Below are 115,106 nucleotides of genomic sequence, written 5' to 3'. Positions count from 1 at the left end.
ACGACAAGAAGACCTACGGCGCCGGACTGGCCGGCACCTTCACCGACGAGTTCAAGAAGCTCGGCGGAAAGATAGCGGGCACCGAGCACATCGACCCCGAGACCAAGGACTTCTCCGCGGTCGCCACCAAGGTCAAGAACTCCGGTGCGGACGTCGTCTACTACGGCGGCGAGTACCCGCAGGCCGGCCCCCTGAGCAAGCAGATCAAGGCCGCCGGCGCCAAGATCCCGCTCGTAGGCGGCGACGGCATCTACAGCGCCGAGTTCATCAAGCTGGCCGGCGCCAGCAGCACCGGCGACCTCGCCACCTCCGTCGGCGCACCCGTCGAGGAACTCCCCTCCGCCAAGGAGTTCGTCGCCAACTACAAGGCCGCCGGATACAAGGAGGCCTACGAGGCATACGGCGGCTACTCCTATGACGCCACCTGGGCGGTCATCGAAGCCGTGAAGAAGGTCGTCGAGGACAACGACGGCAAGCTTCCCGACGACGCCCGAGCCAAGGTCACGGAGGCCATGCAGAACGTCTCCTTCGACGGTGTGACCGGCAAGGTCTCCTTCGACGAATTCGGTGACGCCACCAACAAGCAGCTCACCGTCTACTCCGTCGAGGGCGCCGACTGGAGCCCGGTGAAGTCGGGCACGTACGAAGGCTGATCCACACCCGCACCACTGAACGAGCCGCGCGGGGCGCTGCACCACTGGCGCCCCGCGCGGACTCGCATCCGGTCACATTCCTCGACATATCCGAAGTCTCGGAGGACATGCGGTGAACGAACTGCCGCAGCAGCTGGTCAACGGCCTGCTACTGGGATCCATGTACGGGCTGGTTGCCATCGGCTACACGATGGTCTACGGCATCGTCCAGCTCATCAACTTCGCCCACGGCGAGATCTTCATGATCGGAGGGTTCGGCGCCCTCACGGTCTACCTGTACGTCCTGCCCGACGGCACCACCATGTGGATCGCACTGCCACTCATGCTCCTCGGAGCCGTCATCGCCGCGATCATCGTCGCCGTGGGAGCAGAACGGTTCGCATACCGCCCCCTGCGAGGCGCACCACGCCTAGCCCCCCTCATCACCGCCATCGGCCTCTCCCTCGCCCTCCAGCAGGCCGTATGGGCCTGGTACCCCGGTGCCAAGGAATCCATCAACTTCCCCGAGATCGCCGGCGGCCCCTTCGAAATCGGCAGCGTCACCGTCCAGACCGGCGACATCTTCCTGCTCGTCGTCGCCCCCATCAGCATGGGAATCCTCGCCTACTTCGTCATGAAGACCCGCACCGGACGCGGTATGCAGGCCACCGCCCAGGACCCCGACACCGCCAAACTCATGGGCATCAACACCGACCGCATCATCGTGGTCGCCTTCGCCCTCGGCGCCGTGTTCGCCGCCGTCGGAGCCGTCGCCTACGGCCTCAAGTACGGCCAGGTCCAGTTCCGCATGGGCTTCATCCTCGGCCTCAAGGCCTTCACCGCCGCCGTCCTCGGCGGCATCGGCAACATCTACGGAGCCATGATCGGCGGCCTCGTCCTCGGCATCGCCGAAACCATGGCCACCGCCTACATCGCCGACGTCCCCGGCATGGAGCAACTCGGCGGCCAGTCCTGGGCCAACGTCTGGGCCTTCGTACTTCTCATCCTCGTCCTCCTCTTCAGGCCACAAGGCCTGATGGGTGAGCGCGTGGCGGACAGGGCGTGACACCGATGACCACACAGACCACTGCACCCCAGACGCCGAGCACCCCGGCCAAGGGCAAGCCCAGCGGCCTCATCGGCATGCCCGAGAACCTGGGCCGCGCCCTCGCCACCGGCGGCGGCGTCCTCACCGTCGTGTCCACCTTCCTCGCCTGGACCTGGACCGACGCCTTCCCCGGCGACCTGACCGTCTACGGCTACCCCGGCGGCCTCCAGGTCCTCGTCCTCATCGCCGGCGCCCTCACCGCGCTCTTCGGCCTCGCCTCCTACGGCACCAAGGGCCTGCGCTGGCTCACCCCCGGCTCGGCCGACAGCGCCATCAAGCTGGCCGCACTCGCCGCCTTCGCCACCGCCTGGTTCACGATCATCGCGATCAGCGTCAACCTCGGCGGCCTCGCCAACCTCGAACCCGGCGGCTGGGTCGTCGCCATCGTCACCCTCGCGACCCTCCTCGGCGCACTCTCCCTGCCCTTCGAACGGCCCGTGACCGAACCGGCCGACCCCGATGACACCGACTGGGAGCAGTTCCGCCACAACACCCGCAACAAGCTGACGGTCTTCAAAGCGGCCTTCGCCTCCAGCGAGGTGACCCCGGCCCGCAAGCTGCCCGCGTACGCCGAAATCCTCATCATCGTCGCGGCGCTCGCCCTCGGCCTGACCGTCTTCACCTACGGCATCGGCACCGAATACGACGAACTCTTCGTCGGCTTCATGATCACCGTGGCCTTCGGCTTCGCCGCGGTCGCCAAGGCAGGACTGGTCGCCAGGGTCTCCGCGATCACCGCCAAGCACCGCAACGTCACGATGATCGGCGCCTTCGTCGCCGCCGCGGCCTTCCCCTTCACCCAGTCCGACGACCAGTACGCGACCATCGGTGTCTACATCCTGATCTTCGCGACCGTCGCCCTCGGCCTGAACATCGTCGTCGGCATGGCGGGGCTCCTCGACCTCGGATACGTCGCCTTCCTCGGCGTCGGCGCCTACACGGGGGCCATGGTCTCCGGCTCGCCCTCCTCGCCCTTCGACATCCACCTGCCGTTCTGGGCCTCCGCCCTCTGCGGCGCAGCCGTCGCCATGATCTTCGGCGTCCTCATCGGCGCCCCCACCCTGCGCCTGCGCGGCGACTACCTCGCCATCGTCACCCTCGGCTTCGGTGAGATCTTCCGCATCGCCGTCCTCAACGCCGACGGCACCTCGGGCCCGGACATCACCAACGGCTCCAACGGCATCTCGTCGATCCCGAACCTCAACATCTTCGGCTTCGACTTCGGCCAGGAACACAGCATCGCCGGGTTCACCATCGCCCGCTTCGCCAACTACTTCCTGCTGATGCTCCTCATCACCCTCATCGTCGTCATCGTCTTCCGACGCAGCGGCGACTCCCGCATCGGCCGCGCCTGGATCGCCATCCGCGAAGACGAAACCGCCGCCCTCGCCATGGGCATCAACGGCTTCCGCGTCAAACTCATCGCCTTCGCCCTCGGCGCCGCACTCGCCGGCCTCGCCGGCACCGTCCAGGCCCACGTCACCTACACCGTGACACCCGAGCAATACCAGTTCGCCCACGTCGTACCACCGAACTCGGCATTCCTCCTCGCCGCAGTCGTCCTCGGCGGCATGGGCACCATCAGCGGCCCCCTCGTCGGCGCCGCACTCCTCTACCTGATCCCCGCCAAGCTCCAATTCCTCGGCGACTACCAGCTCTTCGCCTTCGGCCTCGCGCTCGTCCTGCTGATGCGCTTCCGTCCGGAAGGCCTCATCCCTAACCGGCGCCGCCAGCTCGAATTCCACGAAGAAGCGGAAGCGCCCACAGTCCTCAGCAAGGCAGGGGCCTGACCACCATGACAACCGACACCACCACCAAAGACACCGCACCGGCCGCACCCACGCCCGGCCAGACCGTCCTCGACGCACGCGGCGTCACCATGCGCTTCGGCGGCCTCACCGCCGTACGCAACGTCGACCTCACCGTCAACAGCGGCGAAATCGTCGGCCTCATCGGCCCCAACGGCGCCGGCAAAACCACCTTCTTCAACTGCCTCACCGGCCTCTACATCCCCACCGAGGGAGAGGTCCGCTACAAAGGCACCGTCCTGCCGGCCAAATCCTTCAAGGTCACCGCCGCCGGAATCGCCCGTACATTCCAGAACATCCGGCTCTTCGCCAACATGACGGTTCTGGAAAACGTACTCGTCGGCCGCCACACCCGTACAAAGGAAGGGCTCTGGTCCGCGCTGCTCCGCGGCCCCGGCTTCCACAAAGCCGAAGCCGCCTCCCGCGAACGGGCCATGGAACTGCTCAAGTTCATCGGCCTCGACAAGAAGGCCGAGCACCTCGCCCGCAACCTCCCGTACGGCGAACAGCGCAAGCTGGAAATCGCGCGGGCGCTCGCCAGCGAGCCGGGCCTGCTCCTGCTCGACGAGCCCACCGCCGGCATGAACCCGCAGGAAACCCGCGCAACCGAAGAACTCGTCTTCGCCATCCGGGACATGGGCATCGCCGTACTCGTCATCGAGCACGACATGCGCTTCATCTTCAACCTCTGCGACCGCGTCGCAGTCCTCGTACAGGGCGAAAAACTCGTCGAAGGCAGCAGCGAAACCGTCCAAGGCGACGAACGCGTCGTAGCCGCCTACCTCGGAGAACCCTTCGAAGACGCCCCCGGCGCCAAAGAAGTAGCGGAAGTCGAAGCCGCCGAGGCCAACGCCGCCACCCAGACGGACGCCGCGCCCCGCAAGGAGAACGACCGATGACCGCCCTCCTCGAAGTCGACGAACTCCGCGTCGCCTACGGCAAAATCGAAGCCGTCAAAGGTATCTCCTTCAAGGTCGAAGCCGGCGAAGTCGTCACTCTCATCGGCACCAACGGAGCCGGCAAGACCACGACTCTCCGCACCCTTTCAGGGCTGCTGAAGCCGCTGAGCGGCCAGATCAAATTCGGCGGCAAATCGCTGAAGAAGACCCCGGCCCACCAGATCGTCTCGCTGGGGCTCGCCCACTCCCCCGAGGGGCGGCACATCTTCCCCCGCATGACCATCGAGGACAATCTGCGGCTCGGCGCATTCCTCCGCGACGACAAAGCGGGCATCGAAAAGGACATCCAGCGGGCCTACGACCTCTTCCCCATCCTCGGAGAACGCCGTAAGCAGGCCGCCGGAACCCTCTCCGGCGGCGAACAGCAAATGCTCGCCATGGGCCGCGCCCTCATGTCACAGCCCAAACTCCTCATGCTCGACGAACCCTCCATGGGCCTCTCGCCGATCATGATGCAGAAGATCATGGCCACCATCGCCGAACTCAAATCCCAGGGCACGACCATCCTCCTGGTCGAACAGAACGCCCAGGCGGCACTGTCACTGGCCGACCACGGGCACGTCATGGAAGTCGGCAACATCGTCCTCTCCGGCAGCGGACAGGACCTCCTGCACGACGAATCCGTACGCAAGGCGTACCTGGGCGAGGACTAAGCTCCACCCTTCATACGGCGAGGCCCGCACCCCTTGCAAAAGGGGCGCGGGCCTCGCCGTATGTACGCGCGTGCAGGAACCGACCTCAGTCCTTCGCGGCCTTCTTCTCCTCCGCGTCCTGAATAACCGCCTCCGCCACCTGCTGCATCGACATCCGACGATCCATCGACGTCTTCTGAATCCACCGGAACGCGGCGGGCTCCGAAAGCCCGTACTCCGTCTGCAGAACCGACTTCGCACGATCCACGAGCTTGCGCGTCTCAAGACGCTGCGTCAGATCGACGATCTCCTTCTCCAACTGCTTCAACTCCGTGAAGCGGGAGACAGCCATCTCGATCGCCGGGACGACATCGCTCTTACTGAACGGCTTCACCAAGTACGCCATCGCACCGGCGTCACGGGCCCGCTCGACGAGATCACGCTGCGAGAAGGCCGTCAGCATGAGGACCGGAGCAATGGACTCCTCGGCGATCTTCTCGGCCGCGGAGATTCCGTCGAGCTTCGGCATCTTCACGTCAAGGATCACCAGGTCCGGACGGTGCTCCCGAGCGAGCTCCACGGCCTCCTCGCCATCGCCGGCCTCGCCAACGACGGAGTAGCCCTCTTCTTCGAGCATCTCCTTGAGGTCGAGACGGATCAACGCCTCGTCCTCGGCGATGACGACACGGGTCGTCAGCGGAGGCACGTGCGACTTGTCCTCGTCGGGCGCGTCTACGGGCTGGGGCGACTCGGGGGCGGTCACGGGGGCTCCTCGTTCAGGGCACAGGGGTACTGCTCCCAAGAGCGTACCTAGCTGCGGTATGGTGGGAACACAGCGGGCGACCGCTGACCTTCGTTTTACAGGAAGCCCCGGTAGCCCAGCGGTAGAGGCACGGTGCTCAAACCACCGACAGCGTCGGTTCGAATCCGACTCGGGGCACTTTTCCTTAGATTCCAAGGTCACCAAAATAAGCGGATGTTCTCGTTCTCGTGAACATCCGCTTTTTGCTGCGCACTGTAGCGATCAGTGGCAGAGAGTGTCCGCATGGAACAGCACAGCCCTTCGATTCGCGCCCAAGCCGTCGCACTCATGCGCCAGGGCGTCCCCAACCGCACAGTCGCTGAGCGCCTCAACATCCCGCGCGGAACCATCGGTTGGTGGCGCAGCGAAGATCGGAAAGCGCGCGGCGAAACGTACGAGCAGCCCACGGACTGCCCCCGCTGCACGGGCCGCGAGTTCGACAGAGCCGCGTACGCTTATCTCCTCGGCCTCTATCTCGGCGATGGCCACATCATCTCGAAGCGCAAGCAGCATCACTTGTCCATCTTCTGCAACGCCTTGCAGACCGGGCTGATTGCAGCCGCCGAAGATGCCATGCGTAACGTGATGCCGATCCCGAGCGTGCGACAGCGCTACAAGCCGGGCTGTGTCGAGGTGAAGTCCTACACCAAGCACTGGACGTGCATGTTTCCCCAGCACGGCCCCGGCAAGAAGCACGAGCGCACCATCGCCCTCGAGCCCTGGCAGCAGGACATAGTCGACGCCCACCCGTGGGAGTTCATCCGCGGCCTCATACACTCCGACGGCTGCCGCATCACGAACTGGACAACGCGCCTCGTAGCGGGTGAGCGCAAGCGCTACGAATACCCCCGGTACTTCTTCACCAACGTCTCCGACGACATCCGTCAGCTCTACACCGACACCCTCGACAAGCTCGGTATCGAGTGGAAGCCCTGTACCCGGCACGGAAACCCGTACAACATCTCGGTCGCCCGCAAAGCCTCCGTAGCCCTGATGGACACCCACGTAGGCCCCAAGCACTAACCGCACACCACTACTTGGGCGCGTCGTCCTCCCCAATATGGTGCACCCGGACCAGGTTCGTGGAGCCCGAGACGCCCGGCGGGGAGCCGGCCGTGATCACCACGATGTCTCCCTTCTGGCAGCGGCCGATCTTCAGGAGCTGTTCGTCGACCTGGTCGACCATCGCGTCAGTGGAGTTGACGTGGGGGCCGAGGAAGGTTTCGACGCCCCAGGTGAGGTTCAGCTGGGAGCGGGTGGCCGGGTCCGGGGTGAAGGCCAGGAGAGGGATGGGCGACCTGTAGCGGGAGAGGCGGCGGACGGTATCGCCGCTCTGCGTGAAGGCCACCAGGAACTTTGCGCCCAGGAAGTCGCCCATTTCTGCTGCTGCGCGGGCTACGGCGCCGCCCTGGGTGCGGGGTTTGTTGCGTTCGGTCAGGGGTGGCAGGCCCTTTGCGAGGATGTCTTCCTCGGCTGCTTCGACGATGCGGGACATCGTGCTGACCGTTTCGATCGGGTATTTGCCGACGCTTGTCTCGCCGGACAGCATCACCGCGTCCGTGCCGTCGATGACGGCGTTGGCGACGTCGCTCGCTTCTGCCCTCGTCGGGCGGGAGTTGTCGATCATCGAGTCGAGCATCTGGGTGGCGACGATGACCGGCTTGGCGTTGCGCTTGGCGAGTTTGATGGCGCGTTTCTGGACGATCGGGACCTGTTCCAGGGGCATTTCCACGCCGAGGTCGCCGCGCGCGACCATGATGCCGTCGAATGCCGCCACGATGTCTTCGATGTTGTCCACTGCCTGCGGTTTTTCGACCTTGGCGATGACGGGGAGGCGGCGGCCCTCTTCGTCCATGATCCGGTGGACGTCCTCGATGTCGCGTCCGCTGCGGACGAAGGAGAGGGCGATGACGTCGAAGCCGGTGCGCAGGGCCCAGCGGAGGTCGGCCTCGTCCTTGTCGGAGAGGGCGGGGACGGAGACGGCGACGCCGGGGAGGTTGAGGCCCTTGTGGTCGGAGACCATGCCGCCTTCGACGACGGTGGTGTGGACGCGGGGGCCGTCGACGGCGGTGACTTCGAGGCAGACTTTGCCGTCGTCGACGAGGATGCGTTCGCCGGTGGTGACGTCGGCGGCGAGTCCGTCGTAGGTGGTGCCGCAGGTCTGGCGGTCGCCTTGGACGCCGTCTTCGACGGTGATGGTGAAGGTGTCTCCGCGTTCAAGCAGTACGGGGCCTTCGCTGAATCGGCCGAGTCGGATCTTCGGGCCTTGAAGGTCGGCGAGGATTCCGACGCTGCGGCCGCTTTCGTCGGAGGCCTTTCGTACGTGCTGGTAGCGCTCCTCGTGGTCGGCGTAGGTGCCGTGGCTGAGGTTGAAGCGGGCTACGTCCATTCCGGCTTCGACCAGTGCTTTGATCTGGTCGTACGAGTCGGTGGCGGGGCCCATAGTACAGACGATCTTTGCTCGGCGCATGGTTCGAGCCTAGGGCTTACCGGCGGGTAAGGAATTGGTCGTGCATGACTACTCAACGACCTTTGCGTGAAGGGCTATTGACAAGTGTTGAATTGTGCGCCGAGGTGCTCCGATGAGCATTTAAGGCGGTGATTACAGCTCCGGGGGCGCCATCGTAAAGCGGGCATTTACGTGGGCGTAGACGTGCTGGCGTTGGGGTTCGAGGTCGAGGGGTGCGGCGCGGGATTCCTCGATGGCGTCGGCGTAACCGGCGCTGCGCATGCGACTTGAGGCGGCCACTGCGTAACGCTCGCTGTTTTCCGCGCCGATGTCGGCGAGTTCGACCAGCGCCGCAAGGGTCGTACCGAGTGCTTCGGCGTATTCGCGGGCGCGTTGGACGGCTTCACGTACCGCCTGTTGCCGGGCTTCACGGTGGGCCGGTGAGGTGGGGCGCAGCGCCCAGAAGGGGCCGTCGACGCGGGTGAGGTCCAGGTCGGCCAGGCGTGTTGTCAGTTCGCCGAGTGCGGTGAAGTCGGTGAGTTCGGCGGTGGTGTGGACGCGGCCGTGGTAGGCGCGGATGCGTTCGCCGCGGCCGTGTTTGGTGAGTTCGGGGCTGATGGAGAAGGCGCCGGTTTCCAGATGCTCGACGGCCTGGCCGTACGTCTTGATCAGGTCGAGGGTGGTGGCGTTGCGGCGGGTGAGGTCGTCGAGGGCGGAGCGGCGGTCGGTGCCGCGGGCCATGACGGTGACGCCGATGCGGGCGATCTCGGGGTCGACTTCGAGGTGGGCTTCACCGCGGACAGCGAGGCGGGGAGCGTCCGGCGTGCCGTAGGGGGTTGCGGGTCGGGGTTCCTCTGCGGATGAGGTCATACGTCCCACTCTGTCATCGGTGGCCTGGTTGTGGGACTGAGCTGTTGTCGGGTTCTGCTGCGACCGCTGCCTACTGGCAGGTTGCCGGGCAATACGATCCCGGTGATCGCCGGCGAGGTGATCATCCAACAGAGAACGTGAAAGGAACGCGGCAATGAGCGAGCACAGCCACTTGGAGACGTCCACGCAGGGCTCTTTATGGGCGCTGGTGACCGGTTCGACGAGTGGGATCGGTCGCGCGACGGCGGCCGGCCTGGCTCAGGACGGGTACTCGGTCATCGTCACGGGTCGCGATCGAGAGCGGGCCGCCGAGACTCGTCGATCCATCGAGGCCGAAGGTGGCCGGGCGGTCGATCTGGTCGCCGACCTGGGCGATCCCGCGGCGGTACGCGGTCTGGTCGAGCGGATACGGGATGCCATCGACGGCCCGCTCGACGTCTTGGTGCACAACGCCGGAGGCGGAGGCTTCGCGCCGACCGAGTCCACTCCGGAGGAGATGTACGACGCTGCCTTCAACGTCCACGCCAAGGCGCCGTTCATCCTGACGGGCGCCTTCGCCCCGGCCATGGCCGAGCGTGGCCGCGGGGCCATCGTCAACGTAGGGAGCCTGAGCACCTCGATGGCCGCTGCCGGCACGTGCGCCTTCCAGGCGTCGAAGGCGGCGTTGTCCATGATGACCAGGTCGTGGACGGCGGAATACGGACCTCGAGGGGTACGGGTCAACTCCGTCGATCCCGGCTTCATCGTCACCCCGGTGAACGAGGGCATCCGCGACATGTACGGCACCTACCTCGCCTCGCTGCCTGCCGGACGTGGCGGAGACCCCGAAGAGGTCGCGAACGCTGTCCGGTTCCTTGTGTCACCCAAGGCGTCCTACATCAACGGCACCACGCTGACTGTGGATGGCGGAAAGACCGCTGTCGTGGCCATGTGACGCGCTGCCGTCGGCTCCACACCTGCGGCTCGCGCACTCACGGGACACGGACGCGGGAGAGCGCCCCTGTTTTCCCCTGATCCCCTCCCTCCGTGATCCCGTCTTCAAGGCCGAAGGTGGTGAAGGCGGTGCGCCGCGGCAGTGGGTAAGGGTCTTTGCCGGTGAGGGAGTTGAGGATGGTGGCGCTGCGCCAGGCGGCTAGGCCGAGGTCGGGGGTGCCGACGCCGTGGGTGTGGAGTTCGGCGTTCTGGACGTAGAGGGAGCCGGTGACGGCGGGGGCGAGGCTGAGGCGGTACTGGTCGTCGATGTGGGGGCGGCCGGCGCTGTCGCGGCTCACGTAGGGGTCGAGGCCGGCGAGGAGGGGTTCGAGGGGGCGTTCGCGGTAGCCGGTGGCGAGGACGACGGCGTCGGTGGTGAGGCGGGTACCGGTGCCCTGCTGGACGTGTTCGAGGTGGAGCTCGATGGCCGTCCGGTCGATGCGGCCCGCGGTGCGGACGTGGACGCCGGGGGTGAGGACGGTGTCGGGCCAGCCGCCGTGGAGGGTGCGCTGGTAGAGCTCGTCGTGGATGGCGGCGATGGTGTCGGCGTCGATGCCTTTGTGGAGCTGCCACTGGGCGGGGACGAGGCGGTCGCGTACGGGTTCGGGCAGGGCGTGGAAGTAGCGCGTGTAGTCGGGGGTGAAGTGTTCGAGGCCGAGTTTCGAGTACTCCATGGGGGCGAACGCTTCTGTCCGGGCGAGCCAGTGGATCTTTTCGCGGCCTGCGGGGCGGTGGCGTAGGAGGTCGAGGTAGACCTCGGCGCCGGACTGTCCTGACCCGATGACGGTGATGTGGCCGGCGGTGAGGAGCCGTTCGCGGTGTTCGAGGTAGTCGGCGGCGTGGATGACGGGTACGCCGGGGGCTTCGACGAGGGGGCGGAGCGGTTCGGGGATGTGGGGGGCGGTGCCGATGCCGAGGACGAGGTTCTTGGCGTACGTACAGCCGTGGGCCTCCCCGCTTTCCGCGCCTGCGCCGCCTTCGGGTCGTCGGGTGAAGTCGACTTCGAAGAGGTCTCGGTGCGGGTTCCAGCGGACGGCGTCGATGCGGTGGCCGAAGTGGAGTCCGGGGAGGTGGTCGCTGACCCAGCGGCAGTACGCGGCGTATTCGGCGCGGTGGATGTGGAAGCGCTCGGCGAAGTAGAAGGGGAAGAGGCGGTCGCGGCTGCGGAGGTAGTTGAGGAAGGTCCAGGGGCTTACGGGGTCGGCGAGGGTGACCAGGTCGGCGAGGAAGGGGACTTGGAGGGTGGCGCCGTCGATGAGGAGGCCGGGGTGCCAGTCGAAGGCGGGGCGCTGGTCGTAGAAGGCGGTGTCGAGTTCGGTGAGGGGCTGGGCGAGGGCGGCGAGGGAGAGGTTGAAGGGGCCGATGCCGATGCCCACCAGGTCGCGGGGTGCCTCGGGTTCGTGCTGTGCGGAGCGAGGACTTGGGATCATCGGGGTGCGTGTCCTTCCACCAGTTTCAGGAGGGCGGCGAGGTCGCCGGGTGTGGTGTGCGGGTTGAGCAGGGTGGCTTTGAGCCAGAGGCGGCCGTCGGGGCGGGCGCGGCCGAGGACGGCGCTGCCTTCGGTGAGGAGGGTGCGGCGTACGTCGGCTACGGCGTCGTCGGTCCAGTGGACGGGACGGAAGAGGACGGTGCTGATGGTGGGCGGTGCGTAGAGCTCGAACCCGTGGTGTGACGCGATGAGGTGGGCGAACTCGCGGGCGTGGGCGCAGACTTGGTCGACGAGTGCGCCGAGTCCCTGCCGTCCGAGTGTTTTGAGGGTGACGGCGATCTTGAGGATGTCGGGGCGTCTGGTGGTACGCAGGGAGCGGCCGAGGAGGTCGGGGAGGCCGGCCTCGGTGTCGTCGTCGGCGTTGAGGTAGTCGGCGTGGTGTTCCAGTACGCGGAGGTCGTGCGGGTCCTGGACGGCCAGCAGGCCTGCGGCGACGGGCTGCCAGCCGAGTTTGTGCAGGTCGAGGGTGACGGTGTGGGCGCGGGCGAGGCCGTCGAGGCTGCCGCGGTGGCGGTCGCTGAAGAGGAGGCCTCCGCCGTACGCCGCGTCGATGTGCAGGCGGGCGCCGTGGGCCCGGCAGACGTCGGCGATGGCGGGGAGCGGGTCGATGAGTCCGGCGTCGGTGGTGCCGGCGGTGGCGGCGACGATCAGTGGACCGGGCAGCTTGGTGAGGGTTGCGTCGAGGGTGGCGGGGTCGAGCGTGCCTGAGAGGGCGGGGACGGTGATGGGTGCGGGGAGGCCCAGAAGCCAGGTGGCGCGGTGCAGGGAGTGGTGGGCGTTCTGGGCGCATACGAGTTGGACGGCGCCGTTCAGTTCACGGGCGAGGAGGAGGGCGAGCTGGTTGGACTCGGTGCCGCCGGTGGTGACGAGGGCGTCGGCTGGTGTGCCGTACACCTCCTTGGCGAGCGCTGCCGTGACCAGGGCCTCCAGCTCGGAGGCGGCGGGGGCCTGGTCCCAGGAGTCGAGGGAGGGGTTGAGCGCGGAGGCGGCGAGGTCGGCGGCGGTGGCGACGGCGAGGGGCGGGCAGTGGAGGTGGGCGGTGCACAGGGGGTCGGCCGGGTCGGCGGCGCCTGCGGCGAAGGCGTGGACGAGGGTGCGTAGCCCGTCCGGGTCGCAGTGTGTGGGCAGAGGCTCGCCCAGGGCGGTGCGTATGCGTGCGGCGACTGTTTCGGGGCCGCCGGTGGGGAGGGGGCCTCTTCTTGCGGCGGCGCCGGTGCGTAGGGCTTCGAGGACCGTGGTGATCAACGGCCTTAGGGCGGCCGGACCTTGAGGGCCTGAAGCGAGGTCTGAAGCGAAGCTTGAAGCCAGGCCCGGTGTGGGGCCTGTTGCGAGCGGGCTCATGGTCGTCCTCCGGGGCGCGGGGTTGGGGCTGCGCGCCCGGAGGACTCAACGATCGTTACCCGAATGGGGGTACGGGTACGCTCCGCTGGTTGAGCAGGTAAAGAGCTCGGCGGGTAGGGGCAGTTTTGCAGCTGCGGGCTGAGTGTGGTTGCTCGCGCCCACGCGGCGGAGCCGCAAATGTCACAGCCCCGCGCCCCTACGGGGCGCGTCTACTCCTCCCTTACTTTCAAAGCTCGCTCCATGTCGTCCAGTTGGTCCACCAGCTTGCGGTGCAGGGCCGGAGTCGCGTTGCCCTTGGTCAGGCATTTCTTGCCCAGGCGGAGTGTCTCCGGTGAAACCGCGTACACCGGGAATGCCCAGCGGCCCGCTGCCTCTGCGATCGCGGAGCCCCGGCGGGCTGCCACTGCCGGGGCCTGCTTGAAGTAGCGCGGCACGTAGTCCCGTACCAGATCTGCCTGTTCGGGTTGCCAGAAGCCCTTGGCTGTGGCGGTGAACAGGTAGGTGGAGAGGTCGTCGGTGGTGAACATGGCCTCCCAGGCCTGGCGTTTGGCTTCGGGGTCGGGGAGGGCGGCGTGGCAGCGGGCGGCGCCTTCCTGGCCGGTGGCGCTGGGGTCCTGGACGAGTTCGGCCTCGATGACGGCGTCGTCGATGGCGCCGAGTACGGCGAGGCGGCCGAGGATGCGCCAGCGCAGTTCGGGGTCGAGTTCGGGGCCGCCGGGGACGGTGCCTTCGGAGAGCCAGGCGGTGATCGTGTCGGGCTGGGCGGCGGCGTCGATGAAATGGCGTACGGCGGTCAGGCGCAGTCCGGGGTGGGAGCCGTCCTCGGTGCGGCGGATCATGTCGCGGCACAGGGAGGTGATGGTGGCGAGGGCGGCGGGCCGGTCGGGGGCCGGCAGGTAGCGGTCGGCGACCTGGGCGGTGGCGAAGGCGAGGACGCCCTGGACGAGGGCGAGGTCCCGCTCGAGCGGCAGGTGGGTGCGGGCGGCCTCGAGGTAGGCGGTGGGGGCCAGTTCACCGTCGCGTACGCAGTCGCGGAGGGCGTTCCAGACGACTGCGCGGGTCAGCGGATCGGGCAGGGCGGACAGTTCGGCGCGTACGGTCGCGAAGGAGTCGGGGTCGAAGCGGATCTTCGCGTAGGAGAGGTCGGCGTCGTTGAGGAGGAGCAGGGCGGGCCGTTTGCCGATGGGGTGCGCTGGTTCGGCCTGGGGGACGTCGACTTCGAGGCGTTCGCGGAGGCTGAGGCGGCCTTCGTCGGGGTCGCGGTCGTAGAGGCCGACGGCGATGCGGTGAGGCCGGCTGCCGTCGTGCGCGATCGTCAGCGCGCAGGTGCCGTTGTCCGTCGGGACGATCTTCGGGGTGAGGGTGTCGACTCCGGTGGTGCGCAGCCAGGAGTCGGCCCAGGCGTGGACGTCGCGTTCGGTGCTGTCGGCGAGGGACTGGATGAAGTCGGCGAGGGTGGCGTTGGCGAACTTGTGCCGGGCGAAGTGGGTGTTGATGCCGGCGAGGAAGTCCTTCTCACCGAGCCAGGCGACGAGTTGACGCAGTGCGGAGGCGCCCTTGGCGTAGGAGATGCCGTCGAAGTTGAGGAGCGCGGAGGCGGTGTCGGGGACAGAGTCGGGGTCGGGGGCGACGGGGTGGGTGGAGGTCCGCTGGTCGGCTTCGTAGCCCCAGGGTTTGCGGGTGACGCCGAAGTCGGTCCAGGTGCCGGTGAAGCGGGTGGCTTCGATGAGGGTCTGGTAGCCCATGTACTCGGCGAAGGACTCGTTCAGCCAGATGTCGTCCCACCAGCGCAGGGTGACGAGGTCGCCGAACCACATGTGGGCCATCTCGTGGGCGATGACCATGGCGCGGGTCTGGCGTTCGGTGTCGGTGACGGCGGAGCGGTAGACGAACTCGTCGCGGAAGGTGACGAGGCCGGGGTTCTCCATGGCGCCGAAGTTGAATTCGGGGACGAAGGCCTGGTCGTAGGAGTCGAAGGGGTAGGGCTCCTCGAACTTCTCGTGGTAGCGGTCGAAGCAGGCGCGGGTGATGGCGAGGAGTTCGTCGGCGTCGGCGTCCAGGTACGGGGCCAGTGAGCGGCGGCAGTGGAGGCCGAAGGGCAGTCCGCGGTGTTCGGTGCGTACGGAGTGCCAGGGGCCGGCGGCGATGGCGACGAGGTAGGTGGAGATCAGCGGGGTGGGGGCCGCCTTCCACAGGCCGTCGCCCTGGTGCTCGGTGATGCCGTTGGCGAGGACGGTCCAGCCTTCGGGTGCCTTTATCGACAGTTCGAAGACGGCTTTGAGGTCGGGCTGGTCGAATGCGGGGAAGACGGACTGGACGTCTTCCAGGGACATTTGGGTGTAGAGGTACGTTTCGCCGTCGGTGGGGTCGGTGAAACGGTGCATGCCCTCGCCGGTGCGTGAGTACCGCATGCCGGCCTCGATGTCCAGTTCGTGCTCGCCCGGGGTGAGGTCCTTGAGGGGCAGCCGGTTCTCGTCCAGGGTGTCCAGGTCGAGGTGGTATCCGTCGAGGCGGGCGTTGCGCAGCTCGGCGGGCTTGAGCTCGACGAAGGTGTCCACGGCCTCGAGGTCGCTCCGTACCGTGAAGTGGATGACGGTGTGGGAGGTGAAGATCTCGTCGCCGCGTGTCAGGTCAAGTTCGATCTGGTAGCGGTGGACGTCGAGGAGCCGGGCACGGGTCTGCGCTTCGGCGCGCGTCAGTACGGACATGGGGACATGCTGCCTGATGGGCGGGGCGCGGCGCAGGCGAGGTCCGGTTCCGGTCGGCTGCCTGGTACGGACACGGTCATCGTGGTCAGACGTGGTCGCGGGTGGTCCTACGCGGTCTGGTCGTGCTGGCGGAGGATCGGCCGCTGCGGCGGTACGCGGGTGTCGAGGCGCGGGTCGGGTTCGGGGGTCTGGTTCGGCGGCGGTAACTCCTTTACCAGCGCGCGGAGTTCGCGTACCTCCTGTCTCATCCGCAGATATCTCTGGTGGGCGTCATACAGGTAACGCACCTTGGTGCGCAGGGCCCAGGGGTCTATGGGTTTCATCACCAGGTCGGCGACGCCGAGCCGGAAGGCGGTGGTGGTGAGTTCGGCGTCCGGGCCGAAACCGGTGACCAGGATGACCGGGATGTGCTGGGTCTGTTCCAGGCGACGCAGATAGCGGACGACGTCGAAGCCGTTGACGTCGGGCATGTGCACATCGAGGACGAGGAGTCCGACCTGGCCGCGGAGGACTTCCTTGAGGGCGGCGTCGCCGCTGGTGGCGCGCGCCAGCCGGTAGCCGAGCGGGGCCAGGGCGCTTTCCAGCGCGTAGAGCGTTTCCTCATGGTCGTCGACGATGAGGATCTTGGCATCCGACAGCATCGCGCGAAGTCCCCTCGTTCTGGACAACCAGTGTGCCCGGACTGGCTGACAGGGAGTACTCACAGACTGACAAGGAGTGCTGCGCGCAGGATGCCTCATTTCGGCCGCGAGGCCGAGGGGGTGCGCGGACAAAAGCGCGATGTATGGGGTCAGCCGGTCGAAACACTGCCGGTGTTCGCGTTGCCGGCGATGTTTTCGTGGTGCCTGATGACCTCGGCGATGATGAAGTTGAGGAGCTTCTCGGCGAACGCGGGGTCGAGTTTGGCGTTCTCCGCGAGCCGGCGCAGCCGGGCGATCTGGTGGGCCTCACGGGCCGGGTCGGCGGGCGGCAGCTGGTGGGCGGCCTTGAGGTGGCCGACCTGCTGGGTGCACTTGAAGCGTTCGGCGAGCATATGGACGACGGCGGCATCGATGTTGTCGATGCTGTCGCGCAGCCGGTCGAGCTCGGCGCGGACGGCGGGGGCGGCAGGCTCGACGTTTGAGGTTCCGTTGTCGCTGGTGGTCATGAGCGTTCACCCTACGACCCGCCCCACGGGTCTTCGACGCCACCCGCGAGCGCCGGGGATTATCGTGGATGTGGGTTCAGGGCCTCTTGGGGGTGCGGGCGTGGCGAACGGCGGTCCCGTCGAGCATGGCTACCCGCACCTGGACACGGTGCGGGCGGCGATCACCGCGCTGTACAAGCGGCTCTCGTACGACACCATCCACACCTTCGACACCAGCGTGGCCCCCGCCGACGTGGCGTTCGCGGATCAGGACGATCTGTACCTGGGTGCCCAGCGCGTGGCCCGCGAGCTGGTCCAGCACTTCCGGCTGCCGGACGCCCGCATGATCGTCAGCTTCCGCGAGATGCACCATGCGGCGAATGTCGAACTCGCCGCGGGCCCCGAGTACTTCATCGAGCTGAACGACCGCTTCCGCACCCACCGCAGGGACATCGGCGCCGCCCTCGCGCACGAGATCATGCATGTGTACCTGCACCGTCTGGACCTGTCGTTCCCGGGCACGCGCGACAACGAGATCCTCACGGACACCGCGACGACGTATCTGGGCGCCGGCTGGCTGCTGCTCGACGCGTTCCGCGAGGACGGCGCCTCCTCGCAGAAGCTCGGCTATCTGACTCCGGAGGAGTTCGGGTACGTCCTGGCCAAGCGGTCGCTGGTCTTCGGCGAGGATCCGGCGACGTGGTTCACCAGCCCGCAGGCGTACACGGCGTACACGAAGGGCATGACGCGGGCCCGCCACGACGAGCAGCAGCCCCCGCTGACCGCGGCCGGCTGGGCGGGCCGCCGCCGCTACGCGAAGGACCGCCGGCACGCCCAGGACCACCACGGCCGTCCCGTCGGCGTCCCGTACGACTTCACGCCCGACGGCCATGGCCCGCTGCGCGTGTCGTTTCCCTGCCCGACCTGCCATCAACGGATCCGGGTACCGGTACGGGGCCGGGTACGGGCCCGCTGCGGTCTGTGCCGCACGGTGCTGGAGTGCGACACGTAACCCAGTGCGACGTATGGGCAAGGTCACGTGATTCATGGCGAAATGCTTTGCCCTATACGTGTCTGACGGGCGAAGGTCGAAAGATGAACACGCACGATCTGGCGGCCGGTCTGTTCACCGCCGTGTACGAGGACGACGAGGACGCGGTCGTACGGATGCTGCGCGCGGGCGCGAGTCCGGAGTCGGTGGACGAGGACGGGCAGACGGTCCTGTATCTGGCGACCATGATCACGGACGGCCCCGGTGTCGTACGCCTCCTCCTGGCCGCCGGAGCCGAACCGGACCGGCTCAGCTCGGGCACGGACTCGCCGCTGTGCGGGGCTGCGTGCGGCGGGCACACAGAGGTCGTACGAGCGCTGCTGGCGGCCGGGGCGCGGCCGGATCTGGTGGAGGAGTTCGGGTTCACGGCCATGGCCTGGGCTGTCCAGCGCGGCCACGCGCCCGTGGTCGCCGAGCTCCTGGCGCGCGGTGCGGATCCGAACCGTCTGGGCCCCAACGGCGAGCCCTCGCTGGTGACGGCCGCGCGCCGCGGCTCCCTCGGCTGCGTCCGCGCCCTGCTCGAGCACGGGGCGCGGGCCCGGGCGGAGGCGCTGACCGAGGCCCGGCGCTGGCTGAGTCTCGATGTGGCGGCGGAGCTGCGGGCGGGCCTGGAGCGCACGCACGGCACCGGCCATGAGTGCGTCACCCGCCGCTACCGGGAGGACGGCGGTGTGACCGTCGAGGTCAGGTTGCTGAAGGCCGGGGAAAGCCACACCTCGGGCAACGACCAGCAGACGGGCCACGCGGCCATCGTCACCGTCCTGGAGACCTCGCTGGGCATCGCAGCCCCCGCCCCGGAACTCGCCGACCGCGCCCTGCGCTGCGCCGACCCCGACAACGACGACTGGACCGAGGCGGTGACCGTGCTCGCGCGGCGCGGCGACGAGGAGACGTTTCGATCGGCGGTGCTGTGGTGCGGGGACGGTGCGCAGCCGTTGCTGCAGGTGTTCGGGGCGGATGTGCTGGGGCGGTTGGGGGCGGAGGGTGGGCCGGGTCAGGGCGAGGAGGCTGTACGCCCGTACGCGGCCCAAAGCGTGCCGCTGCTGCGGGAGTTGGCGCGCGGGGCCCAGGACCCATTGACGCTGCGATGCGTGGTCGCGGCGCTCGGGCAGCACCAGGATCCCGCCGCCCTGCCCGAGATCCTGCGGCACGCCCGCCACGCGGACACCGGCGTACGACGTGCCGTCGCCGTTGCCCTGTGCGGGCTGGTCCCCGCCTCGCACGCGGAGGGCGTCGCTCGGCTCGTCGCCCTGTCGCGTGACGTCGACAGGGACGTGCGCAACTGGGCGACGACGGCGCTGGCCGTGCTCGACGCGGACACGCCAGCGCTGCGGGATGCGCTTGCCGCGCTGTTGGGGGACCCGGATGCGGAGGTTGCCGCGGAGGCGGCGCGGGGACTGGCTGTGCGTCAGGATTCCCGCGCGATCCCTGTGCTGGAGCGGTTGCTTGCCGAGGAGCGGCCCGACAGTACGCCGCGCGCGACGGCGGAGGAGGCGGTCGAGCACATACGCGACGACCGGGTCCGGACGCTGCTGGCGTCTACGCTGCCGCGGCGGATCTGAGCCGGGGGGGTCCTTTTCCCAGCCCCGCCCCTTCCCGGCTGTAACAATTTGCGGCTCCGCCGCGTGGGGGGCTGCGCCCCAGGCCCCTGCCTCCGGCGGGAGGGACGCCTCCGGCGGGTGGGGTGCCTACCGGGGTGGGGTGTGACAGTCGTGTCGCAGCTGCGGGTGCGTTGTGGCTGATCGCGCAGTCCCCCGCGCCCCTAAACAGCCTGCGACTGCCCGCACCCCGAAGAGCAAGCGAACCGACAAGCCCACACCCCGACGAAACCGGCACCCTCCCTCCGGCGGGAGGGGACGTGGGCCGGTGCGTCCTATGCCCGTCGCTTAGCTTCGGTCTGGGCACAGCTACGCCCTGTGTCAGCAAGGGGCCGTATGCCCTGTTGGCGACGGGCTGACGCACCGGACCGCGGCCCCGCACCCACCAACCACCCAAGGGGCGCGGGGAACTGCGCGACCAGCCACACTCAACCCGCAGCCAAAAACCGCCCCCAGCGGAGCGCTCACGCCCCGTACACAGCCCCCGGCACCTCCGCCCCCGCAAGCAACTTGCGAGCCGCATCCCCCGCCTCGGCCGGCGTCCACCGCGCCCCATTGTCCGCGGTCGGCCCAGCCCGCCATCCCTCCATGACAGTGATCCGCCCACCCTCCGCCTCAAAGACCCGCCCAGTCACCCCGACGCACGCGGCCGAGCCGAGCCAGACGACGAGCGGCGAGACGTTCTCGGGCGCCATGGCGTCGAAGCCAGTGCCAGGCTCCGGCGCCGCCATCGTGTCGGCGAAGGCCCGCTCCGTCATCCGCGTACGCGCGGCCGGCGCGATGGCGTTGACCTGCACTCCATAGCGGCCCATCTCGGCGGCAGCCACCAGCGTGAGCCCGACGATGCCCGCCTTCGCCGCGCTGTAGTTGCCCTGCCCGACCGACCCCAACAGCCCCGCTCCGGAGCTGGTGTTGACGACGCGCGCCTCAGGCGTACGCCCGGCCTTCGCCTCCGCCCGCCAGTGCGCGGCGGCCTGCTGAAGCGGCAGAAAGTGCCCCTTCAGGTGGACGCGCACAACAGCGTCCCAGTCGTCCTCGTCGAGATTCACAAGCATCCGGTCGCGCAGAAACCCGGCGTTGTTGACGAGCGTGTCGAGCCGCCCGAACGCATCGAGCGCCGCCGCGATCAGCGACTCGGCGCCCGCGCGCGTGGCGACGTCCCCGCCATGCGCGACGGCCTCCCCTCCGCCCGCCCGGATCTCCTCGACGACAAGCGCGGCCGGGCTGTCCGGCCCGGGCGCTCCGTCGAGCCCGACACCGAGGTCGTTGACGACGACCCGCGCCCCCTCGGCCGCGAAGGCGAGGGCATGCGCCCGCCCGAGGCCCCGTCCCGCCCCGGTGACGATCACTACCCGGCCGCAACAGATTCCGGTCATCTCAACTCCCCTTATTGACCCTCTTGTTGGCAGTCGCGGCCTTGTTGACCGTCGCCGCGTCCAGGAAGGCGGGCCGCTCTCCCCCGCCGTGCACGAGCAGGCTGGCGCCGGTGATGTACGCGGCGGCGTCCGAGGCGAGGAACACGGCCGCTTCGCCGATGTCCGAGGGAGCGGCGAGGCGGCCCAGAGGGACCGTGCGGGCCACGGACGCGATGCCCTCATCGTCCCCGTAGTGGAGGTGGGACAGTTCGGTGCGGACCATCCCGACGACCAGCGTGTTGACGCGGACGTCCGGCGCCCACTCCACGGCCATCGACCGGGCCAGATTCTCCAGGCCGGCCTTGGCCGCTCCGTAGGCCGCCGTACCGGGAGAGGGCCGGGTCCCGCCGACGCTGCCGATCATCACGATCGAGCCCCGGGCACGTTTGAGATGTTCGTACGCCGCCAGGGACACGGTCAGCGGTGCGGTGAGGTTGAGCTCGATCACGCGCGCGTGCCGCTCGGCGGCGTCCGCCCGGTCGAGCAGCCGGTACGGGGCGCCGCCCGCGTTGTTGACCAGGACATCGAGGCGAGGTAGCGCGTCGAAGAAGGCGCGCACGGCCGCCGGGTCGCGCACGTCGAGGGGCATGAACTCGACTCCCTCGACCGGTATTTCGGGGGGTCTGCGGGCGCAGGCCACGACCTCGGCACCGGCCTCTGCGAACGCCCGGGCGATCCCGGCGCCGACGCCGCGGGTTCCGCCGGTGACCACCACGAGTCGCTTGTCCTGCCGGCTGTCCTCCCGGTTATCCACAGGGCCTCCCGCTGGTCGGCAATCGCTGTTACCTTCACATCAGATCGAACCTAACAAATGTTTGGTGGAAAGGTAGCTGATGCGCGCATGGGTGTCTCCACCTCGTCCCCGGAGAAGGGGATTTCCGTCGTCACGGTCGACTTCCCGCCCGTGAACGCGCTTCCGGTGCACGGCTGGTTCGACCTGGCCGACGCCGTGCGCACGGCGGGCCGCGACCCCGAGATCCGCTGTGTAGTGCTGACCGCCGAGGGGCGGGGGTTCAACGCCGGTGTCGACATCAAGGAGATACAGCGGGAGCAGGACGGGCAGGAGCACGACGGGCAGGAGAGAGACGGACGGCAGCGGGACGGTCGGCGGGGCGCGACGGGCCATGGTGCGCTGATAGGCGCCAACCGCGGCTGCGCCGAGGCGTTCGCCGCGGTGTACGAGTGCGAGGTGCCCGTGGTGGCGGCCGTACGGGGCTTCTGCCTGGGCGGCGGCATCGGTCTCGTGGGGAACGCGGACGCGATCGTGGCGAGCGACGACGCCACGTTCGGGCTGCCCGAGCTGGACCGGGGCGCACTGGGCGCGGCCACGCATCTGGCGCGCCTCGTGCCACAGCACCTGATGCGGGCGCTGTACTACACCTCGCGTACGGCCACGGCGGCCGAGCTGCACGCGCACGGTTCGGTGTGGCGGGTCGTGCCGCGTGCCGAAGTCCTCGACGCCGCCCTGGAGTTGGCGCGGGAGATCGCGGCCAAAGACGGACAGCTGATCCGGCTCGCCAAGTCCGCCATCAACGGCATCGACCCCGTCGACGTACGCCGCAGCTACCGCTTCGAGCAGGGCTTCACCTTCGAGGCGGGCCTCAGCGGAGTGGCGGACCGGGTCCGGAGCACATTCGGCCAGGAGACATCTGGAGAGGAGGACCGGTGAGCGACAAGACCATGTCGGCGGAGGAGGTCGTCGGCCGTCTGGAGAGCGGGATGACCATCGGCATCGGCGGCTGGGGGTCACGCCGCAAGCCGATGGCACTGGTGAGAGCACTGCTCCGTTCCGGGATCACCGATCTCACAGTCGTCTCGTACGGCGGTCCGGACGTCGGCATGCTCGCGGCCGCCGGGCGGATACGGAAACTGGTCGCCGCCTTCGCGACCCTCGACTCGATCCCCCTCGAACCGCACTACCGCTCGGCGCGCGAGAGCGGTGCTCTCGAACTGATGGAGATCGACGAGGCGATGTTCATGTGGGGCCTGCACGCCGCCGCGAACCGGCTGCCCTTCATACCGGTGCGGGCCGGCCTCGGCTCGGACGTGATGCGGGTCAACCCCGGGCTGCGGACGGTCACTTCACCGTACGAGGACGCATCGACGGGACTCCAGGAGACGTTCGTCGCCATGCCCGCCCTGCGCATGGACGCCGCGCTGGTCCATGTGAACCGAGCGGACCGGGTCGGCAACGGGCAGTACCTGGGCCCGGATCCGTACTTCGACGACCTGTTCTGCGAGGCGGCCGACACCGCGTATGTCTCCTGCGAGCGCATCGTCGACACGGCCGAGCTGACGAAGGAGGCCGCCCCGCAGACGCTGCTGATCAAACGGCACAGCGTGACCGGCGTCGTAGAGGCCCCGAACGGGGCGCACTTCACGTCCTGCGCACCCGACTACGACCGGGACGAGGACTTCCAGCGGCTGTACGCGACCACGCCCTGGCCGGAGTTCGCCGAGCGGTTCCTGCACGGGGGCGAGAAGGACTACCAGACGGCCGTACAAGCCTGGCATGCGTCGAACGAGGAGCGCTGATGAGCGAGGTACGGAGCAGCGAGGTACTGAGCGACGTCACGCGGGCCGAGTACTGCGTGATCGCCTGCGCCGAGGCCTGGCGGGACAACGGCGAGGTGCTGGCCAGCCCCATGGGTGCCGTCCCGTCGGTCGGCGCCCGGCTCGCCAGGCTGACCTTCGCCCCGGACCTGCTCCTCACCGACGGCGAGGCGATGCTGGTCGGCCCGGACGGTACCGTGGAGGGCTGGCTGCCGTACCGGCAGCACCTCACGATGGTCACCGGCGGCCGACGCCACGTGATGATGGGCGCCAGCCAGATAGACCGGTTCGGCAACCAGAACATCTCCTGCATAGGCGACTGGGAGCGGCCCGCGCGGCAGCTTCTCGGGGTGCGGGGCGCGCCGGTCAACACCCTCAACAATCCGGTCAGTTACTGGGTCCCCAGGCACTCCACCCGGGTCTTCGTCGAGAAGGTCGACATGATCTGCGGGGTGGGGTACGACAGCGCCGCGGCGGCCGGTCCCACGGCGAGCCGCTACCACCGCATACCGCGGGTCGTCTCCAACCTCGGTGTGTTCGACTTCGCGACCCCGGACCGCTCGATGCGGCTCGCCTCGCTGCATCCCGGGGTGACGGTCGAGGAGGTCAGGGAGGCGACGGGCTTCGAGCTGACGGTTCCCGAGGAGGTGCCGTACACCCGCGGACCCACTGGGGAGGAGCTGGAGTTGATACGCGAGGTGCTCGACCCGCAGGGGCTGCGCAACCGTGAGGTCAGGAGCTGATGGAGACCACGCTGACGAAACTCGTCGGGGTACGCCACCCGATCGTGCAGACCGGTATGGGCTGGGTCGCGGGCCCCCGGCTGGTCTCCGCCTCCGCGAACGCGGGCGCTCTGGGGATCCTGGCCTCCGCGACCATGGGCCTGGAGGAGCTGAGGAGGGCCGTCCGGGAGGTCAAGTCCCGTACGGACGCGCCGTTCGGTGTGAACCTGCGGGCGGACGCGGGCGATGCCCACGACCGGGTGCGGATCATCATCGACGAGGGCGTGAAGGTCGCCTCGTTCGCGCTCGCGCCTTCCCGTGAGCTGATCACCGAGCTGAAGGACGCGGGTGTCGTCGTCATCCCGTCCGTAGGGGCCCGCCGCCATGCCGAGAAGGTCGCGGCCTGGGGCGCCGACGCGGTGATCGTGCAGGGCGGCGAGGGCGGCGGGCACACGGGCGAGGTGGCGACGACGGTGCTGTTGCCGCAGGTCGTGGACGCGGTGGAGATACCGGTCGTGGCAGCGGGCGGCTTCTTCGACGGCCGGGGCCTGGTCGCGGCGCTCGCGTACGGCGCGGCGGGCATCGCGATGGGCACCCGCTTCCTGCTCACCTCGGACTCCACGGTCCCGGACGCCGTGAAGGCCGAGTACCTGACGGCGACGGTCAAGGACGTCACGGTGACGAGGGAAGTGGACGGACTGCCCCACCGCATGCTCCGCACGGACCTGGTCAACTCCCTTGAGGGAGCGGGCCGTACAAGATCCCTGGCGCGGGCAGTGCGCCGAGCCGCCACGTTCCGCAAGCTCTCCGGCCTCACCTGGCCCGCGCTGATCCGCGACGGTCTCGCCATGAAGCACGGCAAGAACCTGTCCTGGGGCCAGGTCCTGCTCGCCGCGAACACGCCGATGCTGCTGCGCGCGTCGATGGTCGAGGGGCGTACGGATCTGGGGGTGATGGCATCGGGCCAGGTGGCCGGCGTGATCGAGGACCTGCCGTCGTGCGCGGAGCTGGTGGAACGCGTGATGACGGAGGCGGAGGGGGTGCTTCAGGAGCTGGCTATGGCCGATCGGTGACCGTTGTACACGCCACCGCGTACACTCGAGGTATGTCCGAGACCAAGAGCATTCGCGAAGCCCGTGCAGGGTTCGCCTCGATCCTCGACAAGGCCGAGGCAGGCGAGGCGACCGTGATCACTCGCAATGGCACCCCGGTCGCCGCGCTCGTGCCCATGCCGGATTACGACGCGCTTGAGGACGCGGCAGACGAACTGCTGGCCCGCGAAGCGCTCCAGCACCTCGACGAGTCCACGGTGAGCATGGCCGAGGTCCTTGCGGATCTGTTCAGCGAGACCGACGACCGGGGCGCCGCGTGAAGTACGCGTTCCGATTCACGGCCACCGCCCAGCGCCAACTCCGGACCATCGACCGAACCAGCGCCATGCGCATCCTCACTGCGCTCACGCGGCTCGGCGACGATCCGTACCGCGACGACGCCGACGTGAAGAAGCTCTCCGGCCACGATGACCTGTACCGGTTGCGCGTCGGTGACTTCCGCGTGGCTTACTGCATCGACGACGGCCAGCTCATCATTCTCGTCGTCAAGGTCGGCAACCGGCGCGACGTGTACCGCTCCCTCTGAATCAAGAGAGCCGTTCGATGATCGTCACGTTCGCCTGACCGCCCCCCTCGCACATCGTCTGCAGGCCGAACCGGCCTCCCGTGCGCTCCAGTTCGTGCAGCAGCGTCGTCATCAGCTTGACGCCGGTCGCGCCCAGCGGGTGGCCGAGGGCGATCGCGCCTCCGTTGACGTTGACCTTTGCCGGATCCGCGCCCGTCTCCTTCAGCCAGGCCAGGACGACGGGGGCGAAGGCTTCGTTGATCTCCACGAGGTCGATGTCGTCGATGGTCAGGCCGGTCTTCTTGAGGGCGTGTGCGGTGGCCGGGATCGGGGCCGTGAGCATGCGGATCGGGTCCTCGCCTCGTACGGAGAGGTGGTGCACGCGCGCGCGGGGCGTCAGGCCGTGTTCGCGTACCGCCCGCTCGGAGGCCAGCAGCATCGCGGCGGCACCGTCGGAGACCTGGGAGGAACAGGCCGCGGTGATGGTGCCGCCGTCGATGACCGGCTTCAGGCCCGCCATCTTCTCCAGTGAGGTGTCCCGGCGCGGCCCTTCGTCGACCGTGACGTCGCCGTACGGCACGGTCTCGCGCGCGAAGCGGCCTTCGTCGATCGCCCCGAGAGCCCGCTGATGGGACCGCAGCGCGAACTCCTCCTGGTCGAGGCGGCTGATGCCCCACTTGGCGGCGATCATCTCGGCGCCGACGAACTGGTTGACCGGCTGGTCCCCGTACCGGGCCCGCCACCCCTCGCTTCCCGCGAACGGCCCCTCCGTGAGCCCCAGCGGAGCGGTGGCCCGCCCGGAGGCGAAGCCGATGGGGACCTGCGTCATGTTCTGGACCCCGCCCGCGACCACCAGGTCCTGCGTGCCGGACAGCACACCCTGCGCGGCGAAGTGCACGGCCTGCTGCGACGAACCGCACTGCCGGTCGACCGTCACGCCCGGCACCTCCTCGGGCAGTCCGGCCGCCAGCCAGCACGTCCTCGCGATATCACCGGCCTGCGGCCCCACGGTGTCCAGACAGCCGAAGACGACGTCCTCGACAGCGGCCGGGTCGACTCCGCAGCGCGCGACGAGAGCCTTCAGCACATGCGCGCCAAGGTCGGCGGGATGCACCCCGCTCAGGCCCCCTTTGCGCCGCCCGACGGGCGTACGGACCGCTTCGACGATGTAGGTCTCGGCCATGACAACTCCCAGTCAGATCAAGTCGATCCAGTTCGGCTACGGTCGGTCCGGTTCGAGGTCGATCCGGTGCGACCCAGTTCGGTTACGTACGTACTGCGATCCCGTCCAGCACCATCGACAGGTACTGCCGGGCGATCTCCTCGGGGCCGTGCTGTCCGCCGGGCCGGTACCAGGACGCGGCGACCCACACCGTGTCGCGGACGAACCGGTAGGTGAGCCGTATGTCGAGGTCCGCCCGGAACACCTCGGCGGCCACCCCCCGCTCCAGCGTGCTCAGCCAGGCCTTCTCGAACTTGCGCTGCGAGTCGGCGAGGAACGCGAAGCGCTCCTGCGACACCAGGTGCTTGGACTCCTTCTGGTAGATGGCGACGGCCGCGCGGTGCCGGTCGATCTCCCGGAAGGACTCGATGACCAGGGCCTCCAGCGTCTCCCGGGGCCCGAGCTCGGCATCCAGGACGGTGTCGTACCCGTCCCACAGCTCGTCCAGGAAGGTCCGCAGGATCTCTTCCAGCATCGATTCCTTGGAGTCGAAGTGGTAGTAGAGGCTGCCCGCGAGCATGCCCGCGTGGTCGGCGATCTTGCGGACGGTGGTGGCGTTGTAGCCCTGCTCGGCGAAGACCTCGGCGGCGGTGCCGAGGAGTTCACTGCGCCTGGCGGGCGAGGCGGTCACCTGGGGCTTCTTCTTCGTAGGCACGGTTCCATTGTCGTCTGTCGTCCTAGGCGTGTTGGCTGCTGACGGAGACGACCTCGCCCGTCATGTACGAGGAATAGCCGGACGCGAGGAACACGATCACGTTGGCCACCTCCCAGGGCTCGGCATACCGCCCGAAGGCCTCGCGCTCGGTGAGCTCCTCCAGCAGTTCGGGGCTGGTGACCTTCACGAGGTGGGGGTGCATGGCGAGGCTGGGCGACACGGCGTTCACCCGCACCCCGTACTCGGCCGCCTCCACGGCCGCGCACCGGGTCAGCGCCATCACGCCCGCCTTCGCGGCGGCGTAGTGCGCCTGGCCGACCTGGGCGCGCCAGCCGACGACGGAGGCGTTGTTGACGATCACGCCACCGTGTCCACCGTCGCGGAAGGCCCGCAGGGCCGCGCGTACGCACCGGAACGTCCCGTTCAGCGTCACGTCGAGCACCCTCGACCACTGCTCGTCCGTCATGTCGACGAGGTCCGAAGTCCCGCCCAGACCGGCGTTGTTGACCACGATGTCCAGCCGCCCGTGCAGCTGCAGGGCGGTGTCGAAGAGCGCCTGCACCTGCGCCTCGTCGGTGACGTCGCAGGCGAGCGCCGCGACCCCCTCGAACTCGGCCGCCAGCTCCCCCTCGTACTCCTTCAGTCGCCGTGCGTGCGCGTCGCTGATCAGTACGCGCGCACCCTCCTCCAGGAAGCGGCGTGCCGTGGCGCCGCCTATCCCCGCGCCCGCGGCGGCGGTGATGACGGCCGTACGCCCCTTCAGCAGCCCGTGTCCTGGCACGTACGCCGGACCCTCGACGTCTGTCATGGAGCCACGCTAACCTACCAAACACTTGTTAGGGAAGGCCGTTTTTCGCTTCGCGGAGCCTCGATGGATTCCGAGGAACGCTGAGGAACTCCAAGGAACTCCAAGGAACTCCAAGGAAGGTGACCGTGGACCTGGACCACTCCCCCGCCGACGAGGCGTTCCGCGCCGAGGCCAGGGCCTGGCTCGCCGCGCATGTACCGCCCGCGCCCCTCCCCTCCCTGGAGACCGAGGAGGGCTTCGCGGCGCACCGCGCGTGGGAGGCCGAACTGGCCGCGGACCGCTGGTCGGTGGTGTCCTGGCCGGCCGAGTACGGTGGGCGGAGCGTCGGCCTCCTCAAGTGGCTGATCTTCGAGGAGGAGTACTACGCGGCGGGCGCCCCCGGCCGCGTCAGCCAGAACGGCATCAGCCTCCTCGCCCCCACCCTCTTCGACCACGGCACCGAGGAGCAGCGCGCCCGGATCCTGCCGCCCATGGCGTCCGGCGAGGTGATCTGGGCGCAGGCGTGGTCCGAGCCCGAGGCCGGTTCGGACCTGGCCTCGCTCAGGTCGAGGGCGGTGCGCACGGACGGTGGCTGGCTGTTGAGCGGGCAGAAGACGTGGTCGTCGCGGGCCGCGTTCGCCGACCGCGCGTTCGGCCTGTTCCGCAGTGAGCCCGACACCCCGAAGCCCCACCAGGGGCTCACCTATGTGATGTTCGACCTGCGCGCGCCGGGCGTCACCGTCCGCCCCATAGGCCGCCTCGACGGAAAGCCGGCCTTCGCGGAGCTCTTCCTGGACGAGGTCTTCGTGCCGGACGAGGACGTGATCGGCGAGCCCGGCCAGGGCTGGCGGGTCGCCATGTCGACAGCGGGCAACGAACGCGGACTGACCCTCCGCTCCCCCGGCCGTTTCCTGGCCGCCGCCGACCGGCTCATCGACCTGTGGCACACCCACGGCGACTCCACCGACACGGCCCTGCGCGACCGCGTGGCCGACGCGATGATCGGCGCCCGTGCGTACCAGCTCTTCACCTACGCCCATGCCTCCCGCTTCCTCCAGGGCGAGCCCCTGGGTCCCGAGTCCAGCCTGAACAAGGTCTTCTGGTCCGAGTACGACATCGCCCTGCACGAGACGGCGCTCGATCTGCTGGGCCCGGAGGGCGAGCTGGCGGATACCGACTGGAGCGAGGGCTACGTCTTCTCGCTCGCCGGTCCCGTCTACGCCGGTACCAACGAGATCCAGCGCGACATCATCGCCGAGCGCCTGCTCGGCCTGCCGAAGGGACGCCGCTGATGCGCTTCCTCCTCGACGACGAGCAGCAGGCCTTCGCCCGCTCGCTGGACGCGATGCTGACGGCCGCGGACACGCCGTCGGTCATACGGTCCTGGAGCGCCGGGGACCCCACGGCCGGGCGCGCGCTGTGGCGTCGTATCGCCGACGCGGGGGTCTTCGCGCTGGCGGTTCCCGAGGCGTACGAGGGAGTGGGGCCGCTACCCGTCGAACTGGCCGTGGCCTTCGTGGAGTTGGGGCGGCATGCGGTGCCGGGGCCCCTGGTGGAGACGGTCGCGGCGGCCGTGCTGCTCAACGAACTGGAGGCCGCCAAGCGGCTGCTCCCAGCCCTGGCGTCCGGCGAGGTGATCGCGACGGTGGCGCCGGAGGGTTCGTACGCCCTGGACGGTGACATGGCCACGGTCCTCCTCGCGGTCGGCGCCAAGGAACTGCGACTGGCCCCCGGACACGGCCCGGTGCGTATGTCCCTGGACCCGGCCCGCCGCCTCACGCGCCTCGACCCCGGCGGTGAACTCCTCGCCAGGAACCCGCCCCTCCCCCGGGCCCTCACCTGGGCCCGGCTCGCCACCGCCGCCCAGGCGTTGGGGGTGGGACTCGCGCTCCTCGACACGACGGTCGCGTACGTCAAGCAGCGCCACCAGTTCGGCGTGCCCATCGGCTCGTTTCAGGCGGTCAAGCATCAACTGGCCGATGCGAAGATCGCGTTGGAGTTCGCGTGCCCGCTCGTCTTCGGCGCCGCGCTGTCCATGGACCCGGCGGACGTCGCCGCGGCCAAGGTCACGGCGTGTGAGGCGGCGTACGCGACGGCGCGCACGGCGCTGCAACTGCATGGCGCGATCGGCTACACCGCGGAGTACGACCTGTCCCTGTGGCTGACCAAGGCCCGCGCCCTGCGGACCGCCTGGGGCAGTCCTGGCGAGTGCCGGGCCATGGTGCTCGGCGGCGGGATCAGTGGTGGTGGTCGCCGCTCGTGAGTTCCCGGTACTCCTCGGGGGTCGGTTTGGGGACGTGCGTGTTCGGCCCGTACATGACGCGGGCGAGCCGGGCGCGCAGCCGCTCGGTGGGTCTGACCTTCCGGACGACACCGTTGGCGTCGACAGTCGGGCCCACCTCGTACGGCGGGGCGTGCTCGTGCTGGGTGAGGGTGTAGCGCTGGGCCTGCGAGAGCGGTTCGTGCACTTCGACGAACTCGCCGTTCGGCAGTCGTTTGATGGTGCCGGACTCCCTGCCGTGCAGCACTTTGTCCCGGTCGCGGCGTTGCAGCCCGAGGCAGATCCGTCTGGTGATGAGGAAGGCGAGGACGGGCACCACGAAGAAGCCGATCCGCACGGACCATGTGATCACGTTGATCGACAAATGGAAGCGCGTGGCCACGATGTCGTTGCCGCCGCCGATCAGCAGCACCCCGTACAGACTCAGCCAGGCGACGCCGAGGCCGGTGCGCGTGGGGACGTTGCGCGGGCGGTCCAGGATGTGGTGCTCGCGTTTGTCGCCGGTGATCCAGGCTTCGATGAACGGATAGACGCCGATCGCGAGCATGATCAGCGGGAAGAGGGAGAAGGGGATGAAGACGCCGAGCGCCAGGGTGTGGCCGAAGGCGTTGATCTCCCATGCCGGCATCACCCGGATCAGCCCCTCGGAGAAGCCGAGGTACCAGTCGGGCTGGGCGCCCGTGCCGACCAGGTCGGGGCGGTAGGGGCCGATGGCCCAGACGGGGTTGATGGTCGCGATCGCGCCCATCACCGACAGCACACCGAAGACCAGGAAGAAGAAGCCGCCCGCCTTGGCCATATAGACCGGCAGGAACGGCATCCCGACCACGGACTTCTGGTCGCGTCCGGGCCCGGGGAACTGCGTGTGCTTGTGGTAGAAGACCAGGATCAGATGGGCGACCACCAGGCCGAGCATGATCCCCGGCAGCAGCAGAATGTGGATCGGGTACAGCCGGGCGATGATGTCGTCCCCCGGGAACTCTCCGCCGAAGAGGAAGAAGGAGAGATACGTTCCCACGACCGGCACCGACAGGATCGCACCCTGGGCGAAGCGCAGGCCCGTGCCGGAGAGCAGATCGTCGGGGAGCGAGTAGCCGGTCAGCCCGGTGATGATGCCGAGGAACAGCAGCGTCCAGCCGAACAGCCAGTTCAGCTCGCGCGGCTTGCGGAACGCCCCGGTGAAGAACACCCGCATCATGTGGATGAGCATCCCGGCGACGAACACGACCGCCGCCCAGTGGTGGATCTGCCGGATGAGGAGTCCGCCGCGTACGTCGAAGCTGATGTCGAGCGTGGACTCGTACGCCCTGGTCATGATGATGCCGTTCAGGGGCTCGTACGAACCGTGGTAGACGGTCTCGGCGCTGCTCGGCTCGAAGAACAGGGTGAGGTAGACGCCCGTGAGGATCAGGATGAGGAAGGTGTAGAGGCAGATCTCACCCAGCATGAAGGACGGGTGGTCCGGGAACACCTTGCGCATCTGGGCCTTGGCAAGGCCGTAGACCCCGAGCCGTCCGTCGGCCCAGTCCGCCAGCCGCTCGCCCTTGCCCGTCTGCACCGGCCGCCCGCCGCTGCCGTGCCGGTCCGCCGATCGCGCGCCCATAAGCCGCCTCTCGCCGCAGATCCTCCCAGAGTGACACGACGATCACACAAATCCAACGGGGCGGCGAGCGCTCGGTCAGTGGACGATGCCCTGCGCCCGGGCCGCCGACAGCCACTGCGGGAACTCGGCCACCAGACGGTCGTACAACTCGCGGTCGGAGACTCGTCGCGGGTCCGAACCGGCGTGGAAGAAACCGGCGTTGTCGACGATCCGCTTGCCCGGCACCGCGAGTTCGTCGAGCTTGCGGAGGAAGTCGAACTGCTTGCTCGTCGCGTCGCCGAAGCCGATGAACTGCCAGAAGAGGGGGAGTTTCGCGGCCTTGCACAGGTACCGCTCGGCGGCGAGTTTGTTGATCGGGCCGCCGTCGGTCTGGAAGACGACCAGGGCCGGGTCCTTGGAGCCGCTGTCCAGGTAGTGGTCGATGACCGCGTCCATGGCCAGGTGGTAGCTGGTCTTGCCCATGTGGCCGAGGCCCGCGACGATCTGTTCGATACGACCCTGATGATTGTCGAGCGCGATGTCCGTCACCGCGTCGATGTCCGTGGAGAAGAACACCACGGGTACGGTCCCGTCGTCGTCGAAGTGCGCCGAGAGGCCCAGCACCCGGTCGGCGAGCGCCTGTACGCTGCCGTCCTTGTAGTACGGCTTCATCGAGCCCGAGTAGTCGACGACGAGATAGACGGCGGCCCGCTGTCCGCTCAGCCCCCGCTCGGCGAGGCTCGCTCCCGCGCTCTTGTAGAGGGAGACCAGCGCGGGCGCCGTCTCCTCCACCTTTCTGAGGCTGATCCCGGCCACACCGGCTCCTTTCGGTCAGGGGCTGACCGATGGAGCCTAGCTCGGGGAACCACTCGCCAAGCCGGCGTACGGCGGAACGTACCCTGAGCGCCATGAAGCGTGCTGGTTGTCTGTTGTTCGCTGCCGTGCCCGTCCTTGTGACGGCTACGGTCTACTTCTTCACGCCCGACACGGAGTCGGACGGCTCCGAGGGACGGCCGTCGGCTTCGCAGTCGAGCGGGCGGGCGGCCGAGGACGCGGTGATCGCGGATCTGCCGCCCGGGCTTGCCGCGCCGGAGAAGAAGGAGCTCGCCAACAAGCTTGTGACCAGCGCGGAGAACTCCACGCTGAAGTGGCGTGAGCAGTACGGCTATATCGAGGACATCGGCGACGGTCAGGGCTACACCGCGGGCATCGTCGGCTTCTGTACGGGTACGCACGATCTCCTCGTCCTCGTGGAGCGCTATACGAAGGCCCACCCGGACAACGGGCTCGCGCGTTATCTGCCCGCTCTGCGCAAGGTGGACGGTACGGACTCCCACGAGGGCCTGGACCCCGGCTTCACCGCGGCCTGGAAGAAGGAGGCGGAGGTGAGGGCCTTCCAGGAGGCCCAGAACGCCGAGCGCGACCGTGTCTACTTCGAGCCCGCGGTGCGCCTCGCCAAGCTCGACGGTCTCGGTACGCTCGGTCAGTTCATCTACTACGACGCCATGGTCATGCACGGTCCCGGCACCGGTGCGACCGGCTTCTACGGGCTGCGGGAGCGGGCCGTCTCCGAGGCGGACACGCCTGCGCAGGGCGGCAAGGAGAAGCCGTACCTCGACATCTTCCTGGACATCCGTCGCGACGCGATGAAGTCGCGGAAGCACCACCGCGACACGAGCCGAATCGATACGGCACAGCGGCGTTTCCTGTACGACGGGAATCTTGACCTCGACACTCCGCTGGAGTGGTCGATGTACGGAGAAACGTTCCGGGTGCCGAAGTAGCCGGTCGGCGGCCGCGGGTTTTCTCGCCCCCGCCGCCCCTACCCGTCCCATACCAAGGGGCTCCGCCCCTGGACCCCGCTGGGGGCGTAGCCCCCAGACCCCCGCTATCGGCCTGGCGGCCTCGTCCTCAAACTCCCCCAGCTACCGCTGGGGGTGCCCCCAGAGGTGCCCCCAGACGGGCTGAAATTCAGCCCGTCCGGCGGAAATCAGCGCCGTCCGGGGAAAGCCGTCCGGCGAAATGTCAGCCCGAGCCGCGAACAATCAGCCCGTCCGGCGTTTGAGGACCGGGGGTCCGGGGGCTGGCCCCCGAAACGGGGTCCGGGGCAGCGCCCCGAGCGGGGCCAGGGGCGCAGCCCCGATGGGGGTCTGGGGGCGCGCAGCCCCCAGCGGGGCCCGGGGCTGGCCCCGGGATGGGACGGGCAGGGGCGGCGGGGGCGAAGAACACCACAACGCCCGCCCAGCGTCCGGTCGGGGACAAGGGGCGGGCGTTGTGTGTTCCGTACGCCTTTGTACGGGACGCTTTGAGGGCCGTCAGACCGCGAGGGCGCGGTCCGTCGGGCGGATGGGGGCCGGGAGGTCGCTCGCGCCCGTGAGGAAGCGGTCGACTCCGCGGGCGGCCGAGCGGCCCTCCGCGATGGCCCAGACGATCAGCGACTGGCCGCGGCCGGCGTCACCCGCCACGAACACACCAGGAACGTTCGTCTGGAAGTCGCCGTCACGGGCGACATTGCCGCGCGCGTCGAGCTCCAGGCCGAACTGCGAGACCAGCCCGTTCTCCTGGTCGATCCCGGTGAAGCCCATCGCCAGCGTGACCAGCTGAGCCGGAATCTTCCGCTCCGTACCCGGCTTCTGGTTGAGCTTGCCGTCCACGAACTCGACCTCGACAAGGTGCAGCCACTGCACGTTGCCGTCCTCGTCGCCCTCGAAGTGGGTGGTCGAGACGGAGTAGACCCGCTCACCGCCCTCCTCGTGCGCGGAGGTGACCTTGTAGAGCATGGGGAAGGTCGGCCAGGGCTGGCCCGGGTTCCGCTCCTCGCCCGGCCGCGGCATGATCTCCAGCTGCGTGACGGAGGCCGCGCCCTGACGGTGGGCGGTGCCCACGCAGTCCGCGCCCGTGTCGCCGCCGCCGATGACCACGACGTGCTTGCCCTCGGCGGTGATCGGAGGCGACACGTAGTCACCCTCCTGCACCTTGTTGGCCAGCGGCAGGTACTCCATCGCGAAGTGGATGCCGTTCAGCTCACGCCCGGGGACGGGGAGGTCACGCGAGACGGTCGACCCGGCCGCGATGACCACGGCGTCGTACCGCTTGCGCAGGTCCGTCGCCTTCATGTCGCGGCCGATCTCGATGCCCGTACGGAAGCGGGTGCCCTCCGCGCGCATCTGCTCGATACGGCGGTTGATGTGCCGCTTCTCCATCTTGAACTCGGGGATGCCGTAGCGGAGGAGACCACCGATACGGTCCGCGCGCTCGTACACCGCGACCGTGTGACCGGCGCGCGTCAGCTGCTGCGCCGCCGCCAGGCCCGCCGGGCCCGAGCCGACGACCGCGACCGTCTTGCCGGACAGCCTCTCCGGTGCCTGGGGTGCGACATCGCCGCTGTCCCAGGCCTTGTCGATGATCGAGACCTCGACGTTCTTGATGGTCACGGCGGGCTGGTTGATGCCGAGGACGCACGCCGACTCGCACGGGGCGGGGCACAACCGCCCGGTGAACTCCGGGAAGTTGTTCGTCGCGTGCAGACGGTCGCTCGCGGCGTGCCAGTCCTCGCGGTACGCGTAGTCGTTCCACTCGGGGATCAGGTTCCCCAGCGGGCAGCCGTTGTGGCAGAACGGGATACCGCAGTCCATGCAGCGCGAGGCCTGCTTGGAGATGATCGGCAGCAGCGAGCCGGGGACGTAGACCTCGTTCCAGTCCTTGACGCGCTCCTCGACGGGACGGCTCTTGGCGACCTCGCGGCCGTGGTTGAGAAAGCCCTTGGGATCAGCCATTGGTCGCCGCCTCCATCATCTTCTCGGTGATCTCGGACTCGGAGAGCCCGGCTCGCTCGGCGGCGTCCTTGGCGGCGAGCACTGCCTTGTACGTACTGGGGATGATCTTGCTGAAGCGGTCCACCGACTCGGACCACTCGGCGAGGAGCTTCCCGGCGACCGTGGAGCCGGTCTCCTCCGCGTGGCGGCGCACCACGTCGTGCAGCCACTGCTTGTCGGTGTCGTCCAGCTTCTCGATGGCGCCGACGTTGCCGACGTTCACGTTGTCGCGGTTCAGGTCGATCACGTAGGCGATGCCGCCCGACATACCGGCCGCGAAGTTGCGGCCCGTCTCGCCGAGGATCACCGCGTGACCGCCGGTCATGTACTCGCAGCCGTGGTCGCCCACGCCCTCGGACACGACGGTCGCGCCGGAGTTGCGGACGCAGAACCGCTCGCCCGTACGGCCCCGGAGGAACAGCTCACCGCCGGTCGCGCCGTACGCGATGGTGTTGCCCGCGATCGTCGAGAACTCGGCGAGGTGGTCGGCGCCCCGGTCCGGGCGGACGATCAGGCGCCCGCCGGACAGGCCCTTGCCGACGTAGTCGTTGGCGTCGCCCTCCAGGCGCAGCGTGACACCGCGCGGCAGGAAGGCGCCGAAGGACTGGCCCGCCGAACCCGTGAAGGTGATGTCGATGGTGTCGTCGGGCAGGCCCGCGCCACCGAACTTCTTCGTCACCTCGTGGCCGAGCATGGTGCCGACCGTGCGGTTGATGTTGCGGATCGGGACCTGGGCGCGGACCGGCTGGGCGTCGGTCGCGCCGGCCGCGGCCAGGGCGTCGGCGGAGAGCTTGATCAGCTCGTTGTCGAGCGCCTTCTCCAGGCCGTGGTCCTGCCCGACGACCTGGCGGCGCACCGCGCCCTCGGGCAGCTCGGGCACGTGGAACAGCGGCTCCAGGTCCAGGCCCTGCGCCTTCCAGTGGTCGATGGCCCGCGTGACGTCGAGCGTCTCGGCGTGGCCGACGGCCTCCTCGATGGAGCGGAAGCCCAGCTCGGAGAGGAGCTCGCGGACCTCCTCGGCGATGAACTGGAAGAAGTTCACGACGTACTCGGCCTTGCCCGTGAACCGGTCCCGCAGGGTCGGGTTCTGCGTGGCGATGCCGACCGGGCAGGTGTCCAGGTGACAGACGCGCATCATGACGCAGCCGGAGACGACGAGCGGCGCGGTCGCGAAACCGAACTCCTCGGCGCCGAGCAGCGCGGCGATGACGACGTCACGGCCGGTCTTCAGCTGGCCGTCGGTCTGCACGACGATGCGGTCACGCAGGCCGTTGAGCAGCAGCGTCTGCTGGGTCTCGGCGAGGCCGAGCTCCCAGGGACCACCGGCGTGCTTGAGCGACGTCAGCGGGGACGCGCCCGTACCACCGTCGTGACCCGAGATCAGTACGACATCGGCGTGAGCCTTGGAAACACCCGCGGCGACCGTGCCGACACCGACCTCGGAGACCAGCTTCACGTGAATCCGCGCCTGCGGGTTCGCGTTCTTCAGGTCGTGGATCAGCTGGGCCAGGTCCTCGATGGAGTAGATGTCGTGGTGCGGCGGCGGGGAGATGAGCCCCACGCCCGGCGTCGAGTGCCGGGTCTTGGCGACCCACGGGTAGACCTTGTGGCCGGGCAGCTGGCCGCCCTCGCCCGGCTTGGCGCCCTGGGCCATCTTGATCTGGATGTCGTCGGAGTTGACGAGGTATTCGCTCGTCACGCCGAAGCGACCGGACGCCACCTGCTTGATCGACGAACGGCGCGCCGGGTCGTACAGCCGGTCCGCGTCCTCGCCGCCCTCACCGGTGTTGGACTTGCCACCCAACTGGTTCATGGCGATGGCGAGCGTCTCGTGGGCTTCCTTGGAGATGGAGCCGTACGACATGGCGCCGGTGGAGAAGCGCTTGACGATCTCGCTGACCGGCTCGACCTCGTCGATGGAGATCGGCTCGCGGTCCGACTTGAAGCCGAACATGCCGCGCAGCGTCATCAGCCGCTCGGACTGCTCGTTCACGCGGTCCGTGTACTGCTTGAAGATGTCGTAGCGGCGCGTACGCGTCGAGTGCTGGAGGCGGAACACCGTGTCCGGGTCGAACAGGTGCGGCTCGCCCTCGCGGCGCCACTGGTACTCGCCGCCTATGTCGAGGGCGCGGTGCGCGGGCGCGATACCGCTCGCCGGGTACGCCTTGGCGTGGCGGGCGGCGACCTCCTTGGCGATGACGTCGATGCCGACGCCGCCGATCTTGGTGGCGGTGCCGTTGAAGTACTTCTCGACGAAGGCCTGGTCGAGGCCGACGGCCTCGAAGACCTGGGCGCCGCGGTAGGAGGCGACGGTCGAGATGCCCATCTTGGACATGACCTTGAGGACGCCCTTGCCGAGGGCGTATATCAGGTTGCGGATGGCCTTCTCGGGCTCGATGCCGGGCAGGAACGTGCCTGCGCGGACGAGGTCCTCGACGGATTCCATCGCGAGGTACGGGTTCACGGCCGCGGCGCCGTAGCCGATGAGCAGGGCCACGTGGTGGACCTCGCGGACGTCGCCGGCCTCGACGAGCAGGCCCACCTGGGTGCGCTGCTTCGTACGGATGAGGTGGTGGTGGACGGCCGCGGTGAGCAGCAGCGACGGGATCGGCGCGTGCTCGGCGTCGGAGTGCCGGTCCGAGAGGACGATCAGTCGGGCGCCGTTCTCTATGGCGGCGTCGGCCTCGGTGCAGATCTCCTCGATACGGGCCGCGAGGGCGTCGCCGCCTCCGCCGACCCGGTAGAGACCCGACAGGGTCGCGGCCTTCATGCCGGGCATGTCGCCGTCGGCGTTTATGTGGATGAGCTTGGCCAGCTCGTCGTTGTCGATCACCGGGAAGGGCAGCGTGACGCTGCGGCACGACGCGGCGGTCGGCTCCAGAAGGTTGCCCGCGGGGCCGAGGGACGAGCGCAGCGAGGTGACGAGCTCCTCGCGGATGGCGTCCAGCGGCGGGTTGGTGACCTGCGCGAACAGCTGGGTGAAGTAGTCGAAGAGGAGACGCGGGCGGTCCGACAGGGCCGCGATCGGCGAGTCCGTACCCATCGAACCGATGGGCTCCGCACCGGCCTTGGCCATCGGCGCGAGGATGACGCGCAGCTCCTCCTCGGTGTAGCCGAAGGTCTGCTGGCGGCGGGTGACCGAGGCGTGGGTGTGCACGATGTGCTCACGCTCGGGCAGGTCGGACAGCTCGATCTCGCCGGCTTCCAGCCACTCCGCGTACGGGTTTTCCGCCGCGAGCGTCCGCTTGATCTCGTCGTCCTCGATGATGCGGTGCTCGGCGGTGTCCACGAGGAACATCCGGCCGGGCTGCAGCCGGCCCTTGCGGACGACCTTCGCCGGGTCGATGTCGAGGACGCCGACCTCGGAGCCGAGGACGACGAGGCCGTCGTCGGTGACCCAGTAGCGGCCGGGGCGCAGTCCGTTGCGGTCGAGGACCGCGCCGACCTGGGTGCCGTCGGTGAAGGTGACACAGGCCGGGCCGTCCCAGGGCTCCATCATCGTGGAGTGGAACTGGTAGAAGGCGCGCCGGGCCGGATCCATGGAGTCGTGGTTCTCCCACGCCTCCGGGATCATCATCAGCACGGAGTGCGGCAGCGAACGGCCGCCCAGGTGCAGCAGCTCCAGCACCTCGTCGAAGGACGCCGAGTCGGAGGCCTCCGGCGTACAGATCGGGAAGACCCGGTCCAGCTTCTCCTGCGGGCCGAACAGGTCCGAGACCAGCTGCGACTCACGGGCGCGCATCCAGTTGCGGTTGCCCATGACCGTGTTGATCTCGCCGTTGTGCGCGACGAAGCGGTACGGGTGCGCGAGCGGCCAGCTCGGGAAGGTGTTCGTGGAGAACCGGGAGTGCACGAGCGCGATCGCGGAGGCGAAGCGGCGGTCGGACAGGTCCGGGAAGAAGGGCTCCAGCTGGCCGGTGGTCAGCATCCCCTTGTAGACGATGGTGCGCGCGGAGAGCGACGGGAAGTACACGTCGGCCTCACGCTCGGCACGCTTGCGCAGCACAAAGGCCTTGCGGTCGAGGTCGATGCCGTTGCTGACGCCGTCACTCACGAAGATCTGCCGGAAGGCGGGCATCGTGGAGCGGGCGGTGGCACCGAGGAGTTCGGGGGCGATCGGGACGTCACGCCAGCCGAGGACGGTCAGACCCTCGTCGGCGGCGATCGCGTCGATCCGCGCCACGGCGTCGGCCCCGCCGTGCTCGGGCAGGAAGGCGGTTCCGACCGCGTACGCGCCGGCCTCGGGCAGCTCGAATCCGGCCACCTCACGGAAGAAGGCGTCGGGGACCTGGGACAGGATGCCGGCACCGTCGCCCGAGTCGGGTTCGGCGCCGGTGGCACCGCGGTGCTCCAGGTTGCGCAGAACGGTCAGCGCCTGCTCGACCAGCGCATGGCTCGCCTCGCCGGTGAGGGTCGCCACAAAGCCGACGCCACAGGCGTCGTGCTCGTTGCGGGGGTCGTACATACCCTGCGCAGCAGGGCGAGCATCCATGAACGACCACTTCTGGCCATTCTCGGAATGCTGGGACGGCTGGCGCGGCGTACGCATCGGCTCTCCCGTCGTCGTCATGTGGCATATGCAGATTGCCGAGGGACGACGTTGGCCCTCTGCTGAGATCAAAATTTCGTGCAGGTTACATGATGGAGCGGTTCTCGGGAACCGGATACCGCGTTCCAACATGCGGACACCGCGGGTCGCGGTGGGGGTACCGCTCGTGGCGGTGGAATAAGGGGCCCAACGGGGACAGATCCATGCCCGCCGGTCCGGGTAACGCGGCAGGCAACGTCGCCCACCGCGCTGGTGCACAGCAGGCCTCATTGCCCGCAGCGCTTACGGCTCATGCCCAGTGGTTAAGGATTCGAAACCGCCGAGTAACAGTTACTTATGCAGTCCCATGCATAGAACCCTCAGCCGATCCATCATACGGCCGCACCGAACAGACTGCCCAGGGCGTACGTCACACCCGCCGCGGCACCGCCCAGGGCGAGCTGCCGCAGCCCGCTGTACCACCAGGATCGCGCGGTCACCCTGGCCACAACCGCCCCGCACGCGAAGAGCCCGACCAGCGCCAGCAGCACCGCCGGCCACAGCGCGGTCGCACCGAGCAGATACGGGAGTACGGGCAGCAGAGCGCCCAGCGCGAACGAGCCGAAGGAGGAGGCGGCGGCCACGGTCGGCGAGGGCAGGTCGCCAGGGTCGATGCCGAGCTCCTCGCGCGCGTGGATCTCGAGGGCCTGCTCGGGGTCCTTCGACAGCTGCCGGGCCACCTCGCGGGCGAGTGCGGGGGCGACGCCCCGGGCCTCGTACAGCTCGGCCAGCTCCCACTCCTCACACCGGGGATGCTTGCGCAACTCCCTGCGCTCCACCTCGAGTTCGGCCTGGACGAGCTCGCGCTGCGAGGCGACGGAGGTGTACTCGCCGGCCGCCATGGAGAAGGCGCCGGCGGCGAGTCCCGCGAGGCCGGTGAGGACGACCGTCTGGTGGGCGACGGCACCGCCCGCCACCCCGGTCATCAGCGCCAGGTTGGAGACGAGACCGTCCATCGCGCCGAAGACCGCGGGACGCAGCCAGCCACCGTTGACGTCCCGGTGGGTGTGGTTGTCACGGTGCGCCTCGTGCAGGCTCGCTTCGGTCTCGATGATGGCCACGCCGGTTCCCCCAGAGAGCTTGACTGGACTGATTCCACGTCTTGACAACATCAAAAGTACGCCGGGAATTTCGCCTCTGCCAGCAAGGAAGGCCGTACTTACCTGCGCTTTTGCGCGACGCGGGGTGTGGGACGCATGACGAAGGGGGCACCCCGAGCAACTGGGGCGCCCCCTTCGACGTACAAGCCGGGGTCAGGTCTTCTTGGCCGACTCGGCCTCGTCCTTCTTCAGGTCGGGCTTCGCATCGGAGTGGTCAGCATCGGAGGAATCGGAAGAGTCGGACTCCTCAGCGGAGGTCTTCGCGTCGTCGGACGGAGCGTCGGCGACAGCTGCCGGCTCGACGACCTCTTCCCGTCCCGGGCGCTTCTTGGCCGACAGCACCATGTAGAGGACGGCGAGGAGGAAGACCACGATCGCGGTCCAGTTGTTCAGACGCAGCCCGAGGAATTCATGGGCCTCGTCGACGCGCATGTACTCGATCCAGAACCGGCCCGCGCAGTACGCGGCGACGTACAGCGCGAAGGCCCGCCCGTGTCCGAGCTTGAAGCGCCGGTCCGCCCAGATGACGAGCAGTGCGACGCCGATGCACCACAGCGACTCGTAGAGGAAGGTCGGGTGGTAGGTACCAGGAATGCGCCCGTCGTCCGAGGACGTGATCTCCACCGCCCAGGGCAGATCCGTGGCGCGCCCGTACAGCTCCTGGTTGAACCAGTTGCCCCAGCGTCCGACGGCCTGCGCGAGTGCGATGCCCGGGGCGACGGCGTCGGCCCAGGCGGGCAGCGGGATCCCGCGGCGGCGGCAGCCGATCCACGCGCCCAGGCCGCCCATCGCGATGGCGCCCCAGATTCCGAGGCCGCCCTCCCAGATCTTGAAGGCGTCGACCCAGTCCTCGCCCTCGCTGAAGTACAGCTGGTAGTCCGTGACGACGTGGTACAGCCGGCCGCCGACGAGACCGAACGGCACCGCCCACACGGCGATGTCGGCCACGGTGCCGGAGCGGCCCCCGCGGGCGATCCACCGTTTGTTTCCGAGCCAGACGGCCAGAAAGACGCCGGCGATGATGCAGAACGCGTAGCCGCGCAGCGGAATGGGGCCGAGTTCGACCACACCGCGCGACGGGCTGGGGATATAGGCAAGTTCCATGGCAGGGTCGACGCTACCCTGCCGGGCGGGACGTGCGGCAACCCGCCCGGGCTACGGCTCCATAACGGGTAACGGGCCCCGCGCCCCGAAACCCGTACCGGTGCTACGACTTGTCCGACTCCTGGATCATCCGCTTCAGCTTCGCCGGGGTCATCGCCCGGTCCTGGTAGATGTTCTTGCCGTTCAGCAGCACGGTCGGGGTGCCCTGGAAGCCGCCGCTCTGGAAGGCCTTGTTGGACTTGGTCACCCAGCTGTTGTGCGTGCCGTCCTCGACGCACTTCCGGAACGTGGGGGTGTCGAGTCCGTCGACCTTGCCCGCCAGCTCGATCAGCTTGCCGTTGTCGGCGAACTCGTCGCTCGTCTCCTGAGGCTGGTTCTGGAACAGCACGTCGTGGTACGCGGGGAACTTCCCGGCGTTCTGAGCGCATGCCGAGGCGTTGGCGGCGCGCAGGGAGCCGCTGCCGCCCATGTTCCCGTCGATCAGCGTGGCGAGGTGGTACTCGACCTTCAGCTGTCCGGAGTCCGTCAGCTCATGGATCGTCGAGCGGTACGCGTCCTCGAAGCTCTTGCAGGCCGGGCAGCGGAAGTCCTCCCACACGGTGAGCGTCGATCTCGCGCTCTTCTGGCCGACGGGGATGGCGGGACTGTCGCCGCCGCTCGCCCCGGAGGGTGCTCTGACCGGCCCCTCCGTATCCGACTTGCCCTGGCCCGCGTTCGCGGCCAGAGTGCCGATCATCCCGGCCAGGGCCAGCACGCAGACCACGGTGGAACTCACGATCAGCGCTCGGCGGCGCTTCTCCCCGGCCTGCTGCTTCGCTCGCTCGACCGCCAGCCGCTCGCGGGCGGTGCGCTTTCCTTCACGATTCTTCTCGCTCACATGTGGCAGAACGAACCGGGGAGGCACAGAGCGCCTCCCCGGTCCCAGGTCCACCCGTACGAGTGAGCGGATTTCCGGCGGCCGGGCCGCCTGTCACACCGTCCCGCGCACGCCCTTCGCGAGGTCCGCGGCCAGCGTGCGTACGGCCTCCAGGGCCGCCGTCTCGTCCGGCGCGTCCAGCATGCGCTTGACGAAGGCCGAGCCGACGATGACGCCGTCGGCGAAGCCGGCGACCTCGGCGGCCTGTTCGGCGTTGGAGACGCCGAGGCCGACACAGACCGGCAGTTCGGTGGTGGCCTTGGTGCGTCTTACGAGGTCCTGTGCCTGCGCGCCCACCGATTCACGGGTCCCCGTGACGCCCATCAGGGAGGCCGCGTACACGAACCCGGAGCCCGCCGCGGTGATCTCTGCAAGCCGGGCGTTCTTGCTGCTGGGCGCGACGACGAAGACGGTCGCGAGGCCGTGCTTCTCGGCGTGCTCCCTCCACAGGGCGGACTCCTGGACCGGGAGGTCGGGCAGGATGCAGCCCGCCCCGCCGGCTGCCGCCAACTCGGCGGTGAAGCGCTCGACGCCATAGCGGTCGATGGGGTTCCAGTACGTCATCACGAGCACCGGCTTCCCGGTCGCCTCGTACGCCTCGCGGACCGTGCGCATCACGTCCGCGATCCTGACTCCGCCGCGCAGGGCGATGTCGTCGGCGGTCTGGATGACCGGGCCGTCGAGGACCGGGTCGCTGTGCGGCAGCCCGACCTCGACGACGTCCGCGCCGCCCTCGAAGACGGCCTTGATGGCGGCGATCCCGCCGTCGACGGTCGGGAAGCCGGCCGGGAGGTACGCGATGAGGGCGGACCGGCCCTCGGCCTTCGCTGCCGCGAGAGTGTCGCTCAACAGCTGGATGTTGCCGCTCACTTGGCGTCCCCCTCGATCTCGGCGGTGTCACTGTCGGCGTCGGCGGCGACCGCCGCGTCGGTGTCGTAGAGGCCGAAGTAACGGGCGGCCGTGTCCATGTCCTTGTCGCCGCGTCCGGACAGGTTGACGATGATCAGCCCGTCCTTGCCCAGCTCCTGGCCCACCTCCAGGGCACCGGCGAGCGCGTGTGCGCTCTCGATCGCCGGGATGATGCCCTCCGTGCGGGACAGCAGGCGAAGGGCCTGCATCGCCGCGTCGTCGGTGACGGCCCGGTACTCGCCGCGGCCACTGTCCTTGAGGTACGAGTGCTCGGGGCCGATGCCCGGGTAGTCGAGCCCGGCCGAGATCGAGTACGGCTCGGTGATCTGGCCTTCCTCGTCCTGGAGTACGTAACTCCTCGAACCGTGCAGGATGCCCGGCTCACCGGCGGTGAGGGTGGCCGCGTGCTCGCCGGTCTCGACGCCGTGGCCGGCCGGTTCGCAGCCGATGAGGCGTACGTCCGGGTCGGGGATGAACGCGTGGAAGAGGCCGATGGCGTTGGAGCCGCCGCCGACACAGGCGATGGCGACGTCAGGGAGGCGACCGGCACGCTCCAGGAGCTGCCGCCTGGCCTCGACGCCGATGACGCGGTGGAAGTCGCGGACCATGGCCGGGAAGGGGTGCGGGCCTGCCACGGTCCCGAACAGGTAGTGGGTGTGGTCGACGTTGGCGACCCAGTCGCGGAACGCCTCGTTGATGGCGTCCTTGAGGGTGCGGCTGCCGGACTTCACGGCGATGACCTCGGCGCCGAGCATGCGCATACGGGCGACGTTGAGGGCCTGCCGCTGGGTGTCGATCTCGCCCATGTAGATGGTGCACTCCAGGCCGAAGAGGGCGCAGGCGGTGGCGGTGGCGACGCCGTGCTGGCCGGCTCCGGTCTCGGCGATGACGCGGGTCTTGCCCATGCGCTTGGTGAGCAGGGCCTGGCCGAGCACGTTGTTGATCTTGTGTGAGCCGGTGTGGTTCAGGTCTTCCCGCTTGAGGAAGATCCGGGCGCCACCGGCGTGTTCGGCGAATCGGGGCACCTCGGTCAGTGCGCTCGGCCGCCCGGTGTAGTTGACGAGCAGATCGTCCAGCTCGCGTGCGAACTCCGGGTCGGACTTCGCCTTGTCGTACTCCACGGCGACCTCGTCCACGGCGGCGACCAGCGCCTCCGGGATGAACTTGCCGCCGAACGCGCCGAAGTACCCCTCGGCGCTGGGGACTTGACCCTCGGGGTCAGGGATGAAGAACTCGCTGGGCATGCGGTTACCTCGCAGGGGCGTGGGCCCCGGTTGCAGATCGGATGACGGTCACGGTGTGCGCGCATGTGCCGCCAGAGGTATCCGCCCAGTCGTGCACCGTGCGGAGACCTACCGGCCGGGAAGGCGCGCGAGGCGCCGACGCCATCGCATTCCGTTGACCTGGCCGGGCTCATCGCCGATCACGTACCGCACCCGGCGTCCGTGGACCCGGCGGGCGGGTGCCCGGCAGCCGCGCGGGCGGCAGCCTCGGGCGAGGCGGGCGTAGGGGTCCCGCGGCGCCGTGGGGGCCGCGGCAGCCGACCGTACGCACGCCCGGCCACCGTCGGGGCGGGAGCCCGGACGGAGGGTGGCGGCGAGGTCGGCGTACATGCGATAGGTCAGCCCCGTCCGTGCCGCAGCGCGGGGTGGGCGCCCGCTGCCACCAGGTCGGAGACCGCGGCCTTCGGGTCGCGGCCGGTGACCAGGGACTCGCCGACCAGGACCGCGTCGGCGCCGGCGTTGGCGTAGGCGATGAGGTCGTGCGGGCCGCGGACGCCGGACTCGGCGATCTTGACGATGGTGTCGGGGATCTCGGGGGCGATGCGGTCGAAGGTCGTGCGGTCGACCTTCAGGGTCTTCAGGTCGCGGGCGTTGACGCCGATGACCTTCGCGCCGGCCTCCACCGCGCGTTCGACCTCGTCCTCGTCGTGCACCTCGACGATCGGTGTGAGCCCGATGGACACGGCGCGCTCGACGAGGGACTCCAGGGCGGCCTGGTCCAGGGCCGCGACGATCAGCAGGGCCAGGTCAGCGCCGTATGCGCGCGCCTCCCACAGCTGGTACGACGTGACGATGAAGTCCTTGCGCAGGACCGGGATGTCCACCCGGGCCCGTACGGCATCCAGGTCGGCCAGCGAACCTCCGAAGCGTCGCTGCTCGGTCAGTACCGAGATCACCGCCGCGCCGCCCGCCTCGTAGTCCGCCGCGAGCCCCGCCGGGTCGGCGATCGCGGCGAGCGCGCCCTTGGACGGGCTCGAACGCTTCACCTCGCAGATGACCTTGACGCCGTCGCCGCGCAGGGCGGCCACGCCGTCCTTGGCCGCAGGAGCCTTCGCCGCACGCTCCTTGAGCTCGTCGAGGCTGACGCCTGCCTGCCGCTCCGCGAGGTCGGCACGGACTCCGTCGATGATCTCGTCGAGCACACTCACGCGAGCGGCCCCCTTCCTGACGGTGGACGGTTCAAGCTGTCGAGCTGCTGAGCGGTTGATTCGAAGGTCGCCCGCATCAGACGAAACCGATGGTCACTGCGATGGTATCCGCAGGAGGGCGTTGCCCCCGCATCCGGTTGACGCCATTCCCACTACCTGGACATTCGCCAGTTGATCAAGGATGAAGCCAGCCACCGAACGGCAGGTTCCGGACAACCGTGAAGACGAGCAGCACCGCCCCGATGCCCCACTGATGAACGGGCCGCAGTTCGAAGCTCATCGGCCGGCCCCGCACCGAGCGGACCACCCAGAGCGTCCACAGCACCGCGAACACGAAGTACGCCACGACCGCGAGCGCGTTGGCCTGCAGCGCCGCCGCGAAGTCCCCGTGCACGAAGGCGTGCGCGCTGCGCAGTCCGCCGCAGCCGGGGCAGTAGACGCCCGTGTACTGGAACAGCGGACAGGCGGGGTAGTGCCCCGGCTCGTTCGGGTCCACGGCGGCGACGTACGCGAAGGCCCCGGCGACGGCCGCGAACACACCGCCGGGCACGGCGAGCCGCCGCACCACGGATCCGGGACGGGAGGTCACCCGTCGGCTTTCGGTGTCCACTCGACGCATTCTCCTCGGGAGCAGCCCTCCATGCACGCGAAAAGGCGGCCCCGGCGCTGGAAGGCCGGGCCGCCTTCCTCGATACCGCGAGGACGGGTCAACTGTCGGAGGCCACCTTGTGCGGCGGGTGCGTGCCCTTCGGCTGCCCGAGGCCCGCCGCGCTCATGGCCATGCCGACCACGCCGCCCAGGACGACGATCACCATGCCGGCCCAGAAGCCCAGCGGGTTGGCCAGCACCATGAAGGCACCCGCGACGCAGAAACCGATGAAGGCGATGATGACACCGGTCCAGGCGGCCGGGGTGTGACCGTGGTGGTTGCCCGCCATGACTTGCTCCTCGTTGCTGATTACGTGTGTGGCTGTATGAGTCGGACGCTCGAAGGTCATTGTCCCGCACGCGCGCGTGCACGGTGATCGGGGGTCCTGCCCCAAGCGGGCACCCTAGGCCCCCGTCGGATCCTCGCCGCGGTCCAGTGCCTTCCACATCTCCTCGGGCCGGTCCGGGTCCGCGGCGGGCCTGGCCTTACGGGGCCTGGGCGCGCCGTCCCGCTCGTAACGGCCCGACATGGCCGGCCACAGCCGTCCGTAGCGCAGCGCCAGCAGTCCCGCGAGCAGGAGCAGCACTCCGCCCGCGGCCGCCACGTACGGCCAGGCGGTATGGCTCATGGAGTCGACGGTCGCAGCCGTGTCGCCGGAGGCCTGCGCGGCCTTGTCGTCGAGTGCGGAGCTGTCGGAGGCGCCGAGGAGGGCCGCGGCCACGGTGCCCGCGCCGGAGAGCGCGAGGAGCCCGGCGACCAGGAAGCGCCCGGCACGGCGTACGGCGAAGACGGCGACGAGGGCGGCCAGGCCCACTATGGCGAGGGCCGCGGGCACACCCGTGACGTCGCTGCCCGTGGCCTTCAGCGGGAAGTCGCCGCCGGCCACCGTCGCGGTGCCCTCCGACCAGCCCTGCCGCGAGGCGAGCAGCGCCACGGCCGCGCCGAGCGCGCCGCAGAGCAGGGCGATGGCGAGGCTTCGGCGGCCGGACCGGGCGGGTCCGGCCGCTTCGAAGCGAGGCTGAGGTACGGCAGTCATGTACCCACTATCGCGTCAACTGCCAGGCACCGTGACACCGGGGCTTGCACAACGTGCGCCACTGGCTGTGACGTGACGTTTGCGTCCAGCTCCACATGCGTGAAGCAGGGGTGATTGACTGCACCCCGCACCTACGCGATCGACACCCTTATGAAACCGGGTCCACCAGACGTGCCGGAGTTGTGCCTTCAGGGATTCTCGCGTGGGAGAAGTAACGTAGCGCAACAATGTCGTCACAGGCCAACCCCACAGGTCACCCGCCCAACCGGTTCGCGGTGTGTACCGCCCGCAGCACCGCCGCCGCCTTGTTGCGGCACTCGTCGTCCTCGGCCACGGGATTCGAGTCGGCGACGATTCCGGCGCCGGCCTGCACGTATGCCGTGCCGTCGCGCAGCAGGGCCGTACGGATGGCGATGGCGGTGTCGGAGTCGCCCGCGAAGTCGAGGTAGCCGACGCAGCCGCCGTACACGCCGCGGCGGCTCGGCTCCAGCTCGTCGATGATCTGCATCGCGCGCGGCTTGGGGGCTCCGGAGAGGGTGCCCGCGGGGAAGCAGGCGGTCAGGACGTCGAAGGCCGTACGGCTTCCCGCGACCTTGCCGGTCACCGTCGACACGATGTGCATGACGTGCGAGTACCGCTCGATGGACATGAAGTCGACGACCTCGACGGAACCCGGCTCGCAGACGCGGCCCAGGTCGTTGCGTCCCAGGTCGACGAGCATCAGGTGCTCGGCGCGTTCCTTGGGGTCGGCGAGGAGTTCGTCGGCGAGGGCCTGGTCCTCCTGCGGGGTCACGCCGCGCGGCCGGGTTCCGGCGATGGGATGCACCATCGCGTGCCCGTCCTCGACCTTGACGAGGGCCTCCGGGGAGGAGCCCACGACATCGAAGCCGTCGAAGCGGAACAGGTACATGTACGGGGACGGGTTGGTGGCCCGCAGCACGCGGTAGACGTCCAACGCGCTTGCCGTGCAAGGGGTTTCGAAGCGCTGGGAGGGTACGACCTGGAAGGCCTCGCCTGCCCGGATGCGCTCCTTGATGTCCTCGACGGCGACCTGGAAGTCGGGGCCGCCCCACAGCGCGGTGTACTCGGGGAGTTCGGAGGGCGGGAGTGCGGCCGGGGGCTGGGAGACGGGACGCGAGAGGTCGGCCTCCATGGCGTCGAGGCGGGCGACGGCGTCCGCGTAGGCCTCGTCGACGCCCGTGTCGAGGTCGTTGTGGTTGATCGCGTTGGCGATCAGCAGGACCGTGCCGTTCCAGTGGTCGAGGACCGCGAGGTCGCTGGTGAGCAGCATGGTCAGCTCGGGCAGCTTCAGGTCGTCGCGTTCGCCGGGGCCGATCTTCTCCAGGCGGCGCACGATGTCGTAGCCAAGGTAGCCGACCATGCCGCCGGTGAACGGGGGCATGCCCTCCTGGTGGGGGGTGTGCAGGGCCTCGATCGTGGCGCGCAGGGCGGCGAGCGGGTCGCCCTCTACGGGGACGCCGACGGGCGGGGTGCCGAGCCAGTGCGCCTGCCCGTCGCGCTCGGTGAGCGTGGCGGCCGAGCGGACGCCCACGAAGGAGTAGCGGGACCAGGAGCGGCCGTTCTCCGCCGACTCCAGCAGGAAGGTCCCGGGGCGCTCGGCGGCGAGCTTGCGGTACAGCGCGACGGGGGTGTCACCGTCCGCGAGGAGGGTGCGGCTGACGGGGATGACTCGCCGGTCGGTGGCCAGCTTGCGGAACGTCTCGAGGTCCATGGCGGCTGACCTTACTGACCGAGGGACGGTACGTCGGACCCGGCGTCCTCCGCGGACGCTGCATCCTCGCCAGATACGGCGGACTTGATGACGTCGGCGTCGAAGCAGGTGCGGGCGCCCGTGTGGCAGGCGGCGCCCACCTGGTCGACCTTGACCAGTACGGTGTCGGCGTCGCAGTCGAGGGCGACGGACTTGACGTACTGGACATGCCCGGAGGTGTCGCCCTTGACCCAGTACTCCTGGCGGCTGCGCGACCAGTAGGTGCAGCGGCCCGTGGTCAGCGTGCGGTGCAGCGCCTCGTCGTTCATCCAGCCCAGCATCAGCACCTCCCCGGTGTCGTACTGCTGGGCGATCGCGGGGACGAGCCCGTCGGCGCTGCGCTTAAGGCGCGCGGCGATACTGGGATCGAGAGGGCTGGGCGGGGGCGTGCGGGTCATGACGCCCATTGTGCCGCGCCCGTACGGGCCGTCCGGCGGGCGTCCACTGTCCGGACCGCGGGCCCGGTCGTAGGCTGGCTGACATGTCGACCCATGCGAAGCGTGAACGACTTCTCCTCGCCGACCTGTTGGAAGCCTCGGGCCCGGATGCCCCGACCCTGTGCGAGGGCTGGAACACCCGGGACCTGGCCGCCCATGTGGTGGTGCGCGAACGCCGCCCCGACGCCGCCGGCGGCACCCTGATCAAGCAGCTCGCGCCACGCCTGGACCGGGTGATGACGGAGTTCACCGAGAAGCCGTACGAGGAACTGATCCAGCTGATCCGTACCGGCCCGCCCCGCTTCTCGCCCTTCTCCCTCAAGCAGATCGACGAGGCGGCGAACACGGTGGAGTTCTACGTCCACACCGAGGACGTACGCCGCGCACAGCCGGACTGGACCCCACGCGAACTGGACCCCGTCTTCCAGGACGCCCTCTGGTCCCGCCTGGAACGAACAGCCCGCCTCGTGGGCCGCGGCGTCCCCACCGGCCTGGTCCTCCGCCGCCCCGACGGCCAGACGGCGGTCGCCCACCGCGGCACCCCGGTGGTGACGGTGACCGGCGAACCCTCCGAGCTGCTGATGTTCACGTACGGCCGCCAGAACCAGGCCGATGTGGAGCTGGACGGTGACAAGGACGCGATCGCGAAGCTGCACGAGACGAAGCAGCTCGGGATCTGAGCGCCCCCCGTCGCCCGTCGGGGGCGCGGGCTGTCCGTGGAGCGCTTGGCTTCGCGCTACCGCACGGGATGCCCCGCCCCCCGCAGCGTCTCCTTGACCTGGCCGATTCGCAGGTCACCGAAGTGGAAGACGGAGGCCGCGAGCACCGCGTCCGCACCCGCTGTGATCGCCGGCGGGAAGTCGGCGAGCTGTCCGGCGCCGCCGCTGGCGATCAGCGGGACGGTGACGTGCTTGCGTACCGCCTCGATCATCTCGATGTCGTAGCCGTCCTTCGTGCCGTCCGCGTCCATCGAGTTGAGCAGGATCTCGCCCGCGCCCAACTCGGCGGCCTGGTGCGCCCATTCGACGGCGTCGATGCCTGTGCCGCGCCGCCCGCCGTGGGTCGTCACCTCGAAGCTTCCGGACGGAGTCCTGCGGGCGTCGACCGACAGGACGAGCACCTGCCGACCGAAGCGTTCGGCGATCTCCCGGATCAGCTCGGGGCGGGCGATCGCGGCCGTGTTCACGCCCACCTTGTCCGCGCCCGCCCGCAGCAGTTTGTCGACGTCCTCGGTGGTACGGACCCCGCCGCCGACCGTCAGCGGAATGAACACCTGCTCCGCCGTGCGCCGCACCACGTCGTACGTCGTCTCGCGGTTGCCCGACGAGGCCGTGATGTCCAGGAATGTCAGCTCGTCGGCGCCCTCGGCGTCGTACACCTTCGCCATCTCGACGGGGTCGCCAGCGTCGCGCAGGTTCTGGAAGTTGACGCCCTTGACGACCCGGCCGTTGTCGACGTCCAGGCAGGGGATGACTCGTACGGCGAGGGTCATGCTGTGGGCTCTCCGTGTTCTCCGCCGGGGCGGAACGCCTCCACCTCGACCTCGACGACCAGGCTGGGGTCCACGAAGCCGGAGACGATGATCATGGATGCGGCGGGCCTGACGGAGTCGAACAGCTCCTTGTGAGCACGTCCGATGTCGTCCACGTCCCGGGCGTGGGTGATGTACATGCGCGTACGCACGACGTCGTCGCGGCCGAGACCCAGTTGCTCCAGCGCGGCGAACGCGACCTTGAAGGAGTTGATCGTCTGCTCGTGAGGGTCGCCTCCGGCGATCTGGCCGTCCACGATGGACGTGCAGCCGGAGACGAGCACCAGGCCGTTCGGCAGCTCCACCGCTCGTGAGTAACCGAAGTTCTCCTCCCAGGGCGCGCCGGTCACGACGCGTCGTACGTCGCTCACTTGGCTACCGCCTCCAAGGCCTCTTCCAGGGTGAACGCCTTCGCGTACAGGGCCTTCCCGACGATGGAGCCCTCGACACCGAGGGGTACGAGTTCGGCGATGGCCCGCAGGTCGTCCAGGGAGGACACCCCGCCGGAGGCCACCACCGGGCGGTCCGTCGCCGCGCACACGTTGCGCAGCAGCTCCAGGTTCGGGCCCTGCAGGGTGCCGTCCTTGGCGATGTCCGTCACCACGTACCGCGCGCAGCCCTCCTTGTTGAGGCGCTCCAGCGTTTCGTACAGGTCGCCGCCGTCACGGGTCCAGCCGCGACCGCGCAGCGTCGTACCGCGTACGTCGAGACCGACCGCGATCTTGTCGCCGTGCTCGGCGATGACCTTGGCGACCCACTCGGGGGTCTCCAGGGCGGCCGTGCCCAGGTTCACGCGGGTGCAGCCGGTGGCCAGGGCGGCGGCCAGCGAGGCGTCGTCGCGGATGCCTCCGGACAGCTCGACCTTGATGTGCAGTTCCTTCATGCGTTCCGCGACCCCGGCGATCAGCTCACGGTTGTCGCCGGTCCCGAACGCCGCGTCCAGGTCCACCAGGTGCAGCCACTCGGCGCCCGCCCGCTGCCAGGCGAGAGCGGCCTCCAGAGGGGAGCCGTACGAGGTCTCCGTACCGGACTCGCCGTGCACCAGGCGGACCGCCTGGCCGTCACGGACGTCGACGGCGGGGAGGAGTTCGAGCTTCCCAGAGGGGTTCGACGTCATCAGAGGGTTCCGATCCAGTTCTTCAGCAGCTGCGCTCCGGCGTCGCCGGACTTCTCGGGGTGGAACTGCGTCGCCCACAGGGCGCCGTTCTCCACGGCCGCCACGAACGGCTTGCCGTGCGTCGACCAGGTCACCAGGGGCGCGCGCATCGCCGGGTTCGCGGTCTCCAGGGACCAGTCGTGGACGGCGTACGAGTGCACGAAGTAGAAGCGGGCGTCGGCGTCCAGGCCCGCGAACAGCTCCGAACCGGCCGGTGCCGCCACAGTGTTCCAGCCCATGTGCGGCACGATGTCGGCCTGGAGCGGCTCGACCGAGCCGGGCCACTCGTCCAGGCCCTCGGTCTCCACGCCGTGCTCGATGCCGCGCGCGAAGAGGATCTGCATACCGACGCAGATGCCCATCACGGGCCGCCCGCCCGACAGCCGGCGGTCGATGATCCAGTTGCCGCGGGCTTCCGTCAGTCCCTGCATACAGGAAGCGAAGGCACCGACTCCGGGCACCAGCAGCCCGTCCGCGTTCATGGCCTTGTCGAAGTCGCGGGTTATCTCGACGTCGGCACCCGCGCGCGCGAGAGCGCGTTCGGCGGACCGTACGTTCCCGAAGCCGTAGTCGAAGACGACCACTCGTTTTGAAGGGGTGCTCAATTCCATACCTCCAGCCGGAGGATCCCCGCCACGAGACACATCGCGGCACCGATGGAGAGCAGCACGATGAGGCTCTTCGGCATCTGCTGCTTGGCGAAGGAGATGATGCCGCCGACCAGGAAGAGCCCGACGACGATCAGTACGGTGGACAGGCCGTTCATGGCTTTACAGTGCGCCCTTCGTGGACGGAAGGATGCCGGCGGCCCGCGGGTCACGCTCGGAGGCGTAACGCAGCGCCCGCGCCAGCGCCTTGAACTGGCACTCCACGATGTGGTGCGCGTTGCGCCCGTAGGGCACGTGCACGTGCAGCGCGATCTGCGCCTGGGCGACGAAGGACTCCAGGATGTGCCGGGTCATCGTGGTGTCGTACTCGCCGATCATCGGAGCCATCTTCTCGGGCTCCGTGTGCACGAGGTAGGGGCGGCCGGAGAGGTCGACGGTCACCTGGGCGAGCGACTCGTCCAGCGGGACCGTGCAGTTGCCGAATCGATAAATCCCCACCTTGTCGCCGAGGGCCTGCTTGAAGGCCGCGCCCAGCGCCAGCGCCGTGTCCTCGATGGTGTGGTGCGAGTCGATGTGCAGATCGCCCTCGGTCTTCACGGTCAGGTCGAACAGACCGTGCCGGCCGAGCTGGTCGAGCATGTGGTCGTAGAAGCCGACTCCGGTCGACACATCGACCTTTCCGCTGCCGTCGAGGTCGATCTCGACGACGACGGACGTTTCCTTGGTATTCCGTTCGACACGGCCTACGCGGCTCATGCGTTCTGCTCCTTCTTGAGTTCACGTACCGCGTCGAGGAACGCGTCGTTCTCTTCGGGTGTACCGGCGCTGACCCGCAGCCACCCCGGTACGCCGTTGTCCCGGACCAGGACGCCCCGGTCGAGGATCTTCTGCCAGACCTCATGGGCGTCGGCGAACCGCCCGAACTGCACGAAGTTGGCGTCGGACTCGGTCACTTCGTAGCCGATCGCCCGCAGCTCGGCGACCAGCCGGTCCCGCTCGGCCTTCAGCTGCTCGACGTACTTCAGCAGCGTCTCGGTGTGCTCCAGGGCGGCGAGCGCGGTCGCCTGTGTGACCGCCGACAGGTGATACGGCAGCCGTACGAGCTGGACGGCGTCCACCACCGCCGGGTGCGCGGCGAGATAACCGAGCCGCAGCCCGGCCGCGCCGAACGCCTTCGACATGGTCCGCGAGACGACCAGATGCGGCCGGCCTTCGAGCAGCGGCAGCAGCGAGTCGCCGTGGCTGAACTCGATGTACGCCTCGTCCACGACCACCATGGACGGCTTCGCCGCGTGCGCGGCCTCGTACAGCGCGATGACCGTCTCGGGCGGAACGGCGTTGCCCGTGGGGTTGTTGGGGGTCGTGATGAAGACGACGTCCGGCCGGTGCTCGGCGATCGCCCGCTCGGCGGCGGCGAGGTCGACCGTGAAGTCGTCGTTGCGGGGGCCGGAGATCCAGCCGGTCCCCGTGCCGCGCGCGATCAGGCCGTGCATCGAGTACGAGGGCTCGAAGCCGATCGCCGTACGGCCCGGCCCGCCGAAGGTCTGCAGCAGTTGCTGGATGACTTCGTTCGAGCCGTTGGCCGCCCATACGTTCTCGAGGCCGACCGCGTACTTACCGGTGTCCGTCAGGTACTTGGCCAGTTCGGTGCGCAGCTCCACCGCGTCCCGGTCGGGGTAGCGGTTGAGGTTCCGGGCGGCCTCGCGCACCCGCTCGGCGATGCGCTCGACGAGGGGTTCGGGCAGCGGGTACGGGTTCTCGTTGGTGTTCAGGCGTACGGGGACGTCGAGTTGAGGCGCGCCGTAGGGGGACTTGCCGCGCAGCTCGTCCCGTACGGGGAGATCGTCGATACGCGTCACTTGCCCGGCACCTTCCACTCGAAGCGTGCCTTGATCGCGGCGCCATGCGCGGGCAGGTCCTCGGCCTCGGCAAGCGTCACCACGTGGTGCGCCACCTCGGCCAGCGCGTCGCGCGTGTAGTCGACGATGTGGATGCCGCGCAGGAAGGACTGGACGCTGAGCCCCGAGGAGTGGCAGGCGCAGCCGCCGGTCGGCAGGACGTGGTTGGAGCCGGCCGCGTAGTCGCCCAGTGAGACGGGCGCCCAGGGGCCGATGAAGATCGCGCCCGCGTTCGTCACACGGTCGGCCACCGCGGTGGCGTCGGCCGTCTGGATCTCCAGGTGCTCCGCGCCGTACGCGTTCACCACCCGCAGGCCCTCGTCCACGCCGGAGACCAGCACGATCGCGGACTGCCGGCCCGCAAGCGCCGGGGTGATCCGGTCCTCGATGTGCTTGGTGGCCGCGACCTGCGGCTCGAGCTCCTTCTCGACCGCGTCGGCCAGCGCCACGGAGTCCGTGACGAGGACGGCGGCCGCGAGCGGGTCGTGCTCGGCCTGGCTGATCAGGTCGGCGGCGACGTGCACCGGGTCGGCGGTCTCGTCCGCGAGGATCGCGATCTCGGTCGGGCCGGCCTCGGAGTCGATGCCGATGAGTCCCGTGAAGTACCGCTTGGCGGCGGCGACCCAGATGTTGCCGGGCCCGGTGACCATGTTGGCGGGCGGGCAGGACTCGGTGCCGTACGCGAACATCGCGACCGCGGTGGCGCCGCCGGCCGCGTACACCTCGTCGATGCCGAGCAGCGCGCAGGCCGCGAGGATCGTCGGGTGCGGGAGGCCGTTGAACTCGGCCTGGGCGGGCGAGGCGAGGGCTACGGAGCCGACGCCGGCCTCCTGCGCGGGCACGACATTCATGATCACGGAGGACGGGTACACCGACCGGCCGCCGGGCGCGTACAGGCCGACCCGCTCGACCGGCACCCACTTCTCGGTGACCGTGCCGCCGGGCACGACCTGGGTGGTGTGGCTGGTGCGGCGCTGCTCGCGGTGGACGATGCGGGCGCGGCGGATGGACTCCTCCAGGGCCGCGCGGACGGCGGGGTCGAGCTCTTCGAGGGCGCGGTCGAGCGCCGCGGCGGGCACCCGCACCTGGTCGAGCTTGACCCCGTCGAACTTCTCCGCGTAGTCGATCAGCGCCGCGTCGCCCCGATGATGCACGGCCTCGCAGATCGGACGCACCTTCTCCAGGGCGGCCGAGACGTCGAAGTCGGCTCGGGGCAGCAGGTCGCGCAGGGCGGGGCCCTCGGGGAGGGCGTCGCCGCGCAGATCGATTCGAGAGATCACGTGGCAATTCTCTCAGACGGGGATCGGCCGCCGGACGGCTGTATCAATCGCTGGGACGACACCCGAACCGACAGACCACCTTCACTCTGCGCGTTCAAATCGTCACTCAGAGGGCATCACATGAACAGCTGTACGAACGCTGAGTGGCACGAGTACCAGGGGAAGCAGGGGAACGTGACAGAGGGTGTCGGCATCCGGGACGGGGTCCGGGACGTGGATCCGCCAGAGGATCTCACCGCCGCCGAGACGGGAATGTGGCAGGCGTTCCGCAACGGCAGCATGTACGACCTGCGCACCGGGGACACCACCGCGGACGATCCGCACCGCGGCCGTCCATGGGGCCCGGAGCGGAGTGTGCGGGCCCGCGTCGTGGCCATGCTGCTGCTGAACGGGCCGCCCGCGCTGGACGGCCGCGTCTCGTCCCTGAAGCTGACCGGCATCCGGATCACCGGCGTACTCGATCTCGCGGGCGGCACGATCGTCCCGTATGTCGAGATGAATGGCTGCCGTTTCGAGAAGGAACTCCTGCTGCCGGAGACCCGGTTCACGACCGTGCGCCTGGTCGGCTGCTCGGTGCCGCGGCTCGAGGCGGCCCGGCTGCACACCGAGGGCGATCTGCATCTGCCGCGCTGCCGCTTCCACCACGGCGTACGCCTCACCGACGCGCACATCGGCACGGACCTGCTGCTCAACCAGGCCGTGGTCCACCGGGACCGGCACGGCCGCTCGATCACCGGCGACGGGATCACCGTCGGCCAGGACCTGCAGGCCGAAATGCTGGAATCCGACGGCGAGTTGAGCCTGCGCGGCGCCACGGTCGGCGTCTCGCTCAGTCTGCGCGGCAGCCGGCTGAAGAACCCGCACGACCGGCTGGCACTGAACGCCCCGCAGCTGACCGTGGAGCGCACGCTCTATATGACGCCCGCGGGCGTAGGCAATCCGCGGCAGACCAGCGGCAGGACTCCGGCGCGCGGGACGCGCGTGCAGCGGTTCGCGTGCGAGGGCGGGATCCGGCTGGACGACGGGCGGTTCGGGGACGCGGTGGACTTCGAGCAGGCCCGCTTCATCCTGAGGGACGACCAGGAGATATCGCTGCGCCGAGTGCAGGTTCCCGAGCTGCGCTTCCTCGGGGAGCGGCCGCGGCGCGGGCGGGTCGTGCTGTCCGGGGCCCGGGTCGTCAACCTCATGGACGCGGCGGCCAGTTGGCCGGGCGCGGGCCAGTTGCAGATGGGCGGCTTCCAGTACGAGAACCTCGTGCCGCGCGGCCCCTTCCCACTCGCCCGGCGCCTGGAGTGGGTGGCCGCCGCGACCCCCGAGTACAACCCGGAGCCGTACGAGCGGCTGGCGGCCGTACTGCGCGACGGCGGCGAGGAGGAGGACGCACGCGAGGTACTGCTCGCCAAGCAGCGCCACCGCCGCGAGTTCCTGCCGCCCGCGGCCAGGCTCTGGGGGTACGTACAGGACTGGACGGTGGCCTACGGGTACCGCCCCGGACGGGCCGCCCTATGGATGGCGGTGCTGTGGGCGGCGACTTCACTCGCCTTCCGCCACGCGGACCACCCACCGATCAAAACGGGCGAGCATCCCCCGTGGAACCCCTCCCTCTTCGCCCTGGACCTGCTCCTGCCCGTCATTGACCTCGGCCAAGTGGGCTACTGGCAGTTACACGGCGGCTGGCAGTGGCTGGCCGCCGCGGTGATCCTCCTCGGCTGGATCCTGGCAACAGCGGTAGCGGCAGGCGCGACACGGCTGCTCCGCCGGGGCTGAACCGTAATCTGAACGCGCACAACCATGGCCGCATTTCGACCGTCTTCGTACTGCAAGCATGACCGGTGCAGCAGGGCGCCCCGTAGGGGCGCGGGGCTGTGACATCTGCGGCTCCGCCGCGGGGCGCGACCAGCCACGAGGGACCCGCAGGCTTCGAAACCACATTGCCGGCGGAACGGCGCAAAGGGAGGTGCCACAAAGAATGGCACTGCTACGCGCGTTCATCCGTACCGCCCGGATGGCACGGAACACCTCCCCACTCGCCGCTGGTCTCCCCCGCGACGACGAGGTGCTGCTCGACGCCCCGGACGAGCGGCTCGCGCCGGCGCTGGTCGCCGCGGGCCGGGGCGAGTACGAGCCCGCGGCCAAGCTGCTCGCCACCACGCGGGAGGCCGCCGAGTGGGAGGACCGCGACCGGTACGCCACGCGTCTCGCCGCCTTCGCGCGCTCCCGCCCCGAATGGTTCGCACTGTGGCGCTACGCGGCCCCGCACGACCCCGATGCGCTGCTCGTCAAGGCCGAACTGGCGGTGTGCCAGGGCTGGGAGTCGCCGGCCCGTGCCGAACTGCTGCGCCAGGTCGCCCCGTTGGTCACAGCGGCCGCCGAGGCCGACCCGCGCGATCCGGTGCCGTGGCGGATCGCGCTGGACCACGCCCGGGGCACGAACGCGCCGCACACGGAGTTCGAGGAGCTGTGGGCCCAGGCCGTGCGCCGCTCCCCGCACCACTACGGCTGCCATGTGTCCGCCCTCCAGTACCTGTCCGCCGCCTGGTACGGCTCGCACCGCGAGTGCTTCGACTTCGCCGAGCGGGCCGCACAGGACGCGCTGCCGGGCTCCCTCGTCCAAGCACTCCCCGTGCGCGCGGCCTTCGCGTATCTGACCGAGGAGAGCGGCAGGTGCGCGGTGCCGCGCGAGCGCCTGGACGCGGCGGCCGATCTCGCGATCGCCCTGTCGCAGGAGTACGCGCCCGCCGACCCGTGGCCCGCCCAGGTCCGCAACCTGCTGATGTACGTGCTGATCCGGCTCGAACGCTGGGAGGACGCGCTGACGCAACTGCGCAGGATCGGGCCGTACGCCACCTCGTTTCCCTGGGACCGGATCTCGGACGATCCGCTCGGGCAGTTCCTCGAACTCCGGGACGGCGTACGGCTGGAGGTGGCCGCGCGCACGCCGTTACGGCTACGCAGAGCGGCGCCTCCGCGTCCACTGAGTGACCACGGCGAACCCGCCCATCCCGGCGACCATTAGGCTTTTGCGTCGTGACCACCGTCCGGCTGCCGCTCTTCCCCCTGAACTCGGTGCTGTTCCCGGGGCTCGTCCTGCCCCTGAACGTCTTCGAGGAGCGCTATCGCGCGATGATGCGCGAGTTGCTGAAGACTCCCGAGGACGAACCGCGCCGGTTCGCCGTCGTCGCCATCCGCGACGGCCACGAGGTCGCGCCGAGCGCTCCTGGGCTGCCGGACCAGACGGCCGTACCGGAGCGCGGGCCCGCGGCCGGTTTCGGCGACGATCCCGCGCAGGCCCTCCACAAGGTGGGCTGTATCGCGGATGCGGCGACCATCCGGGAACGGGCCGACGGCAGCTTCGAGGTACTGGCCACCGGGACGAGGCGCGTACGCCTGCTCTCGGTGGACGCCTCGGGCGCCTTCCTCACGGCTGAGCTGGAAGAGCTGGAGGAGGACCCGGGCGACGAGGCAGGGGCACTGGCCCAGGGAGTACTGAGGGCCTTCCGCCAGTACCAGAAGCGGCTGGCCGGGGCGCGCGAACGGTCCCTGTCGACGGGCGGCGAGTTGCCGGACGAGCCGTCCGTCGTCTCCTACCTGGTAGCGGCGGCGGCCATGCTGGACGTACCGGCGAAACAGCGCCTGCTCCAGGCCCCGGACACAGCGTCCCGCCTGCGCGAGGAGCTGAAATTGCTGCGCGCGGAGACGGCGATCATCCGTAACCTGCCCTCACTGCCCGCGACGGATCTGACCCGCGGGCCGACGAGTCTCAACTAAGGCTGGGTTCCGTTGGCGAAGAAGTCGAAGAAACAGCAGCAGTCCGGGGGCACGCCCGCGACGGTGGCGCTGACGGCGGCGGGAGTCGAGTACACCGTCCACGCGTACGAGCACGACCCCTCCCACCCGTCGTACGGCGAGGAGGCGGCCCAGGCGATGAACGTCTCCCCCGAGCGGGTCTTCAAGACCCTGGTGGCAGACGTCGACGGAGCCCTGACGGTCGCCGTTGTCCCGGTGGCAGGCTCCCTCGACCTCAAGGCCCTGGCCGCGGCGGTAGGCGGCAAACGCGCCACGATGGCCGACCCGGCGGCAGCGGAACGCACGACGGGCTACGTCCGCGGCGGCATCTCTCCCCTGGGCCAGCGCAAAAGGCTCCGCACGGTCCTGGACTCCTCGGCGTCGGCCCACTCCACAATCTGCGTCTCGGCGGGCCGCCGCGGCCTGGAAGTCGAACTCTCCCCCAACGACCTGACCAAGCTCACGGAAGCAACGTCGGCCCCGATCGCCCGAGCGTGACCACTCGACGAATGCCGCATTCTCGGCTAAACCGAAAACATGTCGAAGAAAACACGCAAGCGTAAATGGCGCACAAAGAAGGGCCGCTCAAACCATGGCCACAGGCCCGCGTAGGGACAAGGGCGGGCGGTAGCTACCGCTTGGGCGGCAGCTACCGCCCGCCCGCACTCACCTGAACTCGCCGCCTGCACTCTTCAGCCAAGCCAGCCGCAACCGGCCCGTCCGGCACTCGAGGACGAGGCCGCCAGGCCAGCGCGCCCGCCCACCTCAGCCACAATCAGCCCGTCTGGGGGCACCTCTGGGGGCTCCCCCAGAGGTATCTGGGGGAGGTAGCTGGGGGAGCTTGAGAACGAGGCCATTCAGCTCGGCTTGCCCGCCCACCCGCGCCCGTCAGCCCGCCCCAGCCACAATCAGCCCGTCCGGCGCTTGAGGACGAGGCCATTCAGGCCGACTCGCCCGCCCAACGCTCTTTCCCGCCCACCCCAGGCAAAACCAGCCCGTCCGGCGTTTGAGGACGAGGCCGCCAGACCGATTGCGGGGTCTGGGGCGGCAGCCCCAGCGGGGTCCAGGGGCCGAGCCCCTTGGTATGGGACGGGTAGGGGCGGCGGGGGCGAAAACCCGCGGCGCCCAGTCCCCCGCAACAAGCCTGCCCCTACGCCGGAGGCGCCCCGTACGGCCCCTCCTGATAAGGCTCCGGCTCAGGATCCCGCGGCCCAAACAACGCCGTCAGCCCCAGATGAACGACGAGCGCCCCCAACGACCACGCCAACAACGCCCCCTTAGCCCCAAGCTCCAGCGGCGCCGAGAAAGTAACCCCCCGCCCCACCTCCCGCGCATGCGCCGCCACATCCTGCGTAGGCCCAAGCCATATCCCCAGCCGCCAGGCAAGCAACGACCCGAGCACACCCCCGACCGTGAGCGCGACCACGATCGGAATCCCCCCACGCCGCCGCAGCACAAAAACCACCAGCGCACTGACCAGCCCAAACCCAAGCGCAAGCAGAGTGAACGTCCCGTCCACCCCGATGGCCTGCTCTCCCTCCGTGTCCTTGAGATAGACCGCGGACGAGTCCGAGACCAAGGGCACCTCAGGCGCAAGCCACCACCACAGCACCCCGAGCAACACCCCACCGACCGCCATCGCGAACACGATGACAGCGGCCTCCCGCACTTCGGTCTTCATCCCGGGACCGTCCTCCTGATAACCGACGGATCCGCCCGCACCAGCAGCGGCGGCGTACGGCGACGCCTGCCAGGCAGGGTGCGGCGACTGGTACTCCGGAGACTGCTGATCCGGGGCCGGCTGATCCGAAGAGGGACGATGCGGCGGCTGGGGCGGAGTAAACGGTGCGGTCACCCTGACATCGTGCCAGGCTCGGCTGTGGGCCGCGTCATCGGACGGCAGCCCGACGATAGGCCCAGGTCGCGACCGCCAGCGAGACCACCCCGACCCCCGCGCACACGGCAAGGTTCAGCACGACGACCCCCCAGTCGGGCTGTGCCCCGAAGGTCAGCCCGAGGGCCTCGACACCGTACGTGGACGGCACCAGATCACGCGCGTACTGGACGACGCCCGGCAACCGCTCCGCCGGCAGCACCCCGAGCAGCAGAGCCGCCGACATCCCCAACTGCCCGAGCAATGTGGCGAGTTCGGGCCGCGGCGCCAGCAGCCCGAGCGCGGCCCCGAGCCCCGCGAGGGCCGCGCCCGCGAGCGGGATCACGGCGGCGAGGATCCATAGATTCGCCATCGGCAGGCCGAACAGCATGCACCCGAAGACAGCGGTGACGACGGTCCCCGGCACGGTGAAGGAGGCGTACGCACCCGCCGCACCCAGCACCACGGCCGCCGGCGGCACCGGCAACGTCGCGTAATGATCGAGCCCACCGCTCGCCCGCAGCTGCCCGAAATACTGGGCGAGCAGGTTCAGCGCGACGAACGCGACGACGAGTACCGACGAGCCCGCCACCACGGCCCGCGCCTCACCTCCGCCGTCCACCACCCCGCGCATCAGGACCATGATCCCGATCGACTGGAAGGTGGCCACGAACAGCAGCGGAATCCGCGCGACCCGTGCCCGGGACAGCTGTGCCCGGTACACAGCGCACAGCGCGGGCCACAGCCGGGCACGCGGCCCGAGCTCGGCGGCTTCCTCCGCGACCGCGTCCCCGACGGGGAGGGCACGGCCCGGCAGGACCTCGGCGGGTACGACACTCACGTCGAGCGGCTCCTGTTCGCTTCAGCAGTCGTCCTGTTCCGTACGGCCCTGGAGGCCCGAACACTCACGCCTTGACCAACCCCCGTACATTTCCGGCGCTCCCGCCCAGCGCCAGATACACGTCCTCGAGGCTCGGTGTGGCGAGGGTGAAGTCGTCCAGGGCGGCGAACGCGGCCCCGCCGGTGACGGCGGCCACGGCCGCGCGGGCCTCCTCCGGGGCCAGGCGCAGCGCCCAGCGGCGCCCGGACTCTACGGCACGGTCGCGCAGCGCGGCGACCTCGGGAACGTCGAGGGGCGCGCGCTCGCGCCAGACAAGTTCGAGGCGCACCTCGCCCGCGACCTTTTCCTTCAACCCGGAGGGGGTGTCGCAGGCGATGACCCGGCCCTGGTCCATCACGGCGACACGGTCGAGAACCGTCTCGGCCTCGATGACGTTGTGGGTGACCAGCAGAACCGTCGTGCCGTTCTCGGCCCGGCGCCGGTCGACGGCGCCCCAGACGGCACGACGCGCGATCGGGTCCATACCGGCGGTCGGCTCGTCGAGCACCAGCAGCGGACGCTCACCCACGAGCGTGGCGGCGAAGCAGGCGAGCCGCCGTTGCCCGCCGGACAGCCGGCGCAGCGGCCGCGAGGCCAGTTCCGTGAGACCGAGCTCCTCGAGGACGGTGTCCCGCTCGGCCCGCGCGCTGCGCACATCGAGCCCGCGCAGCCGCCCGGTGGTCTCCGCGGCGAGCGACACCGTCAGCTCGTCGAGCGCGGTCGACTCCTGTCCGAGGTACGCGAGGATCCGCGCCGCCCGCTCGGGATGCCGCACGATGTCATGCCCGAGGATCTCGACGCTGCCGCGATCCGGACGCATCAGCCCGGTCAGCTGCCGTACGAGGGTGGACTTCCCGGCCCCGTTCGGCCCGAGCAGCCCGAAGATCTCACCACGCCGGATATCGATCCGTACGCCGTCGGTGGCCCGCACCTCTGGCGTCCCGGGTGCCCCGCGCCGTCCGCGCACCGCCGGATAGGTCTTGGTCAGATCCCGCACCGCGCACACGACATCCCCACCGTGCCCGTTCGGGGCTGTCTGTGCGGTGCGCGTACTCACGAGGGACGAGCCTACGGGGTCGCGAGCACCGATTTACGCCCGGGTCACTGCCCGAACCCCGTCAGGGGCGCGGGGCCGTGACATCTGCGGCTCCGCCGCGGGCCGCGACCAGCCACAACGAACCCGCAGTCGCGCACGACAGAACCCCCCGAGTTACTAGGCGCTTACTCCCCCGCGGGAGCGTGCTCCGCAGCGGTCCGCACATCGATCTCCCGCCAGAACCCGGCCCGGATCGCATACCGATCATGCTCATCGATCTGGTCGTCCTTGTGCGCGAGCAGCCCGAACCGCGCCGCGTACCGCAACAACTCCCCGTCGATCCGATGTGGCACCCGCGGATACATCGTGGACAGCTTCTGCAGATGCGCCGGGTCGGACAGCCGCCCCATCCAGCGCCGCGCGAACACCTGCCCCACCTCGTACGGATCCCCGCCCACCGTCGTGATGTCCTCCTCGCGGTCGGCCCACCGTTGCTCGGCCGTGGTGAGCTGCGCGAGCGTCGGCAGCGAGGCGGCGTCCGCGGACTCGGCGGCGCCGGGCCGGTCGACCCACCCCTTGTCGGACGACCACCGCAGCGTGGCGTTCGCGGGATGCTGGGCGGCCTGCGCACCGGGCGCCCCGGGCGCGCGCAACGCCGCCAGATCCTTCGGCGTCGGCACCCCCTTCGCGGGCCCCCGCTCCTGCGTGCCGTTCTCACTGGGCGCCGGCTGCGGATGCTGCGGCTCCCGCGCACTCCGCTCGCTCCCGGAGGACAGCCCGGACTCGGGCAGCGGCGCGGAGAGGATCGCGGCGATCTCGGGCCGCGGCGCGGGCGGCGGCGCGCAGATCCCGCCGAACTCCTTGGCCCGTACGGCCTTGGTGATCCACGTCCGGTCCAGTACGCGGCGCTCGTCGGCCTCCGCGACCAGGTCCTCGGACTGGTTGTAGTCGCCGTCGGCTGCCTGCACCGCCCACAGGTGTACGGCGACGCCGTGCTCCTTGGCGGCCATCATGCCCGGCAGCAGATCCCCGTCACCGGTCACCAGGACCACGTCGGAGCAGGCCCTGTTGCGCGCCAGCTCGGTGAGTTCGGCGTGCATGGCAGCGTCGACGCCCTTCTGCGCCCACCGCCCGTCACTGCGGGTCAACGCCCCCAGACGTACGGTAACCCGTGGCATCACACGCAGCCTGCGGTGCTCGGGCTGCGGCACGCGGTCGGGGGCGCCGTCGAACCAGTAGATGCGCAACAGGGGCCGTTCCGTGTCGGACTCGGCGCGCTCGCGCAGCCCCTGGATCAGGGCGGCGTGGTCGACGGTGATCCGGGACCTCGAAGGCTCCCCGGCGAGAAGACTGGCGGCGGCCCCGAGCAGATACCCGGCGTCCACCAGGACGATGCAGCGGTCCACGCGATCCACCCTCTTTCCGGGAGGTTTGCTTCGGGCTTCCTTCGAGTCTGCCCGACTGCGCGGAGGTTAACGGCCGGAACTCGATCTTCGGCGTGGCGCATCTGAGGTTCACCCTCCGACAGGCCTTACTACGCACAGTAATTCTCTGACATGCGCGGCTTCTACGCCTATGTGAATCTGATCCCGATCCTGACCCCTAGGCAATCCCAACAGGAGGCAGATCACCATGGCCAAGAACAAGAACCGCAAGCAGACCCGCCCGAAGCAGCGCGGTACGCAGGATCAAGCCCGGCGCGGGACCGAGGAGTTGGCGTCCACGGCCGAGCAGACCGAACCAGCGGCAAGCACCACCCAGTTCGCCTCCGGCGGCGGCAAGCGGCGGAAGAAGTTCGGCCACAACTGAGCGGCCTAGGGGCGGCACAGGGCGAGAGGGGCGCACCCAGATCGGGGGCGCCCCTCGTCGTTTCCGTACGCGGCGGTGCGTACGCGCTGTCGCGTACGCCGTGTTCCGTACGTCGTTTCCCTACGCGTCTGCTCAGCCGGCCAGGCAGGACGGGCCGAGCAGGACCTTCAAGTCCCCGAAGAGCGCCGGGTCCGGCTTCACGCGGTGGCGGTCGAGCCGTAGCACCGTCGTCTTGCGCGGGCCCTGGAGTTTGATGCGTACCTCGCTGTCGCCCTTGTGATGGCTGAGGATCTCGCCGAGCCGGCTGACCATGGGCGGGGTGACCTTCAGGGCTGGAATCGTCAGGATGACGGGGGCGTTGGTGCCCGCGTTCGACAGATCCGGGACCTGGAGTTCCATGGCGACGAGGCGGGGTACGTCCTCGCGTTTGTCGAGGCGTCCCTTGACGAACACCACGGCGTCCTCGACGAGTTGAGTGGACACCAACTGGTAGGTGGCCGGGAAGAACATGCACTCCAGGGAGCCGGCCAGGTCCTCGACGGTGGCGATGGCCCAGGCGTTGCCTTGCTTGGTCATCTTGCGCTGGAGGCCGGAGATGATGCCGCCGATGGTGACGACCGCGCCGTCGCCGAAGTCGCCGCCGGTGAGCTGGGCGATGCCGGCGTCGGCCTTGTCGGACAGCACGTGCTCCAGGCCGAACAGCGGGTGGTCGGAGACGTACAGGCCGAGCATCTCCCGTTCCTGGGCGAGCAGGTAGGCCTTGTCCCACTCCTCGTCGGTGAAGGTGACGTCCATGCCGAAGCCTGGTTCTTCGGCGCTGTCGTCGCCCATGCCGCCGAAGAGGTCGAACTGGCCCTCGGCTTCCTTGCGTTTGACCTGCACCACGTTGTCGATCATCGGCTCGAACTGGGCGGTCAGCCCCTTGCGGGTGTGGCCCATGGTGTCGAAGGCGCCGGCCTTGATCAGTGATTCGGTGGTGCGCTTATTGCAGACGACGGCCTCGACCTTGTCGAGGTAGTCGGGGAAGGAGGCGTACTTCCCCTTCTCCTTGCGCGAGCGGATGATCGACTCCACCACGTTCGTGCCGACGTTACGGACGGCCGAGAGGCCGAAGAGGATCACGTCGTCACCCTGGGCGGCGAAGTTGGACATCGACTCGTTGACGTTCGGCGGCAGCACCTTGATGCCCATGCGGCGGCATTCGTTCAGGTAGACGGCCGACTTGTCCTTGTCGTCCTTGACCGAGGTGAGCAGCGCGGCCATGTACTCGGCGGGGTAGTTCGCCTTCAGATACGCCGTCCAGTACGAGACAAGTCCGTACGCGGCGGAGTGGGCCTTGTTGAACGCGTAGCCGGCGAACGGGACCAGCACGTCCCACAGTGCCTGGATCGCCTCGTCGCTGTAGCCGTTCTTGCGGGCGCCCGCCTGGAAGAGGACGAAGTTCTTCGCCAGCTCGTCGGGCTTCTTCTTGCCCATCACCCGGCGCAGGATGTCGGCCTCGCCGAGCGAGTACCCAGCGATGATCTGGGCGGCCTTCTGCACCTGCTCCTGGTAGACGATCAGGCCGTAGGTGACCGCCAGGACCTCCTCGAGGGGCTCTTCGAGCTCCTTGTGGATCGGTGTGATCTCCTGGCGGCCGTTCTTGCGCTCCGCGTAGTTGATGTGCGAGTTCATGCCCATGGGGCCCGGCCGGTAGAGGGCCGAGACGGCGGAGATGTCCTCGAAGTTGTCGGGCTGCATCTGGCGGAGCAGCGAGCGCATCGGGCCGCCGTCGAACTGGAAGACGCCGAGGGTGTCACCGCGGCAGAGCAGTTCGAAGGTCTTGGGGTCGTCCAGCGAAAGGGAGAGCATCTCCAGGTCGATGCCCTTGTTGGCCTTCACCATCTTGATGGCGTCGTCCATGATCGTGAGGTTGCGCAGGCCCAGGAAGTCCATCTTCAGCAGGCCGAGCGACTCGCACTGGGGGTAGTCCCACTGGGTGATGGTCACCCCGTCGGTGTGCCGCACCCAGATCGGGGCGTGGTCGACGATGGGCTCGCTGGACATGATCACGCCGGCCGCGTGCACACCCATCTGCCGGACCAGGCCCTCGACGCCCTTGGCGGTGTCGATGACCTTCTTCACATCCGGCTCGTTCTCGTACATCGACCGGATCTCGCCCGCCTCGTTGTAGCGGGGGTGCGAGGGGTCGGTGATGCCGTTCAGGTCGATGCCCTTGCCGAGCACGTCGGCGGGCATCGCCTTGGTGAGCCGGTCGCCCATCGCGTACGGATAGCCCAGTACGCGCGCGGAGTCCTTGATCGCGTTCTTCGCCTTGATCTTGCCGTACGTGCCGATCATGGCGACCTTGTCGGCGCCGTACTTCTCCGTCACATAGCGGATCACCTCGACGCGCCTGCGCTCGTCGAAGTCGATGTCGACATCGGGCATGGAGACACGCTCGGGGTTGAGGAACCGCTCGAAGATCAGACCGTGCGGGATCGGGTCGAGGTCGGTGATGCCCATGGCGTACGCGACGATCGAGCCGGCCGCGGAACCACGACCCGGACCGACCGCGATGCCCTGCTTCTTGGCCCACATGATGAAGTCGGCGACCACCAGGAAGTACCCCGGGAACCCCATCTGGATGATGACGTCCATCTCGTACTCGGCCTGCTTCTGCCGGTCCTCCGGGACGCCGCCGGGGAAACGGCGCTCCATGCCCCGGCGCACCTCCTCCTGGAACCAGGTGACCTCGGTGTAGCCCTCGGGGATCTCGAACTTGGGCATGAGGTTCTTGGCCTCGAACATGCCGGTGGTGTCGATCTGCTCGGCCACCAGCAGTGTGTTCGCACACCCCTGCTGCCAGGCATCCGAGGAGTCGATGGCGTACATCTCGTCGGTCGACTTCAGGTAGTAGCCGGTGCCGTCGAACTTGAAGCGGTCCGGATCCGAGACGTTCTTGCCGGTCTGGATGCACAGGAGGGCGTCGTGCGCGGCCGCCTCGTGCGGGTACGTGTAGTGCGAGTCATTGGTCACCAGCGGCGGAATGCCCAGCTTCTTGCCGATCTCCAACAGCCCGTCCCGCACCCTGCGCTCGATCTCGATGCCGTGGTCCATCAGCTCCAGGAAGTACCGGTCCTTGCCGAAGATGTCCTGGTACTCGGCGGCCGCCTTCAGCGCCTCGTCGAACTGGCCGAGCCGCAACCGGGTCTGCAACTCCCCCGAAGGACACCCGGTGGAGGCGATCAGCCCCTCCGACCACTGGGAGATGGTCTCCTTGTCCATCCGTGGCCACTTCTGCAGCCAGCCCTCCGCATACGCGTCCGAGGACAGCTTGAACAGGTTGTGCAGCCCGGTCTTGTTCGCCGCCCAGATCGTCTTGTGCGTGTAGCCACCGGAGCCGGAGACGTCGTCCCGCTTCTGGTGCGGCTGGCCCCACTGGATCTTCCGCTTGTTGCGCCGCGACTCCGGCGCCACATACGCCTCGATGCCGATGATCGGCGTGACGCCGGCCTTCTTGGCGGAGTGGAAGAAGTCGTACGCCCCGTGCAGGTTGCCGTGGTCGGACATGGCGATGTGCGTCATGCCCATCTCGTTGCACGCTTCGAACATGTCCTTCAGCCGCGCGGCACCGTCCAGCAGCGAGTACTGGGTGTGGACGTGCAGGTGCGTGAACGGCGGCTTTGACACGGTTTCGGCCTCCAAGAAGAACGGCTGGCAACAGGCTGCGGACAGTCTGGGGTCAGCGTCGAAGTCTATGCCTCGGCACTGACAATTTGAGTGGAACACTGTGGCGCGAAGCGCCTCGATGAGGGGTGGTGGTCGGGCGACGGGCGGGCCCCCATCGCGTACGTTCACATGCGGAGAACGGGCACTCCCGCGTACCTTCGTCCGTTGGAAGAGGACGGGCGATTTCCGTCCCACTTGTCATGCGTCACCCTGCACCTGGAGGCACCCCGCGATGTCGGATCCGCAGCTCAGCGCCGAGCAACGCGGCGAACAGATCCTCGCCGTCTTCGACACCGCCTTCGGCGAGTTGCTGGCCGCCGACCCGGCCGCGTTCCGCGTGAAGTTCCGGAAAATGGCGGCCTCGGCGTTCGCGTTCTACCGCGGCACGGCGTGCCTCTTCTACTACGACCTGGAGCAGGAGAAGCGGGGCGGACCGTACCTCGATGAGCGCACCTCGCGCGTGTGGATCCACGGCGACCTGCACGCCGAGAACTTCGGCACGTACATGGACGCCCAGGGCCGCCTGATCTTCAACGTCAACGACTTCGACGAGGCGTACGTCGGCCCCTTCACCTGGGACCTCAAGCGCCTCGCCGCCTCCGTGGCGCTGATCGGATACGCGAAGGCGCTCAGCGACGAGCAGATCACCGAGCTGGTACGGATCTACGCGGCCTCGTACCGCGACCGGATCCACGCCCTCGCTACGGGCGCCAAGAGCGACGAAGTGCCGCCCTTCACACTGGACACCGCCCAGGGCCCGCTCCTGGACGCGCTGCGGGACGCCCGCTCGCTGACCCGCTTCGGGCTGCTCGAGTCGATGACGGAGATCCGCGACTTCGAGCGCCGCTTCGCGCCCGGTGGCGGCTCCATCGAGCTGGACGCGGCCACGCGGTACAAGGTGCTCGCGGCCTTCGACGGCTATCTGGAGACGCTGCCGGAGGCCTCCCTGGCCCGCCCGGACTCGTATCGCGTGAAGGACGTCGTGGGCCGCCGCGGCATCGGCATCGGCTCGGCCGGTCTCCCCTCGTACAACATCCTTCTGGAGGGCGCCACGGACGCCCTCGAGAACGATGTGGTGATCTACATCAAGCAGGCCCAGACCCCGGCCGTCTCCCGGCACATCACGGACCCGGCGATCCGCGAGTACTTCCAGCACGAGGGCCACCGCACGGTGATCTCGCAGCGCGCCCTCCAGGCGCACGCGGACCCGTGGCTCGGCTGGACCGAGCTGGACGGCTCGGGCCAGCTGGTCGCCGAGGTGTCGCCGTACGCGGTGGACCTGGACTGGGGTGATATCGACGACCCGGAGGAGATCGCGGCGGTCGTCGCCGACCTGGGGCGGGCCACGGCCACCATGCACGCGGCGGCGGACGACGAGAGCGGCCACTCCGAGCTGGTGCCGTTCTCCACGGAGCGGGCCATCGACGCCGCGATCGCGGCGGACGAGTCCGCCTTCGGGGACCTCCTGGTGGACTTCGCCCACGCGTACGGCGCACGCGCGCGTGCCGACCACCAGATCTTCGTGGACCTGTTCCGCAACGGACGGATTCCGGGGCTGTAGACCGGTGACCGACCGCTCACACACAGGGAGTTTTTAGAGCTTCCTTACGGGAGTACGTGCCACACTCTCCACTGCTATGGACATATCCGGGACCCAGCTGAGAGCCGTACGCGCGGCACTGTTCACGGCACTCGTCGTGACACTGTCCGTCGCGTCGCACGTGCTGCTGTCCCGGGCTCCGCTGCCGCTGGCCACCGTGGCCGCGCTCACGGCCGCCGTCTTCGTCATCGCGTACGCGCTGGCAGGCCACGAGCGCGGCTTCGGGCGGATCGCCGCCCTGCTGATCCCGCTGGAGCTGGCGGCCGACACGCTGTTCACAGCGGGCCAGCACGCCTGTTACGGCAGGGCGGGCGGCCCGGTGGCGGGCCCGCTGCGGTCGGTCGGCCTCGACTTCCTGTGCTCCGGGGAGGTCGGCACTCCGCTGGCACAATTCAGCGGGGGCGGCGCGCAGCGCCTCTATGAGGGGCGGTGGTCGGGTGACGGGTGGGCACGGGAAGGCGACGGCGCCGCCGCGCTTCTCGCCCACGCCGATCCGGCCGCCGCCTGGCTGCTGCTCGCCGCACACGTCGGCGTCGGCCTCCTCGCGGCCGCCTGGCTGCGGCGCGGAGAGCGGGCCCTGGCCCAACTCCTGTGCGCGGCCGTCGCGTCCACCTTCCGGCCGCTGCTGCTCGCCGTTGCCACGGTGACCGTGCGGCCCGCGCGCGTACCCCGGCTCCCGCGCCCCGTGCGGCGCCCGATCGCGCCCCGCAGCCACTTCTTCGTGCACTCCCTGGGACGGCGTGGACCGCCGTGCTCGCTTGTTCCCGCCCACGTGGCGTGAACCGCAGCTGAGCACAGCAGTCCACATCCCCATGCCTTCACACGGAGAAAACGATCATGAGCAAGAGGAACAGCCAGTCGGCGAAGACGGCGGCCCGTGAGCGGCTGCGCGCCGAACGCGAGCGCCAGGCCAAGCGCGCCAAGATCAAGCGGCAGGTCATCGTCGCCTGCTCCGTCGTCGGCGTTCTCGCGGCGGCCGGCGGCATCAGCTACGCCGTCGTCCAGGGCAACAAGCCCGGCCACTGGGAGGCCGCGCAGGACGCCAAGCTCGTCAAGCCGGCCCACACCAGCGGCAAGAACGGCACGACCGTCGTCATCGGCAAGAGCAGCGCCAAGAAGACCCTGGAGATGTACGAGGACCCGCGCTGCCCGGTCTGTGCCCAGTTCGAGCAGGCGGTCGGCCCCACGGTCGACAAGGGCATCGAGGACGGGACGTACAAGGTCCAGTTCATCGGCGCCACGTTCATCGATGACAGCACCCGGGGCGAGGGCTCCAAAAACGCGCTCAGCGCGATGGGCGCCGCCTTGAACGTGAGCACGGACGCCTTCCTGCAGTACAAGGCCGCGCTGTACTCGGCGAAGTACCACCCCGAGGAGAGCCAGGACAAGTTCAAGGACGACGCGTACCTGATCGAGGTGGCCAACACCGTCGAAGCCCTCAAGAACAACAAGAAGTTCCAGACGGCGGTGGAGAACGGCACCTACGACAAGTGGGCGCTGCTCATGTCGGAGAAGTTCGACGACAGCGGTGTCACGGGCACGCCGACGCTGGAGATGGACGGCAAGAAGCTCACCGGCTCCGACGGCAAGAACACCCCGATGACCCCCGCCGACTTCCAGGCGGCGATCAACAAGGCACTGGCGGCCTGAGCCGACAGAGAGCGCTCAAGGCTTGAGCGAATCCGCGTCAAAGAGCGGGCGAACTTTCCGAGTTCGCCCGCTCTCGCCATGTACTGATCAGTAATCTGAGCGCCTGTGACCAGTCGCATCAGATCCCACACAGACCCCAATTCTCCCAAATCCGTCAACTCACCCGCCCCGCGCCGCCGTACGGTCGTCAAGGCGGCAGCCGCGACCGCCGCGCTCGCGGGTCCTCTCGCCGCCGCGATACCCGCCCGGGCCGCCGCCGAGGCCCCTGCCTTTCTGCACGGTGTCGCCTCCGGTGACCCGCTGCCCGACGGCGTCCTGCTGTGGACCCGGGTGACGCCCACACCGGAGGCCGTGCCCGGCTCCGGGCTCGGACCTGACGTCGAGGTGAGCTGGACCGTCGCCCTGGACAAGGCGTTCATGAACGTCGTCGCCAAGGGCTCCACCACCGCGTCCGCCGCCGCAGACCACACCGTCAAGGCGGACATACGCGGCCTGAAGCCCGCCACCGACTACTGGTTCCGCTTCTCCAGTGGCGCCACCGACTCCCCGGCCGCGCGTACCCGCACGGCCCCCGCCACCGACGCGGCCGTGCCCGGCATGCGCTTCGGCGTGGTGTCCTGCGCCAACTGGGAGGCCGGCCACTTCTCGGCGTACCGGCACCTGGCCGCGCGCGGCGACCTGGACGCCTGGCTGCATCTGGGCGACTACATCTACGAGTACGGCACAGGCGAATACGGGACACGCGGCACCGTCGTACGCCCGCACGCGCCCGCCCACGAGATCCTCACACTCGCCGACTACCGCACACGGCACGGCCGTTACAAAACCGACCCCGATCTTCAGTCACTGCATCAAGCAGCCCCCGTCATCGCCATCTGGGACGACCACGAGCTCGCCAACGACGCATGGTCGGGCGGCGCCGAGAACCACACCGAGGGCGCGGAGGGAACCTATGCGGCCCGCCAAGCGGCCGCCAAGCAGGCCTACTTCGAGTGGATGCCGGTCCGCCCGGCGGTCGAGGGCACGACCTATCGCCGGCTGCGGTTCGGCAAGCTGGCCGATCTCTCGCTACTCGACCTGCGGTCCTTCCGGTCGCAACAGGTGACGGTCGGCAACGGCGGCGTGGACGATCCGAACCGTACGCTCACGGGTCGGGCCCAACTCGACTGGCTGAAGGCGGGGTTGAGGGCATCCGACACCACCTGGCGGCTGGTCGGCAACTCGGTGATGATCGCGCCGTTCGCCATCGGCTCGCTCTCCGCCGAGATCCTGAAACCGCTCGCCAAGCTGCTGGGCCTGCCGCAGGAGGGTCTCGCCCTCAACACCGACCAGTGGGACGGCTACACCGACGACCGCCGCGAACTGCTCGCGCATCTTCGGAACAACGCCATCCGCAACACCGTCTTCCTCACCGGCGACATCCACATGGCCTGGGCCAACGACGTGCCGGTCAACGCCGGTACGTACCCCTTGTCCGCCTCCGCCGCCACCGAGTTCGTCGTCACCTCCGTCACCTCCGACAACCTGGACGACCTGGTCAAGGTCCCCGAAGGCACCATCTCGGCCGTCGCGGCTCCCGTGATCCGGGCCGCCAACCGGCATGTCCACTGGGTCGACACCGACCGGCACGGCTACGGCGTACTGGACCTCACCGCCGAGCGCGCACAGATGGACTACTACGTGCTCTCCGACCGCACGCGCGCCAACGCCACGGCGTCGTGGGCCCGTTCGTACCGCACGCGCAGCGGCACGCAGAAGGTCGAGCGGGTGCACGCGCCGGTGAACTGACCCTTCTTCTGCCCCTCACTTCCGTCGATCAGAGGCTGTCGAGGAAGCCGAGTGCCACCCGCCAGGTGGCCTCGGCCGCCTCCTTGTCGTAGTCCGGCAGGCCGGGATCCGTGTAGAGGTGACCGGCCCCCGCGTATCTGTGGACCTCCACGTCGGCGCCCGCCCTGCCCATCCGGAGATACCAGGCGGTCAGCCAGTCGTCGGGCTCGAAAGCGTCCGGTTCGGCCACGTGCAGCTGGACCGGCAGCTCGTCCACCGACGCGTTATCGGCGATGTCAGAGGTGCCGTGCAGCAGCAGGAGCCCTCGCGCCTTCTCGTCGCCGAGCGCCAGTGTCTGGGCGATGGCGGCGCCGAGGGAGAACCCGGCGTAGACGAGACCGCGCTCCGAGTAGGGCGCGGCGGCCAGGATCGCGCGCTTGAGCAGCTCGTCCACGCCTATCTCGTCCTTGAAGGCCCTTCCCTCCTCGACCGTCTCGAAGGTCCGCCCCTCGAAGAGGTCGGGCGTCCAGACCTCGTGTCCCGCCGCGCGCAGCCGGTCCGCCGCGTCGCGCACTGCGGGCCGCAGCCCATAGGTCGAGTGGAAGAGCATGATGTCCATGAGGCCATCGTGCCAGCCGGTACTGACAACGGCGCCGGACCGGAACTGGGGCCGAAACCGGGACCGGGGCTGGGACTACATGTTCATGGCGGGCCGCAGCCGGTTACCGTCGAGGGCATGGAGAACGTACTGCGCCCGCTGATCGTCGTCGGCGGCTCCGTCGTCCTCACCCTGGTGATCGGCTGGGCCGTGGACCGGCTGATGCGACGCATCGACGAAGCGCACAGCGAAACCCCGCTATGGGGCCTGCTGCGCCGCGCCCGCATCCCCTTCCAGGTCGTGCTGCTCACGGCCTTCCTGAGAGGCTCGTACGACCAGGCGCGGATCTTCCCGTCCTACTCCTCCGCGATCGGCCGGACCCTGACACTGGTACTCATCGGGTTCACCGCCTGGCTGATGGTGCGGATCGCGGCGGCGATCGTCGAGACGTCGTACGCCCGTTACGCGTCAGCCCACCGCGATCCGGCCCGGCTCCGCCGTGTACGGACCCAGGTGTCACTGATCATGCGCGTGGTCACGGCGATCGTCGGCGTAGTGGCGATCGCCGCGATGCTGTTCACCTTCCCCGCGATGCGGGCGGCCGGAGCCTCGCTGCTCGCCTCGGCGGGCATCCTCGGCATCGTCGCCGGTGTCGCCGCGCAGTCCACGCTCAGCAATCTCTTCGCGGGGCTGCAGATCGCCTTCGGCGACATGGTGCGGCTCGGCGACGTCGTGGTGGTGGACGGCGAATGGGGCACGGTCGACGAGATCACGCTGACGTTCCTGACCGTACGCACCTGGGACGAGCGCCGGATCACCATGCCGGTGTCGTACTTCACGTCCAAGCCCTTCGAGAACTGGTCCCGCGGCGGCGTCCAGATGACCGGAACGGTCTTCCTGCACGTCGACCACAGCGCGCCCCTGGAGGCGATGCGCGAGCGGCTCCGCGACATCCTGCGCGAGTGCCCGGCCTGGGACGGCCGCCACTACGACCTGACCGTCACCGACTCGACGCCCACCACCATGGAGCTGCGCGCCCTGGTGACCGCCAAGGACCCCGACGACCTGTGGACGGTCCGCGTCACGGTCCGCGAACATCTCCTCCGCTGGCTCACCGAACACCACCCATACGCACTCCCCCGCGTCAACACAGCCGACGCGATCCTCCCCCCGGCCTCCCCCCTGCCGGACGGCTCGCTACCGCGCACGAACCGGGGCCGCTTCCACGCTCCGCCGCGAACGGAACGCGCCCCTTAAGGGCCCTTAGGGGGCTGCCTCCGGCGGTTCGGGTTCGTTGTCGCCCCCCTGACAGGGTGCTCCGCCGGAGGGTCTTCAACTGTTGGCGGTTTTGCTGCGTTTTCCTGTGCGATTCGGGCGGTGCCGGTCGGCTGCCGTGTCTTTGTGCGGGGGTCGGTCGTTAGGCCGATCGGGTGCACGGATGTGCCCGATTCGGGACCGAGCAGGGGGGTGGTGGGTGTGGGCCGGTTGATGGCGACGGCGCCGTGTACCGCCTTCGGTGGCGTGGTCGAGGGCAGCGGCGAGCGGGTCGGTCAAGCGGTGCTGTACGAGCGGGTGGGTTTTCTCGCCCAGTTGAGCCGCGAGCTGACCCGGGCCCTGGTGGCTTCCCGGTGGGACGAGGGTTCGCTGGAGGTGCTGGCCGCCGGGGTCGACGGGCGGGGTGAGCCGTTGCCGTCCAAGGGCTGGATGGCGCTGCGCCGCCTCAACTGGCAGCACACGGCGAGTTTCGCCGAGGGGGTGTATGTGTCGGACCGGGTGCGGCGGGGTGCGGAGGAGTACGCGGCGCGCACCCTGCGGCTGGCGCTGCATCGGCGCACTGTGGTGGCGGCGGTGCTGGCCACCTGGCCCGCCGACCCCCACCGGCGCACCCAGGCGGAGTGGGAGGCGTTGCAGGCGCTGCTGCCGAGCGGGGTCGGCCATGCGGAGATCCGCAACCGCACCCGGCAGGTCCGCGCCTATGTGGCCGAGCACGGGCGCCTGCCCGCAGGGCTGTGTGAGCTGGAGGAGCCGCCCCAGATCGCCGCGCAGGTGCTGCTGGCGGCGATGGACCGCCAGCAGGTCACCCTGCAGCGGGTGGATGCGGGGCTGGCCCGGCTGCGGGTGAAGCTCCCGCTGTGCCCGGCCCCCGGCTCGGGGCGGGAGTGGGCCTGGCATGTGATCGACCTGCGGCTGCCCGCCACCGTCGGCCCGGAGGCGGTGCTGCACACCCCGACCCTGCGCCCCACCCGCGGTGGGCGGATCGCGGTGGACCTGCCGCACTCCCGGCCCGCCCCGGCCACCAAGGCGTCCGGGCACACCGTGGCGGTCGGCTTCGACTGGGGTGTAAACACCCTGCTGACCGGAACGGTGGGCCGTCTGACCGGCCCCAAAACTGCCCGGCGGGTGGTCACCGACGGCCGCCCTCTGCTCTTCGACGCCACCGCGGTCAGCGCGAAACTGCACCGGCTGCGCGGCCACCGCGAACACCTCGCCGCCCGACGCGACCACTACCAGCAGTTGGCGGACGGGCTCGGCGCCCCCCTGCTGGCCTGGGACGACCTGCACCGGCGGGCCGCGGTGCTGGAAGTGGAGCACGCGCGGGTGTGTGCCCGCATCCGCCACCTCAACGACGCGCTGGCCTGGGCGGCGGCCCGCTGGGCCGTCGACCAGAGCCTCGCACTCGGCGCCAGCGTCATCTACCTGGAGGACCTGGCCACCCTGGAGGCCCGCGGCAAACGGCGCGGCAACGCCCGGCTGTCCGGCCAGGTCCGCGGCAGGGTCGTCGAGGCGATCCGGCACCTGGCCGCCACGGCGGGCATCACCGTGGTCACCGTCCCCGCCCGGGGCACCTCCGCACGCTGCCCGCAATGCCTGGGGCCGCTGGGCCATCACCCGGCGCCGGACCGGCTTGCCGAGCGCGGCTGGACCTGGGCGCACTGCCCCAGCTGTGGCCTGTCGATGGACCGGGACCACGCGGCCGCCCGCCGGATCGTCTCCCGCGGCCTGCTCGCCCAACCCCACACCAGCACCGACCGCACCACCGGCACCCGCACCATCCGCACCACCGCCGAGGGCACCGTCACCTGCGTGCGCCGACCGAAGAAGATCACCCGCCGGCTGCGCCGCGCCCGCCGCGCGCAGGCCCTCCCCGCCCGGCCGCCCGGGCCGAAGACCACCCCGGGCAAGCGCCGCCCCACTCCGGCCCGGCCCTCCCCGGCCGGCCGGTCATCGACTTCCCGCCGTATGCCCGAAGTGCGTACGGTCCCCGCCACCACCCCCACCCGGGTGGTCAAGCGTCCGGCGGGGCATGACACCCAGACACCAGCCCCCTTCCCGGGGCGGGTGCCAGGTCATGGAGTACCCGCCCCCCACCGGCCGGAGCCTGCTCCGAGCGGGCGGGTGCGGCTCCCCCGCGGAACCTGCCGGCGGCGCGCCCGCGCCGCCCAGCGGACCGGCTTCCACCACGTGCACGCCACCGAGGTCCACCCCCTCACCCCGAGGTTCGGACCCCCCGAGGGCGACCCCACACGGCCACGCCGCGCCCGAAAAGCCTGAGTTACTCAGGCACACACAGAGTTCCAGAGACGCTAATGGCCGCGTTCCGCCCCGCCGTTGACCTGGATGATCTGGGCGGTGATATGCGCGGCAGCCGGTGAGGCCAGCCAGTGCAGCGTCGCGGCGACGTCACCGGGCGTTCCGGCACGACCCGTCGACGTCTCGGCGATCAACCGTTCGCGCCGCGCGTCATCCATGGTCTCGCCGAAGAAACCGGTGTCCTCGACATAGCCGGGCGCCACCACGTTCACGGTGACGCCGCGCGGCCCCAACTGCCGGGCCAGATCGAAGGCGTACGGGTGCAGCACGGCCTTGGACGCGGCGTACGGCCCGCTCCCGGAACCCCGGTAGGCGGCGATCGAGCTGAGGAACAGCACCCGCCCGCCGGGCGACGCGAGCCGGTCCCGCAGCGCCTCGGTGAGCAGCGCCGCCGTCAGCGTGTTGAGCCGGAAGTTGAGCGTCCAGTTGTACGCGGCGATCACCAGCGGATCATCGCTGCCGACCTTCGGCTCCAGATGCCCGGCACCACCCGCGCTGTGGACGAGTACGTCGACGGTGCCCAACTCGGCGGCCACGAACCGCTCGACCCCGCGCACGCCTTCGACCTCGCTCAGATCAGCGGCGTACGTGAGCGCCCTGGGCACGTCCGCCTTCTCCAGCACCTCGGTCCGGCGCCCGAGCAGCAGCACCTGATCCCCGTCCGCCGCGAAGGCCCGGGCCGCCGCGAGCCCGATCCCCGTACCGCCACCGCTGATCACCACGTTGCGTGCCATGAGATCGATCCTACGAAGACTCAGGCAGCTACGGCGGCAGCTACAGAGAGCGCCTCATCGCCTGATGCGGAATCCCCGCCTCAAGATATTCGGGGCCGTACGCCTCATACCCCAGCCGCTCATAGAACCCCAGCGCATGCGTCTGCGCGTGCAGATCGACCGCCGTGAGCCCACGCGCGCGTGCCGCGTCCTCGATGCCCCGGACGAGCGCGATGCCGACACCGAGCCCGCGCGCGGACTTCAGGACGGCGAGCCGCCCCAGGGAGCCGACACCCGGGTCACCACCGTTCTTGGCGGCCGCCGCCTCGCCGTACAGCAGGCGTCCCGCGCCGATCGGCACAGCGTCCTCGCGGACGGCGAGGACATGCACGGCGTCGGCGTCGTACGCGTCGTACTCCAGGTCCTCGGGGACCTGCTGCTCGCCTACGAAGACCTCTTTGCGCACCGCGAAGCAGGCCTCGCGGTCTGCGGGGTCCTCGGCCACCCGCACCGCGTACGACGCGCTCATGCGTAGGTCTCCTCCCGCACCTGGTCCAGCGCCTGCTGCAGGTCCGCGGGGTAGTCGCAGGCGAACTCGGCCCACTGCCCGTCCCCGGGGTGCTCGAAGCCGAGCCGCACGGCGTGCAGCCACTGCCGGGTCAGCCCGAGCCGCTTGGCGAGGGTCGGGTCCGCGCCGTACGTCAGGTCGCCCACGCACGGATGCCGGTGGGCCGCCATGTGGACGCGGATCTGATGCGTCCGACCGGTCTCCAGCTTGATGTCGAGCAAGGAGGCCGCGCGGAACGCCTCGATCAGGTCGTAATGCGTCACGGAGGGCTTGCCCTCGGCCGTGACCGCCCACTTGTAGTCGTGGTTCGGATGCCGTCCGATGGGTGCGTCGATGGTGCCGCTGGTCGGGTCCGGGTGGCCCTGCACCAGCGCGTGGTAGCGCTTGTCGACCGTGCGCTCCTTGAACTGGCGCTTGAGCGACGTGTACGCGTACTCCGACTTGGCCACCACCATCAGGCCCGACGTACCTACGTCCAGGCGGTGCACGATGCCCTGGCGCTCGGCGGCGCCCGAGGTCGAGATGCGGTACCCGGCAGCCGCGAGTCCGCCGATCACCGTGGGGCCCGACCAGCCGGGGCTGGGGTGCGCGGCGACCCCGACGGGCTTGACGATCACCACCACGTCATCGTCGTCGTGCACGATCTCCATGCCCTCGACCGGCTCGGCGACGATCTGCACGGGCGCGGGCGCCTGCGGCATCTCGACCTCCAGCCACGCACCGCCCTGCACCCGCTCGGACTTGCCGACCGCAGTGCCGTCGACCAGCACCTTGCCTGCCGCGGCCAGCTCGGCCGCCTTCGTACGGGAGAAGCCGAACATGCGTGATATGGCGGCGTCGACGCGCTCGCCCTCCAGGCCGTCGGGCACGGGCAGGGTACGGATCTCGGGAACTGTGCTCACCCGTCGAGTATGCCGGACGGGACTGACAGCACCGCCCGCGAGGGAGCACGGGCCGGTCCTGGGGGCGGGGCGGGCTCAGTTCTTGTGGACCGTGCCGTCCGGGTCGAGGCCGCGGAACGACAGCAGCACGATCAGGATGCCGCCGCAGACGATCGCCGAGTCGGCGAGGTTGAAGACGGCGAAGCCCTTGGGGGCGATGAAGTCGACGACCGCGCCCTCGAAGACGCCCGGCGAGCGGAAGATCCGGTCGGTGAGATTGCCGAGCGCCCCGCCGAGCAGCATGCCGAGCGCGATGGCCCAGGGCAGGCTGTAGAGCTTGCGCGCGAGGCGGGCGATCACCACGATCACGGCCGTCGCGATCACCGTGAAGATCACGGTGAAGGCCTCGCCGATGCCGAAGGCCGCGCCCGCGTTGCGGATCGCCTCGAACCTCAGCCAGTCCCCGATGATCTCGATCGGCTCATGGTGCTCCAGCTTCGCCACCACGATGATCTTGCTGCCCAGGTCCAGGGCGTACGCCAGGACGGCGACCGAGAACAGCACGGCGATACGGCGCTTGCCCCTGGGCCGCTCGGCCTGCGCCGCCTTCTCCTCGGAACCGGAGTCGGAGTCGGATCCCGGTGCCTCGTCCGGTGCCGACGGATCCCGCGTCCCCGGGGAGTCGGACCGCTCGCCCGACGCCGCGCTCTTGTCGGTGTGCTCCGGCTCGGCCCCAGCCGCCTCCGGGATATCCGGCGTACCGATGATGCGCTCCGCCTCTGCCACGTGTGTCCCTCAACCTAGGTGCCTGACTGAGGACGAGACTACGGCACGCTTCCAGGCACCCATGTGCCACTTCGGCGCACCGGGCCGCTCAGGAACGGCGCTCCGTCTTCTGCTTGCACTCGACGCACAGGGTGGCGCGCGGGAAGGCCTGCATACGGGCCTTGCCGATGGCATTGCCGCAGTTCTCGCACAAGCCGTACGTGCCCGCGTCCAGGCGCTCGAGGGCGCGCTCGGTCTGCTCCAGCATCTCCCGGGCGTTGGCCGCGAGCGCCATCTCGTGCTCGCGCGTGATGTTCTTGGTGCCGGTGTCCGCCTGATCGTCACCGGCCCCGTCCCCGGAGTCGCGCATCAGGCCCGCCAGGGACTCCTCGGAGTTGGTGATCTCGGCGCGCAGTCGCACCACCTCCGAGAGCAGCTCCGCACGTGCCTCCGCGACCTCTTCCGGGGTCCAGGGGTCCTCACCGGGGCGTACGGCGAGCTCGCCGGGCTCCACCGCGGCGAGCCGGGCCTTGGGAACCGCGGTGGTCTTGCCCGCCGCCGTGGCCGTACCAGGAGTCTTCTTCGCAACCACCGTCGTGGCTCCCGTCGTCTTCGCGGCCTCGGCCGCACCCTCGGCCGCGGAGGCGACCGCTTTCTTGGCCGTACGTGTGCGCGTGATACTGCGCTTCTTACCGCCGGGCCCCTTCCCGGGGACCTCCTTACCGCCGGTCCCCTTCCCAGGGACCTCCTTGCCGCCGGCTTTCCCTGCCGCAGCCTGGGCGGCCACGCCGGTGGCCTCCTTCACCGCGGTCTTCACCGCCGCCTTCTCGGCCGGTGCCTTCTCGGCCACCGCCTTCTCGGAAGCGCCTTCCTTTGCGGCTGCCTTCTTAGTGACTGCCTCTTCGATGCCGGCCTTCTTGGTGCCCCCTTTCTTGGCGGTCCCCTTCTTGGCGCCCGCCTTCGAAGCCACCTCCTTCTTGGTGGCCGTTTTCTCACCGGCCGACTTCGTAGCCGCCGTCTGCCTGGCGGCCGTCTTCGTGGCGCCCGTTTTCGTACCGGCCGGCTCTGTAGCGGTCGTGGTGCTCTTCCTGGCAGCCGTCCTCTTCGAAGCGCCGGCTCCCGAACCAGCCGTCTTCGTAGCGGCCGTCTTCTTGCTCGCGGCAGCCGGTTTCGTACCCTCCGGCTTCCCGCCACCGGCAACACCACCGGCACGGGAGCCGACGCCCGACCCCGCAGCAGAGCGCCCGCGCGTGCTCTTCTTGCCGTTCACATCCTTGGCCGCCGCTCCGGCACCGCCCGCCGCCCCCGTGGTTCTCCTGGACGCCGACTGCGGTACGGCCGTCTTCTTCGCCACCATGGCCGCGGCCCCTTCACAGATTGTGATCTTGTTCGCGAATCGTGCTGGGACGATAAATCGACTTCTGGCCCGCGGCAACGGGGCACGCTGCCCGATTCACCCGCCTCTCAGGTGCCACGTGGCGAGCCTGCAAGCGTTGTGCCCAGCTCCCCGCCAGGTAATCCGCCGAGTCCCCCGTACCGGGACGCGAACCACGGCCCCTGGCCATTCGGGTCAGTCCGTGCGCCTCCCGCACGCCCTGTGAGCCCCTGCCCACGGATCCCGGAAAACCGGTCGGCCGCTGTCTGCCCGGCGCCGTACACTGGGCGGAGCGAAAAGCGTGGATGGGGACGAGTAGCGACGTACGCAGCCATGAGCGACCCGGGGACGGTGCGAGCCCGGGGGCGAGCGCGACGTGAAGATCACCCCGGAGCCGCTGGAAGAACACCGCAGCCGTAGGCGACGGCCAGTAGACCCGGCATCGCGACCCCAATGAGGGGGCTCACCGACGCACACATGGTGTCGGCGGGCCAAGGAGGGTGGTACCGCGGGAGCGCGCCGAAACCGGCGTACGGAAAGACACGGCTCTCGTCCCTCCGGACGGAAGGCAGCAAGTCCGCCGGAGGAAGTTCGCTGATGACAACGCCGACGTACCGCCAGGTGCCCGCCCAGGTCGACCTGCCCGCCCTCGAGCACGCCGTGCTCGACTTCTGGCGTGAGCAGAAGATCTTCGCCAAGAGCCTGGAGCAGTCCGAGGGGCGCCCGGAGTGGGTGTTCTACGAGGGCCCGCCCACAGCCAACGGCATGCCGGGCACCCACCACATCGAGGCCCGTGTCTTCAAGGACGTCTTCCCCCGCTTCCGCACCATGCGCGGCTACCACGTGGCGCGCAAGGCCGGCTGGGACTGCCACGGCCTGCCCGTGGAGCTGGCGGTGGAGAAGGAGCTCGGCTTCAACGGCAAGAAGGACATCGAGGCGTACGGCATCGCGGAGTTCAACGCCAAGTGCCGCGAGTCCGTGACCCGCCACACCGACGCCTTCGAAGAGCTCACGACCCGCATGGGGTACTGGACCGACCTCAGCGACCCGTACCGCACGATGGACCCGGAGTACGTCGAGTCGGTCTGGTGGTCGCTCAAGGAGATCTTCAACAAGGGCCTACTGGTCCAGGACCACCGCGTCGCCCCCTGGTGCCCGCGCTGCGGCACGGGCCTGTCGGACCACGAGCTGGCACAGGGCTACGAGACGGTCGTCGACCCGTCGGTGTACGTCCGTTTCCCGCTCACCTCCGGTCCGCTCGCGGGCGAGGCCGCGCTCCTGGTGTGGACGACCACCCCGTGGACCCTGGTGTCCAACACCGCGGTCGCCGCCCACGCCGAGGTCACCTACGTCGTCGCCACGAACGGCGAGGAGAAGCTCGTCGTCGCCGAGCCGCTCGTCGCCAAGGCCCTGGGCGAGGGCTGGGAGACCACCGGCCAGACCTTCACGGGCGCCGAGATGGAGCGCTGGTCCTACCAACGACCGTTCGAGCTCGTGGAGTTCCCGGAGACCGAGGGCGGCACGCACTTCGTCGTGAACGCCGACTACGTCACGACCGAGGACGGTACGGGTCTGGTCCACCAGTCCCCCGCCTTCGGTGAGGACGACCTCAGGGTCTGCCGCGCGTACGGCCTGCCGGTGGTCAACCCGGTGCGCCCCGACGGCACCTTCGAAGAGGATGTCCCTCTCGTAGGCGGCGTCTTCTTCAAGAAGGCCGACGAAAAGCTCACCGAGGACCTCCAGAACCGCGGTCTGCTCTTCAAGCACACCCCGTACGAGCACAGCTACCCGCACTGCTGGCGCTGCCACACCGCGCTCCTCTACTACGCGCAGCCGTCCTGGTACATCCGCACCACGGCCGTCAAGGACCGCCTCCTCCAGGAGAACGAGAAGACGAACTGGTTCCCGGAGACGGTCAAGCACGGCCGCTACGGCGACTGGCTGAACAACAACATCGACTGGGCCCTGTCCCGCAACCGCTACTGGGGCACGCCGCTGCCCGTCTGGCGCTGCGCGGACGACCACCTCACCTGCGTGGGCTCCCGGGCAGAGCTGACCGAGCTGACCGGCACGGACCAGTCGACCCTCGACCCGCACCGCCCGTTCATCGACGAGGTCACCTTCGCCTGCCCCCAGGACGGCTGCGGACAGACGGCCACGCGCGTTCCGGAGGTCATCGACGCCTGGTACGACTCGGGTTCGATGCCGTTCGCGCAGTGGGGCTACCCGTACAAGAACAAGGAACTCTTCGAGCAGCGCTACCCTGCGCAGTTCATCTGCGAGGCCATCGACCAGACCCGCGGCTGGTTCTACACGCTGATGGCCGTCGGCACGCTGGTCTTCGACAAGTCCTCGTACGAGAACGTGGTCTGCCTGGGCCACATCCTCGCCGAGGACGGCCGCAAGATGTCCAAGCACCTGGGCAACATGCTCCCGCCGATCCCGCTCATGGACCAGCACGGCGCGGACGCGGTCCGCTGGTTCATGGCGGCCGGCGGCTCCCCCTGGGCGGCCCGCCGCGTCGGCCACAACACCATCCAGGAGGTCGTCCGCAAGACGCTCCTGACGTACTGGAACACGGTCGCCTTCCAGGCCCTGTACGCCCGCACGTCGAACTGGGCGCCCAGTGCGGCGGACCCGGCCCCTGCCGACCGCCCGGTCCTGGACCGCTGGCTCCTGTCCGAACTCCACGCGCTCACCGACCAGGTGACCCAGTCCCTGGAGGCGTACGACACCCAGCGCGCCGGAAAGCTCCTGTCGGCGTTCGTCGACGACCTGTCCAACTGGTATGTACGCCGCTCCCGTCGCCGCTTCTGGCAGGGCGACAAGGCGGCGCTGCGCACCCTGCACGAGGTCGTCGAGACGGTCACGAAGCTGATGGCCCCGCTGACCCCGTTCATCACCGAGCGGGTCTGGCAGGACCTGGTGGTGCCGGTGACGCCGGGCGCCCCCGAGTCCGTACACCTTTCGTCCTGGCCGGAGGCGGACCTGTCCGTCATCGACCCGGAGCTGTCGAAGCAGATGGTGCTCGTACGCCGTCTTGTGGAGCTGGGCCGTGCCACGCGCGCGGAGTCGGGTGTGAAGACGCGTCAGCCGCTGTCGCGTGCGCTGGTGGCGGCGAGCGGGTTCGAGGCGCTCGACCCCGAGCTGCACGCGCAGATCACGGAGGAGCTGAACGTCTCCTCGCTGGCGTCGCTGAGCGAGGTGGGCGGCTCGCTGGTCGACACGACCGCCAAGGCCAACTTCCGTGCGCTGGGCAAGCGGTTCGGCAAGCGCGTCCAGGATGTGGCCAAGGCCGTCGCCAACGCTGATGCGGCCGCGCTGTCCCTGGCCCTGCGCGAGGGCACGGCGTCGGTCGAGGTCGACGGCGAGACGGTGACGCTCGCTCCGGACGAGGTCATCATCACGGAGACCCCGCGCGAGGGCTGGTCCGTCGCCTCGGACTCCGGCGCGACGGTCGCCCTCGACCTGGAGATCACCGAGGAGCTGCGCCAGGCTGGCCTGGCCCGTGACGCGATCCGCCTGATCCAGGAGGCCCGCAAGAACAGCGGCCTCGACGTGGCCGACCGCATCGCCCTGCGCTGGACCTCCACGGACCCGAAGGTCACCGCGGCCCTGTCCGAGCACTCCGGCCTCATCTCAGACGAGGTCCTCGCCACGGACTTCGCCCAAGGCGACGCGGACGACAAGTACGGCGCCCCGTTCACGGACGAGTCGCTGCAGCTGACGTTCCGCCTCCGCAAAGCGTAAGCACGCCCAGCACGCGCAAGGCCCGGGCCCGCCGAACTTCTTTGGCGGGCCCGGGCCTTCGGCGTTGCGTGCCCACGCACAGACGCTCGCCAGGTCAGCACAAAAGGGCGAGACAAAGGGCGAGGCCCCCGGAAATCCGGGGGCCTCGCCCTGAACGCTGCCGACGCCTAAGGCGTATAAGAGGCCGTCAGTTGTCGTCCTCGTCGATCAGGAACCCACGCATCGGCGAGGGAGCCTGACCCATCGGCGACGGGCCCTGCGGCCGTACCGGCGCCATCGGCTGGGTCATGGCCGGGGACATCTGCTGCTGGCCGCCGTAGGACGGAGCAGCGGGGGCCGGGCCACCGCCCATCGACTGGTTGCCGCCGTAGGACGGTGCGCTCGCACCGGCCGGCGCCATGGAGGGCGACGACGACGGCAGCGAGGCGGTCGCGGGCTGACGCGGCGGAGCCAGCGAGTCGTCCGCCTGGGTCTCCAGCTGACGCAGCTGGGACTCGAGGTAGGACTTGAGCCGCGTACGGTACTCGCGCTCGAAGCCGCGCAGGTCCTCGACCTTGCGCTCCAGCGTGGCGCGAGCGGACTCCAGGGAGCCCATCGCTACGCGGTGCTTCTCCTGCGCGTCCCGCTCCAGGGCGTCCGCCTTGGCACGGGCGTCCCGCTCCAGACCCTCGGCACGGCTGCGCGCCTCACCGACGATCTTGTTGGCCTCGGAACGCGCCTCGGCGATCGCCTGGTCGGCGGTCTGCTGAGCAAGCGAGAGCACGCGGGCCGCACTGTCGCCACCGGGACCGCCCTGGCCGCCCATCTGCTGCGGAGGACCGCCCATCGGGCCACCCATGGGACCGCCCATCGGGCCACCCATCTGCTGCGGCAGCTGCCCCTGCATCGGGCCGGGACCCTGGCCCATCTGACCCTGACCCATCTGACCCTGACCCATCGGACCCTGGCCCATCTGGCCGGGGCCACCGGGCCCCTGCGGACCGCCCTGTCCGCCGGGGCCGGCGGGCAGCTGCGGTGCACCGCTCGGCAGCGCGGGCGGACCACCCATGGGGCCACCCATCTGCTGCTGCGGCGGGCCCGATATGCCGGCGGGTACGGGACCACCCGGCCCGCCGCGCATACCCTCCGGACCACCGCGCATACCCTGCGGCGGCCCCTGTTGCCCCTGATCCTGGGGTTCAGGCGGCTTGCGCATGCCCTGCTGCTGGTTCTGCGCGGCGGCACGCGTGGCAGCGGCCAGCTTGGCGCGCAGGTCCTCGTTCTCGCGGAGCAGGCGGGTCAGTTCGGCTTCGACCTCGTCGAGGAAGGCATCGACCTCGTCCTCGTCATAGCCTTCTCGGAGGCGGACGGTCGTGAACTGCTTGTTCCGCACGTCCTCGGGGGTCAACGGCATCTCTTCACCTCAACGTAGTCGTCGGCATCGTCGGCGTTCGGCAAGACCGTATCGTTCACAGCCGGATCACAATGGAGATCAGGATGTAGACGATGATCATCAGTACGAAGAAGGACAGGTCGAGCGCCACGCCCCCGAGACGCAGCGGCGGGATGAACCGCCGCAGAAGCTTGAGCGGTGGATCCGTGACAGTGTAGGTGGCCTCGAGAATGACCACCATCGGCTTGCCGGGTTGCCATGAGCGGGCGAACTGGAAGACGTAGTCCATGACAAGCCGGAAGATCAGCACGATGAGGAAACACATCAGCGCGATGTAGACAACATCCAAGACCACGCTCATGATCCGCGCTTCCCTCTCCCCTGTTTCCGTGCTCTGTCCGGTCCTACGTATCAGCTCTGGTTGAAGAACCCGCCCTCTGCGATGCGAGCCTTGTCCTCCGCCGTGACATCGACGTTAGCAGGCGACAACAGGAACACCTTCTGCGTCACCCTCTCGATACTCCCATGAAGACCAAACACCAAACCGGCGGCGAAGTCGACAAGTCGCTTGGCATCGGTGTCATCCATCTCGGTCAAGTTCATGATCACCGGGGTGCCTTCACGGAAGTGTTCCCCGATGGTACGGGCCTCGTTGTAGGTCCGAGGGTGCAGTGTGGTGATCCGGTACGGCTCTCGTTCCGACACGACCTTGGGCATGATCACCGGTGCGTTCTTCTCCAGGCTCTGACGTTCTTGTGTGATGGATGCCACGGGGGCGATTCGCGCCGGACGTCCCGATTCCGCCGATAGCGAAGAGGAATGTGACACGGGATCACGCTGCACCGGAGGCTGCACCACTCGTACCGCTTCATCCCGTTGGGACTGATGCGACTGGTGCGACTGATGCGGCGGCTCGTGCCGCCGGCGGTCTCGCTCGGGCTCCGGATCAAGCTCGGGCTCGAAGTCGTCGTCGGGGTCGAAGCCCCTGCCGTCGTACCCATCGTCCTCCACGAGGCCGAGGTAGACCGCCATCTTGCGCATCGCGCCGGCCATTGCTCTGAGTCCTCCGCTCTGTGGTGGATCGGCTGACTATTGCCAAGCGCCCGCGATCCACGAGGTCGTTATGCCCGCTTTCGGCGGTAATGACCATATTTTCTGCTGTGGTCCGACTTCTTGGCGACGTTACCCGAGCCCGGGACGGACTCCGAGTACCGCGGTGCCGACGCGTACATGTGTCGCTCCGGCCGCCACGGCCTGTTCGAGGTCCGAACTCATCCCTGCCGAGACCATGTTCGCAGCCGGATGAGCCCTGCGCAGGTCAGTCGACAAATCCATCAACCGCTCGAACGCCGCCTGTTCACGCCCCGCGTACGGTCCGGTGAGCGGAGCGACGGTCATCAGTCCGTCAAGTCGCAACCCCGGAGCCCCCGCCACAAGTTCACCCAACTCCTCGACTCCGTCCGGCCCGACGCCCCCGCGGGCCCCCCGCCCGCTCTCGTCCGCGTCGAGCGCGACCTGGATGAGACAGCCCACCTCGCGTCCGGTACGTACGGCTTCCTTCGACAGAGCCGTGACGAGCCTGGACCGGTCGATCGACTGCACAATTCCCGCATAACCGACCACGGAACGCACCTTGTTGGTCTGCAACTGACCGACGAAGTGCCAGGTGAGAGGCAGATCCGAACACTCGGCGGCCTTGGGCGCCGCGTCCTGGTCCCGGTTCTCGGCGACGTGACGCACACCGAGTTCCGACAGGATCCGCACATCGCTCGCGGGGTAGGTCTTGGTGACCACGATCAGGGTCACTTCTTCGCGCTTGCGGCCCGCGGCCACACAGGCCGCCGTGATGCGTTCCTCAACTTGCGCGAGGTTTCTGGCGATTTGCGCCTTACGGTCCGTCATGCCCCATCAGTCCAGCCACACATAGCCCGCGAGCCGACCGGTGGTGCGATCGCGGCGGTACGAGAAGTGGTCGCCCGATTCGAGCGTGCACACCGGCGACTGTTCCCGGTCGCGCACCCCGAGGCGCTCCAGTTGTGCGTGCACTCCGGCGGTCACATCGACCGCGGGAGTGCCCCAACTGGTCTCGGCGTACGCCGCCGGCTCGACGGCGGCGACCTCGGCGCGCATCGCGTCCGGCACTTCATAGCAGCGGCCGCAGACGGCGGGGCCTGTGCGGGCGACGATCCGGCCCGGCTCCGCGCCGAGTTCGACCATCGCCGCGACGGCGGCGGGCACGACTCCGGCGACCATGCCGGGCCGTCCCGCGTGAGCGGCGGCGACGACTCCGGCGACGGGGTCGGCGAGCAGGACAGGCGTGCAGTCGGCGGTGAGGACGGCGAGGGCGAGGCGGCGGCGAGCGGTGACGACGGCGTCGACCTCCGGCACGGGACGGTCTCCCCAGGGTTCGTCGACCACGGCCACGTCCCGCCCGTGCACCTGGTTCATCCAGACGACCCGGGCAGGGTCGAGGCCGAGCGACTTGGCAGCCAGTTCGCGATTGGTGCGTACGGCGTCGGGGTCGTCGCCGACCTCCCCCACTCTCGACTTCGCTCGAGCGAGGGCACCCCCACCGCCGAGGTTGAGCTCCTCGTACGGAACGGCGCTCACCCCGCCCCACCGGTCGGTGAAGGCGAAATGCGCGCCGCTCACTGTGCTCGTTTCGGAGCGATGTCCTATCACTTGAGGAAGTCCGGCACGTCCAGTTCCTCGGCCGCGCTGTCGGAGTAGGTCCGCGACGGCGGGACCGGCGGGGCGACCGGCAGTTCGTTCACCGGCTCGGGGGCGGGCTCCGGGGTCTCCTCGCGCGGCGTGACGCTGCCGAGCGAGCCGAAGGACGGGCGGCTCTCGGAGGGCCGTGCCGATGTGGACTCCTCGCGCTTGGCGGAGGAGCCGAGGACGTTGTCCCGCTTGGACGGGGGCTGTCCGCCGTCGAAGCCGGCCGCGATGACCGTGACCCGGACCTCGTCGCCCAGCGCGTCGTCGATCACCGCGCCGAAGATGATGTTGGCCTCGGGGTGTGCGGCCTCGCTCACCAGCTGGGCGGCCTCGTTGATCTCGAACAGGCCGAGGTCGGAGCCGCCGGAGATGGAGAGCAGTACGCCACGGGCGCCGTCGATGGAGGCTTCCAGGAGCGGCGAGGAGATCGCCATCTCGGCGGCGGCCACCGCGCGGTCGTCGCCGCGGGCGGAGCCGATGCCCATGAGCGCCGAACCGGCTTCGGACATCACGGACTTGACGTCGGCGAAGTCGAGGTTGATGAGGCCGGGGGTGGTGATGAGGTCGGTGATGCCCTGGACACCGGAGAGCAGCACCTGGTCGGCGGACTTGAAGGCGTCGAGCACGCTGACCTGGCGGTCCGAGATGGACAGCAGCCGGTCGTTCGGAATGACGATGAGGGTGTCGACCTCTTCGCGGAGCTCGGCGATGCCGTCCTCGGCCTGGTTGGCGCGGCGCCGGCCCTCGAAGGTGAACGGGCGCGTGACCACGCCGATGGTGAGGGCGCCGAGGGAACGGGCGATGTTGGCCACGACGGGTGCGCCGCCGGTGCCGGTGCCGCCGCCTTCACCGGCCGTCACGAAGACCATGTCGGCCCCCTTGAGGACCTCCTCGATCTCCTCGCGGTGATCCTCGGCGGCCTTGCGGCCGACGGCCGGGTTGGCTCCGGCGCCGAGTCCGCGGGTGAGTTCACGGCCGACGTCGAGCTTGACGTCGGCGTCGCTCATCAACAGGGCTTGCGCGTCGGTGTTGATGGCGATGAACTCGACGCCCTTGAGACCGACCTCGATCATCCGGTTGATGGCATTGACACCACCGCCGCCGACACCGATGACTTTGATGACTGCGAGGTAGTTCTGCGGTGCTGCCACGTCGAAGGCCTCTCGCCTCGAGTTACGTGTCGCCGCCTCGCGGTTGCCCGCGATCCGACGACTGATGCCGAATGGGACGGTCCGAACGCCGACCCGAACCCTAACGCTGAAGTTTAGGGTTACCAGTGTGTCCGTTGCTGGTTTTCGTCTGACCCTTCCGAACAGGACACTAAGTCGACAAGTGGCGCGCGTTCAACGAACACGCCGAACCTCCCGTTTTTCTTTTCACCCTATGTGATCAGCCGTAGCACTGCCCAACCAGGGTGCTGGCCTGCGCGTATGTGCGTCAACTCCCTGATGACGCAGGGGCGGTGGGAACGCTGACATCGAAGTGCCTTGCGTCGGATGCGGCTTTCAACAGAGCGGTCAGCGTTCTCGCCTTGGCGCGACCCTTCTCGGCGCTGCCCCACGCGACGGTCCGGTTTCCGCTCAACTCCAGCGAGATGGAGTCGTACGAACGGACCTTGACGGTACGGGTCTCACGCGCGACGGCGGCCGGAAGGGCACCCGCGACGCGCACCGCCTCACGCACCAGCCGGCCCGTTCCGAAGCGTCTCAGGCTCGCGGACTGCGAGGTTCCGGAGGGGGACTGAGGCGCCGTCAATTTCAGTTCCGGTACGCCCTTCGGAGCGCGTGGAACCGTCGCATATCGCACCCCCTTGGCGTCCACTTCTACGAAGTTTCCACCTTTTTTCACCATCAGAACCGGAGTGCGTTCTTTCACTTTCAGCCCGATTCCGTCGGGCCAGGAACGGATGACATCAACCGAGTCAATTCGGGGCAATTTCCGCCGCAGTCTTGCCTCAATCGCCTCGGTGTCGATGGAAATCAACGGCGATCCGACCGGTACGTCCGCCGCCTCGAGCACCTGCTCTTCCGTCAGGACTCGCATCCCCGAAGGCGATACGCGCTCCGCACGCAGCCACGCCGAGCCGTAGAGCACCCAGACGCCGCCCACGGCGAGGAGTACGACGCAGACGAGCAGCACGAGGAGCGTACGAGGCCGGGGCAGCCCCCTGAGGCGGGGCGGCCGGGGCGGGCCGGACCGAAGTCTCTCGCGGTCGCCGCGTTCTGCGGTCGTCGGTCCGGCCACGCTCTCCTGCCTTCTGTCACGCGCTAGCGGCGTGACGCGATCGCCTCGTACACCATCCCGACGAGCAGTTCGTCGGCGTCCCGGCGGCCGAACTCGGCGGCGGCCCGGGACATCTCGAACAGCCGGTGCGGATCCGCGAGCACGGGCAGGACGTTGGACTGAACCCACTGGGGCGTCAGTTCCGCGTCGTCGACGAGGAGTCCGCCGCCGGCCTTGACCACCGGCTGGGCGTTCAGCCGCTGTTCGCCGTTGCCGATCGGCAGCGGGACGTAGGCGGCGGGCAGTCCGACGGCGGCGAGTTCGGCGACGGTCATCGCGCCCGCCCGGCAGAGCATCATGTCGGCCGCGGCGTACGCGAGATCCATCCGGTCCACGTACGGTACCGGGATGTACGGGGGCATCCCCGGCATCTGCTGGACCTGCGGCAGTTCGTTCTTGGGGCCGACCGCGTGCAGGACCTGGATGCCGGCCTGCTGGAGGTACGGGGCGACCTGCTGGACCACCTCGTTGAGGCGGCGGGCGCCCTGCGAGCCGCCGGAGACCAGCAGGGTCGGCAGGTTCGGGTCGAGCCCGAAGGCGGCGCGGGCCTCGGGGCGCATGGCGGCACGGTCGAGGGTCGAGATGGAGCGGCGCAGCGGGATGCCGATGTAGCGGGCACCGCGGAGCTTGCTGTCCGGAGTCGAGACGGCGACCTGGGCCGCGTACCGCGAACCGATCTTGTTGGCCAGGCCGGGCCGGGCGTTCGCCTCGTGGACGATGATCGGGACGCCGAGGCGCTTGGCCGCGAGGTAGCCGGGCAGGGCGACATAGCCGCCGAAGCCGACGACGGCGTCGGCCTTGGTGCGCTCCAGGATCTGCTCGGCCGCCTTGATCGTGCCGCGCAGCCGCCCGGGGACGGTGATCAGCTCGGGGGTGGGTTTGCGGGGCAGCGGGACGGCGGGGATCAGCGCGAGTTCATAGCCCCGCTCGGGTACGAGCCGGGTCTCGAGTCCGCGCTCCGTGCCCAGGGCCGTGATGCCCACGGTCGGGTCCTGCCTGCGCAGGGCGTCCGCGAGGGCGAGCGCGGGCTCGATGTGGCCGGCGGTCCCTCCACCGGCGAGTACGACATGCACCGAAATTCACCGCTCTCCGGACGAACGCGCCGAAGCGCGCCGTCGCATCGTGTTCCAGCTCCGAGGTCTCCGAGTGGTTCCGGAACCTCCAGCCCGCTTTCTACCAAAGCGTGGTTGTCGCATCGCAAGCGCCATCCGCGCAGCGGGATCCTCCCGCGCGAAGGCGATCAGGAGCCCGATGGCGAACATGGTCGGCAGCAAAGCGGAACCCCCGTAGGAGAACAGCGGGAGCGGGACTCCGGCGATCGGCAGCAGGCCGAGCACCGCACCGATGTTGATCACGGCCTGGGCCGTGATCCAGGTGGTCACGCCACCCGCGGCGTACCTCACGAAGGGGTCCTCCGTGCGTCCGGCCACGCGGATACCCGCATAGCCTAGAGCCGCGAAGAGGGCGAGTACCGACAGCGTCCCCGCCAGGCCCAGTTCCTCCCCGGTGATGGCGAAGATGAAGTCCGTGTGTGCTTCCGGGAGTTGGCCCCATTTCTCCACGCTCGCACCGAGGCCGGAACCGAAAATTCCGCCGGAGGCGAGGGCGTAGATTCCGTGCACGGCCTGCCAGCAGGTGTCGTTCGGTCCGGGCTCGGTGGCGCCGATGCAGCCCAGCCGCGCCATACGGTTCGGGCTGGTCGTGATCAGCATCAAGCCGAGCGTCCCGGCGATGGCCAGTACGCCCGCGAAGAGCCGCGTCGGGGCTCCTGCCAGCCAGAGCAGCCCGAACAGGATCGCGGTGAGGATGATCGCCGTGCCCATGTCGCCGCCGAGCATGATCAGGCCGAGCAGCATGAAGGCCACCGGCACGAGCGGCACCAGCATGTGCTTCCACTGGGTCAACAGCCGCTTGTCCTGCTTGCGGGCGAGCAGATCGGCGCCCCACAGCACGAGCGCGAGCTTGCCGAACTCACTGGGCTGGAGCTGGAACGGGCCGCCGACGGAGATCCAGTTCTGGTTGCCGTTCACCGCGACCCCTATCCCCGGGATCTGCACCAGGACCATCAGGAAGACCGAGCCCAGGAGCATCGGATACGCCAGCGCGCGGTGCAGCTTGGACGGCATCCGCGAGGCGATCAGCAGCAGGATCGTGCCCAGCACGGCGGCCAGGAACTGCTTCCGGAAGAAGTACGTTCCCGGCAGCGACAGTTGCAGCGCCTTGATCTGGGAGGCCGAGTACACCATCACGATCCCCAGCACAGTGATCAGCATGCTGCTGCCGAGGATCAGGTAGTACGCGGTCAGCGGCCGGTCCCAGGCACGGCGCGCACGCGTGTAGAGGCGGCGTACGGGGTTGTCGCTCGGCGGAGGGGCGACGGCGGGGCGCGCGGTGGCGCGCGGGGCGGCGGGCCGACCGGTGCGGTTACTCGGCATCGGCACCGCCCAGCGGCCCACGATGCACCGGCCACGATGGCGTCACGCGTCCCTCCCAGAGGTACCGGGGCGCCTCCCGGTGCGGCAGCAGCCGAGTCAGGCGCTCGCGGCGCCGAGTTCGCGGACGGCCTCCGCGAACATGTCGCCGCGCTGGTTGTAGTTGGTGAACATGTCCATGGAGGCACAGGCGGGAGCCATGAGCACCGTGTCTCCCGCGCGGGCGAGCCGCGTCGCCTCCTGGACGGCCTCGAACATCGCCCCAGTGTCGGTCCGGTCGAGGTCGACGACCGGTACTTCGGGCGCGTGTCGCGCCAGCGCCTGCCGGATCAGGGCCCGGTCGGCACCGAACAGGACGACGCCCCGGAGTCGCTTTGCCGACTTGGCGACCAGTTCGTCGAAGGTCGCGCCCTTGGCGAGCCCTCCGGCGATCCACACGATCGATTCGTACGCCGCCAATGAGGCTTCCGCGGCATGGGTGTTGGTGGCCTTGGAGTCGTCGATGTAGGCGACCCCGCCGACGTCGGCGATGTGCTGGATGCGGTGCGCGTCCGGACGGAAGGCCCGCAGCCCGTCTCGTACGGCCGCGGCGGGTACTCCGTAGGCGCGCGCAAGGGCCGCCGCCGCAAGGGCGTTGGCGATGTTGTGCGGGGCGGGCGGCTGGACGTCGCCGACCTCCGCGAGTTCCTGGGCCTGCTTGTGCCGGTCCTCGACGAAGGCGCGGTCGACCAGCAGGCCCTCCACGACGCCGAGTTGGGACGGCCCGGGCGTACCCAGCGTGAAGCCGATCGCCCGGCAGCCCTCCTCGACGTCCGCAGCGCGCACCAGGTCCTCGGTGGCCTTGTCCGCGACGTTGTAGACGCAGGCGACCCGATTGCCCTCGTAGATACGGCCCTTGTCGGCGGCGTACGCCTCCATGGAGCCGTGCCAGTCGAGGTGGTCGGGCGCGATGTTGAGCACGACGGCGGAGTGGGCGCGCAGGGAGGGCGCCCAGTGCAGTTGGTAGCTGGAGAGTTCGACGGCGAGTACATCGAGATCGCTGTACGGTTCCTCGCTCAGCACGACATCGATGATCGGCGTGCCGATGTTGCCGACGGCGGCCGTACGCAGGCCCGCGGCGCTCAGGATCGACGCGAGCATCTGCGTGGTGGTGGTCTTGCCGTTGGTGCCCGTGACGGCGAGCCAGGGCGCGGCATCCGGGCCACGCAGCAGCCAGGCGATCTCCACGTCGCCGACCACGTCCACGCCTGCCTTCTCGGCCGCGGCGAAGAGCGGTGAGGTGGGCTTCCAGCCCGGCGAGGTGACCACGAGGTCGGTGCCCTCGGGAAGGTTCTCGGCGTCTCCGAGACGTACCGAAATGCCCTCTGTCTCAAGGGAGTCGGCCCGCTCCCGGAGTGCCGGGGAGGCGCCCCCGTCGACGACCGTGACGGACGCGCCGAGGCCGGCCAGGGCGCGGGCGGCGCTGATGCCGCTCACGCCGAGGCCGGCGACGGTGATGTTCCGGCCCTGCCAAGTGGTCACTTGTCGGCTGCCCACCCTGCGTAGAAGAGACCCAGACCCACGATCACGCACATGCCCTGGATGATCCAGAAGCGGACCACGACAAGGACTTCGGACCACCCCTTGAGTTCGAAGTGGTGCTGGAGGGGTGCCATGCGGAAGACGCGCTTCCCGGTCAGCCGGAAGGAGCCGACCTGGATGACGACCGACATGGTGATCAGGACGAAGAGACCGCCGAGCAGCGCGAGCAACAGCTCGGTGCGGGAGCAGATGGCGAGTCCGGCGAGCGCGCCGCCGAGCGCCAGCGAGCCGGTGTCGCCCATGAAGATCTTGGCGGGTGAGGTGTTCCACCACAGGAAGCCGAAGCAGGCGCCCATCAGTGCGGAGGCGACGACCGCGAGGTCGAGTGGATCGCGTACTTCGAAGCAGGCGGTCGGGTTGGTCAGCGTGTCCCCGTTGGCGCAGGACTCCTGGAACTGCCAGACGCCGATGAACGTATAGGCGCCGAAGACCATGACGGAGGCGCCGGTGGCGAGGCCGTCGAGACCGTCGGTGAGGTTCACGCCGTTCGACATGGCGAGGATCATGAACAGCGCCCAGACCACGAACAGCACCGGGCCGATGGTCCAGCCGAAGTCCTGTACGAAGGAGAGCTTCGTGGAGGCCGGTGTCTGGCCCCGGCTGTCCGCGAACTGCAGCGAGAGCACGGCGAAGCTGATGCCGACGATCAGCTGGCCGGCCATCTTGGCCTTGGCCCGCAGACCGAGCGACCTCCGCTTGACGATCTTGATGTAGTCGTCGAGGAAGCCGACCAGGCCCATGCCGCCCATCAGTCCGAGCACCAGCACCCCGGAGAACGTCGGCGGCTTTCCGGTGATCACCTTGCTGAGGAAGTACGCGATGATCGTGGCCAGGATGAAGGCGATGCCGCCCATGGTCGGCGTACCGCGCTTGGCGTGGTGCTCGCGCGGGCCGTCGTCGCGGATGTACTGGCCGTAGCCCTTGCGGGCGAGGAGTTTGATCAGCAGCGGGGTGCCCACGAGAGTCAGGAACAGGCCGATGACTCCCGAGAACAGGATCTGGTTCATCATCGGGCGGCGACCTCACCCTCGGCACCCTCGAGCAGCGCCTGAGCCACCCACTCGAGCCCCACCGATCTGGATGCCTTCACGAGCACGACGTCCCCCGGGCGCAGCTCATTGCGCAACAGGTCGACAGCCGCCTGTGCGTCGGACACGTGCACCGACTCCTCACCCCACGAACCCTCGTTATATGCGCCCAGTTGGAGCCAGGACGCTTCCCTGCCCCCGACCGCGACGAGCTTGCTGACGTTGAGCCGGACGGCGAGCCGTCCGACCGCGTCGTGCTCGGCGAGCGCCTCGTCCCCGAGCTCGGCCATCTTGCCGAGCACCGCCCAGGTCCGGCCCCCCCTTGCCCGTGAGGCTCCGCCCATGGCAGCCAGCGCACGCAGGGCCGCCCGCATGGATTCGGGGTTCGCGTTGTAGGCGTCGTTGACGACCGTCACGCCGTCCGGGCGCTCGGTGACCTCCATCCGCCAGCGGGAGAGGGAGCCCGCCTCGGAGAGCGCGACGGCGATCTCGTCTGCGGACATGCCCAACTCATGGGCGACGGCGGCCGCGGCGAGCGCGTTCGACACGTGGTGCTCACCGTACAGGCGCATGGTCACATCACTCGCACCGGAGGGTGTGTGAAGCCTGAACGCGGGCTGCCCGCTCTCCGTGAGCCGCACGTTCTCGGCCCGTACGTCCGCTTCGCCGGACTCGCCGAAGAGGATCACGCGGGCCTTCGTACGGGATGCCATGGCGCGTACGAGGGGATCGTCGGCGTTGAGAATCGCGGCGCCCTCTTCGGGGAGCGCCTCCACCAGCTCGCCCTTGGCCTGGGCGATCTGCTCGCGTCCGCCGAACTCGCCGATGTGGGCGGTGCCGACGTTCAGGACGAGGCCGATCTTCGGCGGGGTCAGTCCCGCGAGGTAGCGGATGTGGCCGATACCGCGGGCGCCCATCTCCAGGACGAGGAACCTCGTCTCCTCGGTGGCGCTGAGCGCGGTGAGGGGCAGCCCGATCTCGTTGTTGAGCGAGCCCGGTGTGAACACGGTCGGGGCTTTGCGCCGGAGTACCTGCGCGATCAGGTCCTTGGTGCTGGTCTTGCCGGCGGAGCCGGTGAGGGCCACGAGGGTCGCGCCGAGCCGCTCGACGACATGGCGGGCGAGGGCTCCGAGGGCCGCCTGGACGTCGTCCACGACGATCGCGGGCACACCGACGGGCCGGGACGCCAGTACGGCGGTGGCGCCCCCCTCGACGACCTGTGCGGCGAAGTCGTGGCCGTCCACGCGCTCGCCCACGAAGGCGACGAACAGGCTGCCTGGCTCCACCTCTCGGGAGTCCCTGACGACCGGTCCGGTGATCTGGACCGACGGATCCGATATGTCGTACGTCTGCCCGCCGACGACTGAGGCGATCTCGGCGAGAGAGAGGGCGATCACAAGTTCATCCCTGGGTCTTCTGGATAGCTTCGCGAAGCACCTGGCGATCGTCGAAGGGACGGACCACCCCGGCGATGTCCTGGCCCTGCTCGTGGCCCTTGCCCGCGACCAGCACGGTGTCGCCGGGTTCGGCGCGGGCGACGGCCGCGGCGATCGCGGCGGCCCGGTCCTCGAAGACCGCGACCTCGCCGCGCTCGTGCGCCGGCACATCGGCGGCGCCCGCGAGCATGGTGGCGAGGATCGCGAGGGGGTCCTCGGAGCGGGGGTTGTCCGACGTCAGTACGGCGGTGTCGGCGAGGCGGGCCGCGGCGGCGCCCATCGGCATCCGCTTGGACTTGTCGCGGTCTCCGCCGCAGCCGAGCACGATGTGGATCTTGCCCTCGGTGACCTTGCGCAGGGCGCGCAGCACCGATTCCACGGCGTCCGTCTTGTGCGCGTAGTCGACGACCGCGAGGTACGGCTGACCGGCGTCCACGCGTTCCAGGCGGCCCGGCACACCCGGTACGGCGGCGATGCCGTCGGCCGCGGTCTGGGCGTCGAGCCCGGCTGCGGCCAGGGCGACGATCGCGGCGAGTGTGTTGGCGACGTTGAAGGGGCCCGCGAGCGGCGACTTGGCGCTGATCCGCTCCCCCTTGGGGCCGATCGCGACGAACGTCGAGTCCAGCGGGCCGACCTCGACGTCCTCGGCACGCCAGTCGGCGTCCGGGTGTCCCTCGGCGGAAAACGTCATCACAGGGACGGTGGATTCCTTGATGAGCCTCCGTCCGTACTCGTCGTCGAAGTTGACCACGCCGAAACGGCTGCGTTTCGGCGTGAACAGCTGCGCCTTGGCCCCGAAGTAGTCCTCCATGTCGGAGTGGAACTCCATGTGCTCCGGGCTGAGGTTCGTGAAGACGGCGATGTCGAAGACACAGCCGTCGACCCGGCCGAGGACCAGTGCGTGGCTGGACACCTCCATGGCGACCGCGTCCACGCCGCGCTCGCGCATCACCGCGAACAGCGCCTGGAGGTCGGTGGCCTCGGGAGTCGTCCGCTCCGACTTGATGCGCTCGTCGCCGATACGCGTCTCGACCGTGCCGATGAGTCCGGTGCTACGGACCGTCTTGAGGCCGCCCTCGATGAGGTACGCCGTCGTGGTCTTGCCCGAGGTGCCCGTGATGCCGATCTGGAGGAGATCGCGGCCGGGGCGGCCGTAGATCGTGGCCGCCAGTTCGCCCATCCGTCCGCGCGGATTATCGACGACGAGGACCGGAAGGCCGGTCGCGGCGGCGCGTTCGGCGCCGGTCGGGTCCGTGAGCACGGCCGCCGCACCGAGGCCCGCGGCCTGCGTCACGAAGTCGGCGCCGTGCAGCCGGGCACCGGGCAGCGCGGCATAGAGGTCGCCCGGGCGTACGGCCCGGGAGTCGTGGGTGATGCCCGTGACCTCGGCCGCAGCGGGGGCGGTGACACCCAGCTGATCGGCGAGGTCCGCCAGGTCCGTGGCGGAGACCTGAACCGGTCGCGGCGGCCCCGGAAATGTCACAGGAACGCCCTTCTGGGTGGTTTGGGACTGATCAGCGTGTGGCACGGCGGTGAGCGTACCGGGCGCGCCCCCGGCACGGCGAAGCGAGGGGCCGGGCTCCGGATGTTTCCCCGGGTCAGAAGTGATCGTTGTCACGAATTGCCACCTGCTCGTGTTCCGGGTGACCGGACATGTCCGGTGCTGATCAGGGATTGAAGGTGACCGGAAGTCGGGCGGGCGCCTTTCCGGTGGGCGGGACCTGGAGGGTCTTGAGGGCGAACTCCAGTACCTCCTTGTAGACGGGCCCGCAGATCTGGCCACCGAAGTAGCTGCCCTTGGTGGCGTTCTGGATCGCGCAGTACACGGTCACCCGGGAGTTGTCGGCGGGCGCGAAGCCGGCGAACGAGGAGGTGTAGCCGCGGTAGCGGCCGGTGTCCGGATCCACTCGGTTGGCGGTGCCCGTCTTCCCCGCGACGCGGTAGCCGGGGATACGGGCCTTGGTGCCGGTGCCCTCCTCGTCGTCCACGACGGACTCCAGCATCTGGGCGAGGGTCTTCGCCGTCTTCTCGCTCACGACCCTTGTCTTCTGGGGCTTCGGGGCGGGTGTGAAGCGGCCGTCGGCTCCCTTGGTACCTCGTACGAGGCTCGGCTCGACGCGTACGCCGCCGTTCGCGATCGTCGAGTACACGGACGCCGCCTGCATCGCGTTGATCGACACGCCCTGGCCGAAAGGAATCGTGTACTGCTGCGAGGTCGACCACTTGTCGGCGGGCGCGAGGATGCCGTCCGTCTCGCCGGGGAAGCCGAGTCCGGTCTCGCGGCCGATGCCGAACTTGCGCAGATACGAGTAGAGGACCTGGTTGGCCTGCTTCTGGGTCTTGCCGAGTTGGCCGGTCGCCAGGATGGTGCCGATGTTGCTGGACTTGGCGAGGACGCCGTTGAGCGTCAGGTACCAGGTCGGGTGGTCGATGTCGTCCTGGAAGAGCCGGTCGCCGCGGTGCAGCCGGTTGGGCACCGTGACATGCGTCGAGGGCGTGGCGGCGTTCTCCTCCAGGACGGCCGCCATCGACATGACCTTCGCGGTGGAGCCGGGTTCGTACGCGTCCTGGAGGGCCGCGTTGCCGAGCGCCGCCGACCGGGCTTGTGTGAGGTCGTTCGGGTCGAAGCCGGGCGAGTTGGCCATCGCGAGGATCTCGCCGGTCTTGTTGTCCTGGACGATCACATAGCCGCGGTCCGCCTTGGACTCCTTGACCTGCTCGGTGATGGCGCTCTGCGCGGCCCACTGGATGTCGCGGTCGATGGTCAGCTCCACCTCGGAACCAGCCACGGCGGGCGTTTCGGTGCTGCCCGCGGTCGGCACCCGGTGGCCGCCGGCCTGGGCGTAGCGGATCTTGCCATCCTTGCCGGACAGTTCCTCGTTCAGCTGCTGCTCGATACCGCCGCCGCCCTTGCCGTCGGCGTTGACCCAGCCCAGTATCCCGGCGCCGAGGTCGCCGTTCGGATACACCCGCTTGCTGCTGGGCTCCTGAAAGACGCCCGCGAGCACGTTCACGGCCGTCCTGTCCTTCTGGGCCTTCTCGGCGAGCGTCGTCTTCAGGTCGTTGATCTGCGTCCAGACCTGCGGGGTCTGGCGGCGGGCCAGCAGGACGTACTGGGTGCCCTGCGTTCGGAGCTTCTCGGCGAGCTCGGCGGGTTCCTTGCCGAGGATCGGGCCGAGCAGCGCGGCGGCCTGCTCGGGGGCGTCGTCGATCTTCGTCGCCTTCCGCGTGAACATCGTGGGGTCGGCCGTGATGTCGTTCGCGTCCACGCTGGTGGCCAGCTCGACGCCGTTGCGGTCGGTGATCCCGCCGCGCTCGGCGGGCAGGGTGCGACTGAAGTACCTGTTCTGTTCGGCCTTGGCCGAATACACGTTCGCGTCGACCGCCTGCACCTGGAGCAGCCGCACCACGAAGGCGATCATCACCAGCGTCAGGGCGAGGCTGACCAGGCGCAGCCGGGGGCGGGGGCTACCCAGCCGGATCATGCGCGGCCGCGGTGAGCGACCTGCGCGGGGCTTGGCCGGGCGGCGCGGTGGGCGGGCGCCTGGTCCCGGACGCCGACTGGCGGGGCGTACGGACTTGGCGGGCGACGGCACTCGGCGGCGCGGGGGTTCCTTGTCGGACACTTCCGTCACCTGCCGGGGGGCGTAGGGGGCTGCGTGGACGGGGTGGAGGGCTGTGCCTGGGGGGACGCGGTCCGGCTCGCGGGCGGCTTGGGCGACTGCTTGGGCGTGGGCGTCGCCTTTGGCGTGGGCGTGGACTTCGGCTTCGGCGTGGAGTCGGGCTTCTTGGGCGCCAGCACCAGGGGGACGCGTACCGACGACTGCTGGGCGGCCTCAGGAATCCCTCGTACCGTGCCGTCGGGGTTGAGGAAGGCGGGGTCACCGCCGGGGACCATGCCGAGCTCGCGAGCGCGGCGCTGGAGGGCGTCGGGGGCGGAGTAGGCGTCCACGTCCCGCTGGAGTGCCTGCTCCTCGTCGGTGAGGCTCTTCGTGTCGTCCTGGAGGTCGTCGAGCTTGAACGCGCCTTCACTGAGAGCGGAGTTCAGGACCAGCAGCCCGATGAGGCCGCCGCCCAGGAGGAGCACGATGAGGAGGACGAAGGGCGTACGGGCGGCCTGTCCGGAACCGGACGGGATGAGCCGGGCGAGCCGGGCGGCCCGCCCCCTCAGTTCGGGTTTCCTACTCACTCACCGCCCCCTTCTCGTGCCTCACGCCCCTCATTCGACGGACTCCCTGATGCGCTCGGCCCCGCGCAGCCGCGCCGGGGCGGCCCGCCGGTTCTCAGCGATCTCCTCCTCCGTGGGGAGCTCCGCACCGCGCGTCAACAGCTTCAGCCGGGGCTGATAGCGCTCGGGCACCACCGGCAGGCCGGCCGGCGCGGTGGTGGCGGCACCGGCCGCGAACACCTGCTTGACCAACCGGTCCTCCAGCGAGTGATACGACAGGACGGCGATCCGGCCACCGACGGCGAGCGCCTCCACCGCCGCGGGAATCGCCCTCTCCAGGACGGTGAGTTCGCCGTTGACCTCGATACGCAGCGCCTGGAAGGTCCGCTTGGCCGGGTTGCCTCCGGTGCGCTTGGCTGCCTGCGGCAGCGCGTCCCGGATCAGCTCGACGAGACGCGCGCTGTTGCTGAACGGCTCCTTACCGCGCTCACGCACGATCGCGGACACGATCCGCTTGGCCTGCTTCTCCTCGCCGTACACCCTGAGGATCCGGACGAGTTCGCCCGGTGGATACGTGTTGAGCACCTCGGCCGCGCTCACCCCGGTCGACTGGTCCATCCGCATATCGAGCGGGGCGTCCTGGGCGTACGCGAACCCGCGCTCCGCCTCGTCGAGCTGCATGGAAGAGACGCCGAGGTCGAAGAGGACGCCCTGGACGCGCGGGAGCCCGAGCCGGTCGAGTACGTCGGGGAGTTCGTCGTAGACGGCGTGCACCAGGGTGGCCCGGTCACCGAAGGGGGCGAGCCGCTCTCCGGAGAGGCGCAACGCCTCCTTGTCGCGGTCCAGAGCGACGAGACGGGCCTCGGGGAACCGGGTGAGCAGGGCCTCGCTGTGCCCGCCGAGGCCGAGGGTGCAGTCGACGACGACGGCTCCGGGCCGCTCCAGCGCGGGGGCCAACAGGTCCAGGCACCGCTGGAGCATCACCGGAACATGTCGACTGCGTCCCTCCCGTCGCCCGCCACCACCCTCATTCGAATGCGCTTCGCGCCCCATTGAATCTGGGCCCTCTCAAATCCGACGCGGCCGTACGCACCGCCGGGTCCCCGACCGACCGGGAGCGGGAGGAGGCCGAGCCGTACGTACGCGCCGCGCACGTGGGGAGACTCCGGCATGTCGCCGGGCCCTCCGGGGGACAACAGTCCAGTTGGGAGACTCTCGCCTCCCAGTTCGCGTCACTTTAGTCCACCGTGTCTCGCGGTCAATCAGCCGCCCTGCGCGTCGCGCGACCCCGCCGCCACCGACGCGGCACAGCCCGGAGAACCACCCTTACGGGCACGCACGCGGCAGCCATGTGGGTTAGCTCACAACAACGCTTGTTGATGTTCTTTGTCCGCTCTCACAGCAGGCGTGTACGGACTGTGACGATTACCGTCATGGGTATGACGACTTCCGCATCCGTTCCCACCGAACCCGAAGCCGCCATATCCGGCGGCGACACCGTCACCGACCGTCTCGTCGAGGCCAACAAGCGGTACGCCGCCGCATTCAGCGACCCGGGCATGGATGCCCGCCCGGTGCTCGAGGTAGCCGTCGTGGCCTGCATGGACGCCCGTCTCGACCTGCACGACGCGCTCGGTCTGGAGCTGGGCGACTGCCACACGATCCGTAACGCGGGCGGCGTCGTCACCGACGACGTGATCCGCTCCCTCACCATCAGCCAGCGGGCGCTCGGCACCCGCAGCGTCGTACTCATCCACCACACCGGCTGCGGTCTGGAATCCCTCACCGAGGAGTTCCGGCACGAGCTGGAGATGGAGGTCGGCCAGCGTCCCGCCTGGGCGGTGGAGGCCTTCCGGGACGTCGACCAGGACGTACGGCAGTCCATGGCGCGGGTACGCACTTCGCCGTTCCTTGTTCACACCGACGACGTACGTGGTTTCGTGTTCGATGTGAAAACGGGACTGCTGCGTGAGATTGACCCCAACTGACCCCGCCCAAAAGGCGTAAGCCCCGACATATCACAGCCAGTTGTCCACAGGCGAGTGACACGAACCGGTAACGGCAACAAGAATGCGGGTGTGGCGTCACGCGGAACTTTTCACGCGTGGTGTCCGTGTTCGAGGTGGGCCGATTCGCGTCGTGAGCGTCGGCCCGGAGAAAGAACGGGCCGAGGAGGGCCGGGTGACGACCTATGACGATCGAGCGAGCCTTACGGATCTGACCACCACTGTGGAGCGAGTCCGCAGTTCGGTGGAGGGAGTGATCGAGGGCAAGCCTGAGGTCGTACGGCTTTCGCTGACCGTACTGCTCGCCGAGGGACATCTTCTGATCGAGGATGTTCCCGGCGTCGGCAAGACCATGCTGGCCAAGGCACTGGCGCGGTCCATCGACTGCTCGGTGCGGCGTATTCAGTTCACGCCGGACCTGCTGCCCTCGGACATCACCGGAGTGTCCATCTGGGATCAGCAGCGCAGCGAATTCGAGTTCAAGCCGGGCGCGATCTTCGCGCAGATCGTGATCGGAGACGAGATCAACCGCGCGTCACCCAAGACGCAGTCCGCGCTCCTGGAGTCCATGGAGGAGCGCCAGGTCACCATTGACGGGCATACGTACGAGCTGCCCAGCCCCTTCATGGTCGTGGCCACTCAGAACCCCGTCGAGATGGAGGGCACCTACCCGCTGCCGGAGGCGCAGCGCGACCGCTTCATGGCACGTGTCTCCATCGGCTATCCCAGCGCGGAGGCCGAGTTGGAGATGCTGGACATCCACGGCGGTGTCTCACCGCTGGACGACCTCCAGCCGGTGGCACACGCGCACGACGTCGTGAAGCTCATCGACGCGGTCCGCACGGTCCATGTCGCCGACCCGGTGCGGCGTTACGCGGTGGACCTGGTCGCCGCCACACGAACCCACCCCGACCTGAGACTGGGCGCCTCCCCGCGCGCGACGCTGCACCTGCTGCGTGCGGCGAAGGCGTCCGCGGCGCTCAGCGGCCGGGACTACGCGCTGCCGGACGACGTCCAGGCGCTGGCGGTGGCGGTTCTCGCCCACCGTCTGCTGCCGACCGCCCAGGCTCAACTGAACCGCCGTACGGCCGAGCAGGTCGTGCTGGAGATCCTGCAGCGCACTCCTGTGCCCGCGGCGCCTGTCTCGCAGAGCGGTCTGACGATGGGCCGGCCTGCTCCGGAGTTCGGCCAGCAGCCACCCCGGAGGCTGTGATGACCACCGGGGGCATGCCGGCGGCGCAGGCCGAGGAGGACAAGGGCGGCCTGCGTACGGCACTCGCCGGGCTCACCACGCGCGGGCGGTCCTTCCTGGCGGCGGGCGTGGCAGCCGCGGTGTGCGCGTATGTCCTGGGGCAGAGCGATCTGCTCCGGGTCGGGCTGCTGCTGGCCGTGCTGCCACTGGTGTGCGCGGCCGTGCTGTATCGCACGCGCTACCGGGTGGCGGGCAGCCGCCGGCTCTCGCCCGGGCGCGTGCCCGCGGGCTCCGAGGCCCGGGTCCATCTGCGGATGGACAACGTTTCTCGGCTGCCCACGGGGCTGCTGATGCTCCAGGACCGGGTGCCGTACGTGCTGGGGCCGCGTCCCCGGTTCGTACTGGACCGGATGGAGGCGGGCGGCCGGCGCGAGGTGTCGTACCGCGTGCGCTCCGACCTGCGGGGCCGTTATCCGCTGGGCCCGCTCCAGCTGCGGCTCAGCGACCCGTTCGGGATGTGCGAGCTGACCCGTTCCTTCTCGACGTACGACACCCTGACGGTTATCCCGCGCGTGGAGCCGCTGCCTCCGGTGCGGCTGACCGGCGAGGCCAAGGGATACGGCGACGGGCGGAACCGCTCGCTGGCGCTGGCCGGCGAGGATGACGTGATCCCGCGCGGATACCGCTACGGCGATGATCTGCGCCGGGTCCACTGGCGCTTGACCGCGCGCTACGGCGAGTTGATGGTGCGCCGCGAGGAGCAGCCGCAGCGGGCCCGTTGCACGGTGCTCCTCGACACCCGGGGCATCGCTTTCGAGGGCGCGGGCCCGGACTCGGCCTTCGAGTGGGCCGTGTCGGGCGCGGCGTCCACGCTGGTGCACATGCTCGAACGTGGCTTTTCGGTACGGTTGTTGACGGACACCGGCAATTCGGTGCCCGGCGAGGGGGCGGACGGCTTCGCGGGCGCCAACCAGGAATCGGCGGACGCGGCGGGTCTGATGATGGACACCCTGGCGGTGATCGACCACTCCGACGGTACGGGCCTGTCCCGGGCGTACGACGTGCTGCGCGGGGGGAACGAAGGGCTTCTGGTGGCTTTTCTGGGCGACCTCGACGAGGAGCAGGCGACGGTGCTCGCCAAGATGCGGCAGCGCAGCGGCGGGGCCGTCGCCTTCCTGCTGGACAGTGAGTCGTGGGTGGAGGGTGAGGCCCACCAGGACAGCGAGGGGCGGCTCCGGATGCTGCGGGAGGCAGGCTGGACCGCTGTGGCGGTGCCGCCGGGCGCGGGTCTCTCCGAGCTGTGGCGGGAAGCCGACCGGCAGCGCAATCAGGTCACACCGGCCGGCAGCGCGGCGGGAGGCGGCTCATGAGCGGGGGTGCGCGACTGGCGCTGTGCTCCATGGCGGCGACGCTGCTGGCGGCGTGCGCGCTGCTGCCGCTGGTCACTCCGGCGACCTGGCTGCTGCAGGCGGCGTTCCTGCTCGCGATCCAGACCGGTGTGGGCGCGGCGGCCCGGCGGGTTCCGCTGGCCCGGCCGCTGACGATCGCGGCGCAGGCTCTGGTGACCCTGATGCTGCTGACGCTGACGTTCGCCCGTGAGCAGGCCATTCTCGGGATCATCCCTGGCCCGGAGGTGTTCCAGCAGTTCGGGCTGCTGCTGCAGACGGGCGGGGAGGACGTCGGACGGTTCGCGATCCCCGCGCCGCTGTCCGAAGGCATCCGGCTGATGATGGTCGGCGGTGTCCTGGTGATCGGGCTGGCGGTGGACGCGCTCGCAGTGACGCTGCGCAGCGCGGCCCCGGCCGGACTGCCGCTGCTCGCGCTGTACTCGGTCGCGGCCGGCCTCTCGGACGGCGGCGCCGGATGGCTGTGGTTCCTGCTGGCGGCCGCCGGTTATCTGCTGCTGCTGCTCGCCGAGGGCCGTGACCGGCTCTCGCAGTGGGGCCGGGTCTTCGGCGGAGCACCCCGCATGCCGGGCCCCGACACCTCGCCGGGCGCGGTCGCGCCGGTCCGCACGGGACGGCGCATAGGTGCCGTCGCACTCGGCATAGCCCTGGTGGTGCCGCTCGGTCTGCCGTCCCTCGACGGCGGCCTGCTGGACGGCACGGGGACAGGCGTCGGCTCGGGCAACGGAGGCGGCGGCACGATCTCCGCGGTGAACCCGCTGGTCTCGCTCCGCGACAGCCTGAACGTGGACGAGGACCGCCAGGTCATGTCGTACAACACCAACTCCGAGGACACGCAGGACCTTTATCTGCGGATCGTCTCGCTCGACGAGTTCGACGGCACGGCGTGGAAGCCCTCCAAGCGCGCCATCGAGGATGTGCCGGGGACCTTCCCGACGCCGCCCGGTCTCGGTGACGAGGTCCGGCGCACCGAGGTCGAGACGAGGATCTCGGCGTCCGACTCGTACGCGCAGGACTGGCTGCCCATGCCCTACCCGGCCAGCCAGGTGGGGATCAGCGGCAAGTGGCGGTACGAGCCCGTGGGGCGCACGCTCGTCGGCGACCACGGCCAGACCACGCGCGGCCTCGACTACTCCGTCAAGAGCCTGATCGTGCAGCCGACAGCGGAGCAGCTCGCCGACGCCCCGGAGCCGCCCGGCTGGCTGCGGCGCGAGTTCACCGACGTGCCGGAATCGCTGCCCCCGGTGGTGTACGACACGGCGCGGCAGATCACGGCGGGTTCGAGCAACAACTACGAGCGCGCGGTGAAGCTCCAGGACTGGTTCTCCCTGGAGGGCGGCTTCGTGTACGACACGGAGGTGCAGGTCGGCAGCGGTTCGCAGGCGATCGAGCGCTTCCTGAGGGACAAGGAGGGCTTCTGCGTCCACTTCTCCTTCGCGATGGCCTCGATGGCCCGCACGCTGGGCATACCCGCCCGCGTCGCGGTCGGCTTCACACCCGGCTCGCCCGAGTCGAACGGCACGATGTCCGTGGGCCTGCGGGACGCGCACGCCTGGCCCGAGCTGTACTTCGAGGGCGTGGGCTGGACCCGCTTCGAGCCGACGCCGAACCGCGGCACGGTTCCGGAGTACACCCGCTCGGACACGCCGGGCACCACGCTCCCCGAGCCGGGCACTTCGGAGGAGGTCGCGCCTCGGCCTTCCGCGGCCGCCCCGTCGACCAGCGAGAGCTGCACGGCAGAGCAGAAGAGGCTGCAGGAGCCTTGCGCCAGCGAGTCTCCCGAGGCGGCGATCACGGCGCCGGACGACGGCCCGCCGTGGCGCCAGTTCCTGCTGTGGCCCCTGGTCGGACTCGTACTCGCGATACCACTGCTGCCGATGATGTGGCGGATGAGAGTACGGGCCGTACGGCTCGGCACGCATGGCCGCACCGAGGCGGACGCGGCGGCTCACACGCTGGCCGCTTGGCATGAAGTGACCGATACGGCCTGGGACTTCGGTATCGCGCCGGACGAGTCCCAGACGCCTCGCAAGGCGGCGGCCCGGATCGTCCGGCTGGGACACCTGGATCCGGCGGCCACGACGTCCGTGCACCGGATCGCGGACGCGGTGGAACAGGTCCTGTACGCCCCGCAGCCCCGGCCCACGCCCGGCCTGGCCGACGACGTCCACAGGATGACCGACAGTCTGCGCGCCTCGGTCAGCAACGGCACCCGCCTGAGGGCACTGCTGGCGCCCCGCTCGGCTGTACGGGTGGCGTGGGCGGTCTCGGAGGGTTGGGCATCGCTCAAGTCCCGGGCGACGGCCCGCGTGACGACGCTGATCCGGCGGCCTTCGGCTGGAGAGGGCAGCGGCTGAGGGGACTGCCCCTGGCCCTTGGAGGGGCGCCTGCCCGGTCGGGTGGGCGCCCCTTGGGCGTATCGGCGCGGTGGGGTGCCGTACGCCGGTGGTGTGCGGGTGTCGTGCGTAGGGGGGCTCAGCGCCGTAGCCCGGCGGCGTGCGGGTGCTGGGCGTAAGCGAGGCTCAGCGCCGTACGCCGGTCAGGTGCGGTGCCGCGCATCTCGTGAGCGAGGGCCGGTGAGCGTGACGTGGGCGAAGCTCGCCGCGGCCGCGGAGGGCGCCGCACTGTACTGACGCGGCCTGCGGTCGACGCCGGAGCGTGCCGTACGCCTCGCGAGCAAGGGCCGGCGAGCGTCACGTGGGCGAAGCTCGCCGAGGCCGCAGAGGGCGCCGAGTTGGACCGACGCGGCCTGCGGTCGACGCCCCGGAGGCGTGCCGTATGCCTCCCGGGCGAGGGCAAGTGACCGAACACTCTTGAGCACACCTCAGTCGGACAGCAACTCCGGTCCTCCGCGCCGGAGGCGGACGGCATGCCGAAGGGGCGGCCACCGCTTGGTGGTCACCCCTTGCGCGCTGTGCTGGCTCTCTGCCCGGGGGCTAATGGCCTTGTTCGTCGCGGCGCCGCTGCCAGCGCTCCTCGATGCGGTCCATCATGGAGCGTCGCTGCCGGCCCTGACGGCGGGCTTGCGGAGCGCTCGGCGCACCGGCACCCGCGGCGGGCTGCTCACCCGACTTGGGGGCCTTGCGCCAACCGGTGACGGCAAGCACCGCGCAGCCCAGCATGACGAGGAATCCCACCACGCTGACCCAAATCTGCTGTGCGACCATTCCGGCCATGAGGAGCGCGATACCAACCAGGAAGCCCACGACCGCCTGGTAAACCCGTTTCCGGGTGTACGTACGCAGCCCGCTTCCCTCAAGCGCTGTCGCGAACTTGGGATCTTCGGCGTACAGCGCTCGCTCCATCTGCTCGAGCATTCGCTGCTCGTGCTCCGAGAGCGGCACGGAGTCCTCCTCATCGTGCAGTCGCCGGGGCGACCGGGGGTCCCCTTCAGGATAGGCAGGGAATCGCCCCCGTGAAACCCGCCCCTCTACGCCAATTAGCCAACCGGATTCCGCCATGGCACCCCGGTTCACTGAAGCGTGCATTCCCCAGCGACCGGCCCGTCATGCCGGACGGTCTCCTCCGATCATACGGCTCCGAGCGCTCGATCGGGGCCGCTGTGGCGTACTCCATCTGCCGTCGCGCTCCTGATCAGCGGCAGGGCCACGGGAGTCGGCTCAGGCCTCGGCGGCTTCCCTGGTCTCGCCGAGCACATGGAGCTGGGTGGCCACGGAGTGGAAGGCGGGCAGCTCAGCCGCCGCGGCCTCCAGCTTGAGCAGGGCGTCCAGGGCGCCGGGCTCGGTGTCGACGAGGACTCCGGGGACGAGGTCCGCGAAGACCCGCACGCCGTGCACGGCGCCCACGCGCAGACCGGCTCCCTCGACGAGAGCGGTGAGCTGCTCGGTGGTGAAGCGCCGGGGCACGGGATCGCCCTCGCCCCAGCGGCCGTCCGGGTCGTCGAGTGCGTGCCGGGCCTCGGTGAAGTGTCCGGCCAGGGCGCGCGCGAGCACCGCGCCGCCCAGTCCGGAGGCGAGCAGGCTGAGGACTCCCCCCGGGCGCAGCGAGGCCACGGCGTTGGCGACGCCTTCGGCGGGGTCGTCCACGTACTCGAGCACGCCGTGGCACAACACCGCGTCGTAGCCGCCGCGTTCGACGACGTCGAAGAGGCCGTGGACGTCGCCCTGGACGCCCTGGACCCGGTCGGCGACGTCGGCCTCGGCGGCCCGGCGTTCCAGCGCGAACAGCGCGTTCGGGCTGGGGTCCACGACGGTGACGCGGTGGCCGAGGCGGGCGGCGGGCACCGCGAACTTGCCGCTGCCGCCTCCTGTGTCGAGCACGTCGAGCGACTCCCGGCCGGTGGCCTTGACCCGGCGGTCGAGGGCGTCCTTCAGGACGTCCCAGACCACGGCGGTACGGAGAGAAGCGCGGGGGCGCGACGGGTCCGACACGGCAGTTGACTCCTCGGCGCGGCACCGCCTCGGCTACGGCGGAGCGATGGGGATGCCTTCCCCGGACCTGTACGGCCAGGGAAAGGTGCAGGCGATGCCAACCCTATTGCCTCCGGCCCCGTGCCCGGCCCTCCGTCTCGCGCGACGGACGGCAGTGCCTGGGCGAGCGGCCGTACCGAGTCCGCCCCCGGGGGACGCGACCTCTCTCATCGCGCTTCTGTGTCGTTCATCCCGCATCCGGTACCTCCGGTACGTCTGGTTCTTCCTGGTCGGCGTCCTGCCGGGGCTGGGGCAGTACAGGCTGCAGGACGAGCATGCGCTCGACGAGGCGCAGGAACATCGCCACGTCACGCAGCAGGTCGTCGGCGTCGCGGCTGCTGGCCGCGCCCTGTATGCCTGCCTCCGCGCGGGCGCGGCGGCTGGCTCCGGAGGCGAACAGCGCGCTCCACTCGGTGAGTTCGGGCGCGATCTCGGGGAGCACTTCCCAGGCGCTCCGGATCTTCGCCCGGCGCCTCGGACTGGACTCAGGGCGGCCCCGGGCGGCGAGCACGGCGGCGGCGGTGCGCAGGGCCGCGAGGTGGGCCGTCGCGTAGCGCTCGTTGGGCGTTTCCAGTAGGGCCGCCTCGTCGAGTCCGGCGCGGGCCTGCGCGAGCAGGTCGAGCGCGGCGGGCGGGGCCGTGGCCCGGCGGAGCACGGGGTGTACGTCGCTCGCCGGTCCGGTCAGTGAGGGGGCAGGGCCGGTGGCGCGGCGCCGACGGGCGGCGGCTGCGTGGTAGCTGGCCATGACGAACCTCCTGTCGTCTGTGTGACGGCAACGGCATGTCAGGTGATGCCGTATGTGCCCATCGTGAGGTATGCCACTGACAACGCGTTCTGACCTGGGCTTTTGATTCGATCTAGCGTTCGGGACAGTGATCGAGGGGCCGCCGGACGCGGGGCGTACGGGAGCTCAGCCTGTGAGAATCAGGGCCATGGAAAGCAGCAAGGCCATGGGCAGCGGCAGCGGCCGGAGACAGCTGACCCGACAGAAGCTCTACGAGGCCGCCGTGACGCTCATCGCCGAGCAGGGCTTCTCGGCCACCACCGTGGACGAGATCGCCGAGCGCGCCGGGGTCGCGAAGGGCACCGTCTA

The 115,106-nt window shown here is 69.5% G+C and carries 103 protein-coding genes and 1 tRNA gene (2 of these 104 only partly in view); 37 read left to right on the top strand and 67 right to left on the bottom strand.

From position 1 onward, the window contains the following. The 5 genes from OHT21_RS35505 to OHT21_RS35485 form a co-directional block, all read left to right on the top strand. Nucleotides 1-653 carry the 3' portion of a branched-chain amino acid ABC transporter substrate-binding protein gene (locus OHT21_RS35505; protein ID WP_328772359.1) on the top strand. Its footprint begins 580 nt before the window's first position, so 653 of the gene's 1,233 nt are visible here — the last part of the coding sequence; its start codon lies off the left edge, out of view; its stop codon occupies nt 651-653. 112 nt (nt 654-765) lie between these two features. After that, entirely contained in the window at nt 766-1,698 is a 933-nt protein-coding gene (locus tag OHT21_RS35500) for a branched-chain amino acid ABC transporter permease (RefSeq protein WP_328772358.1), read from the top strand. Between the two features lie 5 nt (nt 1,699-1,703). Continuing rightward, nucleotides 1,704-3,530 (top strand): branched-chain amino acid ABC transporter permease, encoded by a 1,827-nt coding sequence (locus tag OHT21_RS35495; RefSeq protein WP_328772357.1) that lies wholly within the window; start codon nt 1,704-1,706, stop codon nt 3,528-3,530. Nucleotides 3,531-3,535: 5 nt separating this feature from the next. After that, complete coding sequence (locus tag OHT21_RS35490) at nt 3,536-4,447, top strand: ABC transporter ATP-binding protein (RefSeq protein WP_328772356.1); 912 nt, start codon at nt 3,536-3,538, stop codon at nt 4,445-4,447. Continuing rightward, a complete protein-coding gene (locus OHT21_RS35485; protein WP_328772355.1) occupies nt 4,444-5,160 on the top strand; it encodes an ABC transporter ATP-binding protein in 717 nt (238 codons plus the stop codon). The genes OHT21_RS35490 and OHT21_RS35485 overlap by 4 nt, the downstream gene beginning before the upstream one ends. Before the next feature lie 85 nt (nt 5,161-5,245). Here OHT21_RS35485 and OHT21_RS35480 read toward each other — a convergent pair whose 3' ends face one another. Beyond that, entirely contained in the window at nt 5,246-5,902 is a 657-nt protein-coding gene (locus tag OHT21_RS35480) for an ANTAR domain-containing response regulator (protein ID WP_328772354.1), read from the bottom strand. A gap of 104 nt (nt 5,903-6,006) precedes the next feature. On the opposite strand from OHT21_RS35480, the gene OHT21_RS35475 reads away from it, so the two are divergent. Both OHT21_RS35475 and OHT21_RS35470 read left to right on the top strand, forming a co-directional pair. Further along, nucleotides 6,007-6,079 (top strand) — tRNA-Leu (locus OHT21_RS35475). 105 nt (nt 6,080-6,184) lie between these two features. Continuing rightward, entirely contained in the window at nt 6,185-6,964 is a 780-nt protein-coding gene (locus OHT21_RS35470) for a helix-turn-helix domain-containing protein (protein WP_328772353.1), read from the top strand. Nucleotides 6,965-6,974: 10 nt separating this feature from the next. On the opposite strand, the gene pyk is transcribed toward OHT21_RS35470, so the two are convergent. Both pyk and OHT21_RS35460 read right to left on the bottom strand, forming a co-directional pair. Beyond that, entirely contained in the window at nt 6,975-8,411 is a 1,437-nt protein-coding gene (pyk, locus tag OHT21_RS35465) for a pyruvate kinase (protein WP_328772352.1), read from the bottom strand. Between the two features lie 132 nt (nt 8,412-8,543). Continuing rightward, nucleotides 8,544-9,260 (bottom strand): SIMPL domain-containing protein, encoded by a 717-nt coding sequence (locus OHT21_RS35460; protein ID WP_328772351.1) that lies wholly within the window; start codon nt 9,258-9,260, stop codon nt 8,544-8,546. A gap of 154 nt (nt 9,261-9,414) precedes the next feature. Between OHT21_RS35460 and OHT21_RS35455 the strand changes: the two genes are divergently transcribed. Continuing rightward, nucleotides 9,415-10,194, top strand: a complete 780-nt coding sequence (locus OHT21_RS35455; RefSeq protein WP_328772350.1) for an SDR family NAD(P)-dependent oxidoreductase — start codon at nt 9,415-9,417, stop codon at nt 10,192-10,194. Between the two features lie 37 nt (nt 10,195-10,231). Here the strand turns inward: OHT21_RS35455 and OHT21_RS35450 are convergent, their stop codons facing one another. The 5 genes from OHT21_RS35450 to OHT21_RS35430 form a co-directional block, all read right to left on the bottom strand. Next, a complete protein-coding gene (locus OHT21_RS35450; protein ID WP_328772348.1) occupies nt 10,232-11,662 on the bottom strand; it encodes a lysine N(6)-hydroxylase/L-ornithine N(5)-oxygenase family protein in 1,431 nt (476 codons plus the stop codon). After that, nucleotides 11,659-13,062 carry a pyridoxal phosphate-dependent decarboxylase family protein gene (locus OHT21_RS35445; RefSeq protein ID WP_328772347.1) on the bottom strand — a complete coding sequence of 468 codons (1,404 nt, stop codon included), beginning with the start codon at nt 13,060-13,062 and terminating at the stop codon, nt 11,659-11,661. The genes OHT21_RS35450 and OHT21_RS35445 overlap by 4 nt, the downstream gene beginning before the upstream one ends. A 209-nt stretch (nt 13,063-13,271) precedes the next feature. Next, entirely contained in the window at nt 13,272-15,770 is a 2,499-nt protein-coding gene (gene pepN, locus OHT21_RS35440) for an aminopeptidase N (RefSeq protein WP_328772346.1), read from the bottom strand. Between the two features lie 107 nt (nt 15,771-15,877). Continuing rightward, complete coding sequence (locus OHT21_RS35435; RefSeq protein ID WP_328772345.1) at nt 15,878-16,411, bottom strand: response regulator; 534 nt, start codon at nt 16,409-16,411, stop codon at nt 15,878-15,880. Nucleotides 16,412-16,560: 149 nt separating this feature from the next. Beyond that, on the bottom strand, nt 16,561-16,917 hold the full coding sequence (locus OHT21_RS35430) for a chorismate mutase (protein ID WP_328772344.1): 357 nt from the start codon (nt 16,915-16,917) through the stop codon (nt 16,561-16,563). A 100-nt stretch (nt 16,918-17,017) separates the two neighbouring features. Between OHT21_RS35430 and OHT21_RS35425 the strand changes: the two genes are divergently transcribed. Together OHT21_RS35425 and OHT21_RS35420 are read left to right on the top strand one after the other, a co-directional pair. Next, nucleotides 17,018-17,908, top strand: coding sequence for a hypothetical protein (locus OHT21_RS35425; RefSeq protein WP_328772343.1), 891 nt, complete (start codon nt 17,018-17,020; stop codon nt 17,906-17,908). 83 nt (nt 17,909-17,991) lie between these two features. After that, nucleotides 17,992-19,509 (top strand): ankyrin repeat domain-containing protein, encoded by a 1,518-nt coding sequence (locus OHT21_RS35420; RefSeq protein WP_328772342.1) that lies wholly within the window; start codon nt 17,992-17,994, stop codon nt 19,507-19,509. A gap of 500 nt (nt 19,510-20,009) precedes the next feature. Here OHT21_RS35420 and OHT21_RS35415 read toward each other — a convergent pair whose 3' ends face one another. Further along, nucleotides 20,010-20,921 carry an SDR family oxidoreductase gene (locus tag OHT21_RS35415; protein ID WP_328772341.1) on the bottom strand — a complete coding sequence of 304 codons (912 nt, stop codon included), beginning with the start codon at nt 20,919-20,921 and terminating at the stop codon, nt 20,010-20,012. Between the two features lies 1 nt (nt 20,922). Further along, nucleotides 20,923-21,714, bottom strand: a complete 792-nt coding sequence (locus OHT21_RS35410) for an SDR family oxidoreductase (protein WP_328772340.1) — start codon at nt 21,712-21,714, stop codon at nt 20,923-20,925. Nucleotides 21,715-21,801: 87 nt separating this feature from the next. Between OHT21_RS35410 and OHT21_RS35405 the strand changes: the two genes are divergently transcribed. The 6 genes from OHT21_RS35405 to OHT21_RS35380 are packed head-to-tail and all read left to right on the top strand — an operon-like array spanning nt 21,802 to nt 25,873. Next, nucleotides 21,802-22,629, top strand: a complete 828-nt coding sequence (locus tag OHT21_RS35405; RefSeq protein WP_328772339.1) for an enoyl-CoA hydratase family protein — start codon at nt 21,802-21,804, stop codon at nt 22,627-22,629. After that, nucleotides 22,626-23,495 carry a CoA transferase subunit A gene (locus tag OHT21_RS35400; RefSeq protein WP_328772338.1) on the top strand — a complete coding sequence of 290 codons (870 nt, stop codon included), beginning with the start codon at nt 22,626-22,628 and terminating at the stop codon, nt 23,493-23,495. Before OHT21_RS35405 ends, OHT21_RS35400 begins: the two co-directional genes overlap by 4 nt. Beyond that, a complete protein-coding gene (locus OHT21_RS35395; protein ID WP_328772337.1) occupies nt 23,495-24,256 on the top strand; it encodes a CoA-transferase subunit beta in 762 nt (253 codons plus the stop codon). The genes OHT21_RS35400 and OHT21_RS35395 overlap by 1 nt, the downstream gene beginning before the upstream one ends. Continuing rightward, entirely contained in the window at nt 24,256-25,308 is a 1,053-nt protein-coding gene (locus OHT21_RS35390) for an NAD(P)H-dependent flavin oxidoreductase (protein ID WP_328772336.1), read from the top strand. The genes OHT21_RS35395 and OHT21_RS35390 overlap by 1 nt, the downstream gene beginning before the upstream one ends. Before the next feature lie 32 nt (nt 25,309-25,340). Next, nucleotides 25,341-25,607, top strand: a complete 267-nt coding sequence (locus OHT21_RS35385; protein WP_328772335.1) for a type II toxin-antitoxin system Phd/YefM family antitoxin — start codon at nt 25,341-25,343, stop codon at nt 25,605-25,607. Next, nucleotides 25,604-25,873 carry a type II toxin-antitoxin system RelE family toxin gene (locus tag OHT21_RS35380; RefSeq protein WP_328772334.1) on the top strand — a complete coding sequence of 90 codons (270 nt, stop codon included), beginning with the start codon at nt 25,604-25,606 and terminating at the stop codon, nt 25,871-25,873. The genes OHT21_RS35385 and OHT21_RS35380 overlap by 4 nt, the downstream gene beginning before the upstream one ends. Nucleotide 25,874: 1 nt before the next feature. Here OHT21_RS35380 and OHT21_RS35375 read toward each other — a convergent pair whose 3' ends face one another. The 3 genes from OHT21_RS35375 to OHT21_RS35365 all read right to left on the bottom strand — a co-directional run bounded on the left by OHT21_RS35375 (nt 25,875) and on the right by OHT21_RS35365 (nt 28,537). Next, nucleotides 25,875-27,035 carry an acetyl-CoA C-acetyltransferase gene (locus OHT21_RS35375; RefSeq protein WP_328772333.1) on the bottom strand — a complete coding sequence of 387 codons (1,161 nt, stop codon included), beginning with the start codon at nt 27,033-27,035 and terminating at the stop codon, nt 25,875-25,877. An 82-nt stretch (nt 27,036-27,117) separates the two neighbouring features. After that, nucleotides 27,118-27,729 carry a TetR/AcrR family transcriptional regulator gene (locus OHT21_RS35370; RefSeq protein ID WP_328772332.1) on the bottom strand — a complete coding sequence of 204 codons (612 nt, stop codon included), beginning with the start codon at nt 27,727-27,729 and terminating at the stop codon, nt 27,118-27,120. Between the two features lie 22 nt (nt 27,730-27,751). Continuing rightward, nucleotides 27,752-28,537 carry an SDR family oxidoreductase gene (locus OHT21_RS35365; RefSeq protein WP_328772331.1) on the bottom strand — a complete coding sequence of 262 codons (786 nt, stop codon included), beginning with the start codon at nt 28,535-28,537 and terminating at the stop codon, nt 27,752-27,754. Between the two features lie 125 nt (nt 28,538-28,662). Here OHT21_RS35365 and OHT21_RS35360 point away from each other — a divergent pair, with 125 nt between their 5' ends. Both OHT21_RS35360 and OHT21_RS35355 read left to right on the top strand, forming a co-directional pair. Beyond that, complete coding sequence (locus OHT21_RS35360; protein WP_328774344.1) at nt 28,663-29,808, top strand: acyl-CoA dehydrogenase family protein; 1,146 nt, start codon at nt 28,663-28,665, stop codon at nt 29,806-29,808. Further along, the gene (locus OHT21_RS35355) at nt 29,808-30,779 is read left to right on the top strand and encodes an acyl-CoA dehydrogenase family protein (RefSeq protein WP_328772330.1); all 972 of its coding nucleotides are present in this window, start codon (nt 29,808-29,810) and stop codon (nt 30,777-30,779) included. The genes OHT21_RS35360 and OHT21_RS35355 overlap by 1 nt, the downstream gene beginning before the upstream one ends. Here the strand turns inward: OHT21_RS35355 and qcrB are convergent. Then, nucleotides 30,754-32,400 carry a cytochrome bc1 complex cytochrome b subunit gene (gene qcrB, locus OHT21_RS35350; protein WP_328772329.1) on the bottom strand — a complete coding sequence of 549 codons (1,647 nt, stop codon included), beginning with the start codon at nt 32,398-32,400 and terminating at the stop codon, nt 30,754-30,756. The two genes, OHT21_RS35355 and qcrB, sit on opposite strands and share 26 nt — an antisense overlap. A 75-nt stretch (nt 32,401-32,475) precedes the next feature. Then, on the bottom strand, nt 32,476-33,195 hold the full coding sequence (locus OHT21_RS35345) for a vWA domain-containing protein (protein ID WP_328772328.1): 720 nt from the start codon (nt 33,193-33,195) through the stop codon (nt 32,476-32,478). A 92-nt stretch (nt 33,196-33,287) separates the two neighbouring features. On the opposite strand from OHT21_RS35345, the gene OHT21_RS35340 reads away from it, so the two are divergent. Then, the gene (locus OHT21_RS35340) at nt 33,288-34,163 is read left to right on the top strand and encodes a chitosanase (RefSeq protein WP_328772327.1); all 876 of its coding nucleotides are present in this window, start codon (nt 33,288-33,290) and stop codon (nt 34,161-34,163) included. Nucleotides 34,164-34,694: 531 nt separating this feature from the next. Here the strand turns inward: OHT21_RS35340 and OHT21_RS35335 are convergent. The 14 genes from OHT21_RS35335 to hisI form a co-directional block, all read right to left on the bottom strand. Further along, complete coding sequence (locus OHT21_RS35335) at nt 34,695-36,155, bottom strand: glutamate synthase subunit beta (RefSeq protein ID WP_328772326.1); 1,461 nt, start codon at nt 36,153-36,155, stop codon at nt 34,695-34,697. Next, the gene (gltB, locus tag OHT21_RS35330) at nt 36,148-40,743 is read right to left on the bottom strand and encodes a glutamate synthase large subunit (RefSeq protein ID WP_328774343.1); all 4,596 of its coding nucleotides are present in this window, start codon (nt 40,741-40,743) and stop codon (nt 36,148-36,150) included. The genes OHT21_RS35335 and gltB overlap by 8 nt, the downstream gene beginning before the upstream one ends. Before the next feature lie 371 nt (nt 40,744-41,114). After that, a complete protein-coding gene (locus tag OHT21_RS35325) occupies nt 41,115-41,843 on the bottom strand; it encodes a VIT1/CCC1 transporter family protein (protein ID WP_328772325.1) in 729 nt (242 codons plus the stop codon). A 192-nt stretch (nt 41,844-42,035) separates the two neighbouring features. Then, nucleotides 42,036-42,986 carry a prolipoprotein diacylglyceryl transferase gene (gene lgt, locus OHT21_RS35320; RefSeq protein WP_328772324.1) on the bottom strand — a complete coding sequence of 317 codons (951 nt, stop codon included), beginning with the start codon at nt 42,984-42,986 and terminating at the stop codon, nt 42,036-42,038. A 103-nt stretch (nt 42,987-43,089) separates the two neighbouring features. Then, on the bottom strand, nt 43,090-43,863 hold the full coding sequence (locus OHT21_RS35315) for a DsbA family protein (protein WP_328772323.1): 774 nt from the start codon (nt 43,861-43,863) through the stop codon (nt 43,090-43,092). Nucleotides 43,864-43,956: 93 nt separating this feature from the next. Beyond that, the gene (gene trpA, locus OHT21_RS35310) at nt 43,957-44,772 is read right to left on the bottom strand and encodes a tryptophan synthase subunit alpha (RefSeq protein WP_328772322.1); all 816 of its coding nucleotides are present in this window, start codon (nt 44,770-44,772) and stop codon (nt 43,957-43,959) included. Continuing rightward, nucleotides 44,769-46,055 carry a tryptophan synthase subunit beta gene (trpB, locus tag OHT21_RS35305; RefSeq protein ID WP_328772321.1) on the bottom strand — a complete coding sequence of 429 codons (1,287 nt, stop codon included), beginning with the start codon at nt 46,053-46,055 and terminating at the stop codon, nt 44,769-44,771. The genes trpA and trpB overlap by 4 nt, the downstream gene beginning before the upstream one ends. 108 nt (nt 46,056-46,163) lie before the next feature. Continuing rightward, nucleotides 46,164-46,424 (bottom strand): tryptophan biosynthesis modulator TrpM, encoded by a 261-nt coding sequence (gene trpM, locus OHT21_RS35300; protein WP_328772320.1) that lies wholly within the window; start codon nt 46,422-46,424, stop codon nt 46,164-46,166. Between the two features lie 8 nt (nt 46,425-46,432). Further along, entirely contained in the window at nt 46,433-47,242 is an 810-nt protein-coding gene (gene trpC, locus OHT21_RS35295; protein WP_328772319.1) for an indole-3-glycerol phosphate synthase TrpC, read from the bottom strand. A 175-nt stretch (nt 47,243-47,417) separates the two neighbouring features. Next, nucleotides 47,418-47,861, bottom strand: a complete 444-nt coding sequence (locus OHT21_RS35290; protein ID WP_328772318.1) for a DUF2752 domain-containing protein — start codon at nt 47,859-47,861, stop codon at nt 47,418-47,420. An 88-nt stretch (nt 47,862-47,949) separates the two neighbouring features. Next, nucleotides 47,950-48,180, bottom strand: coding sequence for an HGxxPAAW family protein (locus tag OHT21_RS35285; RefSeq protein ID WP_328772317.1), 231 nt, complete (start codon nt 48,178-48,180; stop codon nt 47,950-47,952). Between the two features lie 114 nt (nt 48,181-48,294). Further along, on the bottom strand, nt 48,295-48,927 hold the full coding sequence (locus OHT21_RS35280; RefSeq protein WP_328772316.1) for a TIGR02234 family membrane protein: 633 nt from the start codon (nt 48,925-48,927) through the stop codon (nt 48,295-48,297). Between the two features lie 253 nt (nt 48,928-49,180). Next, nucleotides 49,181-50,659: an anthranilate synthase component I gene (locus tag OHT21_RS35275; RefSeq protein ID WP_328772315.1), complete on the bottom strand. Its 1,479-nt coding sequence runs from the start codon at nt 50,657-50,659 to the stop codon at nt 49,181-49,183. An 11-nt stretch (nt 50,660-50,670) separates the two neighbouring features. Next, nucleotides 50,671-51,105, bottom strand: a complete 435-nt coding sequence (hisI, locus tag OHT21_RS35270) for a phosphoribosyl-AMP cyclohydrolase (protein ID WP_328772314.1) — start codon at nt 51,103-51,105, stop codon at nt 50,671-50,673. 74 nt (nt 51,106-51,179) lie between these two features. Between hisI and OHT21_RS35265 the strand changes: the two genes are divergently transcribed. After that, nucleotides 51,180-51,815: a TIGR03085 family metal-binding protein gene (locus OHT21_RS35265; protein WP_328772313.1), complete on the top strand. Its 636-nt coding sequence runs from the start codon at nt 51,180-51,182 to the stop codon at nt 51,813-51,815. A gap of 56 nt (nt 51,816-51,871) precedes the next feature. Here the strand turns inward: OHT21_RS35265 and hisF are convergent, their stop codons facing one another. From hisF to hisD, 8 genes are read right to left on the bottom strand one after another with little or no spacing between them, the layout of a single operon-like run. Then, on the bottom strand, nt 51,872-52,627 hold the full coding sequence (gene hisF / locus OHT21_RS35260) for an imidazole glycerol phosphate synthase subunit HisF (RefSeq protein WP_328772312.1): 756 nt from the start codon (nt 52,625-52,627) through the stop codon (nt 51,872-51,874). Continuing rightward, nucleotides 52,624-53,037: a RidA family protein gene (locus OHT21_RS35255; RefSeq protein ID WP_328772311.1), complete on the bottom strand. Its 414-nt coding sequence runs from the start codon at nt 53,035-53,037 to the stop codon at nt 52,624-52,626. Before OHT21_RS35255 ends, hisF begins: the two co-directional genes overlap by 4 nt. Next, nucleotides 53,034-53,783, bottom strand: a complete 750-nt coding sequence (gene priA, locus OHT21_RS35250) for a bifunctional 1-(5-phosphoribosyl)-5-((5-phosphoribosylamino)methylideneamino)imidazole-4-carboxamide isomerase/phosphoribosylanthranilate isomerase PriA (RefSeq protein ID WP_328772310.1) — start codon at nt 53,781-53,783, stop codon at nt 53,034-53,036. The genes OHT21_RS35255 and priA overlap by 4 nt, the downstream gene beginning before the upstream one ends. Next, nucleotides 53,783-54,433, bottom strand: coding sequence for an imidazole glycerol phosphate synthase subunit HisH (gene hisH / locus OHT21_RS35245; protein ID WP_328772309.1), 651 nt, complete (start codon nt 54,431-54,433; stop codon nt 53,783-53,785). Before hisH ends, priA begins: the two co-directional genes overlap by 1 nt. After that, entirely contained in the window at nt 54,424-54,588 is a 165-nt protein-coding gene (locus tag OHT21_RS35240) for a hypothetical protein (RefSeq protein ID WP_033318048.1), read from the bottom strand. The genes hisH and OHT21_RS35240 overlap by 10 nt, the downstream gene beginning before the upstream one ends. A gap of 4 nt (nt 54,589-54,592) precedes the next feature. After that, complete coding sequence (hisB, locus tag OHT21_RS35235; RefSeq protein ID WP_151479224.1) at nt 54,593-55,186, bottom strand: imidazoleglycerol-phosphate dehydratase HisB; 594 nt, start codon at nt 55,184-55,186, stop codon at nt 54,593-54,595. After that, entirely contained in the window at nt 55,183-56,289 is a 1,107-nt protein-coding gene (locus OHT21_RS35230) for a histidinol-phosphate transaminase (protein ID WP_328772308.1), read from the bottom strand. The genes hisB and OHT21_RS35230 overlap by 4 nt, the downstream gene beginning before the upstream one ends. Then, a complete protein-coding gene (gene hisD / locus OHT21_RS35225) occupies nt 56,286-57,608 on the bottom strand; it encodes a histidinol dehydrogenase (protein ID WP_328772307.1) in 1,323 nt (440 codons plus the stop codon). Before hisD ends, OHT21_RS35230 begins: the two co-directional genes overlap by 4 nt. A gap of 174 nt (nt 57,609-57,782) precedes the next feature. Here hisD and OHT21_RS35220 point away from each other — a divergent pair, with 174 nt between their 5' ends. The 4 genes from OHT21_RS35220 to ybaK all read left to right on the top strand — a co-directional run bounded on the left by OHT21_RS35220 (nt 57,783) and on the right by ybaK (nt 61,892). Next, nucleotides 57,783-59,375, top strand: a complete 1,593-nt coding sequence (locus OHT21_RS35220) for an oxidoreductase (protein WP_328772306.1) — start codon at nt 57,783-57,785, stop codon at nt 59,373-59,375. A 202-nt stretch (nt 59,376-59,577) separates the two neighbouring features. Beyond that, complete coding sequence (locus OHT21_RS35215; protein WP_328772305.1) at nt 59,578-60,624, top strand: hypothetical protein; 1,047 nt, start codon at nt 59,578-59,580, stop codon at nt 60,622-60,624. Between the two features lie 11 nt (nt 60,625-60,635). Continuing rightward, nucleotides 60,636-61,376, top strand: coding sequence for an LON peptidase substrate-binding domain-containing protein (locus tag OHT21_RS35210; protein WP_328772304.1), 741 nt, complete (start codon nt 60,636-60,638; stop codon nt 61,374-61,376). Nucleotides 61,377-61,388: 12 nt separating this feature from the next. Further along, the gene (gene ybaK, locus OHT21_RS35205) at nt 61,389-61,892 is read left to right on the top strand and encodes a Cys-tRNA(Pro) deacylase (protein ID WP_328772303.1); all 504 of its coding nucleotides are present in this window, start codon (nt 61,389-61,391) and stop codon (nt 61,890-61,892) included. 652 nt (nt 61,893-62,544) lie between these two features. Here the strand turns inward: ybaK and OHT21_RS35200 are convergent. From OHT21_RS35200 to OHT21_RS35185, 4 genes are all read right to left on the bottom strand, one after another. Further along, nucleotides 62,545-63,249 (bottom strand): AAA family ATPase, encoded by a 705-nt coding sequence (locus OHT21_RS35200; RefSeq protein ID WP_328772302.1) that lies wholly within the window; start codon nt 63,247-63,249, stop codon nt 62,545-62,547. 34 nt (nt 63,250-63,283) lie between these two features. After that, nucleotides 63,284-64,108, bottom strand: a complete 825-nt coding sequence (locus OHT21_RS35195; RefSeq protein WP_328772301.1) for an ABC transporter permease — start codon at nt 64,106-64,108, stop codon at nt 63,284-63,286. A gap of 64 nt (nt 64,109-64,172) precedes the next feature. Next, on the bottom strand, nt 64,173-65,204 hold the full coding sequence (locus OHT21_RS35190) for an ABC transporter ATP-binding protein (RefSeq protein ID WP_328772300.1): 1,032 nt from the start codon (nt 65,202-65,204) through the stop codon (nt 64,173-64,175). 164 nt (nt 65,205-65,368) lie between these two features. Next, nucleotides 65,369-66,589 (bottom strand): NYN domain-containing protein, encoded by a 1,221-nt coding sequence (locus tag OHT21_RS35185; RefSeq protein WP_328772299.1) that lies wholly within the window; start codon nt 66,587-66,589, stop codon nt 65,369-65,371. A gap of 226 nt (nt 66,590-66,815) precedes the next feature. On the opposite strand from OHT21_RS35185, the gene OHT21_RS35180 reads away from it, so the two are divergent. Continuing rightward, nucleotides 66,816-66,992, top strand: coding sequence for a hypothetical protein (locus OHT21_RS35180; protein ID WP_328772298.1), 177 nt, complete (start codon nt 66,816-66,818; stop codon nt 66,990-66,992). 132 nt (nt 66,993-67,124) lie between these two features. On the opposite strand, the gene dnaE is transcribed toward OHT21_RS35180, so the two are convergent. After that, nucleotides 67,125-70,664: a DNA polymerase III subunit alpha gene (gene dnaE, locus OHT21_RS35175; RefSeq protein ID WP_328772297.1), complete on the bottom strand. Its 3,540-nt coding sequence runs from the start codon at nt 70,662-70,664 to the stop codon at nt 67,125-67,127. Between the two features lie 271 nt (nt 70,665-70,935). On the opposite strand from dnaE, the gene OHT21_RS35170 reads away from it, so the two are divergent. The 4 genes from OHT21_RS35170 (at nt 70,936) to OHT21_RS35155 (ending at nt 75,741) form a co-directional block, all read left to right on the top strand. Then, nucleotides 70,936-72,264 carry a DUF2252 domain-containing protein gene (locus OHT21_RS35170; protein WP_328772296.1) on the top strand — a complete coding sequence of 443 codons (1,329 nt, stop codon included), beginning with the start codon at nt 70,936-70,938 and terminating at the stop codon, nt 72,262-72,264. A 76-nt stretch (nt 72,265-72,340) separates the two neighbouring features. Continuing rightward, nucleotides 72,341-73,084 (top strand): hypothetical protein, encoded by a 744-nt coding sequence (locus OHT21_RS35165; protein ID WP_328772295.1) that lies wholly within the window; start codon nt 72,341-72,343, stop codon nt 73,082-73,084. Between the two features lie 56 nt (nt 73,085-73,140). Further along, a complete protein-coding gene (locus OHT21_RS35160; protein WP_328772294.1) occupies nt 73,141-73,953 on the top strand; it encodes a DsbA family protein in 813 nt (270 codons plus the stop codon). Between the two features lie 105 nt (nt 73,954-74,058). Continuing rightward, on the top strand, nt 74,059-75,741 hold the full coding sequence (locus tag OHT21_RS35155; RefSeq protein ID WP_328772293.1) for an alkaline phosphatase D family protein: 1,683 nt from the start codon (nt 74,059-74,061) through the stop codon (nt 75,739-75,741). A gap of 28 nt (nt 75,742-75,769) precedes the next feature. Here the strand turns inward: OHT21_RS35155 and OHT21_RS35150 are convergent, their stop codons facing one another. Continuing rightward, nucleotides 75,770-76,339 carry a dienelactone hydrolase family protein gene (locus tag OHT21_RS35150; protein ID WP_328772292.1) on the bottom strand — a complete coding sequence of 190 codons (570 nt, stop codon included), beginning with the start codon at nt 76,337-76,339 and terminating at the stop codon, nt 75,770-75,772. Nucleotides 76,340-76,456: 117 nt separating this feature from the next. On the opposite strand from OHT21_RS35150, the gene OHT21_RS35145 reads away from it, so the two are divergent. Then, a complete protein-coding gene (locus OHT21_RS35145) occupies nt 76,457-77,575 on the top strand; it encodes a mechanosensitive ion channel family protein (RefSeq protein WP_328772291.1) in 1,119 nt (372 codons plus the stop codon). Nucleotides 77,576-77,806: 231 nt separating this feature from the next. Further along, complete coding sequence (locus tag OHT21_RS35140; protein WP_328772290.1) at nt 77,807-79,870, top strand: transposase; 2,064 nt, start codon at nt 77,807-77,809, stop codon at nt 79,868-79,870. 32 nt (nt 79,871-79,902) lie between these two features. Here OHT21_RS35140 and OHT21_RS35135 read toward each other — a convergent pair whose 3' ends face one another. The 5 genes from OHT21_RS35135 to OHT21_RS35115 all read right to left on the bottom strand — a co-directional run bounded on the left by OHT21_RS35135 (nt 79,903) and on the right by OHT21_RS35115 (nt 84,193). Then, nucleotides 79,903-80,643: an SDR family NAD(P)-dependent oxidoreductase gene (locus OHT21_RS35135; protein ID WP_328772289.1), complete on the bottom strand. Its 741-nt coding sequence runs from the start codon at nt 80,641-80,643 to the stop codon at nt 79,903-79,905. A gap of 40 nt (nt 80,644-80,683) precedes the next feature. Continuing rightward, complete coding sequence (locus OHT21_RS35130) at nt 80,684-81,151, bottom strand: GNAT family N-acetyltransferase (RefSeq protein ID WP_328772288.1); 468 nt, start codon at nt 81,149-81,151, stop codon at nt 80,684-80,686. Then, nucleotides 81,148-82,092: an RluA family pseudouridine synthase gene (locus OHT21_RS35125; RefSeq protein ID WP_328772287.1), complete on the bottom strand. Its 945-nt coding sequence runs from the start codon at nt 82,090-82,092 to the stop codon at nt 81,148-81,150. Before OHT21_RS35125 ends, OHT21_RS35130 begins: the two co-directional genes overlap by 4 nt. A 75-nt stretch (nt 82,093-82,167) precedes the next feature. Next, nucleotides 82,168-82,857, bottom strand: coding sequence for a signal peptidase II (gene lspA, locus OHT21_RS35120; protein WP_328772286.1), 690 nt, complete (start codon nt 82,855-82,857; stop codon nt 82,168-82,170). Between the two features lie 88 nt (nt 82,858-82,945). Next, nucleotides 82,946-84,193, bottom strand: a complete 1,248-nt coding sequence (locus tag OHT21_RS35115) for a TraR/DksA C4-type zinc finger protein (protein WP_328772285.1) — start codon at nt 84,191-84,193, stop codon at nt 82,946-82,948. A 615-nt stretch (nt 84,194-84,808) separates the two neighbouring features. Here OHT21_RS35115 and ileS point away from each other — a divergent pair. Then, nucleotides 84,809-87,961: an isoleucine--tRNA ligase gene (ileS, locus tag OHT21_RS35110; RefSeq protein ID WP_328772284.1), complete on the top strand. Its 3,153-nt coding sequence runs from the start codon at nt 84,809-84,811 to the stop codon at nt 87,959-87,961. 187 nt (nt 87,962-88,148) lie between these two features. On the opposite strand, the gene OHT21_RS35105 is transcribed toward ileS, so the two are convergent. The 16 genes from OHT21_RS35105 to rsmH form a co-directional block, all read right to left on the bottom strand. Then, complete coding sequence (locus OHT21_RS35105) at nt 88,149-89,354, bottom strand: DivIVA domain-containing protein (protein ID WP_328772283.1); 1,206 nt, start codon at nt 89,352-89,354, stop codon at nt 88,149-88,151. 55 nt (nt 89,355-89,409) lie between these two features. Beyond that, nucleotides 89,410-89,694 (bottom strand): YggT family protein, encoded by a 285-nt coding sequence (locus OHT21_RS35100; RefSeq protein WP_328772282.1) that lies wholly within the window; start codon nt 89,692-89,694, stop codon nt 89,410-89,412. Between the two features lie 50 nt (nt 89,695-89,744). Then, nucleotides 89,745-90,386: a cell division protein SepF gene (locus OHT21_RS35095; protein ID WP_328772281.1), complete on the bottom strand. Its 642-nt coding sequence runs from the start codon at nt 90,384-90,386 to the stop codon at nt 89,745-89,747. A gap of 129 nt (nt 90,387-90,515) precedes the next feature. Further along, complete coding sequence (locus OHT21_RS35090) at nt 90,516-91,235, bottom strand: YggS family pyridoxal phosphate-dependent enzyme (protein ID WP_328772280.1); 720 nt, start codon at nt 91,233-91,235, stop codon at nt 90,516-90,518. A gap of 6 nt (nt 91,236-91,241) precedes the next feature. Beyond that, the gene (gene pgeF, locus OHT21_RS35085; protein WP_328772279.1) at nt 91,242-91,985 is read right to left on the bottom strand and encodes a peptidoglycan editing factor PgeF; all 744 of its coding nucleotides are present in this window, start codon (nt 91,983-91,985) and stop codon (nt 91,242-91,244) included. A 26-nt stretch (nt 91,986-92,011) separates the two neighbouring features. Further along, nucleotides 92,012-93,202, bottom strand: a complete 1,191-nt coding sequence (gene ftsZ / locus OHT21_RS35080; RefSeq protein WP_328772278.1) for a cell division protein FtsZ — start codon at nt 93,200-93,202, stop codon at nt 92,012-92,014. A 286-nt stretch (nt 93,203-93,488) separates the two neighbouring features. Next, a complete protein-coding gene (locus tag OHT21_RS35075) occupies nt 93,489-94,295 on the bottom strand; it encodes a cell division protein FtsQ/DivIB (RefSeq protein WP_328772277.1) in 807 nt (268 codons plus the stop codon). Between the two features lie 23 nt (nt 94,296-94,318). Further along, the gene (gene murG, locus OHT21_RS35070; protein WP_328772276.1) at nt 94,319-95,407 is read right to left on the bottom strand and encodes an undecaprenyldiphospho-muramoylpentapeptide beta-N-acetylglucosaminyltransferase; all 1,089 of its coding nucleotides are present in this window, start codon (nt 95,405-95,407) and stop codon (nt 94,319-94,321) included. A gap of 6 nt (nt 95,408-95,413) precedes the next feature. Next, the gene (gene ftsW / locus OHT21_RS35065; protein WP_328772275.1) at nt 95,414-96,769 is read right to left on the bottom strand and encodes a putative lipid II flippase FtsW; all 1,356 of its coding nucleotides are present in this window, start codon (nt 96,767-96,769) and stop codon (nt 95,414-95,416) included. A gap of 96 nt (nt 96,770-96,865) precedes the next feature. After that, the gene (gene murD / locus OHT21_RS35060; protein ID WP_328772274.1) at nt 96,866-98,287 is read right to left on the bottom strand and encodes a UDP-N-acetylmuramoyl-L-alanine--D-glutamate ligase; all 1,422 of its coding nucleotides are present in this window, start codon (nt 98,285-98,287) and stop codon (nt 96,866-96,868) included. Beyond that, nucleotides 98,284-99,357: a phospho-N-acetylmuramoyl-pentapeptide-transferase gene (gene mraY, locus OHT21_RS35055; protein ID WP_165340597.1), complete on the bottom strand. Its 1,074-nt coding sequence runs from the start codon at nt 99,355-99,357 to the stop codon at nt 98,284-98,286. Before mraY ends, murD begins: the two co-directional genes overlap by 4 nt. After that, nucleotides 99,354-100,772 carry a UDP-N-acetylmuramoyl-tripeptide--D-alanyl-D-alanine ligase gene (locus OHT21_RS35050; protein WP_328772273.1) on the bottom strand — a complete coding sequence of 473 codons (1,419 nt, stop codon included), beginning with the start codon at nt 100,770-100,772 and terminating at the stop codon, nt 99,354-99,356. The genes mraY and OHT21_RS35050 overlap by 4 nt, the downstream gene beginning before the upstream one ends. 4 nt (nt 100,773-100,776) lie before the next feature. Further along, nucleotides 100,777-102,429, bottom strand: a complete 1,653-nt coding sequence (locus tag OHT21_RS35045; RefSeq protein WP_328772272.1) for a UDP-N-acetylmuramoyl-L-alanyl-D-glutamate--2,6-diaminopimelate ligase — start codon at nt 102,427-102,429, stop codon at nt 100,777-100,779. A gap of 49 nt (nt 102,430-102,478) precedes the next feature. Continuing rightward, nucleotides 102,479-104,437, bottom strand: coding sequence for a peptidoglycan D,D-transpeptidase FtsI family protein (locus tag OHT21_RS35040; RefSeq protein WP_328772271.1), 1,959 nt, complete (start codon nt 104,435-104,437; stop codon nt 102,479-102,481). A 5-nt stretch (nt 104,438-104,442) separates the two neighbouring features. Further along, the gene (locus OHT21_RS35035; protein ID WP_328772270.1) at nt 104,443-105,000 is read right to left on the bottom strand and encodes a hypothetical protein; all 558 of its coding nucleotides are present in this window, start codon (nt 104,998-105,000) and stop codon (nt 104,443-104,445) included. Between the two features lie 30 nt (nt 105,001-105,030). Further along, nucleotides 105,031-106,032 (bottom strand): 16S rRNA (cytosine(1402)-N(4))-methyltransferase RsmH, encoded by a 1,002-nt coding sequence (gene rsmH, locus OHT21_RS35030; protein ID WP_328772269.1) that lies wholly within the window; start codon nt 106,030-106,032, stop codon nt 105,031-105,033. Nucleotides 106,033-106,418: 386 nt separating this feature from the next. Here rsmH and OHT21_RS35025 point away from each other — a divergent pair, with 386 nt between their 5' ends. The 4 genes from OHT21_RS35025 (at nt 106,419) to OHT21_RS35010 (ending at nt 111,940) form a co-directional block, all read left to right on the top strand. Continuing rightward, the gene (locus OHT21_RS35025; RefSeq protein WP_328772268.1) at nt 106,419-106,967 is read left to right on the top strand and encodes a beta-class carbonic anhydrase; all 549 of its coding nucleotides are present in this window, start codon (nt 106,419-106,421) and stop codon (nt 106,965-106,967) included. A 193-nt stretch (nt 106,968-107,160) separates the two neighbouring features. Continuing rightward, entirely contained in the window at nt 107,161-108,198 is a 1,038-nt protein-coding gene (locus tag OHT21_RS35020; RefSeq protein ID WP_165340590.1) for an AAA family ATPase, read from the top strand. Beyond that, nucleotides 108,198-109,547: a DUF58 domain-containing protein gene (locus OHT21_RS35015; protein WP_328772267.1), complete on the top strand. Its 1,350-nt coding sequence runs from the start codon at nt 108,198-108,200 to the stop codon at nt 109,545-109,547. Before OHT21_RS35020 ends, OHT21_RS35015 begins: the two co-directional genes overlap by 1 nt. Next, a complete protein-coding gene (locus OHT21_RS35010) occupies nt 109,544-111,940 on the top strand; it encodes a transglutaminase TgpA family protein (protein ID WP_328772266.1) in 2,397 nt (798 codons plus the stop codon). The genes OHT21_RS35015 and OHT21_RS35010 overlap by 4 nt, the downstream gene beginning before the upstream one ends. Before the next feature lie 579 nt (nt 111,941-112,519). Here OHT21_RS35010 and OHT21_RS35005 read toward each other — a convergent pair. From OHT21_RS35005 to OHT21_RS34995, 3 genes are all read right to left on the bottom strand, one after another. Continuing rightward, on the bottom strand, nt 112,520-112,927 hold the full coding sequence (locus tag OHT21_RS35005; RefSeq protein ID WP_328772265.1) for a DUF3040 domain-containing protein: 408 nt from the start codon (nt 112,925-112,927) through the stop codon (nt 112,520-112,522). Nucleotides 112,928-113,203: 276 nt separating this feature from the next. After that, entirely contained in the window at nt 113,204-113,974 is a 771-nt protein-coding gene (locus OHT21_RS35000; RefSeq protein ID WP_328772264.1) for a class I SAM-dependent methyltransferase, read from the bottom strand. A 226-nt stretch (nt 113,975-114,200) separates the two neighbouring features. Beyond that, nucleotides 114,201-114,758 carry an SAV_6107 family HEPN domain-containing protein gene (locus tag OHT21_RS34995; protein WP_328772263.1) on the bottom strand — a complete coding sequence of 186 codons (558 nt, stop codon included), beginning with the start codon at nt 114,756-114,758 and terminating at the stop codon, nt 114,201-114,203. A 187-nt stretch (nt 114,759-114,945) separates the two neighbouring features. Here OHT21_RS34995 and OHT21_RS34990 point away from each other — a divergent pair, with 187 nt between their 5' ends. Continuing rightward, nucleotides 114,946-115,106: the beginning of a TetR/AcrR family transcriptional regulator gene (locus OHT21_RS34990; RefSeq protein WP_328772262.1), read on the top strand. It continues 469 nt past the right edge of the window; the window shows 161 of its 630 coding nt (coding positions 1-161); its start codon is at nt 114,946-114,948; the stop codon falls past the right edge of the window.

The sequence above is a fragment of the Streptomyces sp. NBC_00286 genome, from assembly GCF_036173125.1.
In the GTDB taxonomy this organism is placed as follows: Bacteria; Actinomycetota; Actinomycetes; order Streptomycetales; family Streptomycetaceae; genus Streptomyces.
The sequence above is the reverse complement of the archived record's forward strand: the minus strand, read 5'-3'. Positions and strand labels throughout refer to the sequence as shown.

Bases quoted from the DNA above. Each gene is read 5' to 3' on its own strand.
- OHT21_RS35495 (WP_328772357.1), top strand. From the start codon at position 1,704: ATGACCACACAGACCACTGCACCCCAGACGCCGAGCACCCCGGCCAAG.
- OHT21_RS35490 (WP_328772356.1), top strand. From the start codon at position 3,536: ATGACAACCGACACCACCACCAAAGACACCGCACCGGCCGCACCCACG.
- OHT21_RS35485 (WP_328772355.1), top strand. From the start codon at position 4,444: ATGACCGCCCTCCTCGAAGTCGACGAACTCCGCGTCGCCTACGGCAAA.
- OHT21_RS35470 (WP_328772353.1), top strand. From the start codon at position 6,185: ATGGAACAGCACAGCCCTTCGATTCGCGCCCAAGCCGTCGCACTCATG.
- pyk (WP_328772352.1), bottom strand. From the start codon at position 8,411: ATGCGCCGAGCAAAGATCGTCTGTACTATGGGCCCCGCCACCGACTCG.
- OHT21_RS35460 (WP_328772351.1), bottom strand. From the start codon at position 9,260: ATGACCTCATCCGCAGAGGAACCCCGACCCGCAACCCCCTACGGCACG.
- OHT21_RS35455 (WP_328772350.1), top strand. From the start codon at position 9,415: ATGAGCGAGCACAGCCACTTGGAGACGTCCACGCAGGGCTCTTTATGG.
- OHT21_RS35450 (WP_328772348.1), bottom strand. From the start codon at position 11,662: ATGATCCCAAGTCCTCGCTCCGCACAGCACGAACCCGAGGCACCCCGC.
- OHT21_RS35445 (WP_328772347.1), bottom strand. From the start codon at position 13,062: ATGAGCCCGCTCGCAACAGGCCCCACACCGGGCCTGGCTTCAAGCTTC.
- pepN (WP_328772346.1), bottom strand. From the start codon at position 15,770: ATGTCCGTACTGACGCGCGCCGAAGCGCAGACCCGTGCCCGGCTCCTC.
- OHT21_RS35435 (WP_328772345.1), bottom strand. From the start codon at position 16,411: ATGCTGTCGGATGCCAAGATCCTCATCGTCGACGACCATGAGGAAACG.
- OHT21_RS35430 (WP_328772344.1), bottom strand. From the start codon at position 16,917: ATGACCACCAGCGACAACGGAACCTCAAACGTCGAGCCTGCCGCCCCC.
- OHT21_RS35420 (WP_328772342.1), top strand. From the start codon at position 17,992: ATGAACACGCACGATCTGGCGGCCGGTCTGTTCACCGCCGTGTACGAG.
- OHT21_RS35415 (WP_328772341.1), bottom strand. From the start codon at position 20,921: ATGACCGGAATCTGTTGCGGCCGGGTAGTGATCGTCACCGGGGCGGGA.
- OHT21_RS35405 (WP_328772339.1), top strand. From the start codon at position 21,802: ATGGGTGTCTCCACCTCGTCCCCGGAGAAGGGGATTTCCGTCGTCACG.
- OHT21_RS35395 (WP_328772337.1), top strand. From the start codon at position 23,495: ATGAGCGAGGTACGGAGCAGCGAGGTACTGAGCGACGTCACGCGGGCC.
- OHT21_RS35390 (WP_328772336.1), top strand. From the start codon at position 24,256: ATGGAGACCACGCTGACGAAACTCGTCGGGGTACGCCACCCGATCGTG.
- OHT21_RS35385 (WP_328772335.1), top strand. From the start codon at position 25,341: ATGTCCGAGACCAAGAGCATTCGCGAAGCCCGTGCAGGGTTCGCCTCG.
- OHT21_RS35375 (WP_328772333.1), bottom strand. From the start codon at position 27,035: ATGGCCGAGACCTACATCGTCGAAGCGGTCCGTACGCCCGTCGGGCGG.
- OHT21_RS35365 (WP_328772331.1), bottom strand. From the start codon at position 28,537: ATGACAGACGTCGAGGGTCCGGCGTACGTGCCAGGACACGGGCTGCTG.
- OHT21_RS35355 (WP_328772330.1), top strand. From the start codon at position 29,808: ATGCGCTTCCTCCTCGACGACGAGCAGCAGGCCTTCGCCCGCTCGCTG.
- qcrB (WP_328772329.1), bottom strand. From the start codon at position 32,400: ATGGGCGCGCGATCGGCGGACCGGCACGGCAGCGGCGGGCGGCCGGTG.
- OHT21_RS35340 (WP_328772327.1), top strand. From the start codon at position 33,288: ATGAAGCGTGCTGGTTGTCTGTTGTTCGCTGCCGTGCCCGTCCTTGTG.
- OHT21_RS35335 (WP_328772326.1), bottom strand. From the start codon at position 36,155: ATGGCTGATCCCAAGGGCTTTCTCAACCACGGCCGCGAGGTCGCCAAG.
- gltB (WP_328774343.1), bottom strand. From the start codon at position 40,743: ATGCGTACGCCGCGCCAGCCGTCCCAGCATTCCGAGAATGGCCAGAAG.
- lgt (WP_328772324.1), bottom strand. From the start codon at position 42,986: ATGGAACTTGCCTATATCCCCAGCCCGTCGCGCGGTGTGGTCGAACTC.
- trpB (WP_328772321.1), bottom strand. From the start codon at position 46,055: ATGCCCAGCGAGTTCTTCATCCCTGACCCCGAGGGTCAAGTCCCCAGC.
- trpM (WP_328772320.1), bottom strand. From the start codon at position 46,424: ATGTACGCCGACCTCGCCGCCACCCTCCGTCCGGGCTCCCGCCCCGAC.
- OHT21_RS35290 (WP_328772318.1), bottom strand. From the start codon at position 47,861: ATGCGTCGAGTGGACACCGAAAGCCGACGGGTGACCTCCCGTCCCGGA.
- OHT21_RS35285 (WP_328772317.1), bottom strand. From the start codon at position 48,180: ATGGCGGGCAACCACCACGGTCACACCCCGGCCGCCTGGACCGGTGTC.
- OHT21_RS35280 (WP_328772316.1), bottom strand. From the start codon at position 48,927: ATGACTGCCGTACCTCAGCCTCGCTTCGAAGCGGCCGGACCCGCCCGG.
- OHT21_RS35275 (WP_328772315.1), bottom strand. From the start codon at position 50,659: ATGGACCTCGAGACGTTCCGCAAGCTGGCCACCGACCGGCGAGTCATC.
- hisI (WP_328772314.1), bottom strand. From the start codon at position 51,105: ATGGGCGTCATGACCCGCACGCCCCCGCCCAGCCCTCTCGATCCCAGT.
- OHT21_RS35265 (WP_328772313.1), top strand. From the start codon at position 51,180: ATGTCGACCCATGCGAAGCGTGAACGACTTCTCCTCGCCGACCTGTTG.
- hisF (WP_328772312.1), bottom strand. From the start codon at position 52,627: ATGACCCTCGCCGTACGAGTCATCCCCTGCCTGGACGTCGACAACGGC.
- priA (WP_328772310.1), bottom strand. From the start codon at position 53,783: ATGACGTCGAACCCCTCTGGGAAGCTCGAACTCCTCCCCGCCGTCGAC.
- hisH (WP_328772309.1), bottom strand. From the start codon at position 54,433: ATGGAATTGAGCACCCCTTCAAAACGAGTGGTCGTCTTCGACTACGGC.
- OHT21_RS35240 (WP_033318048.1), bottom strand. From the start codon at position 54,588: ATGAACGGCCTGTCCACCGTACTGATCGTCGTCGGGCTCTTCCTGGTC.
- hisB (WP_151479224.1), bottom strand. From the start codon at position 55,186: ATGAGCCGCGTAGGCCGTGTCGAACGGAATACCAAGGAAACGTCCGTC.
- OHT21_RS35215 (WP_328772305.1), top strand. From the start codon at position 59,578: ATGGCACTGCTACGCGCGTTCATCCGTACCGCCCGGATGGCACGGAAC.
- OHT21_RS35180 (WP_328772298.1), top strand. From the start codon at position 66,816: ATGGCCAAGAACAAGAACCGCAAGCAGACCCGCCCGAAGCAGCGCGGT.
- OHT21_RS35170 (WP_328772296.1), top strand. From the start codon at position 70,936: ATGTCGGATCCGCAGCTCAGCGCCGAGCAACGCGGCGAACAGATCCTC.
- OHT21_RS35165 (WP_328772295.1), top strand. From the start codon at position 72,341: ATGGACATATCCGGGACCCAGCTGAGAGCCGTACGCGCGGCACTGTTC.
- OHT21_RS35160 (WP_328772294.1), top strand. From the start codon at position 73,141: ATGAGCAAGAGGAACAGCCAGTCGGCGAAGACGGCGGCCCGTGAGCGG.
- OHT21_RS35150 (WP_328772292.1), bottom strand. From the start codon at position 76,339: ATGGACATCATGCTCTTCCACTCGACCTATGGGCTGCGGCCCGCAGTG.
- OHT21_RS35145 (WP_328772291.1), top strand. From the start codon at position 76,457: ATGGAGAACGTACTGCGCCCGCTGATCGTCGTCGGCGGCTCCGTCGTC.
- OHT21_RS35140 (WP_328772290.1), top strand. From the start codon at position 77,807: ATGGCGACGGCGCCGTGTACCGCCTTCGGTGGCGTGGTCGAGGGCAGC.
- OHT21_RS35135 (WP_328772289.1), bottom strand. From the start codon at position 80,643: ATGGCACGCAACGTGGTGATCAGCGGTGGCGGTACGGGGATCGGGCTC.
- OHT21_RS35130 (WP_328772288.1), bottom strand. From the start codon at position 81,151: ATGAGCGCGTCGTACGCGGTGCGGGTGGCCGAGGACCCCGCAGACCGC.
- OHT21_RS35115 (WP_328772285.1), bottom strand. From the start codon at position 84,193: ATGGTGGCGAAGAAGACGGCCGTACCGCAGTCGGCGTCCAGGAGAACC.
- ileS (WP_328772284.1), top strand. From the start codon at position 84,809: ATGACAACGCCGACGTACCGCCAGGTGCCCGCCCAGGTCGACCTGCCC.
- OHT21_RS35105 (WP_328772283.1), bottom strand. From the start codon at position 89,354: ATGCCGTTGACCCCCGAGGACGTGCGGAACAAGCAGTTCACGACCGTC.
- OHT21_RS35100 (WP_328772282.1), bottom strand. From the start codon at position 89,694: ATGAGCGTGGTCTTGGATGTTGTCTACATCGCGCTGATGTGTTTCCTC.
- OHT21_RS35095 (WP_328772281.1), bottom strand. From the start codon at position 90,386: ATGGCCGGCGCGATGCGCAAGATGGCGGTCTACCTCGGCCTCGTGGAG.
- OHT21_RS35090 (WP_328772280.1), bottom strand. From the start codon at position 91,235: ATGACGGACCGTAAGGCGCAAATCGCCAGAAACCTCGCGCAAGTTGAG.
- ftsW (WP_328772275.1), bottom strand. From the start codon at position 96,769: ATGCCGAGTAACCGCACCGGTCGGCCCGCCGCCCCGCGCGCCACCGCG.
- mraY (WP_165340597.1), bottom strand. From the start codon at position 99,357: ATGATGAACCAGATCCTGTTCTCGGGAGTCATCGGCCTGTTCCTGACT.
- rsmH (WP_328772269.1), bottom strand. From the start codon at position 106,032: ATGGGGCGCGAAGCGCATTCGAATGAGGGTGGTGGCGGGCGACGGGAG.
- OHT21_RS35025 (WP_328772268.1), top strand. From the start codon at position 106,419: ATGACGACTTCCGCATCCGTTCCCACCGAACCCGAAGCCGCCATATCC.
- OHT21_RS35015 (WP_328772267.1), top strand. From the start codon at position 108,198: ATGACCACCGGGGGCATGCCGGCGGCGCAGGCCGAGGAGGACAAGGGC.
- OHT21_RS35010 (WP_328772266.1), top strand. From the start codon at position 109,544: ATGAGCGGGGGTGCGCGACTGGCGCTGTGCTCCATGGCGGCGACGCTG.
- OHT21_RS34995 (WP_328772263.1), bottom strand. From the start codon at position 114,758: ATGGCCAGCTACCACGCAGCCGCCGCCCGTCGGCGCCGCGCCACCGGC.